Source organism: Geomonas edaphica (assembly GCF_004917075.1).
GTDB classification, from domain to species: Bacteria; Desulfobacterota; Desulfuromonadia; order Geobacterales; family Geobacteraceae; genus Geomonas; species Geomonas edaphica.
This window is the reverse complement of the sequence record NZ_SSYB01000006.1, coordinates 173,015-259,460: the sequence shown is the minus strand read 5'-3', so window position 1 is coordinate 259,460 and position 86,446 is coordinate 173,015. Positions and strand designations below refer to the sequence as shown.

Below are 86,446 nucleotides of genomic sequence, written 5' to 3'. Positions count from 1 at the left end.
CAGCATGACAGTCTGCTGAAGGGCATCTTGCGCCTGAAGCTCTCCTGGGTGAATCATTTTCCCCTCCCTCTGATGTAAGGGGGGTACTTTTCAATTACCACAGGGGGGTATTTTTACACCATCGCTGACAACACCTCACTGCAGAGTCCGGAGGTGGCCGAGAAATACGTAGCCCTTAACACAGAAAGCAACAGGGAAAATGTCTACTTGTTCGACACCCAGACGAATCAAATCGTCGAATTGCCACTACCGGATCGACGGAGACGGTGCACCAAGTGCTTAATGCTAGTTGATTATCTTAATAAAGACGGAACTTGTACGGATTGCGGGCGGGGGGTATGAGGGGTGCAGAGCACAAACGAGCCAGCTTGGAGGGGTAAATGCAACAATCTGTCGGCATAGCATTCGCCAAGGAGTCGTGTTGTAACGATCTGCACAGAAGTGGCATTTGTGCTGGGATGCGGCCGAAAGACGCAGACCGTTCATGCTTAAAACCGTCATACGATCAAGTGTGGGACTCTGCGAAGAAATATAGGAGTCCAAAGGGATATTTCTTCCGGCAGTACTTTGACCGAGAGGCAAGAAAACTAAGGTCAAAAATGGAGCATATCCTAGTCTGGGAGAGGCTCTACAAAAAAGAGGTACCTCAAAACTGTTGTATCCACCACCGAGACCTTGATCCAAGCAACAACAATGCTGAGAATTTATTGTGTATTCCAGTCTTTTTGCATCTGGAATTGCATGCTCGCTTAAAGCATGCACAGAAACTGATGACTAGTCTAGAGTTCCAGGTGGGGCGGCAGTTGATCACTGAGGAATATGAAATTAAGGCAAAAGACCTGATGGAGCTTTGGCGTGTGATTGGCTGTAATTGGGGTGAAACATGAGAGATATAAACAAATTCAATATCACCCCGATCGACATTCGATATATACGGCATGCATTAAGACTGAGCCAGAAACAGATGGGGCTGTCTCTCACACCATATCTATATAAAACAGGAGAAAACGTCATCCCTGGCTCTCGCGTTAACGAGTGGGAGATGCAAGTTAGAACAACGCCTGACCACATATTTATAGCTTATGCTTTGTTGGTAGTAGACACATGGGTTAAAACAAGAATTGGTAAAAGTAAGGACATCCAAAAAATTGTTGATCCTAAATTTGCGGGATTGCTGAGCCCAGCGTTTGAGCAAGCAATAATCCTGGAAGCTGACCTGACAGATAACAAAAGCGGAGAGAATGCTAATTTCGAACTTGGAGCAATAAAGTTGCGTAAGACAGTACAAAGATATCTAGAGAGGCTCTTATTCCTAGACCTAAATCAAGTTCTATGACCTATAATGATAGTATAAGGAGGGAATCACCATTATGAACGACCCTAAAGATTATAGTTTTGAATTATCCGAAATCCTCAAAGCGATGAAGAGTGGAGGAATTTGGTCGACACCAGCGGTATCGGATCAGCCGATGGTTACTCTGGTCCGTTGGAGTGTGCGCGAAACTGAACGCGGCGAGCGGCATTTTCTTGGATACAATTTCGAGGACCGTGAAGGGCGGGTGAGCACTGCCATACAATCCTACGATAGAGAAAGGTGTCAAGGAGTCACTAAATCCGGCAGGATTTATCGTCTCATTGGCCCAGCTAGGTTTGATTCAGATGCCGATTATGTCTGGAACCACTGGGGCTACGCTCAAGGTGTTAAGTGGAAGGATGTATCCAGCGAATATAGAGGGGCTGCCCCAGAAAAGCCGGATGTGCCAGGGGAGCAAGAAGAATAAGCCGCAAGGGAAGAAAGCCTGTGTCTGGGGACCGAGCTCGGCGGCAGATGTCACATCTGCCCTCTTGAGCCCGTCCCCTTTAAATCCAGGGATCTCAGCCAATCAGAATTAATCCTCCAGCTTGAAATACTGATATAGCTTCTCCAGAGTGAAACGGTTCCGTAACCGGCATGCGGTGTTCTGGTTGGCAAACATCCCTTGCTCCCAGTAAGCGTTATTCCTCGGCTTAACCTGCTTCCACTCAACCCTCACCAGATACTCGCACAGGTCGGAGTTGCTGGAGTTGTCGGCCATATTCGGTGCGACTAGGGGAGCGTTCAGAATCTGCATTTCCTGTCCATTGATACTGACAGTGAAATTGGTCACAGGAACCATGGTTTCAGTCACGACACCATATCCGACATATCCCGAGCCAGGGATGCAGGCGAAGACGCGCATACCTGGAGCCAGCAGATTCAGCGACTGACTATACCAGCGTCCTTGCCCACCAGAAATGAATCCGTACCTACACGCATCCTCCCAGTTCCGGTGCTCACCCTCACCAAACGATACATAGCAGTCACGACCGTTCCAGGTCTCAGTTCCATGTGGCGGTAGGATATTCTCCTCGGCGGCATGGGGATCAAGCAGCCATGTCCTTGTCAGGAACTCGCTATCTCCATCTTTGAAATACCTAAAAAATACGGCATTTATAGGCACTCCGTAATTTGTACAAAGGTAGTTGATGATTCGTTCCGTCGCCGCATCCAGTTCGCTTGCCACTACTACAAGGGTATGCCGCTCATTCACTTTCTCAGGAGGGGGCGTGCTAAATTTCTCGGCGAATGCCACTTCTAATGCTTTTCCATTGTTTTTGTCAGCAAAGATAGTGGCGATGTCAGTGTAAGAAAGATTCTTGACCCAGGAGGCATAGTCCAAAGCCTGTGCCGTAACCTCCCTTGGGGTCTTGTTCCTCTTTAATTCAATTACGGTGAGATTCCCATCCCTATCCATCGCAAGCATATCGATGAAGGTCCCATACGCGGTCGGGACCTGCTGTCCAATCAACATCAGCGATGGAGAGAGAATGGAAATGTCCTTGCACAGCGTTTGCTCTAACCGAGCCTCAGAATCAATCGAAGAGAAAACAACTTTTTGAGGCGTTGCTCCCAACCGCCAAATCCCCAGTTCAATCGGCATTATACTAGCCCTCCTGTGGTCATGCAGCCAAAACGCCCTGTCCAGCCGCCGCAGTCAAACTTTCCGCCGTCACCTTCGCGGTATTCAACTGGGCCTCAAGCGTATCACACAGGGCCATCAGATGGTCGACTTTCTCGACTATATGCTGTTGCTCAAGGACGGGTGGCAGCGGAATGAGTGTGTTAATCAATTTTGTTCCGTTGAAATTCGCTTGGCCGCACTGCTGGGTCACCTCAGGCTCAATCTGTGTACTCCTAAAGAAAGGCGAGTTCATAACAAGATTCACATATTGTGGATTTATCAAATTTAGGAGGCGGACCCGAATCAGGTACGATGCGAAGGTAAACTTGTCGCTTTCCCCCTTAAAAATGCCTGTCTTCCCGACAAGTTCATAGCTGTTGGTACGATTAAAGAGAAGGTCGTTTTCTCGGAGGTACAGCTTTGGAAGCTCGTCAATTGTGCTCTCGACGTACTTTAGGTTTGACAGAAGAACGCCTCCCCCTACGATGTTGTTCATCCGAAGGATCGGGACCCCACGCGGAACATCATGAGCCTTCTGTGATGTCCCGTATTCCACTATCTCTCGCAGTTCGCCTAGCCTTACCCACTCCCAGCTATGCGGTACCTTATATGGGGCGCTCTCAGGTGCAACAGGCGTCAATTGCTCTGCATTTCGAATCTTCTTCTCTTTCACCAACCGGGCCTTCTCCACCCGTATCCGCTCCAAGAGTTTTGTCGCCGGTTCAGCGGTCGGGTCCTGCTGCACCAGCTTGCCCTGGACCGCGAGCTGCAGGATAGCCTGGCGAAGCTTCCCGATGGTTTCTGTGGTGGTGTAGAGGAGGTCGAAGCTATCGCGGACAAGCCGCCGTGCTGCGTCATAATCGTCCGAGCCGGAGGCGCTAGTGAGCCGGTCGAGGACGGCGTTGTTCAAGCGGAGGAGCTTCTTCTGGCTCTTCTGCTGCCGAGCCTCCAACTCATCGCAGAGGGCCATGAGCTGGTTGATTTTGGCAACAATGCGTCCCTGCTCGGCAAGAGGGGGCAGAGGAACTAGTGCATCAGCGATTCTCTTTAGGGCAAGCTTAGGCTGGGCGAGCTGATTTGTTTTTTCCCTGAACTGAGACTGCATCGGCTCCGATTGTAGAGCTGTCAGAAAAAACCTCTTATTGATGCTGCGAAAAACGAGTTTAGCGGCATTTTCGGTCAAATTCATACCATCAAACATTTCAGGCACTTCACCAGGCTGAGCGATAGTTCCAGCTATAGTAATGTATAAATCTTGTTTATTTATGGTGTATCTGCGAATTTCATCAAAAACTGCATCACTTACATATTTAAGGTTCTGAGCTAGTATAGTACCGTTCTTCATGTTTGTAACTTGAATGTAAATGTGGCTCGTCGGCTGCTCGGAAAATGTCGCTCCAGCCGGAAGACGCTTTCCACCCTGGATAATCGCAACTTCCCCAATTGAGACCCATTCCCAACCATTTGGCAGGTCATACGGCCCGCAATCAACTGGCACTGACGACAGCAGTTCAGCGTTTCTAGCTCGTTTTTCCGATGCCAGCCGGGCCTTCTCCGCCCGAATCCGCTCCAGGAGCTTCGCCGCCGGTTCGTCGGCCGGGTCCTGGGGAACGAGCTTCCCCCGCACCGCGAGCTGCAGTATCAGCTCCCGTAGCTTTTTAATGCCATTCGGGGCGTCGGCAAGGTGGCCGAAGTTGTCGAAAAATTGCTGAGGGGTCATTTCTGACCCCGCTCAAGGGCCGCCATCAGTTCGTTCTTCAGAGCCTCCCGTGTCTCCGCCGCCTCGGCGAGAAGCTTCTTGTACTTCGCAAGCAGCTCAACCGGGTCGCCGTGATCCTGGTCGGCCTTGTTCGGGTTCTTGACGTCCAGGTTGTAGTTGTTGGCCTTGATGTCCTCAATGGACACCCGCCAGGCAAGCTCGCTCTCCTCCCGGCTCTCCCACCATGCCTTCTCGGCGGCAAATTCGTCGATGCGAATCGGCTTGGTCTTGGAGTAAGACTTGTACCCCGCCGGATACGGGTGTTCGTAGTACCAGACCTCTTTGGTCGGCTCTCCCTTGGTGAAAAAGAGCAGGTTCGTCTTGATGCCGGTGTAAGGGTTGAAGACGCCGTTGGGGAGCCGGACGATGGTGTGCAGGTTGCACTCCTCCAGCAGCTTCTCCTTGATGCGTGTCTTCACGCCTTCGCCGAAAAGGGTGCCGTCCGGCAGAACAACCCCCCCCCGACCGTGCGGCTTCAGCAGGGTCAAGATGAGTATCAGGAAGAGGTCGGCCGTCTCCTTGGTGCGGAACGACGCCGGGAAGTTTGACTGGATGCCGTCCTCCTCGACGCCGCCGAATGGAGGGTTGGTGATTACGACATCGACCCGGTCCCTGGGCGTGTAGTCGCGCAGGGGGCGCGCCAGCGTGTTGTCCCGCCGGATGGTGGACGGCACCTCGATACCGTGCAGGAGCATGTTGGTGACGCAGAGAAGGTGCGGCAGCGGCTTCTTCTCGACGCCGAAAATGGTCTGCTGCAGGACGGCGTTATCCTCGACCGTCTTCACCCCGTTTTTACGGATGTTTTCGATGGCGCAGACAAGAAAGCCTCCGGTGCCGCAGGCAGGATCGAGAACCTTCTCCCCCAGCCGGGGATTCACCATGTCGACCATGAACTGGGTGACGGCGCGGGGCGTGTAGTATTCCCCGGCGTTACCGGCGCTCTGGAGATCCTTCAGAATCTGCTCGTAGATGTCGCCGAAGAGGTGCCGCTCTGAGGTAACATTGAAGTCGATGGCGTTAATTTTGTTGACCACCTGCCGGATCAGGGTGCCCGACTTCATGTAGTTGTAGGCGTCCTCGAACACCTCCTTTACGATAAACCCCCTAGCGTCGTCGCCGGGTCCGAAGGAGAGGTCCTTCAGCGTTTTGAAGAGGTCGTTGTTGATGAAGTCCAGCAGCTCATCGCCGGTCATCCCCTCCTGGTCGGTCGCCCAGGAGCGCCACCGCAGGCGCTCGGGAATCGGGGAGGTGTAATCGTCGTCAAGCAGTTCGTACTCCTGCTCCTTGTCGTCGAAGATCTTAAGGAAGAGCATCCAGACGAGCTGGGAGATGCGCTGGGCATCGCCGTCGACGCCGGTATCCTGGCGCATAATGTCCTGAATGGACTTGATGGTCGTGCTGATAGACATGGGTTCTCCTGGGAGGGGGGACTACGGCGAGGCGTAGAGGTAGTTTTCCAGTTCCTGTACTGCAGCGGCATACTTGTCCTTGCCGCCGAAAAGCTTGATGATTTCTATCGGCGAGCCAAAGCGGTCGAAGGGGGTTACTTTGAGGACGTCCATCCGCTCCATGTTTTGAATGCCGTCATCCGCGTATTTGTCGAGGAGAGCTTCCAGAACGGCGCGGGCGGCCTCGCCATGCCGGGTGAAGTAGTCGCGCTTGCGCACGGAATTCGCCCTTTCCTGGCGGGTCAGCGGCTTCTGGCCGAACGCCACGTGGCAGACGAGGTCGAAGGGATCCAGGTCCTTGCCGACCTCGTCTGCCAAGGCATCGAAGAATATCCCTTTCTCCTGCAACTCCTCGATGACCACCTGTTTCTTCTGCGCGGTGCTCCAAGTGCGAAGGAAATCATCCAAAGAGGCGAAGTCCCGAAGGATGCTCCGTTTGGTGAAATCCTTCAGCGACTCGGTGATGAGCTTGCCGTCCGGCCCGTAGTACTGCACCCGCTCGTTGACGACGAATACGGGGACATCGTTGACGTAATACTTGGTTCGAGGTTGGCCAGGCTCGGGCGGCTCCAGTCCAAGGCCAGGTCCCAAAGGCCCCTGCCCCATCCTCTCTTCCCTCGGCTCCGCTTCGCCAGGCTCCTCCGGCGGTACCGGCGTCTCGTCAGGCCCCGGCTCGTAGATCTGCACCGGCTCGCCGTCGAACGCTGGGTCGGCGAAGAGTTCGGTCGCCTTCCGGAAGTCCATGATGGTGAACCAGAACTTGTCGAAGTCCTCGTTGATACGGGTGCCGCGCCCGATAATCTGCTTGAACTCGATCATCGAGTTGACCGACTTATCCAGGACGATGAGCTTGCAGGTCTGGGCGTCGACGCCGGTGGTCATGAGCTTAGAGGTGGTCGCGATGACCGGGTAGACACTTTCCGGGTTGATGAAGTTGTCCAGCTCCATCTTGCCTTCTTCGTTGTCCCCGGTGATTCTCATGATGTACTTGCTGCTCTTGGCGACGAGGTCGGCGTTTTCGTTCACCAGCGCCACCCGCATCCGCTCCGCGTGGTCGATATCTTCACAGAAAACGATGGTCTTGTCGAAGCGATTCGTCTTCTTCAGGTACTCCGTCACCTTCTTCGCGACGCACTCGGTCCGCTTCTCCAGTACCATCTGCCGATCATAGTCCCGCTGGTTGTAGATACGGTCGGGAATCTCATTGCCGTTTTTGTCCGTCTTCCCTGCGGTCGGCCGCCACCCTGCGTCCTTGTCCAAGTCAAGTCTGACGACCTTGTACGGGGCAAGGAAGCCGTCCTCAATCCCCTGCTTGAGGGAATAGGTGTAAACCGGCTCGCCGAAGTAGTGCAGGTTCGACACGAACCGGGTTTCCTTCGGCGTGGCGGTCATACCGATGTGGGTGGCGTTCCCGAAGTAATCCAGAATCTCCCGCCACGCGGAATTCTCGGCGGCGCTGCCGCGGTGACATTCGTCGATGACCACGAGATCGAAGAAATCCGGTGAGAACGACCGGTAGATGTTCTTGAACTCCTCGGTGCCCGAAATTCCCTGGTAGAGGGCGAGATAGACCTCATAGGACTTGTCGACGGCGCGGTTGCGGATCTTCGTCATGACGGAGCCGAACGGCTTGAAGTCGTTCGTCATCGTCTGGTCGATGAGGATGTTGCGGTCGGCGAGGTAGAGGATGCGCTTTTTCTGACGGGACTTCCACAGCCGCCAGATTATCTGGAAAGCGGTGAAGGTCTTGCCGGTGCCAGTCGCCATGACGAGGAGAATCCGATTTTGGCCGAGGGCCACAGCCTCTATCGTCTTATTGACGGCGTTAAGCTGATAGTAGCGAGGAGACTTCCATCCCGGCTCAACGTAATAATCCTGCGTAACAACCGTCTCTTGTTCCGGTGGGATACCCTTCCACGCCAGATACCGCGACCACAACTCTTCGGGCGAAGGAAAGGCATCAAGTGGAATCTCCCGCTCCTTCACCCCCTCGGTGACACTCCGGTCGTGAAACATGAAAGCGTCGCCGTTGGAGCTGAACACGAACGGAATCGCCAGCGTCTCGGCGTAGCCCAAAGCCTGCTGCATGCCATCGCTGATGGTGTGGTTGTTGTCTTTGGCTTCGATGACGGCGATGGGGAGGTTCGGCTTGTAGTAGAGGAGGTAGTCTGCGCGCTTGGACTTTCCCCGCGTGTGCAGCTTCCCGCGAACGATGATTTTCCCGGCAGTGAACGTTACCTCTTCCCGTACCTGGCGATGCAGATCCCATCCTGCTTTGATGATGGCAGGGGTAATGTACTGGGTGCATATGTCGCGTTCGGACAAAGTCTTTTTCATTCGCACCCTCGTAGAGGACGACGGGATTGGCTGACCTCGTGGACAGTAGCAAAAAAATTAATCAATTTCAAGATTCTCCAGAGGGGGGGGAAAGTCGAATTGTCAGCCCAAAATTTGGGACGGGTCTCTAGCTGCTAAAAATGTTGTAAAATTGGCGTTAGTTAGGTATAAGTACAGATTCATTCTTCGCGGACATGGCGGAATTGGTAGACGCACCAGACTTAGGATCTGGCGGGGTGACCTGTTCGAGTTCGAGTCTCGATGTCCGCACCACTAAAAAGACGGCAGCCGGTGGCAAATGATCCCAGATCAGTTGCACTCCCGGATCTGCCGTTTTTGCCATTCAGACATATAGTGTAAAAAACCCAACGAGGGCTGCTTCGCACCTCACTTCATGACATGGACCTCTACGACGTCAATCCTTTGCCCCAAACTCTAGATAATATTGGGCCATCAGTTTGCTGCTCCGACTTAAATAGAAGGAGACATCATGGGGCGGAAGATCCGTGACGATTTGATACTTCATAGCCGCGTGCACCTTGTTGAGGCGATTCTCACCGCGCCTGGTGATGACCTCAATATCCTTTTTGGTATTTCCTCTCATTGGTCGTCCCCTTTTTTCATATTAGCCTCCAATCCCTGCCTTATGCACCATCTGATTCAACTGCCCCAGGTAAAATCCGACTTGGAGTGATTCTGCTCTGCTGGGCTTTGTGACAGCCGTCTTGAATACCTCACGGCTCCCTACGATCAAACACAACCGTTTAGATCTAGTCAAAGCAGTGTAGATGAGGCTTCTATCCAGCATCGGACTGCTTTGGACGCAAGTCATAAGGACAGCTTCATACTCGCTCCCCTGTGACTTGTGAATTGAGATCGCGTAACCGACTTGGATACCAACATCAAGCATCTCGTCGAGTGAAAGGCAGACAGGCTCCTTTTTTCCATCGAACTGAAAATGACCTGTCGTCTGCCCGTGACGGGCTGAAACCGCAAGGAGGATGCCAGTCATCCCGTTAAAAAGCCCCAATGCATAGGAGTTATCCATTACAACCACAGGATCCCCCACACGAAGTTTCCTGTCGCCTAACTGAATGCTGTGAGCGCGGGGCGTCAGACAGGCTTGAAGGTGCCGGTTGATCTTATCCCCGGAATCCAACATGCGTCGCGACATATGGGGCGTCAGGATTATGGCCTTGGGTATTTCACCTGCATCATCGGCAGCTTTCAACTTGGCCTCCACCGCAACCTGCAGCAGGTGGGGTAGGGATGAGTTCTCCTTCTCAAGGGTTCTCTGGATCTGCGTCCTGAGTCGTTCGCGGAGAATGCCGTCTACACTGGATTTGAGATTGAACAAGGTGTGGCGCAAGGTTGACGCGACTGCTAACACAAAATAAACGCCCTCAGCTTCCCCATTCCACTCAGGGATAGCATCAGCAACGCTCTTCAGAACCTCCTGATCCTTGGAGCGAACTTTCATTGCGATGTCATTCAGCGATGACCGCTGACGGTATACTTGGGTCAGATTGGTCCGTGGGATGAAATTCAAATCTGCCATCCGGTGCCAAACGAGTCCGAATCCAACGGGGCTGATCTGGTCGGTGTCACCAACGGTCAAAAGGCTGTACGTCCTGCCTTCAAATAGCTCAAGAAGGGTGTTAAAAAGCGCGGTGTCGACCATCGAGCACTCATCGATGATAATAAGCGGATTATTGTCTAGGCACAGTTCGTCGGTGCCCTTTTTGACTGCGCCGATGAAGGCATGGATGGTAAAGGATTTGTAACCGGTGGCCTGCCTAAGCCTTTCCTTCGCCTTCCCAGTCAGGGCAAGCATGTAGACCTTGCGGTCGAGGATTCCAGCGATATCAGCGATAACTTTCAAGACTGTAGTCTTTCCAGTACCACCGTATCCGGTTATGACAGAGCAGCGGGTAGTCAGAGCCATTACAACGGCATTTTTCTGCTCGAGGTTCATTCCGGGTCCGCCGGCAGCCCTGGCTCTGTTATCGTAAGAATCGACGAGACTTTTGATTCGGATTTCACCGCTGCCGAACAACGACAACTGTAGAGGGGCAGCCACGAGGGCATCGATTCGCCGCTCAAGTGTCTGCTCGATTATTCCGATACCGACTAGTTGAAAAAGTGGTTCCGGTTGCTGAGGGTAGACGCAGACAGCCTTTCGCTCCAAAGAGAGCCTGAGGCCCTCCTCAGCCCGTTTGCCTGCCCCTAATAGTTCCTCAGCTTTACTCAGCAGCGCCGCTTTACCAATCGCGGTGTTCCCAACTCGAAGGTGCTCATAGAGGACGTGCTCGATGCCACCGACCAAACGGCCATGAAAATCTGGAGAGAAGCCTAGCTTTTCCGAACATTTTTCCATTGTCTGCCAGATGTTCCTGGTTACCCCGCCAAAGCAGACAAGGGCATAAGGATTGCTCATTAGCCGTTCTACTGTGCCGTCGTGGCAAAGGGACAGAACCTTCCTGGCTAATTCAGGAGAAAATTTGTGGTCGATGAAAAAGCTGATCGCGGCATTTTCATTTCGTAGTGTTTGCCACGCATTCACCAGTCCCACGGCGACCGGGAGGGCAATGGCTCCTGTCAGGGCGTCAATGTTCCCGATGTCCAAAATCCCGACCAAAACCTCATCGCCAAACTCCCGGAGTAAATCACCGACTTTTTTGGGACCTAAAGCAAAGCCTCTGAACACAGGATGCTTTACTAGTAGCGAACTCACGTAGGAAGGACTCGGAACGTCAGTCGGCCTACAAGAGCTAGCTATGAGTTGCATGCCATATCTCTGGGTAGAGACCATGGTGCCTTCAACCAGCCAGAACTCGCCGCAACAGGGAAGTCGTGTGACGATACGAGAACTGACTTTGCACCGCACCTCCTCATTCTCACCTGCCGGCACACCGACGATTATGGCACCGCCGTAAGGCCCAGGATATACCTTCTCAACCCGAATCGTTTTTGCCACGTTCTGGATCAAAGGAAAAACCTCTCACCAGTAGCCAGCATATGCTCGAGAGATCGGATAGAATCCGTATCTCGAAGTTGGAGTTCTCGCACTCTCTTCGTGAGTTCTTCTACTTTTTTCCTGAGGACCTCAACCTCTGCCGTTTTCAGATTTAGCTGTTTCTGAAGATCGTTCGCTATTTTTTGTTTGTCATCAGTTTTCTTACGGAGCCGAGACAAGTTATCGACGGTAGCAAGGCCAATACGAGCAACATCAGCGGTGAACTGGCCTGCCAATGCGCCGTTTTCGAGCACGGATCTGGAAAATTCACACCGAGAGGCAAAGGCTCCAACACTGACTTTGCCGAATTGATTGGTGGTGAACTTCTCTCCTAGGGCTTCCATCTTAGCGACTTCCGCGGCATAACGCTTTTTATTCTCCGGTGACGCCTGCGCCCCTTTTAGCTTCGTTTCCGTACTACTCTTCATTCAGCCCCCCACCTTGATGACGCATTTTCAGTGCTCTGAAAAAGGGACCGAATAAGCTTTTATCTGCGACTATAGGTGAGCCACGCTTTGCTTTGTTTCGTACGACTTCGTCATTTTCGTCTATTTCCACCCATTGCAACTCCCTTAGGAACCTCTCAATCCACGTACAGGTGAGTGCGAGGTCTCGTTCGACATGCTGTAGTTCTTCAAGCTTTGCCTGGGTCTCAATAGGAATCAGTGCAGTGCTTTTGTTCTCGACTTGGAGGTGTTGCTTCAACCGCTTGGTCATGACCAAATTCTCTTCGATGGTACTCTTTAAATTACCGATCTCCAACTCCTTGGCAGCGATATAGGCGCGCAGAGCTGGGAACTGGCTGATATAAGTTTCAACCTCCTTAACCGTTAGTTGTTTGTTCCCAGTTGGATTGAATTGGCCGGCTTGGAACATATCAAGCTGTAGCCTGTATGGTCCAGGTGTGCCACTGGGAGTATTGCGCAAAAGCGTGGTATAGCTGATCCCGGGTTTTTTGATGGTGGAATTTGTCATCTCTTGGAGGGTAACCAAGTCTGCCACTCGTTTTGCTAAAGCGGTGATATCAGGATACGTTGCCTTCTCATAATGTAGTACCACAAGGGCTTCCCTGATTAGCTTGAGCCTACGTGCCTCTTTTGCGTCCTGCGACGGCCTAAGATTGCTCTTTTTTCTGCTGGCCATTTTACCCTAGCCTCAACTTGGAAACACAGACGAAGCAGAAACTTCGTCAAGCGCAAGCGCAGTAGTTGTTTGATGGTCCAACTGAACCATCTCTCCTACATCGCGGGTAGCAATCTCGGCAATTTGGTCCAAGGTCAGCCCATATGCGGTTTTCAGACTGTTGACAAGCGAGAAGACGTTTGCCTCAATGTGGCTAATTTTGCCCCCTCTTTTCAAAATCTGACGGATGTTTCCTGTATTAGCCCTAATGTCATAGCTCAGATTCAAAAGCTTCATCTTGAGTAGGTGGCGTGTGTCGTCTGGCATTAGTTCAGTCTCCACAAGCCTCGCCAACAAATATCGTGCTTCGTCTTGTGAGTCCGGGAAAGGTACAGCCTCCAAATTCTTGAGTATAGCCTCCGGCATGTAAACCATTACATGGGCCTCCTCGCCACAATTTAGCCTGCGGAGGTTCTCGTGCAAAATTTTTTCTGCTAGGTCTAAACTGCCGAGGTCCTCTGCGATGACAGAGATTCGTTCATCTAGATCTCGATCCTGTCCCTGGGTCAATTTGTCCGCATAAGCCTCTTGGTACCCTTCAATGCGTTCGAGTTCTTCGATCAAATCTCTACGCCGACATCCCAATGCAGGAAGATGCTCGACAGTGCGGATTGCGTAGTCGCAAAAATTGCATCTGTTCGCAAACCCGTCTTTATGGCGATCGGCTGGGCATATCCTGTTATAGGGACAGATGTGGGTGGGTTCAAAAGCTAAAGCTACTCTACTGTTTGAAGTGACGATGCCGATGCCAGTCTCACGGTCAAAGAAATGTGAGGAGACAGCACCAAAATCAGTTATTGCTTGGTCGGGATTTTCCTTAAAGGCCTTCGATAGAGCAGAGTTGGGGTCAGTTGCGTCAATCGCTGTACCGCCATCACCTATCAGGGAAACTTCTGAGTTCCGCCTGTTGAACTGAGAGATACCGCGCCTTTGATCGGCCTGCATCTTCTGGAGGGCTTCCGCATCAAATTTAGTGTAATACCAAACGGTAGCAAGCTTTTGATTGGTTAGGTAGCGACCAACATACTCGGAATTTAAAAATTGGACGTATTCGCTAACGACAGTCACCCTCATTGAGTGAGGGGACAGCTTGGGCTTAATTCGCCGCCTAAGAATATCACCATCTTCAACTTCGAAAAGATTAAATTCAACACAATAGTGGTTCAAAGCTGGCTGGACACCAGCTAATAGGTGCCTGAATCCGGCTTCGTAGACAATATCGCTGTAAGGCGACCCATTTTCAATATTGAATGCAAAAAGTGCCTTAAACGAAGGATACGCGGACTTATTCCTTCCCTCATAGTAGATTTTGTCATCAAAAGACTTCGCCTCAATAAGGTTTCGAAAGATGCGCATTTCTCTCAGCACCTTGATAACACGCCCTGACGTTAGCGCAGTCCAAGACCTGTTTGATTTATCAGTCAAGACAAAAAGTTGATAAACATCTTCAGTGTTAATATTCCCAGCCTGAATATTTTTGTCAAAATCACAGCTTAACCACTGAATATGCTGATTCCTGATACCAGTTTCCAGAGTGCAAATGAGATGAGTGATCGCGTGGGGCCGAATCATGTACCTGTGCCCCTTGCCCTTTAAAGGCAGGTCGATTGGAAATAAAAAGTATGAAGGAACAAGATTCACATCGTACTCTACGCCTTCGAATTTGACACGGCGATCAACGTCATCATCCAAAATATCTCTTATATCTATGAGACCAAAATCATCCTTTTCAAGATTATGAAATCGAACAGAGTAAAGTTCAGCGTACAATGAATTATCAAGACACTTTTGGTTGATAGCAGCAACGTAGTCATACACCTTGTAAGCGTAGAGCAAGCTCAACCAGTAGGCTTTTCTAGGAAGTCTTGTTTTAGTTGTTTTGGTCGGACGTCCACCGCTACAGGGGATATCACATTCCAAAACTGGGTTAATGAAGCTGTCAGGTATTGCCAATAACTCCCTTCGAGCCATAATCACTTTGAAAAATTGGTGGAGCTTTCGGATAGCAGTATAGGTTCTCTCCTGTGACGCTTCATTGTAATATTCACGAACGAAAGTAACGAAAGGGAGGGGTAATTTCTGATGTATATCAAAAGGTCGGGATATAAAATGAAAACCGTTCAACAATTGTATTTTTGAGGGATAAGTGGCATCGCTGTCAGGATTATAATGAAAGTATATTGGCAAATAGACCGTTAAATAATGCATGAAGGGTACAAATGCATTAAATTCGCTCTCGACATTTGCATAATTCATCATTCTTGCATAAACATTAAAACCAGCCAGCCAATCAGCAGTCTGGTTTACCCAGTCGAAGGAAATCCACTCTGGCAGAACAGAATTTGTAGGCCAATTATTGGTTGGCGCAAGCCTCGTCCTGCCACTCATCCGCCCGAGACATCGTGCCAGCGAAACAGCGTCGACCGCCCCCCCCTTTGTAGTCTCCATAATAGGTTCTAGGATGCGTTCTTCAAACGGTCGCCTATCGACATCAGATCGGCTTGCCAAGTAAGCATCTCTTTTCAAACCTAGCTCGGATATTTTCGCTGTTGAACGCCGAGCCTTGGCTTTTTTTGCATATAGTTCGAATTCAAGGGTGTAAATTCGCAACGAAGGGATTTTTTCCACCCAACCAAAAACTTTTTCTTTGATAAGTTCATCCTTAGACGACTTCAAATAAAGATAAGTCAAGTAAAGACCCACTGTAAATTTTCTTTTGGATTTAATTAAAAAATCACCAATATCTATTGGATCAACTTCTTCAATGCTATCCCAACGAGTACTCATAGCTAAATGAACTAGTGCAGTTTTAGTATCCCTTGACGGGAAATTCTCAATACCCGACTCGTTCAACGTTTTGCCATTCCAGCTATAAGTACAGTGTGACCAGTCTACACCATAGTCTAGCCCCGTCCCTGCATACAAGACAGCGGCCATTTCTCTAAGACGATCTGGCATCAACTTGAAGCCTCTTGTTGTCTCACAGCCAAGTGGCATATATCGGTCTATGTTTGGAGGCAGCAGCACTGCGCGTTGCCTTAGCAGTGACACAAATACAGCTTTTAAGGCGTGACGGAAAACGATTTTGAAGGACGTATTCGATCGCCAGCGGGAAATCTTGCCAGGAGAGCCGAAAGCCACTCCGCTAATTTCCTCCACAGGAATCCTCTCTCTGCAATGCCGGCACAAAATATCATCGAGAAGTTTGATATAGTCGGGGAGAAAACATACATTGGCAGGCGGCAACAAGATGTGATAGAGGGAATGTGCTCCTTTTCTGCTGTCGTTAGGCTGAGTTTTTAACAGATAGTGCGATCTAAGAACCTCACGAGCTTCATCTAATGCCAAGCGAACTGCTGCATCAAGCTTCACCGAATTTTGTTCGATAACTATAACTCTATCCGTAGCATTAATATTCAGCATTTATTTCATCCCTTGAATTGTGCGAACTTCAGCCATTGCGCTCTCAAGCATCTGCGACAGTATCTTAACCCTTACATTCGCCCGGTCCTCCACGGCAAAACCAGACATGATTGCAGCATTAATTTTCTGTTCCGCCGCTAATATCTGTGTATCAGGCTTGGCGTAATGCATTGTCGAATTGCGGTCAGAGTGCCCCATCAAGAACTGCACCTTTTCTGGTGACAAGCCATAAGTACCATCATCATTAGGCCAATAATTCAGACAATAAACGCCGTACATATGGCGCAGCGAGTGGGGACCGTAACAACAATCTATGCCCGCCTTGATACAGGCAGACGTAAAACTTTTTCGAATATTTGATTGATCCGACAAGATCAAAGGTGCGGAGATGCTGTCGCCTTTAAGCACCTGAAAAACGAATGGATGGGCAGAGGTGAGGAGCATCTCGTTCATCACATACAATTCAAACAAGCGCCAGAATTCTGAGGCAAACGGTTCGATAAGCAGAGTTACTGGATGCGTACGCCCCTTCCACGGCAAAGCATTACGCTCCTCAAGAGTAAAAAAGTTATAATAGACATTTATCAGATCTTTCGATCGCGGATCCCTAATATAAATCTTACGTTTTTTGCAGTCCATGTCGTGCCAAGTCAATGTGAGTGCTTCGCTAATCCTGATACCACTCGCCATAAGCAGGCAATAGAGAGCTCGGTCACGGTAGGTATTGAAACCGTGGTTGATTAACCTTGGAGCTGACTCCAAAGGAAATGCACTATCGTAATCGTAATTATCGCTACACTCGTTCACAATCTCCGGCTTCAGTGCTGCAAGACGCTTTAGCCTAACACCACCTGCGATAACTCCGCCAAGCATAGTTCGGGAGGACATGGCTATGCTTTCAAAGCGTGAGAGCTCCGTTACCGTCCCTATATGGGGAAATAAATTATTTTCTGACAGTAGCGGAAATCCGTTAATCTCCGAGAGCCCGGACTGATGCGCCCGCATGTTAAAGCCTTCGCTTAAAGCGAGATAATGGTTTATCGCAGCAATATGTATTTGTTGGGATTGACGTGAGTAAACTCTCCTACCAAGACGATTGGAAAGCTCTATCACAACAGGGTCACCGCTACGTGCCCCACCAGCTAAAACTTTTGGGTAAATCCGGATCAATTCTGCGAGCGCTGGTCCTGCTAAATCGGCCGCACAAGTAACTCCTGTAATTTCCGAAACGTGGGCTTCTAAGATGCCGCACCCCCCCTCCCTGTACCACTTCCCCGCTTCCACGATATAATCGATAAAGCCCCCAACGCATCTGCAGTATTGCTCACGAGTGTTAAACTTGCTTTTCTTTGTATCTATGAGGTATTTAGCGTAGTAGTCGAAGTACGGATCCCGCCATCCATCCTCATGAATTAGCATCCAGTTGTTATCGCCGCTTCTAGTCTTGGTGTGCAGCAGGGACACGTTCTTAAGCCTTGGAATACCTGCGTTCGCAGCCATAGTGGTTCCTCACCAGCCCCGCTTAGCCTCTCGTCGCCCCACTCAAGACTACAGCAGCAGCAACCGAAAAGACTATACCTCGTAAAATAGCACCTGACATAGTGGTCAATTTTACACTACCATTTTGTCATGTCAACACTATTTAAAAATGTTTTTAACTTCAACTTTAAGTAATATACTGACTTTTATTGCACGCAATACTTATGCTATAAAATACCAAATATGGTATTCATATTTATTAGTACAGTAGCTAATACTCAGAGTCAGTATTAACAAAAAATATGTGTAACAGACAACATAGTGTATCAGTATGTGCTTTTTCTAGCACTGCACTCACCTTTCCGTGTACATATAAACCGATACCAGGCGACAACAAACTGAGGAAATAACATGAATGGGAATGCCATAGTGATTGAATTTATTTAAGTTTGGTCCCTCACAAACTAACACCACAGGCATTGTATTTTTCGATTGAAATATAGGAGGGACAACCAAGTCAATACCGACAAAGGCCTTCTAACGACGAGCATCAACTTCTGAAGCACCAATGTGAGGCGTTTAAATGAAAGCCAACATAGTTAAAAAAGGTTTAACACAAAGAAGGTGCATGGAAGAAAATAAGAAGAGAGAGGGGGGGGAGGAGAGGCCAGCGCAAAAAATAAAAGGCCACCCCTCAGGATGGCTTTTAGTGAACAGTATGCATTTTATGAAACGAGAAGGTTTGTGCGCGGTTTCAGGAAGATACGACGATCTCATTCTGCATCTGAAACCGACACCCTATAAGAACCCCTATACCTTGCGGTGCCAGATCCTAAGTCTGGTGCGTCTGCCAATTCCGCCACTCTCGCAAAATCGAACGTTTGAAACGACAAACCCCGCTGTTAACGGGGTTGGCCTTTATGATTGGGGTGGGTAGTGGGATTCGAACCCACGTATGAACGAGTCACAGTCGTTTGTGTTAACCGCTTCACCATACCCACCATATTCAGTTGTGGCACGCCTGAGAGGGTTCGAACCTCTGACCTACGGCTTAGAAGGCCGTTGCTCTATCCAACTGAGCTACAGGCGCAGAAGTAATGCCTGCAATTGAGTGGTCGGGGTGAGAGGATTCGAACCTCCGGCCCCCTGCTCCCAAGGCAGGTGCGCTAGCCAGGCTGCGCTACACCCCGATTCAAGAACCAAGTTTATAGCATAGCCTCTGGAGCCGCGCAACACCTTTTTTTATGCGCCCCGAGATTTTCTCGGAGCCGTCTTACCACCTATTCAACGCCAAGACGTGAAGCCGCAAAGGCGCCAAGTTGAACCCCAAAATTCCACGATCTTGCCTTCCTTGCGCCTTCGCGCCTTGGCGCCTTTGCGTTAAAGCCTTTGTCCTTTGGCCTTAGTTTGCGCCTTAGCGGCTTTGGGTGAGCGCCTCTTTGAGCATCTGCATGGCGCGTCCGCGGTGGCTGATGGCGTTCTTGATCTCCATGGGAAGTTCGGAGAAGGTCTGCCCGTACTCCGGCACCATGAAGAGGGGATCGTAGCCAAAGCCCCCCTCCCCCCGCGGCGCCTCCAGGATCACCCCCGCTAGGGCGCCGTCGAAGGTCCGGCAGGTTCCGTCGGGAAGGCAGAGCGCTATGACGCAGTGAAACGCAGCACCCCTTTTTTCGGCGGGAACGCCCGCGAGCTCGCGCAGCAGGAGCGCGTTGTTGTCGGCGTCGGTCGCCCCCTCACCGGCGAAGCGCGCCGAGTAGACGCCGGGGCGTCCGCAGAGGTAATCGACGCAAAGCCCGGAGTCGTCGGCAAGTACCGGCCGCCCGGTGCAACGCGCCGCGGAGAGCGCCTTCTTTATCGCGTTCTCCTCGAAGGTCGCACCGTCCTCCACGACGTCCGGGAGATCGGGAAAGTCGGCAGGCGAGAGGATGGTATCCACCACGCCGCGCAGCAGTTCACCGAACTCGCGCAGTTTCCCCTTGTTTCCCGATGCGACCAGGAGCTCTTTCATGCCTGAAGCGCCTCTCTCTGGATCTCGAAGAGACGGGTGAGCCCAAGCATTGCGTGGCCGCGCATGGCGTCCATCTGGTCGAGGGTGAAAGGCTCCGCCTCGGCGGTTCCCTGCACCTCGACGAAACGCATCGAGGAGGTCATCACGAAGTTCATGTCCACCTCGGCGCTCGAGTCTTCGGGGTAGTCGAGGTCGAGGAAGGGGGTGCCGTCAACGATGCCGACGCTCACCGCGGCGACCGCCTCGCGCAGCGGGCTCTGGGAGAGGTCCCCGGCGTTGACCAGGGTCTGCAGGGCATCGGCCAGCGCAACGTAAGCGCCGGTGATCGAAGCGGTGCGGGTGCCGCCGTCGGCCTGGATCACGTCGCAGTCGATGAGGATGGAGCGCTCGCCCAATTTTTCCAGGTCGACCACTGCACGGAGCGACCTGCCGATCAGGCGCTGGATCTCGTGGGTGCGTCCGGAGAGTTTTCCCTTTGCCGACTCACGCTGGTTTCTGGTGTGCGTTGCGCGCGGCAACATGCAATACTCCGCGGTGACCCAGCCCGTCCCCTTCCCTTTCAGGAAGGAAGGGACCTTCGACTCGATTGTCGCGTTGCAGATTACCTTCGTGTCCCCGAACTCGATCAGCACCGAGCCCTCGGCGTGTTTCAGGTAATTGCGCGTGATTTTAACTTCCCTCAATGCATCAGCCGCACGGCCGTTTCTGCGTGTCATGACTCTCCTTTAAAACCGGTTCAACGTTCAACGTTCAGCGTTCAACGTGTCGTTTGCCAACCTTGCGGCAGTTACGTTACTTGTTTCCTGGTCCTATGTGTCCGCTCAAATAAGCGCGATTACCATCATTTTCTCGTGCAGCGGTCCGTGCCGCCCCGCCGCACCTGCTTCCGGCAAAGGTCAAAGCCCTAACGTTGAACGCTGAACGTTGAACGGCTCTACCTCTTCGGGTTCACGTTCACCCTGCCCCGTCCGCCGTTGTCGTAGATCTTGGGTCCCCCCTCGCCCCAGCGGTTGTTGGGGGCGCGGAACTCCTCATTGCCTGCGTTGTAGATATCATGCCCCGCGTTACCGGAGATCACGTTGTCCCACGCTACGGCGGAACCGTCGAAGACGAGCATCCCCTGCGTGCCGTTACCGGTGATCACGTTGTCGCTCACCCTCACCCGCGAGCCGGTCAGCGACAGCCCGTAGTCGCTGTTTCTCGCAAGCTTCACCCCGGTCACGCTCCCCTCGGTCTCGAAAAGGGTAACGCCGCGGCCGTTGTCGAGGACCGCTCCGCCGGCAAGCTTCAACCGACAGCTGTCGCAGGAAAAGGCGGAGCGGTTCATGGCGAGACTGCCATCCTGCAGGTAGATCGAAGTGTGCCGCACCTCGATTCCCACCCGATTGCCGACCACGCTCACGCCGCGCACGGTCGCCTCGCTCTGGATAAAGCTCATGCCGGTGTCGCAGTCGGAGGCGCCCCCCCCCTCGACGGTGACAAGCGCATCCTGGAAACGCATCCCGGTGGCGCTGCGCTCGGCACGCACCCCCTTCAGGGTCAGGTTCGCAAAAAGCGCCTCGATCCCGGTCGCCGCCCCTTCGATGCGGCAGTTTTCCAGTAGGTTGTTCTTCTCGCTGCCAAGGAGAACGATCCCCTGCCAGTCACCGGCAGCGGGCGCCGCGAAGAGCGACGAGAAACGGATCGGCTCCTCCTTGCTCCCGGAGGCGACCAGCCGGCCCTGCACCACGAGAACCGGCTCCCCCCCCCCNGTTCGCAAAAAGCGCCTCGATCCCGGTCGCCGCCCCTTCGATGCGGCAGTTTTCCAGTAGGTTGTTCTTCTCGCTGCCAAGGAGAACGATCCCCTGCCAGTCACCGGCAGCGGGCGCCGCGAAGAGCGACGAGAAACGGATCGGCTCCTCCTTGCTCCCGGAGGCGACCAGCCGGCCCTGCACCACGAGAACCGGCTCCCCCCCCCCTTTCTTGAAGCGAACCACGGTCCCCGGCTCGACGGTGAGCGTCGCCTGCGGGGCCACGGTCACCGCCCCCTCGACAAGCACCTCACCCTTCCAGACGGTGTCCTCGGCGAGAACGCGGTCGGCATAGGTGCTCTGCGGATTGAACGGCGCCACGGCACGCTCGGGAGCGGGAGCAGAAACGGATGCGGACGGCACGACGGAGGACGGAGCATCGGCGGCCGCGGCCTGGTGGCAAAAAAGGGCCGCCAGAAGCAGCCCGTGGATAAGTAGTATGGGATATCTCTTCATTTTTTTGGTATCTGCAAGCTTTCCTGGTGATAGACCTTGTTCTTGCCGCGGCGCTTGGCCAGGTAGAGCAGGGAGTCGACGATGTTGAACAGCTCGTCCATTTTGTCCGCGTTGTCCGGGTAGCTCGCAACGCCGATGCTCACGGTGACGCCACGGCTCGCCCCGTCCACGGGCCGCTTCGCGGTCCCCTGCTGCACGCTGTCACGCAGACGCTCCGCAGCGAGGATCGCCTGGTCCAGGCGGGTCTCCGGTAAAAGTACGATGAACTCCTCACCGCCGTAGCGGAAGGCGACGTCGACGGAACGGATCGTCTGCAGGATCAGCTCCCCCATGAGCTCGAGGAGCCGGTCGCCCGTGGCGTGGCCGAAGCTGTCGTTGTAACTCTTGAAGTCGTCCACGTCCATCATGATGATGGAGAACGGCTTGTGGTAGCGCTTGGCGCGCGCCATCTCCTGCCGGAAGTACTGCTTGAAGTAGCGGTGGTTGTGCAGCCCGGTGAGCGAGTCGGTGATGGCGAGAAGCTTGGTCCGCTTGTGCAGCGTCGCGTTGTGGATCGCCATCGCGGCGAAGGACGCGAGGATCGAGAGGAGGTTCAACTTGTCGCGGTCGAAGCATCTCGGTTCGAAGTCATCCAGGTAAAGGATGCCGACGATGCGCTCCTGAAAGACGAGCGGAACGCACACAAGCGAGCGGATCCCTTCCTTCAGGGCGATCGGGTTCTTGAAGAACGGGGTTTGCTGGGTGTCCTCGATGTAAAAGATCTCGCCGGCCAGAAGCACCTGCTCGGTGAGCCCTCCGGGGGTCACCTCCCAGCGCTCCTTCTTCACGAAATCCGCGGTGAGCCCCGAGTGCGCGTGCAGGCTAAGCTCGCGTCTTGCGTCGTAGTAGAGCGCGACGCTACCCGCCGGGGTACCAGCGAACCGCATGGCGCTCGTCAGAATCGCCTGCAGCACCGTATCCAGATCCAGCGTAGAAACGACGGCCTTGGCGACCTCTATCAGATCCTTGAGCCCCTTTACCTGGGACTCTAGCGACTCCTTCTGGCTATTGCAATCACACTGGCTCATGGAGGCTCCGGGAGGAAAAATTAACCCGTCATTAATAACACAGCGGGGCTCCCGTTGTAAATGCCCCTGAGGCGTAAACACCGGCAATTTCGTTTTTTATGAGCGCCCGAAATTTTAATCTATTAACGCTTGACTTCGTCATACATCTTGTGGTTTATTTCTGGCCGCCCACTAAATGTGGTATTGAGCGATCCGCATGGCGACATGATAATTTATCCAAGGAGAACGAAACGTTATGAAGAAGACCGCCGAAAAGGGACAGATCCCGGGCCTCACCAAGAACGCACAGACAGTACTAGAGAAGCGCTACCTGAAGAGGGACCAGTCAGGCAAGCCTCTTGAGACCCCCGCCGACATGTTCCGTCGCGTTGCGACCGCGATCGCCCAGGCCGACGCCGTCTTCGACAAGAAAGCCGACCTCTCCGCGCTCTCCGACAAGTTCTACGCGATGATGACCAACTTCGAGTTCCTCCCGAACTCCCCGACCCTGATGAACGCCGGCCGCGAGCTTGGGCAGCTCTCCGCCTGCTTCGTCCTTCCGGTGGGCGACAGCATGGAGGAGATCTTCGAGTCGGTCAAGCACACCGCGCTGATTCACAAGTCCGGCGGCGGCACCGGCTTCTCCTTCTCCCGTCTGCGCCCGGCAAACGACGTGGTCATGTCCACCACCGGCATCTCCAGTGGCCCGCTCTCCTTCATGCGCGTCTTCGACGTCGCCACCGAGACCATCAAGCAGGGCGGCACCCGCCGCGGCGCGAACATGGCGATCCTGCGAGTCGATCATCCCGACATCATGGACTTCATCATGTGCAAGAACGACCAGCGCCAGTTGAACAACTTCAACATCTCGGTCGGCATCACCGAGGAGTTCATGAAGGCCGTCGACGCGGACCGCGACTACACCCTTATGAACCCGCGCGACAAGAAGCCTGCCGGCAGCCAAAACGCCAGGAAGGTGTTCGCGCGCATCGTGAAGCAGGCCTGGGAAAACGGCGAGCCGGGCATCATCTTCCTCGACCGTCTGAACAAGGACAACCCGACCCCCCACATAGGCGAGATCGAGTCGACGAACCCCTGCGGCGAGCAGCCGCTGCTTCCGTACGAGTCCTGCAACCTGGGCTCCATAAACCTCGGCAAGATGGTGGCGGGCGGCAAGGTGAACTGGGACAAGCTGAAGGAGACGGTGAAGAGCGCCGTGCACTTCCTCGACAACGTCATCGAGGTGAACAACTACCCCTTGCCCCAGATCGACGAGATGACCCGCTCGAACAGGAAGATAGGTCTCGGCGTCATGGGGTGGGCCGACATGCTGATCCTGCTCGGCGTCCCCTACGGCTCCGAGGAGTCCATCGAACTGGGCGAGAAGGTGATGCAGTTCATCAACGACGAAGGGCACGCCGCCTCCCGCGAACTCGCCAGGACCCGTGGCGCGTTCCCGAACTTCAAGGGGAGCGTGTACGACGTCCCCGGCGCCGCACCGGTCAGAAACGCGACCGTCACCACCATCGCCCCGACCGGCACCATATCCATCATCGCCAACGCCTCCTCCGGCGTCGAGCCGCTCTTCGCCGTCTCCTTCGTGCGCCAGGTGATGGACAAGAACATCCTGGTCGAAGTGAACCCGCTTTTCGAGAAGATCGCTAAGGAGCAGGACTTCTACAGCGAGGAACTGATGCAGCGGATCGCCGAGCACGGCACCGTGCAGGACATAAGCGCCATCCCCGAGGACGTGCGCGACGTGTTCGTGACCGCCCACGACATCACCCCGGAAGAGCACGTCACCATGCAGGCCGCCTTCCAGCGTCACACCGACAACGCCGTGTCGAAGACGGTGAACTTCCCGCGCGAAGCGACTATCGAGGACGTCGAGAAGGTGTACCGTCTCGCCTACGAGATGAACTGCAAGGGGGTCACCATCTACCGTGACGGCTCCCGTGACGAGCAGGTCCTCTCCGTCGGCAAGAAGGAAGAGCCGAAGGTGGTCGCAGCGATGACCGCGGAAGAAAAGCGCAGCAAGCGCGAGCGTCCGAAGGCGCTCAAGGGTTGGACCTACCAGATGCAGACCGGCTGCGGACCGCTTTACATCACCATCAACGAGGACGCCACCGGCCTCTTCGAAGTCTTCACCACCATGGGCAAGGCAGGCGGCTGCGCCGCCAGCCAGTCCGAGGCGATCGGGCGCATGGTATCGCTTGCCTGGAGAAGCGGCGTGCAGGCACGCCAGGTAGTGAAGCAGCTCCTCGGCATCTCCTGCCACAGCCCGAGCGGTTTCGGCGACAACAAGATCCTGTCCTGCGCCGACGCCGTCGCCAAGGCGATCCAGTCGCACCTGGCGATCACCGGCCATGGTGAAATCATCGAAGCTCCCGCCTTCGAGAAAGGCGCCTGCCCCGAGTGCGGCGGTGTCGTGGAGCACGAAGGCGGCTGCGCCGTCTGCCGCGTCTGCGGCTACTCTGAGTGCGCGTAGAGGAAGTACAGAGTCAAACGAAGTAGAAAACAAGAAGGGGCCCCCACAAGCGATGCGGCCGCTTCAGCAGAGATGCTGAAGCGGCACATGCTGGTGCGGGTCCCTTTTAAGTTAGTGAGGGCGGCGAATACGTTTCTCGAGTGACGAAAGCGTTCGTCACTAAGCGGAATGCGTTCTTCGGGTTCACGGAAGCGTTCCGTCACTCAGCGAATGCGTTCCTCGGGGCACGGAAGCGTTTCGTCACTCAGCGAATGCGTTCCTCGGGGCACGGAAGCGTTTCGTCGCTCAGCGAATGCGTTATTCCAGTCACGGAAGCGTTCCGCCGCTCAACGAATACATTCCTCGGGGCACAGAAGCGTTTCGCCGCTCGGCGAATGCATTCCTCGGGGCGCGTAAGCGTTCCGTCGCTCAGCGAATGCATTCTTCGGGTCACGGAAGTGTTCCGTCGACCAGCGAATGCATTCTTCGGGGCACGTAAGCGTTCCGTCGCTCAGCGAATACATTCTTCAGGGTACAGAAGCGTTCCGCGGTTCATAGAATGCTTTTCCTGAGTGACGAAAGCGTTCCGCCATTCCGAGAATAAGTTCGCGGCCCCAGGGGACTTCCGGATGTTGAACGGATGATGTGGTGAGATGCATGAAGGAGGGGGCCGGTCCCTTTGCTGCGGGGACCGGCCGATTGCTGCGGTCACGTCGGCGGGTTAGGTAATGATGATCGCAACGGGTTCACTCCACGGGCCGTACTCGTTGTTGCCGACACTCCTGACTCTGAAATAATACCAATTCGCCCGTTCCAGCTTGGCTATTATGGTCCGAACCAATGTCAGCTGCCCGTAATCCTCGAATGATTCCTCCCCCTGCGGATGCCCCTTGCAAATCTGCAATTGGTAGGAACCCGCCCCGGGATCTTTATCCCAACTTACGGTGACCTCCCCGATCTGGGGGCCGTTCTTCACCCTAAGAACGTGGCCGAAAAGTGAAACGGGCCGGGCGTAAACCCTTTTAATCTTTTCCTTCAAGGTGAAGCCGTTGTTATAAAGCCACGTCTCGTCTTTATCATTCTTTGCCCTGAGCACGAGGTAGGCGGCGTTGATGTACACATCCTCCACCGCCGCCGCGGTGGTCATCTGGAGTCCTTTCGTCGTGCGCAAGTTAAGCGCCAAAGCCTTCTGCCACTCAGACTCGATTTTTTCCTTGTGGTCCTTGAATTGCGGTGACGTCGGCACCCATGAGTCCATCAGGGTGCTGATCTTGATGTGCGCGGCCTGCAAAGTCGCGGCATCATCGAGCCACGTCACAAATTGCGGAGGGGCCATACTCGCATGGTTCATCACGAATCTGTCCGCAGGGTTCATGTCTCTCCTCCCGTAAAATGAATTTCCTCCAATCTAACAGAACATTCCACGCCGTCAAGTGGCTCGTCTCACCACCGCTCTCCCCCCACACCCGGCGGATCGCTTCACGAATGCCCTTGGCCTAACGTCATGGGTCGAACCGCATGAAACAGGAAGTAAAAAAACAGTAGTAACGGTGGCATTAAGACGGACGCGCCGAGTATGATAGTATTGGACCCATCAATGCAGGTACGGAGGAAACATGTCACAGTTCGTCCACGGCCTTGTGAGCAAGATAGAGCAGGTTCTGCCTATGGCCGAGGCTCTCTATAAGGATCTGCACCAGCATCCAGAGCTCCCTATGCAAGAACTCCGCACGTCGAACATCATCGCAGGGAAGTTGCGTGAAGCCGGCTTCGAGGTGACGGAAAAGGTCGGCGCCACCGGTGTCGTCGGCGTCCTGAAAAACGGCGCAGGCCCGACGGTCATGCTGCGCGCGGACATGGACGCCGTACCGATGAAGGAGGAGACGGGGCTCGACTATGCAAGCCGCATCGAGGTAGTGAACGAAAAAGGGGAAACGGTCCCTGTGGCTCATTCATGCGGCCACGACATGCACACGACCTGGCTGACCGGTGCGGCAACGGTGCTGTCGCTCGCGCGCGACTCCTGGCGCGGCACGCTCATCGCCGTGTTCCAGCCGGGAGAAGAAACCGGCAAAGGGTCACAGGCGATGCTCGACGACGGCATGACCCAGCGTTTCCCGCGCCCGGACGTCATCATGGGGCAGCACATGCTGCAATGCCGCGCCGGAACGGTTGGATGCCGCGCAGGCCAGGTCCTGACTTCCGGCGACAGCCTGCTGGTGCGCTTTTTCGGCAAAGGCGCCCATGGCGGAATGCCGCAAAACGGCATAGATCCCATCGTGATGGCAGCCTCGGCGGTGCTGCGGCTGCAAACTATCGTCAGCCGCGAGATCGCGCCGCAGACACAGACGGTGGTGACCGTCGGAGAGTTTCACGCCGGGACTGCGGAGAACATCATCCCCGCCGAAGCCTGCCTGAAGCTGAACGTCCGGACCACGGACGAAGGCGTGCGCAATCATGTACTGCAGGCGATAAAACGGATCTGCGTCGCCGAGGCACGCGCGTCCAACGCGCCGAGAGATCCCGCCTTTGAGGAAATCAACAACTTCCCCCTGACGGTGAACGACGCCGAAACGACGAGAAAGATAGGGGGGGCCTTTCAAGATTACTTCGGAGACCGGTTCGTTGATATGCCTACACAAGGGGCAAGCGAGGACTTCGGACGTTTCGGAAAAGCCTGGAACTCCCCCTACACCTATTGGTTCGTGGGGGGGTGCGCGCCGGAACTGTACGACAAGGCGTTGCAGGCGGGTGAGATCGAGCAACTGCCTGGCCCGCACTCGCCCTTTTGGGCGCCCACCCTGCACCCAACCCTGCGCACCGGCATCGAAACGATGCTGACTGCGGCCGGGGTGTGGTTGGCCGGTCGGCCGACTACTAGCGACTGAAGTGGCGCCTCCCCGCCCGCTCCCCTTATTCCCGAACCACCGATCCTGCTGTCTCCAACCGGACCAAGCTTGCCAGGTCACATGTGTCATATGACCTTTTTTGCATTGGCAAACGGTCCTTTTTATGAAATGGTACTTGGTCTAGCGGGAGATCCGGTCTTTCGGGAGCACCTATGAAAAAGATACTCGCCGTAGAAGACAGCAAGGTATCGCAGGCCCATCTGCTCGATATCCTCGAAGGCACATATGAGGTCAGGGTGGAAGAAAACGGCACATCGGCGCTCTCCGCCGTGATGGAAATGCCCCCGGACCTGATTCTGCTCGACGTGAACCTCCCGGGGATGAACGGCTATGACGTCTGTCGCCAGTTGAAAGGTGATGTGAGGACGCGCGAGATTCCCATCATATTCCTCACCGGCTGCGATTCCGGAGGGGAAAAGGTGAAGGGGTTCGAGGCAGGGGCTGACGACTACATCGTGAAGCCCTTCTACCCGGAGGAACTCCTGGCGCGGGTCACGCTGCATCTGGCATCAAGACGCGAGAAGCAGATGGCGGTCGAGCTCGAAAGGCTGAAACTTTTACGGGAGATGGCAGTGGCGATAAGCCACGAGTTCAACAACCCCTTGACCGCGATCCTCTGGCACCTTCGCCTCGCCTCCAAGGGGCTCGGAGAAGGGAATGAGGAAACCCGCACGCATCTGTCGGACATGCAGTTTGAACTGGACAAGATAAGGCGGATCGTGGCCCGCTTGGCCGAAGCGTCCCGCGACGCGAAGACCGAGTACGTGATGGGCGAGGCCATGATAGACGTGAACCGGATCTGAGCCTCCGGTCGCAACCCAGCAGGAGAATCAGGCAGTAATGGAAAATTTCATCATCATCGGCGTGTTCGTGCTGCTCGGGATGCTCTTTCGTCGTCTCGAGGCCTTCCCGAAGGACTCGGCACAGGTGCTGAACATGTTCGCCCTCTACGTGTCGCTACCGGCGCTTATCCTCCTCAAGGTGCCGCAGATCGTCTTCTCACGCGACATCCTCACCGCCGCGCTCGTGCCGTGGGGGATGCTTTTATTGTCGGTGGCCGCAGTACTCGGCGCGGCGCGGCTGTGGCGCTGGGATCGTGCATCGGTTGGGGTGCTGCTCCTCGTGGTGCCGCTCGGCAACACCTCGTTTCTCGGCGTCCCGATGGTCCAGGCCTTCTTCGGGGCGGCGGGCCTTCCCTACCTCATCATCTACGACCAGTTGGGAACCATGATCATCATGGTGACCTACGGCTCGATGATTCTTGCCCTGTACGGCAAGGACGGATCGGTACGCCTCTCGGCAATGGTGCGCAAGATGCTTCTCTTTCCCCCCACCATTGCCTTGCTGGTCGGCCTGGTTGCCCGTTCATGGCCTTACCCGGAGAAACTCGCCCAGGCGCTGCAAAACGTCTCTCTCACCCTCGTCCCCGTGGTCATGACGGCGATCGGCCTGCAGATGAGGCTCAGACTGCCGCGCAGGGTGCTCGGACCGCTTGCCTTCGGGCTGGCGCTGAAGCTCGCGACGGCACCGCTCATCACCCTGCTCGTTTGCCGGATGGCGGGCGTTGCCGGCATGGTGGTCGACGTGTCGATCCTCGAAGCGGCCATGCCGCCCATGGTGACGGCCGGTGCGCTCGCCGTCGTCGCCGGGATGGAGGCCGACCTCGCCGTGGCCATGATAGGGATAGGCATCATCCTCTCTTTCGGAACCATCCCCGCCGTCTATTGGCTGACACGCCTCACCGCCTGACTCATCCGGGCCATGCCCCGCCGGGACTGCGCCTCCGGCGGGGCTTGCTCTGACTGCAGTTACAGGTGAAAATCTCCCGACGCTTCAGGCTGGTAGAGGACCTTCTTCACCTTCAGCTTCTTCTTTCCGCCGGGCACCGCCCAGGCGATGCGGTCGCCGGCACGGTAGCCTATCAGCGCGGTCCCTACCGGGGCGAGCACCGATATCCTCCCCTTTTCCAGATCTGCGTCCGGCGGGAACACGAGGGTATATTCCAACTCCTCGCCGGAATCGAGATCCTGCAGGCGCACCCGCGAGTTCATCGTTATGACGTCCGGGGGGATGCCCTCGGAGGGGACCACTTCCGCTCTCGTCAGTTCCTGCTCCAGTTCCGCAAGGTACCTGCCGTCGCGCGACGACCTTTGCTCGGCATTGCTGATCATCTCCTCAAGACGCTCCAGGTCGAACTCCGTGATGAATATCTGTCTACCCTTTCCGCTTTGCTTCATTTTCTTCTCCTTTTTCGGGCAATAAAAAACCCCCGCGGGCTCATGCCGGCGGGGGTCTTGGTGTTGGTCTGTACGATAAAAGCTAAACCCTTCCCTCCGGCACCGACATAGAACGTGCGAGACCGCGCAGCAACGCGGCTGCGGTCAGGCGGGTAAAAAGGGTGGCATGAAAAAGACGGGTTGATATCACGGCTATGTTTTCCTCGAATCTATTAGTCGTTACGGTTGTCAACCCTAGCATCTTTGCATGTAGGCGTCAACAAGGGGAGGCGCCCTGCTCGCTCCGCTCGACGGACGCCGCCGAATATCCACAATCTCCTTGCAAATTCGTACGCGAGCGGGTACGGATGCTGTGATGAAAAGTCTATCCGGCAACATAGGAAAACTGTACGTCTTCTCCTTCCTGCAGATGATGCTGTTTCCGATGGCGATCATCACCCTCTTCTGGAAGGACCACATCGGCCTTTCGCTGACCCAGATCCTGCTTTTGCAGAGCATCTTCTCGGTGGCGACCCTGGCACTCGATTACCCCGCGGGTTACATAAGCGACCGGGTCGGCTACCGCTGCGCCCTCAACATCGCTGCGGCCCTTGGCATGGCAGGCTGGGGGATCTACATCTATGCGAACTCCTTCACTACTGTGCTGCTGGCGGAGATCACCCTCGGGATGTCGCTCTCCTTCATAAGCGGCTCGGACAGCGCCCTTCTGTATGAGACGCTGCGCGCGCAGGGGGATGAGCATTCTTATGCCCGGCACCAGGGGCGCATGCACGGCTTCGCCCAGATCGGCGAGGCAGCCGGAGCGGTGATGGCCGGCGTGATCTACGCCTTCGAGCCGAGGCTCCCCTTCGTCCTGCAGGTCGCTGTATGGGGGGCCGGGCTCCTGGTCACCTCACGGCTCACGGAAACGCCGCGCGAGCATGCGCCGCAGCGCTCGCATCTGGCCGAGGCGGTCGCCACGGCCCGCTACGCCTTCAGGGAGAACCGTCACCTGCGCTACACCATCCTCCTCAACACGGTGCTGGGGGTCGCCTCCTTTTACCCGGTCTGGCTGATCCAACCCTACATGCAGCACGCCCGCGTGCCGGTCACCTGGTTTGGGCCGGTATGGGCCGGCGCGAACCTGACCGTCGCGCTTTGCGCCCTGGCAAGTCACCGGCTGCACAACCGCCTGGGCGACCGCGGCATGGTCCTTCTCTTCCTAGGGTTGGTCGCCGTCGGTTATCTGGGGCTTGGTTTGAGCGGCGGGATCTGGGGATTCCTCTTTTATTACCTTCTGACCTGCATGCGTGGTTTCAGGGGGCCGATGATGCTGTCCCACACCCAGAAGGAGTCGACGAGCGTCAACCGGGCGGCGACGCTTTCCCTGCAGTCGGTTTCCTTCCGGCTTCTCTTCGTGGTGAGCGGTCCGCTGGTGGGAAAGCTGGCCGACGCGGCGGGCGTGGCGCGGAGTTTTTACTTCCTCTTCTACGCATTCCTTTTCACCCTCCCCCTGCTCGCGGCGCTTTTCCTCAGGAACGCGCCTCGCCGGGAGGCCGAGCTTGTGTGATGCTGAGCGGACGGAAGACCCGCCGCAAAGGAGCAGAGCATGAACTACAGAGCCATAGCGAAAAAGCTGCTGCAGGAACAGCCGCAGACCATTGCGGTCCTCTTAGCCCGTCTCCCCGCCCAAGACGCCGGCGAGATCGTGAAGCTCCTCCCCGACTTCGTCCAGGCCGATCTCGTGCAGCGGATCGTGCACATAGAGCGCTTGCCCGACGAGGTGTTGGCCGAGATCGACGCGACGCTGGAAGCCGTCTTGCGGAGCCGCTGACCCCGCCTCTTTTCCCTTGCCCCGCGCTTGACCGGATGATATCTAAATATCCGAATGTAACCGGAGGGATTGCCGGTTGAGCGAAGGAGAGATCGTGAAGCCGAGAGCAAGGCGAAGGTCATGGCAAAAATGAATGCGTTCGACCGCCATCCCGCGGAGTACGACGCCTGGTTCGACAGGCACGTCGACATCTATCAGGCGGAGTTGGCGGCAGTGCGGGAACTCGTCCCGGCGCAGGGAAACGGCGTGGAGATCGGCGTCGGGACCGGCCGCTTCGCGGCACCGCTCGGTATCGCCTTGGGCGTCGAGCCTTCACCGGGAATGGCGCAGCTTGCGCGGCAACGGGGGATCGAAGTTCTGTCAGGGACGGCGGAAACACTCCCGCTGCCGGATGCCTGCTTTGACTACGCGGTGATCGTCACCGTGCTCTGTTTCGTAGAGGACGTCTCACGCGTGCTGGCCGAGGTACGGCGCGTACTGAAGCCGGGCGGCTCGCTCATCATAGGGTTCATCGACCGGGAGAGTGTACTTGGGGAAAGCTATGAGCGGGAAAAAAGCGGGAGCGACTTCTACCGCGAAGCTACCTTTCGCAGCGCGGCCGAGCTTGAAGCGCTTCTGACCGAGGCGGGATTCTCGGGATTCTCTTACCGGCAGACCCTTTTGCCGGCTCCCGCCGGGTTGTCCGTCAGCGAAGGGCATGGGCGGGGCGGGTTCGCGGTCGTAAAGACGATAAAGAACGGCAAGGAGAAATAGCATGAAGGTGGGAATCATTCGTTGTCAATTGACTGAGGATATGTGCCCGGGAACGGTGGACTTCAAGGTGGCCGGCGAAGGCACGCAGGCATTCGAGGAAACTGGCCCCGTCGAGATCGTTGGCTTTCTGTCCTGCGGCGGCTGTTCCGGAAAGAAGGCGGTCACCCGGGCCAAGATGATGGTGGATCGCGGAGCGGAGGGTATTGTCTTCGCTTCCTGCATGAAGAAGGGAAACCCCATCGGCTACCCCTGCCCTCACTTCGCTGCCATGAAGGCGGCAGTGGAAGCGAAGGTCGGGCCCGAAGTGAAGATCATCGACTGGACGCACTGACATGACCTACGCGGACTTGCAGGAGGCGCTGCGGATACTGGGGCTGGGGGAGCGGGCGACGCTGGGAGAGATAAAGGCCCGGCACCGGGAGTTGGTCAAGTGCCATCATCCCGATGCCGGTGCGCAGGGGGACCCGGAAAGGATCCGCCTGATAAACGCGGCCTACCGGATCGTGTCGGAGTACGTAGCGGGATACCGCTTCTCGTTCACGGAAGACGAGTTCTACGAGCAGAACCCTGATGAGCGGCTGAGAAACCAGTTCATGGACTTCTACCGGAATTGAGAAGACGAAGAGGTGCACGGAGAGTATCGTTGACAATTCAAAAGAAAAATAATACATTGTTTTAGCAGATCGAGACAATGCCGCACTTCTTCAACTGGCGTCGTTTCGATGGCGGAAGGGACTAACACAACGGGCTAAGCGCCTGAAAAAACAGAACCAGCATGTGAAGGAGCAGGAAATGGGCATGGCATTACAGTGCAAGTTCTTCGGCCACATCATCAGTGTCGACAAAGCGCTCGCCATACGTGATGGAGCTACCGCAGAACAGAAGTACTCCCTTCTTTTCGAATGCGACAAGTGCGGCAAACCGGTCCGACCGCGCGTCGCGGGCGACAAGCACGTCGCGCACTTCGTGCACCTCAAGGAAAACCCCGAGTGCGGTTACCTCGAGCCCCCCAAGGAATACTGAACAGCGTGCCGCGATGAAGCTGCTCACCCTCTTCTTTCTGGTCTCACTGGCGTCCACCGCCATCCCCGGACCGGCGGTCCTGTACGTGACGACGCAGGGGATGCGCGGCGGCATGCGCTCGGGACTTCCGGCGGCACTCGGCATCCTTGCCGCCGACGCCTTCTATATAGTCCTCTCCGTAACGGGGCTCTCCGCGATACTCGCCGCATCTTACCGACTGTTCACCATAATGAAATGGGCCGGCGCCGTGTACCTGGTCTACTTAGGCGTTCGGATCGTGCTTTCGGGGCTCTCCGCTTCGGTGACGCGGCAGACTGCCACCGCCAACTGCGGTACAGGTCGCTCCTTCCTGGGTGGCTTCGCCCTCCACGCTGCGAACCCAAAGGCGCTTTTGTACTTCGGATCTCTCGTCCCGCAGTTCGTGACGACGGGCGAGCCGATTGCCGGCCAACTTGCCGCGCTTGCGCTCATACACCTCTCCACCGCTTCCTGCGTGCTCATCATCTACGCCGCGTCTTCCGCGCGCTTAGGTCGCTGCGGCGTCGGTTCGGGCGTCTCCCGACTGCTGCGCTTTGCGGCCGGCGCCTCTCTCATCGGGGCGGGTATTTCCCTCGGATGCCTGAGAAGAAGCAGCCCCTGAGTTAAGCCCCTTGCAAATCAAATCCCCCCTGTCCCCCCTTCGCAAAGGGGGGAACCTTAGGCTCATGCAGCGCTTCGTAGGGAGCTGTAATCCACTGTCCCCTGAATCCCTGAAGAACCTTCGTACTACCCCGCCCCGTAGCGCTCCTTCGTTTCGCCATTCAAGAAGTTATTGACCAGCCGACACCTGTTATTGAAAAATCACATGGCCTGCCAGCAAGTTACAAGCGGGATGCCGTATACGCTAAACGTGTGGATCGCACTTTATTTTGCTATTTGGCGTGTGATATATACGTAATTTTAAAATTACGTTACCGAATAGTGCACTACAATCCGCACCATGATCTTCATCGAGTAAAAAAATTAATGGTGCACGGCTTATCTAAAAGCTTCTCTGCACGACATATCCCACTTTTATACCGGCATCAGCCGCTTTCAAAGTTACGACAAGGATAACGGGTGAATTTGAGCATCGTAAAGAAGGGCACCATACTGACCGTCACCATCGTCATCACCGCGGTAAGCGTCACCACGTACGTATCCCTGACCAAGATGAAGCGGGAGATGGTGCGCGTGGCCACCGCGTCGCAGGAAAGCAGGATCAACACCTTCTGGGAGTTACTAAGGCAAAAGGGAGCCTTCCGGGTCGAGGGGAACCGTCTGATGGCGGGGGACTACGTCCTGAACGGCAACAACGAACTTCCCGACAAGGTGGCGAAGATCTGCGGCGGGACCGCCACCATCTTCATGAATGACGTGCGGGTCGCCACCAACGTAGTGAAGGAAGACGGCAGCCGTGCGGTGGGGACAAGGCTCGAGGGTCCCGCCTATGATGCTCTCTTCAAGAAGGGGGAAGGGTACCGGGGCGTCGCGCCGATCCTCAACACCCCCTACTTCACCGCCTACGATCCGATCCGCGACAACAGCGGCCAGGTGATCGGTGCTTTATACGTAGGGGTGAAGACCGCGGATTTCCTACAGTCCTTCGAACACACGCGAACCACGGTGATCGCCCTGGCCGTTGCCTTCACCCTTTTCGCCAGCTGCATCGCGGCCTGGTTCACACGCCTGCTGCTCGCCCCACTGAAGAAGGCGGTCTCCATCACCGAGGCCGTGGCGACAGGGGACCTCACCGTGGCGATTCCGGCGGGTGGAGGCGACGAGGCCGGCAAGCTCCTCGAGTCGCTTCGGACCATGGTGACCGAACTGCGCGGCATGATCAGCAGGGTGAGCGGGTCCGCGGAAAGCGTACAGGGCATATCGACCGACCTCTCCGCAGAAGCCGCGGGTGCTGTGGCGGCCGCGCGTCGCCAGCAGGGCAAAGTGATCGAGACATCCTCCTACGTTGCGACCATCGCCGGCAAGGCCGAGGAGATCGAGAACGAAACGCAACGGCTCGCCCGGGCGGCGTCGGAGTCCTCCGCGTCGATCCTGGAGATGACGGCGACGACGGAGGAGGTCGCACTGAACGCGGAGAGACTCACCTCCCTGATCGCCGAGGTGACCGCCTCGATCATGCAGAGCGCAACGGCCAGCGGCGAGATCGGCGAGCACACCGTGGCACTCGTATCCTCCTCCATGTCGACCGCGTCATCGATCCTGGAGATGGAAGCGGCCACCAACACGGTGAAGGGAAACGCCGTACTCACCGCAGAGGTGGCGGAGGTCGTGGAACACGACGCCCTCAAGGGAGTCGAGGCGGTGCGGGCGATGCGTCAGGGGATAAGCGAGATCCGCGCCTCATCCGGGGTCACCAACCAGGTCATCACGACGCTCACCGCGAGGACGCACGAGATCGGGGCGATATCTTCCGTGATCGACGACATCGCCAAGAGGACCTCGCTGCTCGCACTGAACGCAAGCATCATCGCGGCACAGGCCGGCCAGCACGGCAAGGCTTTCGCGGTGGTCGCAGAGGAGATCAAGATGCTCGCCTCAAGCACCGCCCGCTCCACGAGCGAAATAGCCGGTCTGATCGCCGGGGTGCAGGAGGAGACCGAGCGGGCGGTGAACGCGCTCAAGGAGACGGACCAGCGTATCGCGGCGGGAGAGGAGCTCAGTTCACGCTCCGGCGACGCGCTCGAGAAGATCGTGAGTGGCGTCTCCACCGCGAGAAGCCACATAAGCGGCATCGCGCGGGCCACATCAGAACAGGCGAAGGGGACGAGCCTCATCAGGGAGGCGATGGACCGGGTGACCGACATGACCGAGCGTATCGAGCGCGCCATCAGGGAGCAGTCCGGAGCCAAGGAGGCGATCATGGTTGCCTCGGAGCAGATGAAGGAATTGGCAGCGCAGTTCCAGTGGGCGACCCGTGAGCAGAGCAAGGTGGGGCGCGACATCTCGAACTCGATCCTGGACGTCTCGGACATGTCGCAGAAGATCGAAAAGGCCTGCGCGGTGCAGGCCCAGGAGAGCACCCAGATCGCAGCGGCGGTGACCGAGATCAACGCCGACGCGGATCGCTGCCTGCAGGCCGCGGCGCTTCTCGAGGCGGGGGCGGCGAAGCTCACCGGCCAGGTAGGCGTCCTGCGGGAGGGAACCGGCGCCTTCAGGCTGCAGGGAGACCATTGAAAGAAGCGATACGGTGTGCTAGCATCGGGCCGGCCGCACGTCAGGAAAATCCCCGACGGCTCCAGGAGCCGCCCGATGCCGAAGAGGTCGTTATGACGCCCTTTAGTTTTTTCGCCACACCTTCCTTCAAGACGAAGATCGCGAAGATCGAGAAGCACGACCCGCCGGGTCACGCGCGCATCCAGTCGGTCATCGACCGGCTCCTTTTAAACCCGAGCGACGCCGACGGCTGGATGCACGGCGAGTACCAAGGCCGCCTGAAGAAATACGTGGGGCGGCGCGACTACCGGCTCATCTATCACTGGTGCGAGCTCTGCCGCAAGGAAGGGCACAAGCTTCACTCCCAATGCGGCTTCTGCTCCGAGGTCTCCGACAACAGCGTCATCTTCTTCGACGTCTACCACAAGAATGAGGCGAACAGGCTCTAGGCCATGAAGGCAAGCGAGACAACGGCAAAAAGACGCCAGCAGCTTTTGCGCTTCATCTCGAGAGACCTGCTCGGTCCGGTGGTGGGCAAGATGCCGAAATCGAGCATCGAGTCGCTTGAGAAAGCGTCCTACCTCCCGAACGTCCGCAGGCACATCCTCGACATCATCCCGGTAACCAACGCGCTCATCGTGAAACACGAGCCCCGCGCCGCCTATCCCCCATACATAAGAACCGAGGCGGTCTTTAACAGGCGCAACCTCTACCTCTTGAAGGACGCCACGGTGTCTCCATTCTCCGGCATGGCCTGGATCGGGAACCGGATCATCGAAGAGAGCGTCGGCTCCCTGCGCCGCATCATGGACTGGGGGGATGTGTTGCACGAGCCGCTCCTGCCGGTGACCGCACTTGCGAGCGCGGAGCCGGTGGTGGTTTGCCATCCCGCAAACTACTTTCACTGGCTCATGGAGGTGCTGCCGAACCTGCTGTTCACGGTTGCCAGGTTCCCCGAGGTGAAGATCGTGCTCCCGGAGGAAGTGCCGCGCTACGTGATCGAAGGGCTTTTCACCGCGCTCGGCACCGACGCGGAGACGCGCTTCATCCGCTGCCAGGGTCCGGTGCGGGTCGAGCGGCTGGTGGTGCCGCAGTACCACACCCAGCCGGAATTCACCGATCCCCAGGTCATCACCCTGCTGCACAGCGCGGTGAAGGGGAAGATCGTGGCAGATGGGGTTCGACCGCGTGCCGGACGAGGCGTCAGGCTCTACATCTCGAGGAGGAAAAGCAGACGGCGGCTCGCCGGTGAGGAACTGCTCGAAAAGCGGCTGGAGGAGATCGGCTTCACCATCCTCAACAGCGAGGAGCTTTCCTTCGCCGAGCAGATACGGCTCTTCCACGAGGCGGAGATGGTGGTGGGGACGCACGGCGCCGGCCTTACCAACGTGGTCTGGTCGCAGCCGGGGTGCCGCGTCATAGAGATCTTCGCCAATAACTACATCCTCGACTGCTACGCCTGGCTGAGCTTCAGCCGCGGACTTGACTACCACCACGTCGTCTGCGCCACCGGGCATCGGATAGACGAGAAGGCCATGGACGAGGTGCTGAGCATGTGCGGCGGGGTGGAGAGATGATGAACGGGGGGAACCGATAGATGTACGACTACGAGGAGCTGGTAAGCGCTGACCGGCTGGGGTTCCGGCTACCGGGATGGATCGCCTGCGCCCCCTTCGAGGAATACCTCGGGATGCAGATCGACGAGGCGAGGGATGGCCGCGCCGTGCTCAGCATGCCGTTCAAGGTGAAGCTCGCGCAGGGGAAGGGGCTCATGCACGGCGGCGCGGTCACCTCCATCGCCGACACCGCCGTCGCCATGGCTATCAAGAGCATGGTCCCCGAGGGGACCGACTTCGTCACCGTGGAGATGAACCTGAAGTTCCTCGCCCCGGTTCATGAGGGGACGGTCCGTGCCGAGGCAAGGGCCGTCCCGCAGTGGGAGAGAAAGATCGTCGGGGAGGCTGACATCTTCAACGGCGAGACCAAGGTGGCCGAATTCCGCGCCCTCTTCGTGATCAAGAGACGGGGTGATCACTCACCCCGTCTGTCAGCGGTCCTGAAACACCGGCGGCCGCTTCTCTAAAAACGCCCCCATCCCTTCCTTCTGGTCAAAGGTCGAGAAGCTGTAGCCGAAGAGCTCCGCCTCGTAGGCACAGGCACGGGTGAGGTCCATCTCCAGGCCGTGCACCACCGCCTCCTTGCAGAGCCTCGCCGCGACGCGCCCCTTGGAGGCGATCTTCGCCGCCAGCTTGCGCGCCTCTTCAAGCAGTTCCTCCTGAGGTACCACCCGGTTCACGAGCCCTATGCGCAGCGCCTCGGCGGCGTCGATCATCTCTCCGGTCAGGATCATCTCGAGCGCCCTACCCTTGCCGATAAGGCGTGGCAGCCGCTGAGAGCCGCCGAAGCCGGGGAGGATGCCGATGTTTATCTCCGGCTGGCCGAACCTGGCGTTTTGCGAGGCCAGGCGTATGTCGCAGGCGAGCGCCAGTTCGCATCCGCCGCCCAGGGCGTAGCCGTTCACGGCGGCGATAAAGGGCTTCGAGGAAGCCTCCAGGGCCGCGTAAATGCGGTGCGCCAACAGTGCCAGCTCCCGCGCCTCGGCCGAGATCATGTCGCGCATGACCGCGATGTCCGCACCGGCCACGAACGCCTTCGTCCCCGCCCCGGTCACAATGACAGCCCGGACCTCCTGGTCCCGCTCGACCTCCGCGACGACCTGCTCGAGTTCCTCAAGGGTACTCCTCGTCATGGCGTTCATGGCCGTGGGGCGGTTCATGGTGACAGTAGCGATGCGATCCTTCACTTCCAGCAAAAGGTTCTCCAGTTCCATATTCCCCTCCTCATATCAAAGGCCCCTCCACGTCGCGCCCCGCGCCGAACGGACGGTGTCGACGCAGATGAGCATACCGGGAATTGACCTTCTGGCAACCGTGTTCGACGCACTCGGCTTTAAATTTCGTGGATTTACCAGCAGTTCAAGAAGCAGCGTGCCTGATCGGGGAAAAACAGAAGGGGTAAAGGACAAGGAGCCGGCGAGGTGACGCGCCGGCTCCTTGAATGTGCGGGTGGGACGTCAGGCGAGCCGGAACTGGCCGACCAGGCGCTGCAACTCCTGCGCGGTGCCGTTTAGCTGTGCCGCAGCGACGGCGGACTCGCGCGCCGACGACGCGGTACCCTGCACCACGTCGGTCACCTGCAAAAGACTCTGCGAGATCTCCGAGGTGGTGGCGGTCTGTTCTTCTGCCGCCGTGGCGATCTGGTTTATCTGCATGGTGAAGGCCTCGATGCGCTCCCGGATTCCCGCAAGTGCTGCACCCGAGCGGGAGGCCTCGTCGGTCCCCGCCTTAACCTCCTGCACCCCCTGATCCATCACCGCCACGGCGTCCTTCGTCTCCCCCTGGATCGCCTTGATCATCACGCCGATCTCCTGGGTGGCCCTGGTGGTCCGCTCGGCGAGCGCCCGCACCTCGTCGGCGACGACGGCGAAGCCGCGCCCCTGCTCCCCGGCGCGGGCGGCCTCTATGGCTGCGTTCAGTGCCAGGAGGTTCGTCTGGTCCGCGATGTCTTCGATGGTACCGATGATCTCCCCGATCTGGTCGCTGCGTGCGCCGAGGCTCGCCACGGTCGCCGTCGACTCCTGCACCTTGGCGGCGATCTGGTCCATCACCGCCACCGTTCTCCCCACCACCTCCATGCCGTTATGCGCCGACTGCGTCGCCCGTTGGGCCTCCTCCACCGCCATCTGGCAGTTTTGGGCGATGTCGTTCGAAGTCGCCGACATCTCCTCCACGGCGGTCGCAACCCCTGCGGTCTTGCCCACCACCTCGTCCGCGCCGGTCGCGATCTGCTCGGCTGAAACACTCACCTGCGCCGCGGCGGCGCTCACCTCCCGAGCGGAGTCCGCCACCCTGACCAGGATCTGCCTCAGGGAAAGCGCCATGGCGTCCACCCCCCTGGTGAGGCGCTCCACTTCGTCCACCGGCTCGGCCCCATCCGTCGCCACCTCGCGCACCGAGGTAAAGTCCCCGGCAGCATAACGGGCGGTCCCATCGAGCAGACGCACCACCGGGCGGGTCACCCACCGGCGCACGAGGAGAGTGGAGACGCCGACAAGCAGGAGGCAGACGACGGCGATCGAACCGGCAACGGTGTTTCGCACCACATGAGCCACGGCGTGGAGCTCCTCATCGGCGGCGCCGATGCAGACGATCCAATTCCACTCGGGGAAGTACCGGAAGAAAAGAACCCGCTCCTCCCCCGTCCCGGCGGCGACGTACCGGGTCACGCCCGACTTCCTAAGCACCATATCCCGCACCGACTTCCCGACCTCGGCAGGAAGTGCCGCGGCGCTTGCCGGCTCGATGACCATCTTCCCCTGGTCCGGTCCATCCTTCGCCTCCAGTGCGAAGGCGTACCCCGACTTCCCCACCACGGTCCCCCTGAACCGTTCCTTCAGCGCCTTCAGTCCGTCGGTGAAATCGAGCCCGACGAACAGGGTCCCGATCACCCTCCCCTGTCCGTTCTTAAGCGGCAGGTAGCGTGTCATGTAGTCCTTGTTGAAAAGGGTCGCCTTGCCGGTGAAGTCCTCGCCGTTCAGAAGGCGGCGGTAGGCGGGGTGGTTGCGGTCGAGCGTGGTACCAAGGGCGCGGCTGCCGTCCTCCCTGGTCAGGGAGGTGGCGACGCGGACGAAATCGTCACCGCTTCTGACGAAGACGGTGGCGACCCCCTTGGTCGCCTTGGTGAAGCGGTCGACGATCCCGGTATTCCCGTTTAGCACCGTGGTGCCGGCAAGCATGACTGGGGTCTCCCGCTCTCCGGTCCTGACCGTGCCGGAAGGGTCCACCTCGAAAGCCCCGGGGAAACCGGAACGGAAGAGATCGCCGAGTTTGACGGCGCCGTCGCTGAGCGCGCCCTGGTACGAGGACATGGAGCCTGCCAGAAGCTCGGTCTGCAACGCGAGATGCCGCTCGGCCTCCCCTGTGACCCGCCTGCTCACTGCGGCTGTTATGACCGCGGTCAGAACCGCCATAATGGCGATGATCACCACCCCCTGCCCCACTCCCAACTTGGTTGCCAACGAATACCTCGAAGCAAGCGACATATACCCTCCCTGGCTTTGTCGTGGTGCGCGGACGCCGGCGGCTTCCACGCGGTTTCAAGAGCATGGGTGGGATATCGGATATGAATTTACAAACTTTAATTTTATTTTTCCAATTGATTGAGTGCGAGCGGTAGGCGGCCGGGCTGCGCACGGAGGTGAAAAGGGCACCGCATCTGGTACTCTCAAAGGCGGTTGGGCCGTGGACTAATGAGTCAGCACAGGGAGGGGAACATGCCGCAATGGGTGCTATTTTGCATCATCGGGATATGCGGAGGGGTGGCTTCGGGGCTTTTCGGGGTGGGGGGAGGGATCGTCATCGTCCCCGCGCTGGTGTACTGGGCGGGCTTCTCACAGCACCGGGCGACCGGTACGAGCCTAGCCGTCCTGCTCCCCCCCATCGGGCTCGCCGCGGCGCTCGAGTACTACCGCCACGGCAACGTGGACATAAAGGCGGCGCTCTTGATCGCGGCGACCATGCTGGTGGGGGCGTGGATGGGGGCGTACCTCGCCAACCAGATGAAGGGACCGCATTTGCGCCTCATGTTCGGGGTCTTCCTTACCGGGCTCGGCATCTACCTCGTCTACGGCGCATCCAAGCGGCTTGGCTGGCTCTAGCTCAGTGCCCGTGCCGGTGATGCGGGTCGGGTGCGTGGACGTGGGTGTGGGTCACGGGATGGTGGACGTGTAAGTGATGGTGCGGTTCGCCCTCCTCCCCCTCTTCGTGCTCGTGCAGGTGATGCTCGTCGTGCACGTGAGGATGGGCATGCGCCAGGTCCTCATGGGTGTGGCGATGGCAGTGCACCTCGAGGTAAAGCAGGAAGATACCGGAAAGCATGAGTGCGGTGGCAACCCAGTAGGCAGCGGGGGGGCGCTCCCCCAGGAGCACCACCGACAGGAGGGTCCCGAAGAAGGGTCCCACGGCAAAGAAGGTCGCGGTCCTCGCGGCACCGATCCTGCGGAGCGCCTCTACGAAGAGGACGAGGCTCAGCCCGTAGCTCACGGCGCCGATCGACATCGTCCCCATCACCTGTCCCGCCGTGACCGCCCCACCGGGGAATATGAGGGCGAGGAGCACGGAGAAGGCACCGGCGCAAAGCCCCTTCACCGAGGCGAGCACCGTGGAGGAGATCTCGTCGACGTCGCGGGTCAGGTTGTTGTCGATCCCCCAGAAGACACAGGCGATTACCACGAGGAGTCCAGGTTGGGAAAAGGTGAGCGCCCCTTGAGCCTTCAGGACCACGAGGCCCGCCCCGGCCAGGATGAGCACCTTGCCGGACCAGACGTATGGACCTATGTACTCCCTGAAAACGAGCCAGGCGATGAGGGTGGTGGCAACGGTCTCCAGGTTCAGAAGAAGCGACACCTCGGAGGCGGTGCCGTGCTTGATGCCGTAGGCGAGACAGACCGGGGCGATGACGCCTCCCGCGACCACGGCGCCGGCCAACTTCAGCCGGTGCCGCAAAGTGAGCCCGCGCAGTTCCTGAAGTGAGCTTTTCTTCTGCGCGAGGAGCACCCCCTGCAGCCCGAGCCCGGAACCCAGGTAGAGAAGCCCGGCAAGCAGGGCAGGCGACATATCCCCTATGACGAGCTTGCAAAAGACCGGTGACACGCCGAACAGGACGGCGGCAAGAACTGCGCAGAGTTGTCCGGATGAAAACTGCACTTTCCCTCCTCCCGGTTCAAGGCCCGCGTTGCCGCGCCCCCCAATACCGGCGGAAGTCCCCTTACATGAAGAGGAGGAAGCCGTTCGCGAACTCGACAAGACCGATGAGGCCGACCGAGACCCCGGTGACCCAGACGTACTTCTTCTTCAGGAGGGCGGCGATCGACGAGAGCAGGATGGCGACCTGCAGGAAGATGACAGCCACCCCGAACGGGCGCCCGTGGCGCTGGGCCGCGTCCCGCTCCTTTTCAAGCTGCTCCGCCTTTTCCTTTATCTTCGCCTTTTCCTGCTCGTATTTGGCGATGCGGTCCGCGTTCCCCTTGAGGGCCGCCGACAGCATCGGATCGGCCTTTCCGGCGCGATGCGCTTCACGCTCCAAAAGGCCACGGTCCATCTCGGCCAGGGACTGCTTGATGCTCTTGGCCTGGTAGAAAGCCCACTGGTCTGAGGCCTGGTTCTGCACCAGGATGGACCTCGTTGAATAGCCGCCCCCCTTGAAGGTGGCCAGGGTGGCACAAACGGCCAAGACCACGGTGGTGAGGGCGAGATAGTTGAGCCAAGGCTCTTTTTTTTCTTCCTGTGCCATGAAAGGGCCTCCCGATGATGCATTCGCTCTTTTGCGCGGCCACGGCCGCGGCGGAGGACAAAGATACCTCAATCACGCCCGCTTTTCCACCGTGTTTACCTCATCTCACGGCAGGCCGTTGATCTATCATTAATCGCGCTCGTTTTGGTATAATTAAGCATGGACAGGCAGGAGCGCTGTCACGGTAAAAGGAGGAACACGATGAACGTATTCGATTGCGCGATCAAGATAGAGGAAGAGACGAGGGTTTATTACGAGGGACTGAAGGAGGAGGCCATGGAGCCTGAGATGAAGATGCTCTTCTCCATGCTGGCCGCCTCGGAAGAGGAACACAAAAGCAGACTGTTGAGGCTGAAACAACGGATGGAAGGGGGAGCGGTGACGGGGCTCAACCATGGAGCCTGCAGCTTCAGGCCGCTTCTCAGCCAGCGTGAACTGCTGGATGAGTGCGAGCGGGATCCGCACCTGTACCGGTTCGCGGTCGAGAACGAAGAGCGGGACATCCGCTTTTACGAGGAACTGGCGGCCGCGGCCCCCGACCGGAGGACCCGCAGGAGCCTGAAGATACTGGCGGCGGAAGAGCGCCGGCACCTGGAGAAGATAGAGAACATCTACTCCTTCGTGGAGACGCCCAGGACCTACCTGGAATGGGGCGAGTTCAGCAACCTAAGGGAGCTGTAGCGAAAGAAAGGTTCAGGACAAGGAAAAGCCCGCCGTAACGGCGGGCTTTTTCCATGCAGGCGGGCGCCTTGCTCATTCGGCCCGGGCCGTGTCGTCGGCGCTGTCGGGATCGCATTCCGGGCGCAGGTAGCGCTCCAGTTCCTCGAAAGCGCCGTCGGCGGTCAGCTTGAGCGCTGAGACCGTATCCATCTCGAGGGTGGTCCCCTGCTCGAGGTACCGCTCGTGGAGGCGGTCCACCAGATCCTTGAGCTGCCGCATCGAGCAGTAGGTCTGCTTCAGCATCACGTAGTTGCTCTCGGCCAGCTCCCTCAACCTCTCGTCCCGCAGTTCGTTCGTCATCGCCCCCTCCCCTCCCGGTGCCTAGCGCCAGCTGATGCAGTTGACCGGGCAGCTGTCTATCGCCTGCTGTACCTTCTCGCGTTCCCCCGGGTCATTGGCGTAGACCTCGGAGACCCCGCTTTCGTTAAGCCGGAACACCTCCGGCGCGATGCTGACGCAAAGCCCGCATCCTATACATATCTCCTGGTCCACGTACGGCTCGCTCCCCATGGTCTCTCCCCTCCCCTTGCCGGTTATCAAAACGGGTAAAAGATACACGATGGCGGGGAAAAGTCTAACGACCGCGGCGCGTGCGGCAATGGGTATGCGGAAGGGGGCCGGTTGACGGGGGAAGCGCCGCGACGGTGGTTACTTCGGTTTGTAGGTAAAGCAGTCGGGATGCGATTCGTGCATGCCGACATCAACGGCGGAGGCGGTGCATTCGAGGGACTGGTTGTAGCTGCAGTTTTCCACCTTGCAGGCCCCGATGCCCCCCTGGACATCCATGATGCCCCCCTTCTGGCTTCCCTGCATGAAGGTATCGCACTCGGGGCAGGCGTCACTGGGACCGCCGACGGTGATGGCGAGCGTGTGGCAGGAATTGTGTTTGTTGTAGGCGCATTGCGTAACGTTGCAGGAAGTGATCTTGACCATCTGCTTTTCCATAGTCTGTCTCCTTTCGGCCCCCTTCGCGCATTGGGAGTTTTTAACAGACCGGATTGGATAGTCAAGCCGGAGCCTGGGGCGCCGCTACTCGCAGCAACCCGACCCTTTCAAGCCGGGGAGCTTCTTCACCCTTAGCCACTCGTTGATGAGGCCGCTCGCGCACCCAACCCCTGCGTCCACCTTGATGGCGGAGGTGGGGCAATTGAGGGCGCAGGCGCCGCACTCCATGCAGGCGTCTCGGTCGGCAAGGGCCGCCTTTTTATCCTCGATGCGGAACACCTGGTGCGGGCAAACCTCGACGCACCTGCCGCAGCCGACGCAAAGCGAAGCGTTCAGTTCGAGCGTCACCACCGATGCCAGGTACCTGAATCCTTTCATGACATCCCCCAGGTGAGCACCAGGCCGGCGAGAAGAACGAAAAACGCGGCGCAAAGCGCCCCCGCCATGACCGGAAGCCCCAGGCGCATCTCCTTTTTCACCCCGGATTTCGAGGTGTAGGTGGTGCAGCCGGTGAAGTTCAAAGTGTAGAAGGAGGAGACTGCAGGCAGGGCGAGGAAAGCGGCCAACGCCGTCGTCACTTTCCACCCGCTCCCACCGAAAAAGAGGAAGAGCAGGGCGCAGTAGACGAGCCCGGCAAAGGCCCCCTTGACGGCGAAGCTGCGCGAGGGAAGCAGGGGAAGGAGCGCGGGTCCGACTGCCACCCCGGTGAAGACCGCCCCCAGGAAGGCAAGGGTCGCGGCGGTTGCGGCGGCACTCCCGAAGAGGAGCCAGCCTGCGAGGAAGACGAGGGCCGCAACCGGTGCGATAGGCTTCACCACGAGAACCAGTTCCACCGGGATCAGGACCAGTCGGTCGTACCAGTTGAAGGAGAGCTCGCGCATGCGAGGCGTGGTGAGCTGGCCGTTGTCGAGGTACTCGGGGAGGTCGGCGGCGTAGGCGCAGGCGTAGGCCACCTCGAAACCGCTCTGTTTTTTCACCCGATGCGCCGAGACGCCGGCCGCCCCCATGATGGGAAGGATGAGGCGCCGGTGCCCGACCACTTCGCGCAGCCTGGTCGCCTCGACGCGCCGCACCAGTTCGCCGGTACCAAAGGTCCCCTTACCGGCCGCGCACCAAACGTTGATCCCGTAGGTCTCCAGCACGAGGATCCAGACGCTGCGCCCGGAAAGCGTACGCCGGACGATGTCGTAGGTCATCTTGTAGTTCGCGGTTACCACTACCGGCGCCTGTGCGTCGGGCTCGCCCACCGCGTATAGGCCGGGGGGAACGAGGAAGTGCATCCTGTTGATGCCCCAGCGGGCCTTGCAGGCGCCCAGATGGTCGGCCGGGGTGAGGCGAGAGGTGACCTTAGGTACACGCCCTCCTTCGGTCTCGAGCCAGCACACGAACCCAGGCACCTTTTCCGTGATCTCTCCACCACCGGCGGAGGTACGCGGCCCTCAGCAAGGGGGAGCGTCGGGATCCTGGGAAGGGGTGCAGGCACTTTCCACCTTGGGAGTCGCCAACTGGATCTTTTTGAACTGTCGCGTCTTCATATGCACACCCTTGTGGCTGGAGTTAAGGCTGCTGTAACTGCAGGTGCGAATGACCATTCGCCCTCCCCATCGCCGCCGATTAAGTACTGGCACGGCCTGGCTAAATCCCCCCTGCCCCCCTTCGCAAAGGGGGGAGTTGGAAAGGGTCTTCGTAAAGGCAGGAGTTGGAGGCGGCCTTCGCAAAGAGGGGAACGGCTCCAAGCCGTTCCCCCATTTTACTTAGCGGCATTTACAAAGGCAGGCAAGTTAAATCTCTCCCACTAGCGCGCGTCGGCAAGCTCCTCGAGCTTCTTTTTCGCCGCACGGTACCCCTGGGTCGAAGCGCGGCGCAGCCATTTCTCCGCCTCTTCCCGATTTTTCTCGCCACCTACGCCGTAGAGATACGCAACGCCGAGATCATACTGGGCAGCGGGAAGCCACTGCTCGGCCGCCTTCAAAAGGAGCTCGCGCCCCTTGACCGGATCTTCCGCAAGCCCCTCCCCCCGCAGGTACAGCAGGGCGAGGTTGTACTGCCCTAGGACGAAACCCTGATCCGCCGCTTTCTTATACCAGCGTACCGCCTCCTTCATATCCCTCGGAATCCCCACCCCAGTAGCGTAGAGCACACCAAGACGGGACTGGGCCTCCGCGCTACCGGCTTCAGCCTGCTTTTTCACCTGCGGTATGTCGACGCCATCGTACCCACACGCAGGCGCTGCGGCCAAGGCCGCCAGAAGCGCTGCCGCCGCCAGTGTTCTAAATTTCATGTCACCTCCCGAGCATTCTTAATAGTGCCTCCTATGACAGCAAGGACCTTGCCACCCGGGTTGCTTTGGGGGAAGTCCCCCATTTCCACGCCGTAGTCGGGCAAACGAATTCTAGGGGAAGCGCGGTGCATCGATCCTTGTGAGACATTTCACCCATAACGCCGGGGGTGATGGGGGCAAATCCCCCCCAACCGCCCCGGCTTTCCTGGGGGCTACCGTCATGCGGAGGTAAAACCACAGTGGTTACCAGCTCTTGCAAAAATAGCATGAGGCGGGCACCAACATTGCATCCTGTTCGGCAACCGGCGCGTCTCCTGGGGGGGAGGCACGTCGGCAGGTGCAGCGGAAGAGAGCCGCAGCATTGCGTAGGCAAGCTGAAAACTTTTCTACATTCAATGAAAAAGACGGAGGAAAACTCTCTATGAAGAAGATCACCATCCTGACCGCCATCGCCGGTCTCACCATCGGTGCCTCTCTCGCCTACGGCTACACTGCCGACGGCGGCGGTGTCGTCGGCTCCAAGCACGACATGAACCAGCTCTCGGGGGCACAGAAGGATTCCCAGGGCCGCGTGTGCGCATTCTGCCACACTCCGCACCACAAGGTCGAGGCAACCGAGCTCGACTACAACCCGCTTTGGTCCCACAAGGTGAACGTTGACAAAAACTTCACCCCCTATGACTCCGTGACCTTCAACAGCAACATCACCGGCGATCCGCTCGCAGGCCCGAGCCGCCTCTGCATGAGCTGCCATGATGGCGTCATCGCCGTGGACCAGCACTACGGCAACACCGGCTCCACCCTCACCGGTAGGATCGTGGGCGACAACTTCGGCGAGATCGCCGTCGGCAAGTTCAACGACCTCTCCAACGACCACCCGATCGGGTTCGACCTCACCGGCATCAACGGGCTCGACAAGGGGATCAGGGCCCTCCTTAAGGCCCCGAACAACGGTTCCACCAAGGCCGACCTCGATGGCAAAGCCATCACCACCCTCGGCTTCAACGACGGCAAAGGGCACAGCCTCATGACCTGCGCTTCCTGCCACGACGTCCACAACAAGGACAACGTCGACACCGCGTTCCTCTACGAGAAGCAGTTGAACTCGCAGTTCTGCGTTATGTGCCACGACAAGTAACAAGCAAAGCCGCCGTCCCGGGGATACTCCCCGGGACGGCAAAAAAAAGAGAAACGGGCAACAGCAACAAAGAAACAGGAGTAACAAGACATGCATCGTCGTCTTTTTCGTTCCGCAGCAGCGCTCCTCGCAGCCTCACTTCTCACCCTTGCCGCCGGCTGTGCCGGCTCATCCCGACAAAGTCACGCCCCTGTATTCTTCCCGCCCTCCCCTAACCTCCCCAGACTTCAGTACCTGACCAGCTTCAGCAATTCAGCGGACGTACTAGGGACCTCCGGGGATTCTGTTTCTCTCATCTCGGTAGGGAAAGAGGAAGAACAGAAGGTTAGCAGGATCATCAAACCAAGCGGCATCACGAGCAGGGACGGCAAGTTGTACGTGACCGACATAGCGGGACAACTCTTCGTGGTGGATCTCGCCAACAAGAAGATGGAGCAGCTTAAGGGGAACGACGGCTTAGGCCAGCTCAAAAAACCGATAGCGGTCGCCGTTGACCATGCCGGCTTCGTTTTCGTGACTGACATTGAGCGCAAAGAGGTGCTGATCTACGACAACAACGGCGAATACTTGAAATCGGTGGGTGGGGACCTGAACTTCTCGCCTACGGACATCGCCGTTGACAATGAAAATCTGTACGTGCTCGACACGAGAAAGTCTGTGATCCACGTGCTTGACCCGATGTCAGGAGCGCAAATCCGTGAAATCGGCAAACTGGACGAGCCAACACAGTCATTGAGCCTTCCCACGCGAATGAACCTGGATGACAAGGGTGTGCTGTGGGTGACCAACGCCGGGACTGGGGCGGTTATTTCATACGACCGCGACGGCCATTTCCTCGGCTCGTTCGGCAAGTTCGGCGACGGCATGGGGCAGTTCACCAGGCCCAAAGGAATCACCACCGACTCCAACGGCTACGTCTACGTTGTGGACTCCGGATTTCAGAACGTCCAGATTTTTACCGAGCAGGGAAAACTCCTAGGCTACTTCGGCTCCGCAAAAATTCCTGTTGGTGGGATGAACCTCCCGAGCGACATCACTATCAGCACGAAGAACCTGGACTACTTCCAGAAGTTCGCTGACAAGGACTTCGAGCTGAGCGAGATTATTTTCGTTGCGAATCAGTTCGGTGAAAACAAGATCGGGGTATACGGACTTGGTAAACTAAGGGGAGTCGACTACGAGGCGGCATACAGAAAAGCTTCTGAGGAAAGGGAGCATAGAACCCAGGAGCTCCTCAAGGAACGCAAGAAACAGCAGGAAATGCAAGAACAGCAGAGCAAGAAAGACGCCACTGCAAAGCTTTAACAACTGCTATGGTCCTGCCGGCAGCAACCATGCACTGCCGGCAGGCCCCTCAAAATTCCCTACCTATTTCCACTGCTCAAGATCAATAACCCCAAGACGCGCTGCATAGCGCACAAGCTCCATTCGGCTGTGCACATCGAGTTTCTTCATGAGGTTAGTGAGGTGATTCTCCACCGTCTTCACGCTGAGCCCCAAATCCGCCGCTATCTGTCGTATCACCCCACCTTCAGCGACCAGACGCATCACCTGCTGTTCCCTGGGGGATAAAAGCGCGTACCGTTCATCGCATACCGTGGCGTCACCCTGACCGGGATTGCCCAGGTTCGCCACGATGTCCTGCGAGACCTGGCCGTCCAGGAAGTACTCACCGCGCCGCAGCGCGTCCATGGCGGCCACGAGTCGCGTGCTGGTCGCCTCTTTCATCACGTAGCCGCGCGCCCCGGCCCTTAGGGCCTCGGCGACGTATTCGAACTTGGGATGCATGCTAAGCATGAGGATCTTCACCGATGGAACCTCGCGCATGATCTGGCGCACCGCCTCGATCCCGCTTATATCAGGAAGCGAGATATCCATGGTCATAAGCTCGGGTTTCAGCTCCCTGGCCAGCGCCAGCGCCTCGGCGCCGCTTCCCGCTTCCCCGATGCAGTTGTACTCGGAGGTGCGCTCCACAAGCCCCTTCACCCCTTCCCGAAACAGCGGGTGGTCGTCAACTATGATGACCCTGCTTTTCCCTTCCATGCAAAAACCTCCTCAAATTGAAGCCGGCACCGAGATGGCGCTAGGCGATTGGAATCTCGACGGCGATCCGCGTCCCCTTACCGGGCCGGGAGGTGAGCTCGAATGAGCCGTTCAAAAGCTCGACCCGCTCAGCCATGCCGACCAGGCCAAGCCCTCCCTTGCCGGCCGGAACGGCACGTGCCGGATCGAACCCTTTACCGTTGTCTGTGATACGCATCCTGAGCACCGGATGAGAGACGACAAGACTGATGGAGACCTCGCTCGCTCGGGCATGCTTCACCACGTTGTGCAGCGCCTCTTGGAAGACGCGGTATAGGGTGATTTCGCCCTCATGGGGCAGGCGGACCCCTTCCAGGCCATGGGCAGAAAAGCGGACGTTTACCCCATGGTGGGTAGAGAAACTGTCGCAGTCGTGACGGATGGCATCGACAAGTCCCAGTTTCTCAAGGGGTGAGGGGCGCAGGCCCGCGCAGATGGTACGGATCGACTGCACGCTGTCCTTTAGCACCTCGGAGAGATGATGCATCCGGGCGGGCGCATCGCCAGGGGAGGAAGCGAGGTCCTCGGCGAGGACGTCGACGATGATCTTCGCCGCGTTCAAGCGCTGCCCCAGGTCGTCGTGCAGCTCCCTGGAGAGGTGCTTTCTCTCGTCCTCCTGTACGCTAAGCAGTTTCCGGGTGAGGGCGCGCACCTTGTTCTCGGCCTCCCGTCGCACGGTGATGTCGCGGGCCACGGCAAGCTTGGTGCGCTGCTCGATACCGGGCATCCGGACCGGAAGCTCGATGACCGAGTACCAGAGCTTGGTCACCTCGTTGTAGAACTCCTTGTGCAGGGGGCGCTCGGAGTCGAAGAACCCGTCGTCGACGCAGCAGTCCTCACAGCGGGTCTGCTGGCCGCGGCAGACCTGGTAGCAAAAGTCCTGCTCGAGGTCCCCCAGAAGCCCCTCGCGCATCTTGCGGTTGGCGTAGACGATCCGGTAGTCGTCGGTGACGACGTAAACGCGGTCCTCCATGGCGTCCAAAAGGAGTCGCAGGGTCTCTTGGGTTGCATGCATCGCCTCGCCAATCAGCTTGCAGTCGGTGCGGTCCAAAAAGGTCCCGAAGATAGCGGGTTTGCCTTCAACCTCGATGAGACGCGCCTCGACCTCGATCCAGAAGACGCTGCCGTCTAGCCGCGCCGAGGGCTGCCCCCAGGAGACACTGGAGCGGTCCCCGTTCAAAAGCTGCTCGTGCACATGGCGGAACAGGTCGACGCTCTGCCTATCGGGATAGACGTCGGCGTACATGTCGCAGCCTATCAGCCCCTCCACGCTCGGGTAACCGAAAATCGCCCCGAAACGGTCGTTCAGAAAGATCGCCTTCCCCTCCTGGATCACGTAGATCCCGTCGGTCAGGTTCAGCACGATGCTGGTAAAAAGGTTGGTACTCATGGTCACCTCGCCGTAAATAGGCGTAGCGGAGCAAAACCTGCGCCAGCTCTGCCAGTCGTGCCAGAACGGCCTCCAAGGCCGGTTACTTGAAACACAAAGGGGGATTTCACCCACCCCCACCCCTTCACCGGGAAGATGTGGGGCAAATCGCGCACCTGCAAGAAGGGTGAAGAGCGGCAACCCGCGCCAAAAGCGAAAGCTACGCGCACCGGGCGCGTGGCACCGTATTTGCTGGAACTCGACAGCCGAAGCGACTTCCATACCGGAGCCGTCTGGGGGCAGTCAATGCAACGATGAGCAGGAGAACATACATGAAGCTGGCAAAGATTTGCAAACGGGGCCGCATCGTCGCGCTTACCTGCGTCGCCCTACTCGTTTTCACAGTTTCAGCGCTCGCGGCCGTGCCGGGAGACTGTGACGGGAACGGGAACGTCACGATGACCGAGGTGCAGGGGGCCATCAACATGTTCCTCGGGAATAAGCCTGTGACGTCTTGCGTGGATGCCGATGGCAGCGGCGCGGTCAACATAGCAGAGCTGCGCAACGTGGTCAACGCCTACCTCGGGCTCCCCATCATGATCCCGGCCTTCCCCGTAACAGGCATCGCCAAGGACCCGGTGACCGGCCAAGGCGTCACTGATGCAACAGTAACAGCGTACGCCGACGGCGTGAGCACCCCTGCGGCGACAGCCACAGTTCAGAGTAACGGCAGCTACTCCATCACCGGACTTTCGGCAGGAAGTACCTACAAGCTCACATTCAGCAAAACCGGCTATGGCGACGTGAACTACTACGGTGTTAAGCCGAACCAAACCGCTGCCACATCGCTCGAACCGGTCCTCATGCTGACGGCTGACAAGGCGTCGCTCACCGCATCCATCAACGGCTACATCCTGAACGCCTCCGACAACACCGGTGCCGCACTCACGCTCAGGTTCCGCAATGGTTTGGGCGCCACAACGGGCGACTGGTACCTGCAGAAGACCCTTTACGACTATAACTACGGATACTACTCTAGAGACTTCCCTGCCGGTTGCTATACAGCTGAGGTGGTGAAGGCAGTGGAGGGTGCGACGACGAGCTACGGCTTCTTCACCGTCTACGCGATCCCCGGGGTACCGGTCTACAACAACAGCCAGAACTTCACGGCAGACGCCGGTGCGACACCAGCAACCACCTACCGCGCAGTCCTCAGTTGGGGGAGCACCGTCCAGGATCTCGACCTCCACGTCACCGGCCCGCTCAACCCCAACGACACCTTCACCACCATCGGGTCCAACAACACCCCGAGGTTCCATGTCGGTACCAGCAGCTCTGACCCGCAGACAAGCTACCCATATGGCAGCGCTGTTGCAGGTGCGACCCTGCGCAACATCCCGGGCACCACTACCGAGGCTTATCTGGACCAGGACCAGGCAAACCACAGTGTCGATAATGGCAGCGAGACCTTCACCATCCTGACCCAGCAGCCCGGCATCTACCGTTTCTACGTCTACAACAACTCGACATCCGGCTACCTCTACGAATCCGGCGCGCAACTTAAGTTGTACCGCGGGACCACCCTGGTGCAGAGCTTCAGCGTGCCATACAAGCCGGGGAACACCTGGACGGTATTCGAACTGAGTGGCGACACCGTTACCCCGATAAACACCACGAGCAACGTCGATCCGACCCAGACCTATAACCTTGCCAAACCTGTGGCGGGTTATCCGAGCGACGAGCTGTCGACTTTTAAACAGGTGCAAAAGCCCCTGCCGGCAAGGTAGTGACAGGTTCAAGGAGCATCGGAGATGGAGAGGCTAAGTAAAAAATGCACGGCGATTCTTTTGGGCGCTCTGACCTGCCTGGCGGCCGGGATCGGATTGGCGCCAAGGGGGGAGATGGTTAGGCTGGAGCGACCGGCGATGGAAAAGGTGGCGGCCGGCTACGGAACAGTCGCACCGTCCGAAATGATGCGAAACTGCGCCGGCGGCGCGTCGCTCAGTTGTCATCCACGGGGAGCGCAACAACCGCTCTAATCCGGTCCCTCCGTCAGAAGAAAAAAGAAAGGCTCCCCCTCACAAGAGGGGGAGCCTTTTTCGTTTTCCGCCAGTGACTTCAGGCTGTTTACCGCCCCGATGGCTTCCCGCGGCCAGGTACTACTGGGGAGGAGCCACGTGGGTGTAGGAGGTGAGATAGTCAACCACGACACCGTTGTCGTCCATGAAGAACATCGCGCTTAGGATCTTACTCTTCATTGAGCCATCGCTGTTGAAGGGAGGGGCGTTGTAGGTCCAGAACTCCTTTGTGCGTGCGATAGGAGGCATGGGAACCTTTATGGTGGCAAGCATTTCCTTGGAGAGCTGTCGCTTGTTCGGCTCGACTGCCACCGGGCTTCCATAGGCGGCAAGAACCTGTTCCTTGGTGGTCTTGTCTTTTACAATGAGCTCGGCGATGGAGGCCTCGCTCAACTCCACCTTCTTTAGCGCCGGAGCAGTTGCCGGTGCCACTTCACTTTTCATATCGACGGGCGCCTGGTGCACACAACCGCCCAACAACGCGCCAACAACCAACAAACCCACCCTCTTCATCATCTGACCTCCTGGTATAGATAAAATGCTGCACGAAAGCCGTGCAACCTCTCTGCCAACGTCCGCGCGCACCGCTCCACAAAAGCAATCCCCGTATAGTTGCGTAGCAGCGCGTATTTCACGGCGTCTGCCGGCCAAAGCCTGCGCGCGCCGGAAGTCACCCGCAGTTATCATGGGCTATTTCACCCCAAGCTTCCCCCATGCGGGGGATATCACCGCACCTTCTTGAGGGGGATGCCACGCGGGGAATGAAAGCAATTCAACAGATCCCTCATCTGCTCTAAAAAACGTACCCCGGCGGCCGCAGTGCAATATATCAATTATTATATGAGTTTCCAAGCGCCATCTCGTCATCAGCTCCACCGCCGCGGTTTTTTTTGGACGGCGACAAGCAGCGAACGGCATGGTGGGTACGACAATTGCTATTTACCCTACAAGCTCTCTTCACACCGTACCGGTGATGCCCTTAAACCTGGTCCGGCGCAGTCGTCATGTGCCCCCATTCACACGGCGACCTGAAGGTCCGAAGTAGCAGCAACAAAGAGGCAGCACAGTGCAATTCATTTCAAATCCAATCAAGAGACTGAGAGGGAAACAACCTATGAAAAAAAGGGGATTGAAAATCTCGCTTTTGGCGGGGGCCTCAGCAGTAGCTGGCCTCACCGTTGGCGGGACGATTGCCCAAGCGGCACACCCGGCAATCCAGCTTTATACCTATGAGGAGGTCGCGAAGCAGTACGGCTACCCGGCCATGCCGGTCATGGTCGACCCGACCACGAAGCAGGGCATGCCCTACAGCCCGAAGCAGACCTGCATGGGCGGCGGTTCCATGGGCTGCCACACCCCGGGTAACACCGTCGGGCTCAAGAGCTACACCGATATGTCCAAAGGTGCATACCATGCAACGCTCGGCACCGCCGAGTGGATGGACAACTCCGACAGCGGCCTTTTCGTAGAGGGCGCAACCGACCGGCAGACTGGCCTCAATCCGCAGAAACCTTGGCTGCAGTCCCACGGCCACAACGGCAAGTGGTGAACCCCCTCGCTCCGCCAGGTGGCGGACTTACAGAAAAAAGCAGACGGCAAAGGCATCGCATACCCGGGCACCGTTCAGAGCACCGGCGACGCAGTAACAGATTCCAAGACCCCAGGCACCAGCCTCTACCTCTTCCTTAACGGCGGCGTTGGCGCCGACGGCAAAAAGTACCCGAAAGTCGACCTCTCCCTGTGGGACCAGGCAACCATGTGCGGCACCTGCCATCCGGGCGGCATCGCTTATGAAGAGGACAGAAACGGCAACAGGCTCCCCGGCAAGACCCTCATGGACATGGCGATGGGCGTCGTTAACCCCTTCACCTCCACGGTCTGGGAGACCTTCACCGCAGACGGGATCGAGTCCTCGTTCGCAACCATCGCTCCCTGGATCTACCCACAGTATAAAGGCAACAAACCGGCAAACGGGGCCGTAATGGCCGATCCGGCCTTTGCCTGGGTAACCAAAGACCCCTTTGGCAATGACGTGAAAATCGGCGATGTCGCCATGTACATGAAAGAGCCCAACACCGGCGCGCAGATGCCGGTCTACTCCGGGCAGCTCATGATGCCGAACGTCAAGGAGATGGACTGCCTGTTCTGCCATCTTTCCGGCTACGACAACGTCATGTCCTCCGTCATGACCCAAGCGGGCAGCCTGAACGCGGCCCCGGGGGCCGGCGCTATGCTGTTCGACATGAACCCCGCCAGCCCGACCTACATGGGGTACAACTCGCAGAACGGTAACGTCACTTTTGGCGACCCCACTGCTCAAGGAATTCCGGTCTCGCTCTCTACGAGCCTGATCAGCCGCATTAAGGCCGCACCGGAGTCCAACAACTGCATGCAATGCCACGCCACCAAGACCCTGAAAGACCTCCCCGAGATGTTCGGTGTTACCGGCGGCAGCAGCGGTTTCCTCTCCTCTGCACCGATGGTTTACGACCCGGCTAACGGCGTCGGCCCCAACGGCAAGAGGATGACCTCCTACGACATCAACGCCATGTGGATGCAGCCGGGTTCTGGGAACTCACAGGCAATTAACTTCGGCAACTACACCCAGTACATGATGCCGGGGATGCCGTACCTGCAGGCACAGCAGACCTTCCAGAGCACAGCTAGCTTAAGCGGCTTCCTGGGCGGCAACAACCCCGCCGCGAGCGGCCCGCTCTACTACCTGACCGCAACCGGTACCGTGCCTGACCAGAACGCTCTCAAGCGCTCCACCATGCCGTTCCCGCGCGCTGAGTGGTTCAAACGTGGCGACGCATGGCAGGCAGGCCAGGACGTCCATGGTTCCTTCGGCTGTGCCGGCTGCCACTTCACTGGCAACAGCACTAACAAGAACCAGTGCGACCCGGGCCGCGGCTTCGACATGTCCAGCACCACTGCCGACGGTGTTCCGCCGCTTTGGAAGCGTGCTGTCGTGAAAAACTACAGCTCCAACGGCCAGGCGATCGTGGCTGAAGGTGCCGACGTTACCGCTGCCGTGCTGAAACACGACACCCGCAACACCGTCAAGCGCTGCGAGTTCTGCCACATCACCGGCAAGGACTACTACGGCAACCCGATCCAGACCTTCGGTGCGCCGAATCCGGAAGCGGTACACACCCAGTACGGCCTGAAGAACAACATCGTCCAGATCGCCGACAAGGTCGAAATTGCACCTAAAGTCAATGGCGCAGGTTACGGCGGTCAGGGTATCGCCCACGACACCAACCTCACTAGCGATACAACGAAGCTCGGTCGCGGCAACCACCTCGACGTCATGGACTGCACCGTCTGCCACGTGAAGAAAGTCAGCATGGCAGTACGCGCCCTCGACGCCACCTCCGGCATGCGCTTCCCGGCCATCGTCGGCACCGACCCCTCCAAAGGGATGATCGGCCTGTTCGAGGACCCGGCTCCGGATGCATTCAACGCTGGTGCGGTTGACAAGTACAACCAGATGTTCGCTGCCATCAACGGCTTCTTCAACCTCAAGGCCGGCGACCCCGGTTACCAGCCCCCCATCCCGGCGGGCACCCACGTAGTGGGCGGCCAGCTTAAGGAATGGAAACCGCTCCACCTCTGGCAGAGGCTCGGCAACATGGAAGCACCGCTCAGCTTCGGCAATGGCACGAAGAGCGGCATGCAGTTCCGCCGCAAGATCTACCTGAGCAACGCGATCTCCGCTGTTATCTGGAACAACACCAACCCCGATGTCGACGCCAACGGCGACACCGTCCCCGGCGGCCTGCTGATCGGCGACGGCGACGCAACCCATGCTGTCAAGCCCTCGCTTGCTGGCTACACCGACGTGTTCGACGGCCTCCCGCCGCACAAGAACAACACCCAGGGCTACGGCGAGCCGATCTACGACCCGTGGATCCAGCGCGACCTGAAGGCCGGCATGAACTTCGGTCCTTCCGCTCTCTCCGTCATCTCGGTTGGCTTCGGTCCGATGGACGGCACTGCCCCTTCTGCAAGCGCCTTTATGGAAGACGGCACCTTCTCTCCGGCCAACTACTGGAAGTACGTCAGTGTATGGAGCGGCGCGGTCAACTTCACCGAGCCGAACCAGATCCACGATTACATCACCTACCGCAACAGTCTTGAAGCCAACAAACCGGCCGCCCTTAAGAAAACCTGGACCGGCACCGAGCTCGCTTACATCGGCGCTCCTTTCATGGTTACCCACGGCGTGAAAGCCACTAACGACCACGTTATCGGCAGAAGCTGCACCGACTGCCACGCACCCGGCAAAGGCTTCTTCACCGGCGGCTTCGACATGGTCGGCACCGCAATCCCTGCGGACCGCACCTTCAACCCGACGTCCAAAGTCACCATCGATCAATCGACCGGTACCGTTACACGTCAGGCAGGCATCCCGGGCCTCGACTCTGCCAGCAACCTGATGGAGCGTCCGCTGGAGCCGGTTCGTGTCAAAGCTCTTAATGGTGAACTCCGCACCGCATTCGAAGGGTTCAACAAACTGGGCCAGGCTCGTACCGTCAAGTTCGAGAAGAGCGACGCGACCCACACCTGGACCGTCGATCTTCAGCAAGCAGACGTCCTTTACCCTGAGGAAGACGGTGCGATCTACTACAAGATCACTGACACCGACTCGGACGGCACCGTTCACGCAGGCGCAACCGCACTGAACGGCCGCCAGTACGCCGAGTACCTTGAGACCCTCAACACCAGCGCCATAGCAAACGGCGTCGGCGTAAAACCGGTTGCCACCATCGCGGCAGTAAACAACGATGCCAGCACCGTGTTCGCAATCACCACTGGTACCGCGTTTGGCTTCAAAACCGGAACCACCCCGACAGCCAACGCTGTGGTCAAGTGGGAGACCTCGGCAGGCGCTGCTGCAACCATCGCAGCCGCAAACGCTGCAACCACCGACATCACCTTCAGCAAGCCGGGTACCTACAAAGTCGGCCTGACCATCACCAGCGCCGATGGCACCACCGCAACCAGCTTCAAGCTGGTTAACGTGACCAACCCGATCTACATCAACACCAGCGCACCGGTCAACGCCACCACAGTCCAGCACGTGCTGGCAAGCGGGACCAGACCTGCGTACGACATCACCACCGTGACGACCAGCGTACCTACGACCGTCAGCACACTCGTCGCAGGCACCGATTTCGACAGGGTCAGGTTCTACTGGGGTGATAGCAGCACTTCCACCGTCTTCTACGGCACCACGTTGAATGACTACACCACCGCTGCACACGTGTACAACAAGTACGACAAGTACAAGGGAACGGACGGCAAATACCACTACAAGACCACCATCCAGCTCTTCAAAGGGTCTGCATTGGTCAGCTCGAAATCCGTCCCCGTAGAACTTCCGTAAGGTGACACAGTTGAAAGTTCGATGAAATTGTATTGAAGTAACCTATGGCCCGGAACGAAAGTTCCGGGCCCTTTTTGGTAGAAGCGCAGTATTTTCACCCAAAGCAGCTCAAAGACAAGGAGAAGACGACATGCCGCACCTGAAAAAGATCGTATCGTCCACGCTCGGCGCATTCCTGCTCACAGCAATCGGCGCAGGCGCTTCGCTTGCGGAAGACGCCGCAGCCAAAGCAGCTCCGGTTCAGGCGGCACAGACACCTCAAGCAGTCCAGGCGACCCAGCAGTCTCTTGACGACACGCTGTTGAAGGTGAATGGCACGCCGATCATCAGGAAGGAAGTAAATCGCGCACTCAAAATCATGCTTAAGCAGACCGGCACAAAGCAGCTGATCCCCGAGGCGCTCAAAAAAGCCCAAGATTCCATCATCGAGCAACTTACCGATTCCGAACTCCTGTACCAAGCCGCGAAGGGCGTAGAGATGAAGGATCTGGACCAGCAGGTGAAAAAGGCACTTGCCGACAACCGCGCCAAATTCAAGAACGACACGGAGTATCAGACTGCGCTGGACGAGCTTCTCATGACTCAGAAGGATCTTGAGGAATTCACCCGCAAGGACGTAGCAATCAACAACATGATCGAAGCGCGTTTCGGTTCCAAGGTCCAGGTGGCTGAAGCCGACGCGAAGAAATTCTACGATGACAACCGCACCAAGTACTTTGAGCAGGGAGCCCAGGTAAGGGCGAGCCACATTCTGATCGGAACCAAGGAAAGCGCCTCCAAAGAGGAACGGGAGCAGGCTAAAGCCAAGGCAGAGGCGCTGCTCGAGCGCATCAAGAAGGGTGAGGACTTCGCCGAGATAGCAAAAAAAGAATCCACCTGCCCCAGCAAGGATAAAGGTGGCGATCTCGGGTTCTTCGGCCAAGGGGACATGGTGCCTCCGTTTGAGAAAGCGGCTTTCGCACTCAAACCTGGCGAAATCAGCGGGTTGGTGTCCACCGTATTCGGCTACCACATCATTAAGCTTACCGAGGCGAACCCGCCTAGGGTACAGCCCTTCGATGAGGTTAAGGCCAAGATCGTTGAGTATCTGAAGCGCGAGAAGGTGCGGGCGGAAATCCCCGCGCTAATCAAGGAGCTTAGAGAAAAGGCGAAGATAGAGAAGGTCTAGTACCCGCGAGATTTCGCCGACGTCAAAAGAGCAGGATGGGCTTTCCCACCTGCTCTTTTGTTTTTTACGCACCCCACCCCGCATTGGGGTAAAAGCCCCCCAACCACTGGGTGAGCTTGGGGTATTTACCCCATCACACATACCCCAACAGCCCCATCCCCCCTGCCGACCTATTAGCCCGCATTGCACAAGCTTTAGCAATCACTACAGTTTTAAAAATTTAGTGAGAAAAATAAAATGACGGCACGCCCCGTGCTAACGATAAGTACAGGCTCTCTAAAGCTGAAGCAGGACTGCAGATGGCGAACGGTACCCCCATACCTGACGCACGATGTGATTCGCACTTCCATGAATCGAGACAAAGGAGACCATGATGAAACAACTCACCAAGAAGACGGTGCTGCTTACCGCCGCTTCCTGCGCCGCCCTGATCGGGGTTGGTACGGGGATGGCGATGGCTTCCGTCTCTGCCCACAAACAGATCCTCCTAAAGGGTCCAGACGGCCAGCCGATCACGAAGAATGTTACCGACGGATCCGCCAAGGCCTTCAGCATGAAGAACACCTGCTTTGGTACCACCGGTTGCCACGGTACCGGCACCGGCGTGCTCTCTTACACCTACGACGACATCGAGAAGCACTCCTACCACGCCCAACTTGGTGCAAACGAGATCCGCGGTTTCAACCCATTCAACATTGACTCAGCTGACGCATTCCGCTCCGGCGCTGGCCCCCAGGGTAAAAACTGGGTGCAGAGCCCCGGGCACGTGGGGTCTTGGTGACCGCCGTCTGCTCGCCAGTTGGCGAGAATGTACAAAGACGGTGCAGGCTCCATCTATGACTCAAGCGTGGCCCAATTCATATCTGTGCCCTTTGGTAAAAATGCAGGTACCGATACTGATGGCAAGCCTGCCCTGGTCGCAAACGGGAAGTATTACGAACCGTTCAAGTTCACCAGCACTGCTGATTTCGCTAGAAAGGCGGATAACTCGGTAGCAGGCGAAATGCGCGATTGCGGCGAGTGCCACGTCGGCGGCGGCGCCATGGAATACATGGTGGATGACAGCGCCATCGAATCCACCTCCCCCGTTTACATGAACAACAAGCGAGTCTCGCTGCGCGATTACAACTTCAAGGACAGCAACAACAACGTCCTGGTGACCGCGTTCAACGCACTTATCGACATTTTCAACCCGACGCCTGCTAATAAAGGCAACGTCGTGGTTCAAGACTACGCCCAGACCGGCGTGCTCGAGATGGACTGCCTCATCTGCCACCAGAACGATTACAGCTGGGAGCATCGCAAGGACGCCGTCCGCCAGGGTAAGTACGACGCTTCTCGCGCCGTGGGCTCCAACTTGGCAGTCTCTGCGAAAGACGGCATGAACGTCTTCTATGACCCGGCCTCCGTTACCGCAAATACGAACGGCGAACTCGTCGCGAACCTCGAGTACAAGATCGTCGGCAAGCCGACCTCCAACCAGTGCACCTCCTGCCACCTCGGCAGCACAACCCCCGTAAAAGACACGAACGGAAACGTTATCGGCGAAGCCGGCGAAAAGTATCAGGTGGACTGGAAAAAGCGTGGCGAGATGTGGAGCGCTAACGGCACCATCCTCGACGTGCACGGCGCCATCGGCTGCATGGGCTGCCACGAGCGCACTGGCGCCAAGGTCGGAACCAATGTCGGGACCGACGGCATCGTGTCGGCCGACAACAAGAAGCTTGGGCTGTGCGACCCTGCCAAGGGCGGGGCATCCCCGTTTGACGCCATGTGGAACCCACTGGACAAGGTGGAGTTCAAGGACTGCTCCGGTTGCCATGAGTATGTCGACCCCATCACCAAAAAGCCTACAGTCGCTCCCTTCTCCACCTTCGGTGCGCCGAATTCCAAGGGTGCGCACGATCAGGCAGGCCTTAACGCATTGATCGCGTACGACAAGTCCGGCAACCCGATAAGCCACATCGGCCTCATCGATTGCACCGCCTGCCACATTAAGAAGAGCGGTTTCAGCGGCGGAGCATTCGTCGACGGCACCGGCGCGGACGAGGAAGGCCGCTTGGCCGTCCACGACACCGAGTACGTCGCCAAAGGCGATATGGCCAACGGAGTCGCACTGCACTGGCAGAACGGCAAAATCTACGCCGCCAACCTGCTGACCTCCTTCTTCTGGCGCGACATGAACGGTCTTAAAGGCGGTGCCGACGGTGGCCTCGACGTCAACAATGACGGCCGTACCGCAGGTATGGACCCGCTGCTGCAGACCCATGTCAACAACATCAACATCGCGAACGGCCTGCACGCCCTCACCGCAGATGGCATCGTGACCGCAGCGGAAATTAAGACCCAGGCCGGCAAGCTCACCGCAGGCCTCCCGGGGCAGCTCGGTCTCGCAGCAGGAGTGGTGATTGCCGCCAAGAACTCGGATGGCAGTCCGAACCTGAGCGCCACCAACGCATTCCTGCCGAAGCTCTCCTTCCTCATGGTGCCGTTCAAGGCAAGCCATAACATCGCCGGTGCTGATAAGGCATGGGGCGCCAAGGGTTGCAAGGAATGCCACAGCGCAGCAGGCACCACCATCGCTGCGAACGACTCGGACAACAAGACCGGCGCAGCCTACACTGCGGGTGGCTTCTACAACGGTGCTTACCCGATCAACGGCAACATGGATGGTCACTTCACCTTTGACTCCGATCAGGTCACCGCCTTCACCAAGGTTAACGGTCTCGTTGACCCGACCGATTCGCATCCGAACGTCTTTACCAAAGACGGCACCCGTTCCGTTCCGGTCAAGATCCTCTCGATGTTCGACACCCCGTACGTCAAGGACGCTACGACCGGCCAGACCCTCAGGAACATCGACCGCAGCGAGGTACTCTACGAGGCAACCTTCCAGACCGTCAAGCAAACCTGGGAAAGCAGCATCCAGGGCGGTGCCATCGCGGCAGCCTGCAATAGCGCGAGCCCGTTCTACTGTGACAACGCTACGGCTATCTTCAACGTCAACAAGAAAGGCGCAACCTCCACCCTCGGCTGGACTCTCAAAGTTGACGTGAAGACCGGGGTGGACGCAGACGGAAAAGACGTGGTTGTCAGCCGCACCGTACAGGTTGGGAACGACAAGGTAACCACCGTCGATCAGCTGGTTACCGAACTTGGTAGCTTCGGCGACATCTATTTCAGTGTCGCGAACGTCAGCAACAGCATCAAACTGACGGCGAATTCGGGCTACAGCATCCGTATCAACAAGCTCTCTGATGTCGGCCCCTTTGGCCTGAAAAATGCGCTGTGGCAATCTGCGGCGATCAGCCGTACCGCTCAGGATGGTTCCAGCCTGAGCTTTGCGTACCGCTCTGACTACGTCAACTACCTGAACACCATCAACCCGACCGCCTTCGGCGTCGGCGTGAGGCCGGTTGCGACCATCGCGGCAATCGGAAACGAGACCGGCACCACCGCAGCTGCCATGACTGCTGGTGTGGCACAAACCTTCAGCCCGGTCACCACTCCGGCAGCGGGCGCCGTCGTAAGATGGGAAACCAACGCCGGTGACATCGCGACCATCACCAACGGCACCACCAAAGACGCAACGATCACCTTCAGCAAGCCCGGCACCTACAGGGTCTCCCTGACCGTGACCAGCGTCGACGGCGCGATCGCCAGCAGCTACAAGCTGGTGAACGTGAAACTCCCGGTCTATGTAACCTTCGGCAGCACCACCAACACCGGCGAGAAGGTCACCTACACCACTGCCTATAACACCAAAGCCCCGTACACCGTGGCCACCGTTACGACCAAGCTGCCGGTGAGCATTGATTCCAAACTGGTTGCGGGTACAAACTACGACAGGATCAGGATCTTCTGGGGTGACGGCAGCACTGCCACCACCTTCTACGGGGCAACCCTGGGCGACTTCACTCCTGCCGGTGTATCGCACGTGTACAACCGCTATTCGAAGTACCTCACGCCCAGTGATCCGGCGGGCAACGGCACCTACAACTACAAGACCACCGTACAGCTCTTCTTGGGCAACGTACTGGTGAACTCGCAGTCTGTGGCTGTCGCAGTACCGGAGACACTTGCCACCTACACTACCAGTACGGTCGTCAAGTAACACTCTCTTGCCATCTTGATTGATGCATTGCAGTAACTTCAGAGCCCGGAACGAAAGTTCCGGGCTTTTTTTAGCATTTCGAGAGATGGTGCGGTTCAACTAAGCCTTCTCTATGGGTACCTTCAAGCCCTACCTTCGAAGCCCCTTGCGAACGGTGGCTGTGGGTTGCTCCGTCCGGCTTATAAATCCCCCTAAATCCCCCTTCGCAAAGGGGGACTTCAAGGCTTACCCATCGGTATTGCGTGGTATTTCGGAAGGGCACAGAAGTGAGGGCACAAGTAGCAGCTTTTTTTTCGGAAAAAAGGCTAAAGGGATGTCAGTTGTAGGACGACAATGAAATGGTAAAGCAGAGGTGGAATGTGATATATTGGCGTCACGTTTCACTGTGACAGTGGGAGAAAATATATGAGCAAAACCATCAAAGTATTAGCGTTTTCCATGATAGTACTGACTTCCGCCGTCGCTGCATATGCGGACGATTCACCTTCCTGCAAAGACAGGTGCACCACTGACTACACAGACTGCCTTAAGGCCATCGAGTCGGCGTCCTCAGATGCTAAGGCGATCCTGGAGAAAAGTTGCAAGGTGGAGGATGATGCCTGCAGCGCCGACTGCGACGAAAAGCGCTCCCTAGCCGGGATCTTCAGGAACCTAGCCGAGTAAACGCAGCGCCAACAACAAAGACCAAATCCCCCCTGCCCCCCCTTCGCAAAGGGGGGAACGTTAGGCCGCATGCGGAGCTTTTTGGGGAACAGATCACTGACTTCCCAAAATCGCGCATATCTTTGCCCCCCCCTCATTCAGCCGAAGGGACACGCCCTCTCCCCTCCTACAGCCCCTCCAACACCCCGCAGAGTTTGTCGGCATCGTAAGGCTTCACCACACTCCCGCAGAAGCCGTAATCCCGGTACGAATCCATCACCTCGTCGTTACTGTAGCCGCTGGACACGATGAGCCGCGCCGCCGGATCCTGAGCGAGAATCAGACGCGCCGCCTCCTTCCCCCCCATACCATTGGGCACGGTAAGATCGAGAATCGCCGCCAAAAACGGCATCCCTTCTTTTGACGCCCTTCCGTACATGGCGACGGCCTCATCGCCACTCGCACAGAGCGTCACCTCGTACCCTTTGGCCGCGAGAACCTTGGCCGCGAGCAGCCGAATCATCTCCTCATCGTCCATCACAAGGATTCTCCTGCTGCAGCTGACAAGCGCCTGCCGCGCTTGCCGCTCCACATCAGCATCCCCTTTTGGCTGCGCCGATTCAATACAGAAAACGGGGAGATAGAGGGTGAAGGTGGTCCCTTTTCCCACGAGAGTGTCGAAGGTGATCACCCCGCCGTGCCGGGCGATTATGGAGTGGACCGTGGCAAGGCCGAGCCCGGTACCAAGCGCCGCTTTGGTTGTGAAGTAGGGGGTGAAGATGCTCGACTTGTGCTCGTCGCGGATGCCGCACCCCTCGTCCTGGAACGAGAGCTCTACGTAGCAGCCGCTTAAGGGGGCAGGAAGCCTTTCCACGTCCGTCGACACCCTTCTCCCGCGCACGGTCAGCGTGCCGCCTTCTGGCATCGCCTGCACCGCATTGATGCAGATGCAGTTGAAGGCCTGCCGGATCTGACCGTCGTCCACGTACACCGGGGGGAGGTCCGGGGGCAGATCAAGCACGCAGGTCGCGTTGGAGCCACGTGTGGCGAGCTGCACCGATTCCTCCACGAGTCTTGCGACCGGGACGGCTTTTCTAAGTGGGGCTCCCCCTTTGGCGAAACTAAGGAGCTGGTTCGCAAAACCCGCGGCACGCATGGTCGCCTTTTCGGCCTGCTGCAAAAGCTCGTGTGAGTTGTGCGAGGGATCGATGAACTTCTTCGCAAAGGAGATGTAGCCTAACACGCCGGTCAGGGCGTTGTTGAAGTTATGCGCGATCCCGCCGGCCAGGACGCCGATCGACTCCAGCTTCTGGTTTCTCACGATCTGCTGCTGCAAAAGTTCGCGTTCGGTCATATCGATCATGATGTCCACGATACGCGCGCCGGAGCGCTGGTTGCTGCAGTTCAGATGCTTGACGGTGCCGTCCTTGCAAAGCGCGTTCACCTCGTAGAAGGTGACCCGGCTCCCCTGTTCCCATGCCTCGATGGCGGCGCGGCGTTTGCCGGCGACCGTTTCGTGGTATTCCGGTTCTGGGCAAAGCAGGGTAAGCAGTTGGTCTATGTCTTGAACCTCGTCCTGGCGGTAACCAAAGCTCTTCATCATGAAGGCGTTCAGGTACTCAATCCCCCCCCCCTCGTCGGACCAGACGATACCCATGGGGAGTTGTTCCACCAGGTTCTTGAGCTCCTGGCGCGCCTGGGTCCTCTGCTCGATTTCCTTTTCCAGATCGAGATTGATGGCAACCAGCTGTTCCTTAGAAGCGATCTCGAACTCCATGGCGGCCAGCAGTTCCTCGTGCAGCCGGCGATTCTCCTCCTCGCGCTGCCTGAGCGACTCGGCAAGATCGTTCAGCGACGCCGAGGCCCGCCCCGGTTCGTCATCGGAAAGAACGGCTATACGTGAGACGTAGTCGCCACAATGGACGTTCTCCAGCCCCTGCATCAGCGAATTAAACGATGCGGTCACCCTCTTCAAGATCAGGTAACAGGAGAAGAGGATGAAGAGCCAGCTTGCCGTAGCCAACACCACGCTCAAAAAGGCAAGCCGCCTCCCCTCCCGCCACAGGTCCTTGGTACCGCGGTAAAGGCGCACCTCGCCGATGAGCTCGTCGGGTCGTTGCTCCCCCTGCCCCGGTTCGGGAAGCACGGTAAGCGGATTGCCCCTCACTTGCACGCTCTGCTGAATCAGGTCAGCACCTGTGTTGCGCCCCAGACGCACCATGGTCCTGCCGCTTGCGGCTGTGATCTCAACCCCACGGATCTCGGGGAGGGTGAGCGCCTGGCGGGCATGGGACTCAAGCAGGTCGCTATTTTCAGCGTAAAGGGGAAGACGCACCAAATCGGCCAGGGCATGGGCCTGCAGGAGGAGCATCTCGGCGGCGTGCCGCTTGTTTTGGTTGATTTGGTGTAATACGAAGAGGGTGACGCAGACGACGGTGATCAGCGCGGAGAAGAGCGTAAAACGCAGGAACAGCTTGTATTGGAAGCTCGAGCGAAGGGCGCCTAAGCGTCCGGCGGGAGAAGGCGTGTCCATGGCAAGGCCTTTGTGGGGGTCGGCGCCGCGGCCGAATCTTGGCCGGCTGGTGCAGACGGCGGCTTCATCGTTGTGTGTAACAACTGCGTGCAGGGCGAGCTTTATAGCTGAGCTGTAGGCTGCGGACCTGAGGCAGTGTGAATGTTTGTACGCGAGGCATTACATGGAGTCTGACGGGGAACTATACCAGATATGCTGCGGGATTCAACTGTAATAAGTGGCTACTTTGTCCATCATTGACCGCATAGGGACTGTATTACTCAAATTCCTTTGACAGAAAAGCATCAAACTGATAGGTATGCAACATTCTTTGTGCCAGTTCTTTTTGGTATTCGGCAACTGTCAACGGCTCTTTTCCGGGGAAACCCTTTTGACGGCAAAACAGCTCATCACAATCCTGCTTGCCTCCCTGATGGTCCTGTCCCCCATGGCCGTCACCCAGCTTCACGCCGAGGATACGGACGAGGTGACACGCTCGCTCGGCCTGTCCGGCGAAGATGTCACAGCAGTCCCCCATTCCCCCCGTCCCGCTTCTCTCATCGCGGAAAACGTTACCGTAATCGGTGCCGAAGAGATCGCCAGGATTAACGCCCACACCGTGGCCGACGTGCTCCAGACGGTTCCCGGCGTCCAGGTGGACCTGTTGCAGACTCCCGGCGGCATCGTCCTTTACGACGTCCTCGGTAGCACGAACCGGCACGTCCTTGTGCAGATCGACGGGGTGCCGCAGAACTTCGTTGGTTCTGACAACGTCGCCCACATCGGCAGCATTCCGGTGCAGATGATCGAGCGCATCGAAATCATCAAGGGAGCGGCCTCAGCCGCCTGGGGCTCGGCGCTTGGGGGGGTGATAAACATCGTCACCAAGCTCCCCGCACAGGACACCCCGGCAACCGGCCTCGTCTCAGCTTCGATCGGCAAGGCCGCCACCAGTGACCTAAGGGGGGAGATCAGCGGCAGTGGAGACCGGCTCGGGTATTACGTTACCGGCGGGAAGCTGAAATCGAACGGCCTCATCCCCGGAAACGACGTGGATTTCAGCCACGGTTTCGGAAAACTAAGCTACGACTTCCTAAACGGCGGCAGGGCGATCCTCGCGGCGGACGCGCGCTACGCCGACACGGGCCTTAGTGAGTCCTACCGCTACAACTTCGCGGAAACCGGCGTAGTCCGCTATCTGAACGGCTACTTCTCAGTCAAGTACCCTCTCGCCGAGCGCTTGTCGCTCGAGGCGAACCTTCGCGGCGGGAAGCGCTCTGCCGGGCACGTGGTCGGAAGCCTCCTTCCCGAGCCGAGCTCGTTCATGCATACCACGGCGCGCGAGGTGTACCAGGGGTACGAGGCGGCACTTAACTGGGGAGACGCGAACCGGGGAGTCAAGGCCGGGGCAGAGTATGAACGGACCGGGGTGCAGCAAAAAGAACTGCTCCTGCACATTCCAAACGGCGACATCGACACCACCCTCACCCGCTACAGTGCGTACCTAAACGGCACCTATACCATCGGACGGCTTTCCGTACTTCCCGGTGCGCGCTACGACCGCTTCAACCTCCTGGACAACGCCCCGAGTGCCACCCTGGGCGCCACCTTCCGCCTGACCGACAACACCCTTTTGCGCGGCTATGCGGCGTACGGCTACAGCATGCCGCTCATCAGCAATTACGGTACCTCCGACGGACAGGTGCCGCACAAGCTGCAGCGGGTCCGGACCGTGCAGGGTGGGATCGAGAGCACCGCGATTCCCTACCTGTGGTTCAAAGTGATGCTGTTCGACAACGAGGTCTGGAACATCCAGACCCTCGACCGCTACAACGTACTGCACCTGGACGAACAGAGCCGCGAAGGGGTCGACATGGAATGGCGCACCTCTTCTTTGTACGGCTTTATGCTAAGCGGCGGCTACACCTTCATCGACGCGCGCGACAAAAAAACCGGGAAGCAGTTAAGCGGCGGCGAAAGCGGCCCGCGCCATGCGACCAAGTGGGCCGTCACCTACGACAACCAGGATTCCGGCCTCACCTGTGTCCTCTCCGGAAACTACAGCGACTGGAACCTCACCACGCCCGGCGCCGACTCGACCGCGATGCTCTTGGACCTGCACGTGACCCAGAAGCTCGCACCATCCTCGGACCGTTCACCGGAGCTCTTCTTCTCGGTGCGCAACATCCTGGACAACAGGCAGTACCAGTACGATTTCCGCCCGGTGGCGCCGCGGTGGTTTGAGTTCGGGGGGAGGTTACGCTTTTGATGCGCGCACCGATCCCCTTCATGTTGCTTTTCCTCATCATGCTGGCCTCGCCCCGCCTGGCCCAGGCACTGGATGTGCTTATCCTGCAAAGTGGCCGCAGCCCCGCCTATACCGACGCGCTGCACGGCCTAAATGCCGCAGCCAAATTCGACTCGAAGACTCTGGTGCTCTCGGACTACTCCGACGTCGACGTGCAGCGCCTGGTGAGGGAGGAGCGTCCAAGACTTTTGATCGCAGTGGGGGACCGCGCCCTGGCCGAGTGCCGAAAGACTAGGGAGGTCCCGGTACTTGCCCTCCTCTCTCTGGCACTCACCCAGAAGCCGGTGCCGGATCACGTAGGCGGCATCGCTATGACCGCCGCGCCTGGGCGCTACCTGGAACTCTTCACCCAGATGCGGGCTAAGCGGGTTGGCGTGCTCTACGACCCCAGGCTTTCGGGGCTCTACGTGAAACGCGCAATTGCCGAGGCGGATGGGTACGGTGTCACCATCGTTACCGAGACGCTGCGCAACCCACGCGACCTGCAGGGAAAACTGGAGAAACTAAAGGGGGAGATCGACCTGCTTTGGCTGTTGCCGGACAGCACCGCCATCACCACGGTCAACCTGGAGGCGCTCCTCGTCTTCTCGATGACCCAGGCGGTCCCGGCGGTGAGCTTCACCGGACAGTACGTGAAAAACGGTGCCGCGGCCGCCCTCGACATCGATCCCTATGACCTGGGGGGGCAGGCGGGAGAAATGGCCCAGTCCCTGCTGCGTTCCGGCGGGGTGCACCGGGTCCCCGTCGTCGACCCGCGCAAGGTAAGGCTCCAGGTCAACGAGAGCGTGCTGCGCAAATTGCACTTGAAGCCACCCTCCCACTAACGCTCTTAACGCCCTTGACGCAAAAGAGGCCGCCCCTTCCGGGGCGGCCTCTTTTTTTTCGGTTTGTAGCCTCCCCCCTTTGTGAAGGAAGGCCGGGGGGATTTGCTTTTGCCAGCCAGCGAAATCCCCCTAAATCCCCCTTCGCAAAGGGGGACTTTCACATACCATCTATCCCAGCAGCGTCTCCACCGGGGTGTAGGGAAGTCCGAAGGCGTCGGCGACGCCGCGGTAGGTGACCTGGCCCAAAGCGATGTTGATCCCCTCACGCACGCCGGCGCTTTCGCGCGCGACCTCGCGCCAGCCGCGATCGGCAAGCGACACGGCATAGGAGAGCGTTGCGTTGGTGAGGGCGGCCGTCGAGGTGAGCGGCACCGCGCCGGGCATGTTCGCCACGCAGTAGTGCAGCACCCCCTCCTCCAGGTAGGTCGGCTCGCGATGCGTGGTCGCGCGCGAGGTCTCGAAGCACCCACCCTGGTCGATGGCTACGTCTACAAGGACAGCACCCGGCTTCATCCCCTTCAGCATGTCGCGAGTCACAAGCTTGGGCGCCTTCGCCCCGTGCACGAGCACCGCGCCGATCACAACGTCCGCCTGCTGCACCAGCTCGCGGATGACGGCGGGAGAGGACATGACCGGGAAGCAGTTCTTCGGCATGACCTCGGAGAGGTGACGCAGGCGCTCGAGGTTCATGTCGAGGAGGTAGACCTTGGCGCCCAGCCCGCAGGCCATCTGTGCCGCGTGGGTCCCCACTACGCCGCCGCCGATCACGACGACGGTGCCCGGCGCGACGCCGGGAACGCCGCCCAAAAGGATACCGCGCCCACCCTGGGCCCGCTCCGCGTACTTGGCAGCCTGCTGCGCCGCCATGCGGCCGGCGACCTCGCTCATCGGGGTCAAAAGCGGAAGCGTGTTACCGGGACCGGTGATGGTCTCATAGGCGACAGCGACCCCCCCGCTCTTCATGAAGGCACGGGTGAGTCCCTCCGCTGCGGCGAAGTGGAAATAGGTGAAGACGATCTGCCCCTCGCGGATCATCTCGTACTCACTTGGCTGCGGTTCCTTCACGTGCATGACCATCTCGGCCCGTGCGTAGATCTCAGCCGGTTCGGCCACGATCTCGGCGCCCGCTTTGCGATAGGCATCATCGGAGAATCCGCTGCCGTTGCCGGCTCCACTCTCGACCAGCAGGGTGTGCCCGTGCCCCACCATGACCTCGACCCCGGCGGGGGTCATGCTGACACGATTCTCTTCGACCTTGATTTCCTTCAGTATCCCGACGACCATCTGCGCTCCCTCTCCCCTTGATGAGTGTGCCGACTGTCAGCATTGTACCGCAGTCCGGGCCGGGTTCATTAGACCGGCGTCTCAGCATACCAGATCGACCGGGATTTTTTCTTGCGAACAGGCGACAGAAACGGTATTTTTTCGCAGGATATTTCACAAAAAGGGGTAATCGATGAGGAATCTTGCGGAAACAGCCGTAGACAGGATTGATCGGGCCATCCTGAACGAGTTGCAGAGAGACGGCAGGCTGACCAACGTGCAGTTGGCCGAGCTCGTCGGGCTTTCCGAATCGGCCTGCCTGCGCCGGGTGCGCCTTCTGGAGCAAAGCGGCATCATCGACCGCTACGTGATGCTGGTGGATCAGGGGCGTGCGGGCAAACCGGGGAACGTCTTCGTGCGGGTAACGCTTGACGGGCAGCAGCGTGAGAGGCTTTCTGCCTTCGAGGAGGCGATCGCCACGGTTCCCGAGGTGATGGAGTGCTACCTCATGTCCGGCGACGTCGATTACCTGATGCGCGTCGCGGTGAAGGACACGGACGACTACCTGCGCCTGCACAACAAGCTGACCGGGCTCCCCGGAGTTCTGCGGGTGCAGTCATCCTTTGCGCTGCGCACCGTGGTGAGCAGGACCTCGCTTCCTTTGTGACCTACCAGACCGGGGTGATGCTCGAGCGCTCCAAAAACCTTCGCAGGGCATGCAGGTCGGCAAGGGAAAGCCCGACGAAACAAAGGCCCATGCCGGAGGGGAGGTTCTCTTTTTTCTTTCCCGGCTCGCGCACCCAGGCCACCCGGGCCTGGCAGGCGATGATGGCGTCGCGGTTTGAAAGCTTGAACTTGATGGTCAAAAGGGTGTCCACCGGCCGGATCTGGGTTGTCTCGACGAAGAGGCCGCCTCGGCTCACGTTCACCGAATAGTTCAATACCAGCGTCTTCTGATAGGGGCCCTCGAAAATGGCGATCCTGGCGTCGACGCGCTCCCCCCTTCCCGCCGGGACGCCGTCCCTCCTCTCTTCCACCATGCTCCCACCCGCCTCATGCCCTGGTTCACCCATTTCCCCCTCCTTCTCAGCGGCGACTCTCCACCTGCTCCACCTTTAACGCCCGAAGCGCTTTTGTGTAAATCCGAATGAGGCTGCAACTACTGTAGGGGTTGCGACTACAGTCCCGGCCTCCCGGCGTCCGCCGTCTGTAGGAAAAAGACTACAGAAAAAAGGGAAGTAGGCCGATCCATAAGCGGGAGAGCTTCTGCTATTAATGATCCATCGACGCCCACGCAGACACGCTCAACCGCTTCAGGAGTAGGCCATGCCGGACCAGAAAGCGCAAAAGACGTACTCATCCCGGCCGGACTACCGGCACCAGGTAGCCATCGGGATCGCCTTCGGCCTCGCCGGATTCGTGCTGAACTGGTTCAAGCTGGAGTTCTTCTTCAACGTCGACTTCATCTTCGGCTCCATCCTCTCCATGTTCGCCCTCATGCGTTTCGGCCTCGTTGCAGGGATGACCGCGACGCTCATCACCGCGAGCTGCACCTGGTTTCTCTGGCACCATCCCTGGGCGGTGATCATCTTCTGCGCCGAGACGCTCTGCACCGCACGTTTGAACCTCTCCAAAGACCGCGACCCGGTCCTTAACAACCTGGCCTACTGGTTCAGCGGCGGCATCGCCCTCGTGCTCTTCTTCTACGCCGGTGTCATGCACTTTCCCCTGCTGCCCGCCATGGTGATGGGGCTCAAGCAGGGGATCAATGGCATCGTCAACACCCTGATCGCCGCTGCGCTTCACATGAGCTACGGCTTTTACCGGCGGCGGCAGGAAAGGCTTCCCGGGCTGCGCCAGCTGATCTTCGTCGCCATATCGCTCTTTGTCACCATCCCGACCCTGTTTTTCCTCTACCTGGATATAAGACACACGATGCGTCAGGACCTCGCGCGGCACCAGGAGGCAACGGTGCGTATCGCCACCGCGGCCCAGACCGGCGCGGCATCCTGGCTGGACAGCAGTCTCGGGGTGATCCGCTTCCTTGCCTCCTCCGGCGGCGGACCGGTGACCGACATGCGGCGCGACCTGGAGAACATGCGCCAGTCGCTCACCGACTTCAAACGCCTAGGGATGACGGACGAGCACGGCATCACCATCGCCTTCTCCCCGGCCGTCGACGAAAACGGGACGGCCACCGTGGGACTGGACCTGTCGGACCGCAGTTACCTGAAGAAGGTCTCCGCCCCACCCTACCCCGAGGTGATGGAACTCTTCCAGGGAAGGATCGGCGCGCCGGGGCCAAGACTCATTCTGGTCGCGCCGGTGCTGGAAAAGGAAGGTTACCGGGGCGCCGTATTCGGCGTCGCCGACCTCGGCAGCCTGACGGAGCTCCTGCAAAAGCTCGTGCACGAAGACTCCGTGCAGGTGACCCTCGTCGACGACCGCGGGATGGTGGTCATGAGTACCAAGCAGGAGTTAAGGCCCCTCACCCCTTACGTCCTTCCCGCAGGGGGCTCCCTGATGCCGGTGGCCAAAGGGATACGACACTGGATCCCGGCCCCCAAACCCGGGTTGAGCCCGTACAAGCGCTGGCTTGCCTCGTTCTACGTGAAGGAGATGCCGCTTGACGGGTACCCGGGGTGGAAGCTGGTGGTGGAGTCTCCCCTCAGGCGCCCCATCACTGCGCTCTCCGAGAAGATCACCGCAGCGCTCTCCGGTATCGGTCTGCTGCTCGTGTTACTGGTCTTCTGCTCGAGGCTTTTCGCCGGCAGGATCGCCTCCATCCTTTCAGACTTCGAGCGCGTGACGCGCGAGCTTCCCGCTCAGATCGCGGCCGGAACCACCATCGAGTGGCCTCCACCGGTCACCAGCGAATTCAAGGGGCTCACCGACAACGTGCAGGTGATGACGAGAGAGCTTTTGCTCTCCCACGCGGCGCTCAAGCAGCTGAACCAGAGCCTGGAGCAGCGCGTCGAGGAGCGCACCGCGCAATTGAGGGAAAGCCAGCAGCTTTTAAACGCCGTCATCGAGACGACACCCGACCCGATCTCGGTCAAGGACCGCCAGGGGACCTACCTCATGATGAACAAGGCGGGGCTGGAGTTTCTCGGACGGGAGGCGATCGGCAGGGAGGAAACCCGCATCTATGGGCCGGAAGAGGAGGAGGTCATCCTTGCGTACGACCAGCGCGTACTGGAGACCGGCGCCATCGTCTCTTTCGAGCAACCCCGCCGAAACCACCTGGGAGAGTCCCGCGTTTTCAATGTCGTGAAGGGACCGATCCGGGACCATGCCGGTGCGGTGACCGGGATCTTCGCCATCTCCCGTGATATCACCGACCGCATCCAGATGGAGGAACAACTGGAGCAGGAGCGGTCGCTTTTACGTACCATCATCAGCACCATCCCGGACCTTATCTTTCTGAAGGACGTAAACGGCGTATTTCTCGCGGCGAACCCGGCATTCCAGAAGATGGCGGGGCACCAGGAAGAGGAGATCATCGGCCGGACAGATCACGACATCTGGAACGCAGAAGAGGCCGAGCTTTTCGTAAGAAGGGACCGTGAGGTGCTCGCGGCAGGCCGTCAGATCGCTCACGAGGAATGGCTGACCGATAGCAGTGGTGGACGGCGCATCCTGCTGGAAACGAAGAAGACCCCGATGCTGGACCGTGCCGGAAACCAACTGGGGATTTTGGGCATCGCCCGCGACATCACGGCACAGCATGAGGCGAAGGAGGAGTTAAAGCGCGCCGTGGCCGAGCGGACCGCGGACCTGCGGCGACTGGCGGAGCGAATAGAGACGGTAGCTGAACACGAGCGGGCCTCGGTGGCCCAGGAGATCCACGACGAGCTGGGCCAACTGCTTGCCGCGCTCATGATGGACGTCGCATGGTTCCAAAAACGCATCCCGGAAGGGGACGAAAAGTACGCCGCGAAGGTGAAGGCGATGAACGAGCTCCTGAACGTCACCATACAGTGCGCGCGCCGCATCACGCGGGACCTCCGCCCCCGCATGCTGGACGAGCTCGGCCTGGTCGCGGCCATCGAGGAGCAGTTGGAGCTTTACCGCCAGCGCCAGATCGACTGCCGGCTCATCGTCCCACAGCGCGACGCCGAGGTCGACCCGCAACGGGCCAACTCCCTCTTCCGCATCTTCCAGGAAAGCATGACTAACGTTATGCGCCACTCCGGCGCGACAAAGGCCGAGATCCTCCTCGACATAAGAGAGGACGGCATCGTGCTGCAGATAGAGGACAACGGCCGCGGCATCAACGAGGAACAGATCAACAACCTGCAGTCGCTTGGCCTTTTGGGGATCAAGGAGAGGGCCCTGCGCTGGGGAGGGACGGCCGAGATCAGGGGAATGCACGGCAAGGGAACTACGATTCGGGTGGAAATGCCCGTGGAACGAAGGAGGAAAAAGAGATGATAAGGGTTTTGCTCACTGACGATCACAAGATACTGCGCGAGGGGCTCAAGGGGCTTTTGCACGACACCGACGACATCACCGTGGTCGGCGAGGCGGGCGACATCCAGGAGCTGTTCGCCCGTTTGGGGAGCGTGGCCTGCGACGTCATCGTCCTCGACATCTCGCTTCCCGGCAGAAGCGGTCTCGACGCCTTGAAACAGTTGAAGGCCGAGGGGATCACGACGCCGGTGCTGGTGCTAAGCATGCACCCGGAAGAGCAGTACGCCATCCGCGCCATCCGCTCCGGCGCCGCCGGCTACCTCACCAAGGAGACCGCCTCCCAGGAACTGGTGCACGCGATCCGCAAGGTCCACACCGGCGGCAAGTACCTGAGCTCGAACCTAGCGGAGCGACTCTTCACCGAGCTCGCCAATCCCCGCGGTGCCGAGCCGCACACGCTTCTTTCCGACCGTGAGTACCAGATCATGTGCATGATCGGCTCCGGGCTCACCCTGACCGGCATCGCCGACAAGCTCGCCCTGAGCGTCAAGACCATCAGCACCTACCGGACCCGTGTTCTGCTCAAGATGGGGATGAAGAACAATGCGGAACTGACCACGTACGTCGTGAAGAACGGACTTCTGTGCGACAACGCCTGACCCCCCGGCGGGAGAGGTGGCTCCACTCGCCTCTCCCGCCGCAGGGCTCGCTCCTCCCCTCTCGCCACCGCCGCATGTCGGAAAAAGCCTCTCACCTTTAACGTCCCGCGCCCGACATACAGAAAAACAAGTCCCTGCTATTAATGAGATCATCGTCCATCCCCCGAAACGGGGCAGGCGCAGAGGGAACCTAAACGGTGCCCCCTGCGCAAATGGCGGGATGCATGAGGAGACGCACGTGTTTACTCCGGTACCAACATCGCAAGAGCGGCAAAAGACCGTAAAGAACCACCCCATGCGGATGCTGGAGGCCGAGAACCTGCGCCTTTTGCGCGAACTCGAGCGTTATCGCCGGGAGAAAAGACACGCGTGCGAGGTGGCGGTGGACCTGCTGACGAGCATCGCCGAGGCACGGGACCGGGAGACCGGGCGCCACGTAAAGCGGGTACAGGACTACACGCTGGCACTGGGCAACGCGCTGAAGCACGACTCACCCTACGCCTCCCTGCTGAGCCGACAGTGGATCGAGCGCCTGGCAAGGGTGGTCCCGCTGCACGACATCGGGAAGATCGGCATCCCGGACCGCATCCTGCTCAAACCCGCCTCGCTGAACCTCGAAGAGTTCGAGGTCATGAAGACCCACACCCGCATCGGCCGCGACATCATCGCCGCCGCCGACAGGGACAGCGGCGAGGCCTGCTGTAACCCGGAGGAGAGTGCCCTCGTCTTTCAGATGGCCGCCGACATCGCACTTTGGCACCACGAGCGCTGGGACGGCCTAGGGTATCCCGACGGACTGGCGGGAGAGGCCATTCCGCTTGCGGCGCGTATCGTCTCGGTGGCTGACGTCTTCGATGCCCTGACTACTTCCCGGGTGTACAAGAAGGCCTTTTCGTGGAAGCGTGCGAGCGCCTACATAGTCTCCATGAGCGGGGTCCGTTTCGACCCCTGTGTCGTGGCCGCTTTCACGCGGCTTTTGCCCCAATTCGAGACCATCGCCCAAGGGCACGGCAGCGTGAAACTTCCCGAGACATCAACTATCGGCGCCCCCCGGCGGGTAACCGGGCCTTCCCCACGAAACGGGGCAGGATGCCCCCATGCAGCCGGCGCCACCACGACCAACACTACTCAGGGGATGGAGACCATCGATGGGCCTCTTTCCCGCACCATAACGCAATTAGACACGGAGGAGGGAACCATGCGTGCGCTCATAGTCGACGACGACGAACTGGACCGCAAGCTTCTGGAACGGGTGTTGAAGCCGTTTTGCCACGTGGATTTCGCGGCAACCGGGGAAGAGGCGTTGCAGAAGTTCGTGACGGCCCTCGGCGAGCAGACCCCTTATGGGCTCGTCTGTCTGGACTACAACCTCCCCGGCATCTCCGGTGCGAGAACGGCGCAGCTCATCCGCCAGGAAGAAGGGAAAACGGGCAGCTTCCCAGCCACCACAGTATGCGCGCTCTCCGGGGCTCCCGAGGCGCCGGGAGAGTTCTACATCCGCCTTGGAGACGATCCCCACTTCTTCCTAAACCAGAAGCCGTACAACAGGACCAACCTCATGCGTGCGGTCAGCTTCGGCCTGCGGCGCTGGGGGGTAAAGAGCGACTCCCGCGATTACTGCGTCGAACAAGCAATCGGCCAATGACATAGTGTTTGCGTCAGCCGGAACAGCGGCAAAAAAACGAGGGATCGCCCAGGGGCGGTCCCTTTCTTTTTGGACACACAGCGTGTCTAATTTCCCGACACCACCCTCAGAGGCACAAACGCCGGTCAGGGTTCATTTTTTTCGTGTGGTTCCCTCAAAGTGTAAAGGAGGTGTGTAAAGCCGCTACGGTCACGGACAGCTTGACGCGCTTGCCAGCGGTACGGTCTCGGGCCGGTAAGCTTTTGATTTCACGCGGTTTACGCCGGTCGCGGCAGCACGCGCAGTAAAATAAGGGGGGCAAATCAAGCAGGCATAATAGGCATAACTATTTAAAATCTTATGCTTTACCAGAGACTGGCATGCATGATGCTGAGCGTATGGGCGTTACATAAAGTATCACCTCAAGGAGGGTAACCCATGCGAATGAGAAGAGGAGGATTGGCGGTCATCATGCTCACCCTGACGCTGATGGCCACATCTGCAAACGCACTATCCATAAGACTGTCGGACGGCGGCGCCAATACCGTCACCGTATGGGACAACGGGGCGGGGGACATCAACCCCGCGGCTGGCGCCGTCACCTACCTAGGCAGCGTCGGCGCTTTCACCACCAACGTGAGCACCGGGCTTTCCTACCCCATCCTCGGGAGCCAGGACTACCCGCGGCTAGAGCTGAACTCAGTCGACGTGACCAGTAGTTCGGACGGCAAGCTGCACATCTACCTCACCGACACCGGCTTTACCGGCGCCTTTTCCAGCTTCCAGGCGGCCATCGGCGGGACCACGGGAGGAACGGTCAAGTACAGTACCTACTTCGACACCGCCAACACCGCCTTTGCCATGAGCACGCTTTTGACCGAGGAGCTTTACAGCGGCCTCGCATTCAGCGACGTCAACATCGCTTCGGCGCTGGGACTCGACGTTCCCTACTCCCTGACCCAGGCGCTGGAAATCACACATACCGGTCACGCGAGCACCAGCTTCGATGCGGAACTGGCCCCAGTTCCGGAACCTGGCACCTTCATGCTGCTTGGTGCAGGCTTGTTGGGACTTGCTGTCTACGGCCGGCGCAGGGTGCGGGCCTGACGCGCAGCGCTTTCTTTGACCAAAGCCGCCCACCTCGGGCGGCTTTTTTTGCGAGTGGGCTCCTCCGGAAGGGATCAGCGGTTTGCGCAATGGATGAATGACATTTCAAAAAGCCTGGGCTACTGTACTAAAATTTTCAAGAATACCTGTTATGCTACTTAGCATCCAAGCTATGCCAGTACCCGGTCATCTATGACAGTGATGCATTTCTTCTTACAGTTGGACGCACCTTATTGACGCCACCGCCCCGGGAGAAGACCTTGCCAGAGTTGTCCGATTTCAAGAAACCACCGATACCACTATTTGTCCTGGTGGCCGCCGGCCTTGCCGGCAACTATTTCAAATTCACCGTTTTCCTCAACATCGACTTCCTCTTCGGCAGCATCTTCGCGATGCTCGCCTTGCAGTTCTTCGGCCTCACCCGCGGCATCATCGCTGCAGCCGTCATAGGCAGCTATACCTACTTCCTCTGGAATCACCCCTATGCCTGCCTAATCCTCATAGCCGAAACCGCCCTGGTCGGGTTGCTGATGCAGCGACGCAGGTTCGGCATGATCGCCGCCGACGCGGTGTACTGGATCGTGATCGGCATGCCGCTGGTTTACCTTTTCTACCATGTGGTGATGCAGGTTCCCTTGAGCAACACCTACATCGTTATGACGAAGCAGGCGGTGAACGGCATCGCCAACGCCATTGTCGCCAGGCTCATCTTCACGGGGTTCGCTCTCAAGTCCAAAACCGTACGCATCCCGTTCCGAGAGCTTATTTCGAGCCTGCTTGCTTGCTTCGTGCTGATCCCGTCCCTGATCCTTCTTGCCATCGGTTGCCGAAGCGAGTTCGCCGAGACGGACCGCGTGATACGCCAGGGGCTCCTACAGGACCTGGGGCGGGAGGCAAAACGCCTGGATACCTGGGTGAGCAGCCGGAAGGCGCCAGTGGTGCAGCTAGCCGAACTGGCGGCCACGCTCTCGCCGCAGCACCTGCAACCCTTCCTGGAGCAGGCGACCAAAAGCGATCAGAACTTCAAACGCATGGGGCTTCTGGACAAAGAGGCCACCATCAACGCCTATTACCCCCTCACCGATGAGATGGGGCAGAAAAACATCGGCAAGAACTTTGCGGACCGCCCCTACATCCCGAAACTGAAGCAGACGCTGAAGCCGATGCTCTCGGAGGTGGTGATGGGGAGGATCGGCCTCCCGGAACCGATCGTTTCCGTCCTCGCCCCGGTGATCGCAAATGGCGGGTACCACGGCTACGTCATCGGTGTCCTCAGCCTGCACCAGATCAAGGAGCAGCTGGACAAGACGTCCGAATCCAGTGACATCCTTTACACGCTGCTGGACAAAAACGGCAAGGTGATCATGAGTAACCGCCCCGGCCAGAAGACCATGGCCCCGCTGCAAAGGGGGAAGGGAACCCTTAAGAGCCTGCCCGGTGGCATCACCCAGTGGGTGCCGGTTTCGCCACCAAACACCCCCGTCTCTGAGCGGTGGAAGAAGTCTTATTACGGCGCCGAGGCCGCGGTAGGCGACTTCGCGGAATGGAAATTGATCCTTGAACAGCCGGTGGCCCCTTTCCAGAAGAAGCTCCACGACAGCTACACCGGCAAGCTCACCATCCTGTTCGCCATCCTGCTCATGTCGCTTGCACTGGCTGATTTTTTGAGTTGCCGCATCATGGCCACAATCGAAAACCTGCGCAAGGTTACTAGCGACCTTCCCTCGAGGCTCGCCTCAGGGGGAAGTGTCAACTGGCCGGAAAGCGGCATCACGGAAACCGACAACCTGATCGTCAACTTCAAGGAGATGAGCGGCAGCATAAAGCAGCACCTGGCCGATCTGCAGCGCCTCAACGACTCGCTGGAGCAACGAGTCGAAGAACGCACGCGGGAGGTGGAGAGACTCTCGAGCGAACAGCGCACCATCCTGAGCACCATGCCCCTTGGCGCCTGCCTGCTGAAAAAACGGGTGATCCAGAGGACGAACCCCGCCTTCGACAGGATCGTGGGATATGACCCGGGGGAGACACTTGGGAAGGACACGGCGATCTTCTACGTTGACCAGGCATGGTACCAGAGCGTCGGGGAAGCGGGATACGGCGCGCTGCAGCGCGGGGAGATCTATTCCACCGACCTCAAGATGAAACGTAAGGACGGCTCGGTTATCTGGTGCAACGTGGCGGGGCAGATGGTGAACCCAGATGCGGCCGAGGACGGCTCCATATGGATCATCCAGGACATCACGGAAAGAAAACAAGCGGCCCAGCTCGAGCAGCAGCTGCTGCACGCCCAGAAACTGGAGAGCCTGGGGGTTCTGGCAGGCGGTATCGCCCACGACTTCAACAACATCCTCATGGCCATCATGGGGAACGCCGAGCTTGGCCTCATGCGCATGCCCGAGGGGGCGGCCGCGGCGGAAAACCTGCACAGGATCCAGCAGTCCGCGCAACGGGCCGCCGACCTCACCAAGCAGATGCTTGCCTATTCGGGCAAGGGAAGGTTCATGATCGAGGCCGTGGACCTGAACCAGGTGATCGAGGAGCTCGCTCACCTTCTGGAGATCTCGGTCTCCAGGCAGGCAAAGCTAAGCTACCATCTGCACCGGCCGCTCCCTGCCATCGATGGCGACCCGGCACAGTTACGGCAGATGATCATGAACCTGGTGATCAACGCCTCGGAAGCGATCGATGGGAAAAAGGGAGAGATCGTGATCACGACCGACAGTGCTGCGGGCGAGCCCAGGCATATCCTCGAGGCGTGGCAGGAGGAGCTCCCGGAGGGTGACTACGTCTGCCTCACGGTCACCGATACGGGGTGCGGCATGGACCGGGAGACTATCGCGAGGCTCTTCGATCCTTTCTTCACTACCAAGTTCACCGGTCGCGGCCTCGGGATGGCCGCAGTGCAGGGAATCGTAAAGGGGCACAAAGGGGCGATAAGAATCACGAGCGAACCGGGCAATGGGTCGACTTTCCGGATATTCCTCCCGGTTGGAACTCCCATGGTAAAGGGGGATGTGGGAAGTATCGACGGGCAAAGAGAGGCTATGCAACCGGAAGCGGCCGCGAAGGCGATGCTCGTGGACGACGAAGAGGCGGTCCGCAACGTGGGAGCGGAGATGTTGAAGCAGCTTGGGTTCACGCCAGTACTGGCAAAGGACGGCGAGGAAGCGCTGGAAATCTTCAGGCAGACGCCGGGGATCAGCTTCCTGATCCTCGACATGACCATGCCGCGGATGGACGGCAAGCAATGCCTGCGCGAGTTGCGCCGCATCGCGCCCACAGTCCCGGTGATCATGTCCAGCGGCTACAACGAGCAGGAAATTGCGCGGGAACTAGGCGGAGAGATACCAAGCGGCTTCATTCAGAAACCGTACAACGTAGCTTCGATGAAGGAGGCCATCGAAAGAGCGCTGCGGCGCTGACGCCCGCAGTGGTGCGACGGGAGCCAGAAGCTCGCAGGGGGAGGAGCGCCAGTTAACTGAACAAGCCCCCCCTCCCCTTGCAGGAGGTTCATCCGGGAATTCCAAGGAAGAAGCCTTTCAGATAACCCGCGTCCTCTCTTGCTGAGCACGGTGGCCTCGCGCTCCCCACTTTGCGAAGGGGGGACTGGGGGGATTTGCTTTTGTTTCTCAGTTTTCGCTGGTAGGACGAGATTCTAGGTCTTGCTTTCCTCCAGGAGGAGAAAAAGGATTTTCCGATAACCGTCAATTATCTGTGAATGTAGTCAACTGGTGCTTGTATGGCCCGACCAAGGCAAATCCCCCCTGCCCCCCTTCGCAAAGGGGGGAACGTTAGGGCTCATGCAGTGCTTTGTAAGCGGCTGCGCTTCGCGTTCCCCGGAATTTCCTGAAGAACCTTGCGGGAGGGGGGCGGGAAACGGTTCTATCTCTCGCTGGACGCACCCCGGTCCAAAGGTGTTTTAAAGCCTGAACTGGCGCACCAGGCGCTGCAGTTCTTCCGACTGATGGGAGAGTGTGGAGGCCGCGGCGGCGGTCTCGGTGACGCCATGGGCCGTCTGCTGCACAACGTCGGTGATCCTCTGGATGCTGCGGGTGATCTCGTCGGTGGTGGAGGTCTGCTGCTGGGCCGCCGTGGTTATCTGGTTGATCTGATCGCTCACCACGCCCACCTGGGCCAGGATCTCCTCGAGCGCCTCGCCCGAGCGAGCCGAATACTCCGCCCCTTTTCCCACCTCGGCCACCCCTTCCTCGATGGCGGCGATGGCGCCGCGCGTCCCCCCCTGGATTGTCTTTATCATCTCGCCTATCTCCCGGGTCGCCCGGGTCGTCCTCTCGGCTAAGGCGCGCACCTCGTCGGCTACGACGGCGAAACCGCGCCCCTGCTCTCCGGCGCGCGCCGCCTCGATCGCCGCGTTCAGAGCGAGCAGGTTGGTCTGGTCCGCGATCTCCTGAATGGTGCCGATGATCTGGTCGATCTGGTCCGACTGGGCGCCCAGTTCCTCCACGGTCTTGGCGGCCCCCTGCACCCGGCTTGCGATCCGTTCCATGCCGAGCGTCGTATGCCGCACCACATCGGCGCCGGAGCTCGCGGCCCGGCTCGCACGGGTCGAGTTCTCGGCGGCGTGCACGCAGTTTCTCGCGATGTCGCCTGAGGTCGCGGCCATCTCTTCACTGGCGACGGCCACCGCGTTGGTCTGGGAGGCGACGTCGTCGGTTCCCGCGGAAATGCGGTCGGCGTTGTCCTGCAACTGGTGCGAGGTGAGCGCTACCTGCTCGGAGCTTTGCTGGATCCGGCGGATCATGTCCCGCATCGTGGTCTGCAGCGTGTCGATGGAGCGGATGATGGTGCTGATCTCGTTGTTGCGCTTGGCCTGGATCGGCTTGCTGAGGTCCCCGTTGATCATGGTCTCCAGGATGCCGATGATCCTTTTCAGCGCGTCGTTCACCGACCAGAAAAGCAGGGAACTGAAGAAGGCCCCGGCAATGAGAAAGAGCGCGGTGGATATGACTGAGATCGACAGCGAGAAGGAGCGTCCCGCTCCTACGGCAAAGACAATGCAGAAGCTGTAACAGACACAGAGCAGGATTATGCGGGTACGGATGCGCAGGTGCAGGTAGAGACCAAAGAGAGATTTCATGACTTTCCTCGACTGTTGTACTTGTTCGGCGCCGCAA

The 86,446-nt window shown here is 58.5% G+C and carries 70 protein-coding genes and 4 tRNA genes; 39 read left to right on the top strand and 35 right to left on the bottom strand.

Translation table 11 applies throughout. The features are described 5' to 3' along the window. The first annotated feature begins 380 nt into the window (after positions 1-380). The 3 genes from E8K79_RS19580 to E8K79_RS19570 are packed head-to-tail and all read left to right on the top strand — an operon-like array spanning position 381 to position 1,781. On the top strand, positions 381-887 hold the full coding sequence (locus tag E8K79_RS19580; protein ID WP_136516226.1) for an HNH endonuclease: 507 nt from the start codon (positions 381-383) through the stop codon (positions 885-887). Further along, on the top strand, positions 884-1,336 hold the full coding sequence (locus E8K79_RS19575) for a hypothetical protein (protein ID WP_136516225.1): 453 nt from the start codon (positions 884-886) through the stop codon (positions 1,334-1,336). The genes E8K79_RS19580 and E8K79_RS19575 overlap by 4 nt, the downstream gene beginning before the upstream one ends. 34 nt (positions 1,337-1,370) lie before the next feature. Beyond that, positions 1,371-1,781, top strand: coding sequence for a hypothetical protein (locus E8K79_RS19570; RefSeq protein ID WP_198419852.1), 411 nt, complete (start codon positions 1,371-1,373; stop codon positions 1,779-1,781). Between the two features lie 108 nt (positions 1,782-1,889). On the opposite strand, the gene E8K79_RS19565 is transcribed toward E8K79_RS19570, so the two are convergent. From E8K79_RS19565 to hsdR, 4 genes are read right to left on the bottom strand one after another with little or no spacing between them, the layout of a single operon-like run. Continuing rightward, on the bottom strand, positions 1,890-2,960 hold the full coding sequence (locus tag E8K79_RS19565; protein WP_198419851.1) for a PDDEXK family nuclease: 1,071 nt from the start codon (positions 2,958-2,960) through the stop codon (positions 1,890-1,892). Positions 2,961-2,979: 19 nt separating this feature from the next. Beyond that, positions 2,980-4,701: a restriction endonuclease subunit S gene (locus E8K79_RS19560; protein WP_136516224.1), complete on the bottom strand. Its 1,722-nt coding sequence runs from the start codon at positions 4,699-4,701 to the stop codon at positions 2,980-2,982. Further along, the gene (locus E8K79_RS19555) at positions 4,698-6,149 is read right to left on the bottom strand and encodes a type I restriction-modification system subunit M (protein ID WP_136516223.1); all 1,452 of its coding nucleotides are present in this window, start codon (positions 6,147-6,149) and stop codon (positions 4,698-4,700) included. Before E8K79_RS19555 ends, E8K79_RS19560 begins: the two co-directional genes overlap by 4 nt. 21 nt (positions 6,150-6,170) lie before the next feature. Continuing rightward, positions 6,171-8,525: an EcoAI/FtnUII family type I restriction enzme subunit R gene (gene hsdR, locus E8K79_RS19550; RefSeq protein ID WP_136516222.1), complete on the bottom strand. Its 2,355-nt coding sequence runs from the start codon at positions 8,523-8,525 to the stop codon at positions 6,171-6,173. Between the two features lie 188 nt (positions 8,526-8,713). Between hsdR and E8K79_RS19545 the strand changes: the two genes are divergently transcribed. Then, positions 8,714-8,798, top strand: a tRNA-Leu gene (locus E8K79_RS19545). Between the two features lie 352 nt (positions 8,799-9,150). On the opposite strand, the gene E8K79_RS19535 is transcribed toward E8K79_RS19545, so the two are convergent. Genes E8K79_RS19535 through E8K79_RS19515 form a run of 5 tightly spaced genes read right to left on the bottom strand, consistent with a single transcriptional unit; the run spans position 9,151 to position 17,646 of the window. Further along, a complete protein-coding gene (locus E8K79_RS19535) occupies positions 9,151-11,514 on the bottom strand; it encodes an AAA family ATPase (RefSeq protein ID WP_162604729.1) in 2,364 nt (787 codons plus the stop codon). Further along, entirely contained in the window at positions 11,511-11,969 is a 459-nt protein-coding gene (locus E8K79_RS19530) for a hypothetical protein (RefSeq protein WP_136516219.1), read from the bottom strand. The genes E8K79_RS19535 and E8K79_RS19530 overlap by 4 nt, the downstream gene beginning before the upstream one ends. Then, positions 11,959-12,684 carry a hypothetical protein gene (locus E8K79_RS19525; protein ID WP_136516218.1) on the bottom strand — a complete coding sequence of 242 codons (726 nt, stop codon included), beginning with the start codon at positions 12,682-12,684 and terminating at the stop codon, positions 11,959-11,961. Before E8K79_RS19525 ends, E8K79_RS19530 begins: the two co-directional genes overlap by 11 nt. Before the next feature lie 12 nt (positions 12,685-12,696). Then, complete coding sequence (locus E8K79_RS19520; protein WP_136516217.1) at positions 12,697-16,146, bottom strand: hypothetical protein; 3,450 nt, start codon at positions 16,144-16,146, stop codon at positions 12,697-12,699. Next, positions 16,147-17,646, bottom strand: coding sequence for a tyrosine-type recombinase/integrase (locus E8K79_RS19515; protein WP_136516216.1), 1,500 nt, complete (start codon positions 17,644-17,646; stop codon positions 16,147-16,149). It lies immediately after the preceding gene. Between the two features lie 562 nt (positions 17,647-18,208). Here E8K79_RS19515 and E8K79_RS19510 point away from each other — a divergent pair. Then, positions 18,209-18,562, top strand: coding sequence for a hypothetical protein (locus E8K79_RS19510; protein ID WP_136516215.1), 354 nt, complete (start codon positions 18,209-18,211; stop codon positions 18,560-18,562). Here E8K79_RS19510 and E8K79_RS19505 read toward each other — a convergent pair. The 7 genes from E8K79_RS19505 to E8K79_RS19475 form a co-directional block, all read right to left on the bottom strand. Further along, positions 18,551-18,626 (bottom strand) — tRNA-His (locus tag E8K79_RS19505). The genes E8K79_RS19510 and E8K79_RS19505 overlap by 12 nt on opposite strands. Positions 18,627-18,638: 12 nt before the next feature. After that, positions 18,639-18,715, bottom strand: a tRNA-Arg gene (locus tag E8K79_RS19500). A gap of 22 nt (positions 18,716-18,737) precedes the next feature. Then, positions 18,738-18,815 (bottom strand) — tRNA-Pro (locus E8K79_RS19495). Positions 18,816-19,039: 224 nt separating this feature from the next. Next, complete coding sequence (locus E8K79_RS19490) at positions 19,040-19,633, bottom strand: XTP/dITP diphosphatase (RefSeq protein ID WP_136516214.1); 594 nt, start codon at positions 19,631-19,633, stop codon at positions 19,040-19,042. Beyond that, positions 19,630-20,349 (bottom strand): ribonuclease PH, encoded by a 720-nt coding sequence (rph, locus tag E8K79_RS19485; protein ID WP_136516213.1) that lies wholly within the window; start codon positions 20,347-20,349, stop codon positions 19,630-19,632. The genes E8K79_RS19490 and rph overlap by 4 nt, the downstream gene beginning before the upstream one ends. 218 nt (positions 20,350-20,567) lie before the next feature. Further along, complete coding sequence (locus E8K79_RS19480) at positions 20,568-21,362, bottom strand: right-handed parallel beta-helix repeat-containing protein (protein WP_246043899.1); 795 nt, start codon at positions 21,360-21,362, stop codon at positions 20,568-20,570. A gap of 513 nt (positions 21,363-21,875) precedes the next feature. Then, positions 21,876-22,946 (bottom strand): sensor domain-containing diguanylate cyclase, encoded by a 1,071-nt coding sequence (locus E8K79_RS19475; RefSeq protein ID WP_135872743.1) that lies wholly within the window; start codon positions 22,944-22,946, stop codon positions 21,876-21,878. A 235-nt stretch (positions 22,947-23,181) separates the two neighbouring features. Here E8K79_RS19475 and E8K79_RS19470 point away from each other — a divergent pair, with 235 nt between their 5' ends. After that, positions 23,182-25,413, top strand: coding sequence for a vitamin B12-dependent ribonucleotide reductase (locus tag E8K79_RS19470; protein ID WP_136516211.1), 2,232 nt, complete (start codon positions 23,182-23,184; stop codon positions 25,411-25,413). Positions 25,414-26,113: 700 nt separating this feature from the next. Here the strand turns inward: E8K79_RS19470 and E8K79_RS19465 are convergent. After that, positions 26,114-26,767, bottom strand: a complete 654-nt coding sequence (locus E8K79_RS19465; protein ID WP_136516210.1) for a fibronectin type III domain-containing protein — start codon at positions 26,765-26,767, stop codon at positions 26,114-26,116. Positions 26,768-27,008: 241 nt separating this feature from the next. Between E8K79_RS19465 and E8K79_RS19460 the strand changes: the two genes are divergently transcribed. From E8K79_RS19460 to E8K79_RS19450, 3 genes are all read left to right on the top strand, one after another. Further along, entirely contained in the window at positions 27,009-28,280 is a 1,272-nt protein-coding gene (locus E8K79_RS19460; protein ID WP_136516209.1) for an amidohydrolase, read from the top strand. A 173-nt stretch (positions 28,281-28,453) separates the two neighbouring features. Then, on the top strand, positions 28,454-29,104 hold the full coding sequence (locus E8K79_RS19455; protein ID WP_136516208.1) for a response regulator: 651 nt from the start codon (positions 28,454-28,456) through the stop codon (positions 29,102-29,104). Positions 29,105-29,141: 37 nt separating this feature from the next. After that, a complete protein-coding gene (locus tag E8K79_RS19450) occupies positions 29,142-30,050 on the top strand; it encodes an AEC family transporter (RefSeq protein ID WP_136516207.1) in 909 nt (302 codons plus the stop codon). Positions 30,051-30,109: 59 nt separating this feature from the next. Here E8K79_RS19450 and rnk read toward each other — a convergent pair whose 3' ends face one another. Then, positions 30,110-30,538, bottom strand: a complete 429-nt coding sequence (gene rnk / locus E8K79_RS19445) for a nucleoside diphosphate kinase regulator (protein ID WP_136516206.1) — start codon at positions 30,536-30,538, stop codon at positions 30,110-30,112. A gap of 355 nt (positions 30,539-30,893) precedes the next feature. Between rnk and E8K79_RS19440 the strand changes: the two genes are divergently transcribed. The 11 genes from E8K79_RS19440 to E8K79_RS19395 all read left to right on the top strand — a co-directional run bounded on the left by E8K79_RS19440 (position 30,894) and on the right by E8K79_RS19395 (position 39,402). After that, a complete protein-coding gene (locus E8K79_RS19440; RefSeq protein WP_136516205.1) occupies positions 30,894-32,087 on the top strand; it encodes an MFS transporter in 1,194 nt (397 codons plus the stop codon). 39 nt (positions 32,088-32,126) lie between these two features. Continuing rightward, positions 32,127-32,351: a hypothetical protein gene (locus E8K79_RS19435; RefSeq protein WP_136516204.1), complete on the top strand. Its 225-nt coding sequence runs from the start codon at positions 32,127-32,129 to the stop codon at positions 32,349-32,351. 120 nt (positions 32,352-32,471) lie between these two features. Beyond that, on the top strand, positions 32,472-33,104 hold the full coding sequence (locus tag E8K79_RS19430) for a class I SAM-dependent methyltransferase (RefSeq protein ID WP_136516203.1): 633 nt from the start codon (positions 32,472-32,474) through the stop codon (positions 33,102-33,104). Between the two features lies 1 nt (position 33,105). Next, positions 33,106-33,435 (top strand): CGGC domain-containing protein, encoded by a 330-nt coding sequence (locus E8K79_RS19425; RefSeq protein WP_136516202.1) that lies wholly within the window; start codon positions 33,106-33,108, stop codon positions 33,433-33,435. Position 33,436: 1 nt separating this feature from the next. Then, positions 33,437-33,718 (top strand): J domain-containing protein, encoded by a 282-nt coding sequence (locus tag E8K79_RS19420; RefSeq protein ID WP_136516201.1) that lies wholly within the window; start codon positions 33,437-33,439, stop codon positions 33,716-33,718. A gap of 178 nt (positions 33,719-33,896) precedes the next feature. Then, complete coding sequence (locus E8K79_RS21185; RefSeq protein ID WP_162604728.1) at positions 33,897-34,127, top strand: hypothetical protein; 231 nt, start codon at positions 33,897-33,899, stop codon at positions 34,125-34,127. Positions 34,128-34,140: 13 nt separating this feature from the next. Beyond that, positions 34,141-34,767, top strand: a complete 627-nt coding sequence (locus tag E8K79_RS19415; protein WP_162604727.1) for a LysE family translocator — start codon at positions 34,141-34,143, stop codon at positions 34,765-34,767. 458 nt (positions 34,768-35,225) lie between these two features. After that, the gene (locus tag E8K79_RS19410; RefSeq protein WP_162604726.1) at positions 35,226-37,340 is read left to right on the top strand and encodes a methyl-accepting chemotaxis protein; all 2,115 of its coding nucleotides are present in this window, start codon (positions 35,226-35,228) and stop codon (positions 37,338-37,340) included. A gap of 92 nt (positions 37,341-37,432) precedes the next feature. Next, positions 37,433-37,768, top strand: a complete 336-nt coding sequence (locus E8K79_RS19405; RefSeq protein ID WP_135872719.1) for a type II toxin-antitoxin system RelE family toxin — start codon at positions 37,433-37,435, stop codon at positions 37,766-37,768. Positions 37,769-37,771: 3 nt separating this feature from the next. Continuing rightward, positions 37,772-38,896 (top strand): glycosyltransferase family 61 protein, encoded by a 1,125-nt coding sequence (locus E8K79_RS19400; protein ID WP_136516198.1) that lies wholly within the window; start codon positions 37,772-37,774, stop codon positions 38,894-38,896. Between the two features lie 20 nt (positions 38,897-38,916). Then, on the top strand, positions 38,917-39,402 hold the full coding sequence (locus tag E8K79_RS19395; protein ID WP_136516197.1) for a PaaI family thioesterase: 486 nt from the start codon (positions 38,917-38,919) through the stop codon (positions 39,400-39,402). Here the strand turns inward: E8K79_RS19395 and E8K79_RS19390 are convergent. Continuing rightward, the gene (locus E8K79_RS19390; protein ID WP_136516196.1) at positions 39,367-40,149 is read right to left on the bottom strand and encodes an enoyl-CoA hydratase-related protein; all 783 of its coding nucleotides are present in this window, start codon (positions 40,147-40,149) and stop codon (positions 39,367-39,369) included. The genes E8K79_RS19395 and E8K79_RS19390 overlap by 36 nt on opposite strands. Positions 40,150-40,392: 243 nt before the next feature. Next, complete coding sequence (locus E8K79_RS21550) at positions 40,393-42,396, bottom strand: methyl-accepting chemotaxis protein (protein ID WP_246043897.1); 2,004 nt, start codon at positions 42,394-42,396, stop codon at positions 40,393-40,395. Between the two features lie 255 nt (positions 42,397-42,651). Here E8K79_RS21550 and E8K79_RS19380 point away from each other — a divergent pair, with 255 nt between their 5' ends. Further along, positions 42,652-43,035, top strand: a complete 384-nt coding sequence (locus E8K79_RS19380; RefSeq protein ID WP_136516194.1) for a sulfite exporter TauE/SafE family protein — start codon at positions 42,652-42,654, stop codon at positions 43,033-43,035. Position 43,036: 1 nt separating this feature from the next. Here the strand turns inward: E8K79_RS19380 and E8K79_RS19375 are convergent, their stop codons facing one another. Both E8K79_RS19375 and E8K79_RS19370 read right to left on the bottom strand, forming a co-directional pair. Then, on the bottom strand, positions 43,037-44,083 hold the full coding sequence (locus E8K79_RS19375) for a DMT family transporter (RefSeq protein WP_246043895.1): 1,047 nt from the start codon (positions 44,081-44,083) through the stop codon (positions 43,037-43,039). A gap of 61 nt (positions 44,084-44,144) precedes the next feature. Then, positions 44,145-44,669: a DUF4337 domain-containing protein gene (locus E8K79_RS19370; protein WP_136516193.1), complete on the bottom strand. Its 525-nt coding sequence runs from the start codon at positions 44,667-44,669 to the stop codon at positions 44,145-44,147. Between the two features lie 201 nt (positions 44,670-44,870). On the opposite strand from E8K79_RS19370, the gene E8K79_RS19365 reads away from it, so the two are divergent. After that, a complete protein-coding gene (locus E8K79_RS19365) occupies positions 44,871-45,350 on the top strand; it encodes a ferritin-like domain-containing protein (RefSeq protein WP_135872704.1) in 480 nt (159 codons plus the stop codon). A gap of 72 nt (positions 45,351-45,422) precedes the next feature. Here E8K79_RS19365 and E8K79_RS19360 read toward each other — a convergent pair whose 3' ends face one another. The 6 genes from E8K79_RS19360 to E8K79_RS19335 form a co-directional block, all read right to left on the bottom strand. Further along, positions 45,423-45,689: a hypothetical protein gene (locus E8K79_RS19360; protein ID WP_136516192.1), complete on the bottom strand. Its 267-nt coding sequence runs from the start codon at positions 45,687-45,689 to the stop codon at positions 45,423-45,425. Between the two features lie 21 nt (positions 45,690-45,710). Continuing rightward, complete coding sequence (locus tag E8K79_RS19355) at positions 45,711-45,899, bottom strand: ferredoxin (protein WP_135872700.1); 189 nt, start codon at positions 45,897-45,899, stop codon at positions 45,711-45,713. 138 nt (positions 45,900-46,037) lie between these two features. Continuing rightward, the gene (locus E8K79_RS19350; RefSeq protein WP_136516191.1) at positions 46,038-46,334 is read right to left on the bottom strand and encodes a DUF1540 domain-containing protein; all 297 of its coding nucleotides are present in this window, start codon (positions 46,332-46,334) and stop codon (positions 46,038-46,040) included. 84 nt (positions 46,335-46,418) lie between these two features. Beyond that, positions 46,419-46,712, bottom strand: coding sequence for a mercury methylation ferredoxin HgcB (gene hgcB / locus E8K79_RS19345; RefSeq protein WP_136516190.1), 294 nt, complete (start codon positions 46,710-46,712; stop codon positions 46,419-46,421). Then, on the bottom strand, positions 46,709-47,869 hold the full coding sequence (gene hgcA / locus E8K79_RS19340; protein ID WP_281276113.1) for a mercury methylation corrinoid protein HgcA: 1,161 nt from the start codon (positions 47,867-47,869) through the stop codon (positions 46,709-46,711). Before hgcA ends, hgcB begins: the two co-directional genes overlap by 4 nt. Before the next feature lie 260 nt (positions 47,870-48,129). Then, on the bottom strand, positions 48,130-48,615 hold the full coding sequence (locus tag E8K79_RS19335) for a tetratricopeptide repeat protein (RefSeq protein WP_136516189.1): 486 nt from the start codon (positions 48,613-48,615) through the stop codon (positions 48,130-48,132). Positions 48,616-49,036: 421 nt separating this feature from the next. On the opposite strand from E8K79_RS19335, the gene E8K79_RS19330 reads away from it, so the two are divergent. Together E8K79_RS19330 and E8K79_RS19325 are read left to right on the top strand one after the other, a co-directional pair. Then, positions 49,037-49,753 (top strand): cytochrome C, encoded by a 717-nt coding sequence (locus tag E8K79_RS19330; protein ID WP_136516188.1) that lies wholly within the window; start codon positions 49,037-49,039, stop codon positions 49,751-49,753. A gap of 90 nt (positions 49,754-49,843) precedes the next feature. Next, positions 49,844-51,058 carry an NHL repeat-containing protein gene (locus tag E8K79_RS19325; RefSeq protein ID WP_136516187.1) on the top strand — a complete coding sequence of 405 codons (1,215 nt, stop codon included), beginning with the start codon at positions 49,844-49,846 and terminating at the stop codon, positions 51,056-51,058. Positions 51,059-51,121: 63 nt separating this feature from the next. On the opposite strand, the gene E8K79_RS19320 is transcribed toward E8K79_RS19325, so the two are convergent. Both E8K79_RS19320 and E8K79_RS19315 read right to left on the bottom strand, forming a co-directional pair. Beyond that, positions 51,122-51,796, bottom strand: a complete 675-nt coding sequence (locus E8K79_RS19320; RefSeq protein ID WP_136516186.1) for a response regulator — start codon at positions 51,794-51,796, stop codon at positions 51,122-51,124. A 40-nt stretch (positions 51,797-51,836) separates the two neighbouring features. Next, positions 51,837-53,225 carry a PAS domain-containing sensor histidine kinase gene (locus E8K79_RS19315; protein ID WP_136516185.1) on the bottom strand — a complete coding sequence of 463 codons (1,389 nt, stop codon included), beginning with the start codon at positions 53,223-53,225 and terminating at the stop codon, positions 51,837-51,839. Positions 53,226-53,536: 311 nt separating this feature from the next. Here E8K79_RS19315 and E8K79_RS19310 point away from each other — a divergent pair, with 311 nt between their 5' ends. Further along, a complete protein-coding gene (locus E8K79_RS19310; protein ID WP_162604724.1) occupies positions 53,537-54,991 on the top strand; it encodes a carboxypeptidase-like regulatory domain-containing protein in 1,455 nt (484 codons plus the stop codon). A gap of 372 nt (positions 54,992-55,363) precedes the next feature. Here E8K79_RS19310 and E8K79_RS19305 read toward each other — a convergent pair whose 3' ends face one another. Then, the gene (locus E8K79_RS19305) at positions 55,364-55,798 is read right to left on the bottom strand and encodes a hypothetical protein (protein ID WP_136516183.1); all 435 of its coding nucleotides are present in this window, start codon (positions 55,796-55,798) and stop codon (positions 55,364-55,366) included. A gap of 598 nt (positions 55,799-56,396) precedes the next feature. Here E8K79_RS19305 and E8K79_RS19300 point away from each other — a divergent pair. The 6 genes from E8K79_RS19300 to E8K79_RS19275 all read left to right on the top strand — a co-directional run bounded on the left by E8K79_RS19300 (position 56,397) and on the right by E8K79_RS19275 (position 66,619). Next, complete coding sequence (locus tag E8K79_RS19300; RefSeq protein ID WP_136516182.1) at positions 56,397-56,831, top strand: cytochrome C; 435 nt, start codon at positions 56,397-56,399, stop codon at positions 56,829-56,831. 18 nt (positions 56,832-56,849) lie between these two features. Next, positions 56,850-60,674: a PKD domain-containing protein gene (locus tag E8K79_RS19295; protein ID WP_136516181.1), complete on the top strand. Its 3,825-nt coding sequence runs from the start codon at positions 56,850-56,852 to the stop codon at positions 60,672-60,674. A gap of 130 nt (positions 60,675-60,804) precedes the next feature. Then, positions 60,805-61,842, top strand: coding sequence for a peptidylprolyl isomerase (locus tag E8K79_RS19290; protein WP_136516180.1), 1,038 nt, complete (start codon positions 60,805-60,807; stop codon positions 61,840-61,842). Positions 61,843-62,215: 373 nt separating this feature from the next. Next, positions 62,216-62,623, top strand: coding sequence for a cytochrome C (locus E8K79_RS19285; protein WP_246043891.1), 408 nt, complete (start codon positions 62,216-62,218; stop codon positions 62,621-62,623). Between the two features lie 222 nt (positions 62,624-62,845). Further along, entirely contained in the window at positions 62,846-65,956 is a 3,111-nt protein-coding gene (locus E8K79_RS19280) for a PKD domain-containing protein (RefSeq protein ID WP_136516178.1), read from the top strand. Positions 65,957-66,361: 405 nt separating this feature from the next. Next, positions 66,362-66,619, top strand: coding sequence for a hypothetical protein (locus E8K79_RS19275; RefSeq protein WP_162604723.1), 258 nt, complete (start codon positions 66,362-66,364; stop codon positions 66,617-66,619). A gap of 166 nt (positions 66,620-66,785) precedes the next feature. On the opposite strand, the gene E8K79_RS19270 is transcribed toward E8K79_RS19275, so the two are convergent. Next, complete coding sequence (locus E8K79_RS19270) at positions 66,786-69,131, bottom strand: hybrid sensor histidine kinase/response regulator (protein WP_136516176.1); 2,346 nt, start codon at positions 69,129-69,131, stop codon at positions 66,786-66,788. Positions 69,132-69,501: 370 nt separating this feature from the next. Here E8K79_RS19270 and E8K79_RS19265 point away from each other — a divergent pair, with 370 nt between their 5' ends. Together E8K79_RS19265 and E8K79_RS19260 are read left to right on the top strand one after the other, a co-directional pair. Then, positions 69,502-71,379, top strand: coding sequence for a TonB-dependent receptor plug domain-containing protein (locus tag E8K79_RS19265; protein ID WP_246043889.1), 1,878 nt, complete (start codon positions 69,502-69,504; stop codon positions 71,377-71,379). Then, on the top strand, positions 71,379-72,242 hold the full coding sequence (locus tag E8K79_RS19260; RefSeq protein ID WP_136516174.1) for an ABC transporter substrate-binding protein: 864 nt from the start codon (positions 71,379-71,381) through the stop codon (positions 72,240-72,242). The genes E8K79_RS19265 and E8K79_RS19260 overlap by 1 nt, the downstream gene beginning before the upstream one ends. A gap of 168 nt (positions 72,243-72,410) precedes the next feature. Here the strand turns inward: E8K79_RS19260 and ald are convergent, their stop codons facing one another. Next, complete coding sequence (gene ald, locus E8K79_RS19255; protein ID WP_136516173.1) at positions 72,411-73,526, bottom strand: alanine dehydrogenase; 1,116 nt, start codon at positions 73,524-73,526, stop codon at positions 72,411-72,413. A gap of 172 nt (positions 73,527-73,698) precedes the next feature. Between ald and E8K79_RS19250 the strand changes: the two genes are divergently transcribed. Next, the gene (locus E8K79_RS19250; protein ID WP_135872665.1) at positions 73,699-74,172 is read left to right on the top strand and encodes an Lrp/AsnC family transcriptional regulator; all 474 of its coding nucleotides are present in this window, start codon (positions 73,699-73,701) and stop codon (positions 74,170-74,172) included. 1 nt (position 74,173) lies between these two features. Here E8K79_RS19250 and E8K79_RS19245 read toward each other — a convergent pair whose 3' ends face one another. Continuing rightward, positions 74,174-74,578, bottom strand: coding sequence for a PilZ domain-containing protein (locus E8K79_RS19245; protein ID WP_136516172.1), 405 nt, complete (start codon positions 74,576-74,578; stop codon positions 74,174-74,176). A gap of 253 nt (positions 74,579-74,831) precedes the next feature. Here E8K79_RS19245 and E8K79_RS19240 point away from each other — a divergent pair, with 253 nt between their 5' ends. From E8K79_RS19240 to E8K79_RS19220, 5 genes are all read left to right on the top strand, one after another. Then, positions 74,832-77,939 carry a sensor histidine kinase gene (locus E8K79_RS19240; RefSeq protein WP_136516171.1) on the top strand — a complete coding sequence of 1,036 codons (3,108 nt, stop codon included), beginning with the start codon at positions 74,832-74,834 and terminating at the stop codon, positions 77,937-77,939. Further along, on the top strand, positions 77,936-78,577 hold the full coding sequence (locus E8K79_RS19235; RefSeq protein ID WP_129127916.1) for a response regulator: 642 nt from the start codon (positions 77,936-77,938) through the stop codon (positions 78,575-78,577). The genes E8K79_RS19240 and E8K79_RS19235 overlap by 4 nt, the downstream gene beginning before the upstream one ends. Before the next feature lie 238 nt (positions 78,578-78,815). After that, positions 78,816-80,222, top strand: coding sequence for an HD domain-containing phosphohydrolase (locus E8K79_RS19230; RefSeq protein WP_162604722.1), 1,407 nt, complete (start codon positions 78,816-78,818; stop codon positions 80,220-80,222). A gap of 417 nt (positions 80,223-80,639) precedes the next feature. After that, positions 80,640-81,308, top strand: a complete 669-nt coding sequence (locus E8K79_RS19225; RefSeq protein ID WP_136516169.1) for a PEP-CTERM sorting domain-containing protein — start codon at positions 80,640-80,642, stop codon at positions 81,306-81,308. Between the two features lie 260 nt (positions 81,309-81,568). Beyond that, the gene (locus tag E8K79_RS19220; RefSeq protein ID WP_136516168.1) at positions 81,569-84,733 is read left to right on the top strand and encodes a hybrid sensor histidine kinase/response regulator; all 3,165 of its coding nucleotides are present in this window, start codon (positions 81,569-81,571) and stop codon (positions 84,731-84,733) included. A gap of 497 nt (positions 84,734-85,230) precedes the next feature. Here the strand turns inward: E8K79_RS19220 and E8K79_RS19215 are convergent, their stop codons facing one another. After that, positions 85,231-86,409: a methyl-accepting chemotaxis protein gene (locus tag E8K79_RS19215; protein ID WP_136516167.1), complete on the bottom strand. Its 1,179-nt coding sequence runs from the start codon at positions 86,407-86,409 to the stop codon at positions 85,231-85,233. Between the last annotated feature and the right edge of the window lie 37 nt (positions 86,410-86,446).

Excerpts from the sequence above, each read along its gene's own strand:
- E8K79_RS19300 (WP_136516182.1), top strand. The coding sequence starts at position 56,397 with ATGAAAAAAAGGGGATTGAAAATCTCGCTTTTGGCGGGGGCCTCAGCA.
- E8K79_RS19365 (WP_135872704.1), top strand. The coding sequence starts at position 44,871 with ATGAACGTATTCGATTGCGCGATCAAGATAGAGGAAGAGACGAGGGTT.
- E8K79_RS19350 (WP_136516191.1), bottom strand. The coding sequence starts at position 46,334 with ATGGAAAAGCAGATGGTCAAGATCACTTCCTGCAACGTTACGCAATGC.
- E8K79_RS19520 (WP_136516217.1), bottom strand. The coding sequence starts at position 16,146 with ATGCTGAATATTAATGCTACGGATAGAGTTATAGTTATCGAACAAAAT.
- rnk (WP_136516206.1), bottom strand. The coding sequence starts at position 30,538 with ATGAAGCAAAGCGGAAAGGGTAGACAGATATTCATCACGGAGTTCGAC.
- E8K79_RS19390 (WP_136516196.1), bottom strand. The coding sequence starts at position 40,149 with ATGGAACTGGAGAACCTTTTGCTGGAAGTGAAGGATCGCATCGCTACT.
- E8K79_RS19240 (WP_136516171.1), top strand. The coding sequence starts at position 74,832 with ATGCCGGACCAGAAAGCGCAAAAGACGTACTCATCCCGGCCGGACTAC.
- E8K79_RS19580 (WP_136516226.1), top strand. The coding sequence starts at position 381 with ATGCAACAATCTGTCGGCATAGCATTCGCCAAGGAGTCGTGTTGTAAC.
- E8K79_RS19440 (WP_136516205.1), top strand. The coding sequence starts at position 30,894 with ATGAAAAGTCTATCCGGCAACATAGGAAAACTGTACGTCTTCTCCTTC.
- E8K79_RS19380 (WP_136516194.1), top strand. The coding sequence starts at position 42,652 with ATGCCGCAATGGGTGCTATTTTGCATCATCGGGATATGCGGAGGGGTG.
- E8K79_RS19570 (WP_198419852.1), top strand. The coding sequence starts at position 1,371 with ATGAACGACCCTAAAGATTATAGTTTTGAATTATCCGAAATCCTCAAA.
- E8K79_RS19470 (WP_136516211.1), top strand. The coding sequence starts at position 23,182 with ATGAAGAAGACCGCCGAAAAGGGACAGATCCCGGGCCTCACCAAGAAC.
- E8K79_RS19525 (WP_136516218.1), bottom strand. The coding sequence starts at position 12,684 with ATGGCCAGCAGAAAAAAGAGCAATCTTAGGCCGTCGCAGGACGCAAAA.
- E8K79_RS19555 (WP_136516223.1), bottom strand. The coding sequence starts at position 6,149 with ATGTCTATCAGCACGACCATCAAGTCCATTCAGGACATTATGCGCCAG.
- E8K79_RS19460 (WP_136516209.1), top strand. The coding sequence starts at position 27,009 with ATGTCACAGTTCGTCCACGGCCTTGTGAGCAAGATAGAGCAGGTTCTG.
- E8K79_RS19510 (WP_136516215.1), top strand. The coding sequence starts at position 18,209 with ATGAAAGCCAACATAGTTAAAAAAGGTTTAACACAAAGAAGGTGCATG.
- E8K79_RS19450 (WP_136516207.1), top strand. The coding sequence starts at position 29,142 with ATGGAAAATTTCATCATCATCGGCGTGTTCGTGCTGCTCGGGATGCTC.
- E8K79_RS19395 (WP_136516197.1), top strand. The coding sequence starts at position 38,917 with ATGTACGACTACGAGGAGCTGGTAAGCGCTGACCGGCTGGGGTTCCGG.
- E8K79_RS19420 (WP_136516201.1), top strand. The coding sequence starts at position 33,437 with ATGACCTACGCGGACTTGCAGGAGGCGCTGCGGATACTGGGGCTGGGG.
- E8K79_RS19415 (WP_162604727.1), top strand. The coding sequence starts at position 34,141 with ATGAAGCTGCTCACCCTCTTCTTTCTGGTCTCACTGGCGTCCACCGCC.
- E8K79_RS19310 (WP_162604724.1), top strand. The coding sequence starts at position 53,537 with ATGAAGCTGGCAAAGATTTGCAAACGGGGCCGCATCGTCGCGCTTACC.
- E8K79_RS19575 (WP_136516225.1), top strand. The coding sequence starts at position 884 with ATGAGAGATATAAACAAATTCAATATCACCCCGATCGACATTCGATAT.
- E8K79_RS19280 (WP_136516178.1), top strand. The coding sequence starts at position 62,846 with ATGCGCGATTGCGGCGAGTGCCACGTCGGCGGCGGCGCCATGGAATAC.
- E8K79_RS19560 (WP_136516224.1), bottom strand. The coding sequence starts at position 4,701 with ATGACCCCTCAGCAATTTTTCGACAACTTCGGCCACCTTGCCGACGCC.
- E8K79_RS19465 (WP_136516210.1), bottom strand. The coding sequence starts at position 26,767 with ATGAACCCTGCGGACAGATTCGTGATGAACCATGCGAGTATGGCCCCT.
- E8K79_RS19235 (WP_129127916.1), top strand. The coding sequence starts at position 77,936 with ATGATAAGGGTTTTGCTCACTGACGATCACAAGATACTGCGCGAGGGG.
- E8K79_RS19335 (WP_136516189.1), bottom strand. The coding sequence starts at position 48,615 with ATGAAATTTAGAACACTGGCGGCGGCAGCGCTTCTGGCGGCCTTGGCC.
- E8K79_RS19215 (WP_136516167.1), bottom strand. The coding sequence starts at position 86,409 with ATGAAATCTCTCTTTGGTCTCTACCTGCACCTGCGCATCCGTACCCGC.
- E8K79_RS19225 (WP_136516169.1), top strand. The coding sequence starts at position 80,640 with ATGCGAATGAGAAGAGGAGGATTGGCGGTCATCATGCTCACCCTGACG.
- E8K79_RS19290 (WP_136516180.1), top strand. The coding sequence starts at position 60,805 with ATGCCGCACCTGAAAAAGATCGTATCGTCCACGCTCGGCGCATTCCTG.
- E8K79_RS19370 (WP_136516193.1), bottom strand. The coding sequence starts at position 44,669 with ATGGCACAGGAAGAAAAAAAAGAGCCTTGGCTCAACTATCTCGCCCTC.
- E8K79_RS19405 (WP_135872719.1), top strand. The coding sequence starts at position 37,433 with ATGACGCCCTTTAGTTTTTTCGCCACACCTTCCTTCAAGACGAAGATC.
- ald (WP_136516173.1), bottom strand. The coding sequence starts at position 73,526 with ATGGTCGTCGGGATACTGAAGGAAATCAAGGTCGAAGAGAATCGTGTC.
- E8K79_RS21185 (WP_162604728.1), top strand. The coding sequence starts at position 33,897 with ATGGGCATGGCATTACAGTGCAAGTTCTTCGGCCACATCATCAGTGTC.
- E8K79_RS19355 (WP_135872700.1), bottom strand. The coding sequence starts at position 45,899 with ATGGGGAGCGAGCCGTACGTGGACCAGGAGATATGTATAGGATGCGGG.
- E8K79_RS19330 (WP_136516188.1), top strand. The coding sequence starts at position 49,037 with ATGAAGAAGATCACCATCCTGACCGCCATCGCCGGTCTCACCATCGGT.
- E8K79_RS19455 (WP_136516208.1), top strand. The coding sequence starts at position 28,454 with ATGAAAAAGATACTCGCCGTAGAAGACAGCAAGGTATCGCAGGCCCAT.
- E8K79_RS19360 (WP_136516192.1), bottom strand. The coding sequence starts at position 45,689 with ATGACGAACGAACTGCGGGACGAGAGGTTGAGGGAGCTGGCCGAGAGC.
- hsdR (WP_136516222.1), bottom strand. The coding sequence starts at position 8,525 with ATGAAAAAGACTTTGTCCGAACGCGACATATGCACCCAGTACATTACC.
- E8K79_RS19475 (WP_135872743.1), bottom strand. The coding sequence starts at position 22,946 with ATGAGCCAGTGTGATTGCAATAGCCAGAAGGAGTCGCTAGAGTCCCAG.
- E8K79_RS19275 (WP_162604723.1), top strand. The coding sequence starts at position 66,362 with ATGAGCAAAACCATCAAAGTATTAGCGTTTTCCATGATAGTACTGACT.
- E8K79_RS19400 (WP_136516198.1), top strand. The coding sequence starts at position 37,772 with ATGAAGGCAAGCGAGACAACGGCAAAAAGACGCCAGCAGCTTTTGCGC.
- E8K79_RS19515 (WP_136516216.1), bottom strand. The coding sequence starts at position 17,646 with ATGGCTGCGAACGCAGGTATTCCAAGGCTTAAGAACGTGTCCCTGCTG.
- E8K79_RS19565 (WP_198419851.1), bottom strand. The coding sequence starts at position 2,960 with ATGCCGATTGAACTGGGGATTTGGCGGTTGGGAGCAACGCCTCAAAAA.
- E8K79_RS19435 (WP_136516204.1), top strand. The coding sequence starts at position 32,127 with ATGAACTACAGAGCCATAGCGAAAAAGCTGCTGCAGGAACAGCCGCAG.
- E8K79_RS19315 (WP_136516185.1), bottom strand. The coding sequence starts at position 53,225 with ATGAGTACCAACCTTTTTACCAGCATCGTGCTGAACCTGACCGACGGG.
- rph (WP_136516213.1), bottom strand. The coding sequence starts at position 20,349 with ATGACACGCAGAAACGGCCGTGCGGCTGATGCATTGAGGGAAGTTAAA.
- E8K79_RS19270 (WP_136516176.1), bottom strand. The coding sequence starts at position 69,131 with ATGGACACGCCTTCTCCCGCCGGACGCTTAGGCGCCCTTCGCTCGAGC.
- E8K79_RS19430 (WP_136516203.1), top strand. The coding sequence starts at position 32,472 with ATGGCAAAAATGAATGCGTTCGACCGCCATCCCGCGGAGTACGACGCC.
- E8K79_RS19285 (WP_246043891.1), top strand. The coding sequence starts at position 62,216 with ATGAAACAACTCACCAAGAAGACGGTGCTGCTTACCGCCGCTTCCTGC.
- E8K79_RS19320 (WP_136516186.1), bottom strand. The coding sequence starts at position 51,796 with ATGGAAGGGAAAAGCAGGGTCATCATAGTTGACGACCACCCGCTGTTT.
- E8K79_RS19250 (WP_135872665.1), top strand. The coding sequence starts at position 73,699 with ATGAGGAATCTTGCGGAAACAGCCGTAGACAGGATTGATCGGGCCATC.
- E8K79_RS19305 (WP_136516183.1), bottom strand. The coding sequence starts at position 55,798 with ATGATGAAGAGGGTGGGTTTGTTGGTTGTTGGCGCGTTGTTGGGCGGT.
- E8K79_RS19490 (WP_136516214.1), bottom strand. The coding sequence starts at position 19,633 with ATGAAAGAGCTCCTGGTCGCATCGGGAAACAAGGGGAAACTGCGCGAG.
- E8K79_RS19425 (WP_136516202.1), top strand. The coding sequence starts at position 33,106 with ATGAAGGTGGGAATCATTCGTTGTCAATTGACTGAGGATATGTGCCCG.
- E8K79_RS19245 (WP_136516172.1), bottom strand. The coding sequence starts at position 74,578 with ATGGGTGAACCAGGGCATGAGGCGGGTGGGAGCATGGTGGAAGAGAGG.
- E8K79_RS19325 (WP_136516187.1), top strand. The coding sequence starts at position 49,844 with ATGCATCGTCGTCTTTTTCGTTCCGCAGCAGCGCTCCTCGCAGCCTCA.
- E8K79_RS19260 (WP_136516174.1), top strand. The coding sequence starts at position 71,379 with ATGCGCGCACCGATCCCCTTCATGTTGCTTTTCCTCATCATGCTGGCC.
- hgcB (WP_136516190.1), bottom strand. The coding sequence starts at position 46,712 with ATGAAAGGATTCAGGTACCTGGCATCGGTGGTGACGCTCGAACTGAAC.
- E8K79_RS19530 (WP_136516219.1), bottom strand. The coding sequence starts at position 11,969 with ATGAAGAGTAGTACGGAAACGAAGCTAAAAGGGGCGCAGGCGTCACCG.